The sequence below is a fragment of the Sphingobacterium deserti genome (assembly GCF_000757725.1).
GTDB lineage: Bacteria > Bacteroidota > Bacteroidia > Sphingobacteriales > Sphingobacteriaceae > Sphingobacterium > Sphingobacterium deserti.
This window is the reverse complement of the sequence record NZ_JJMU01000002.1, coordinates 173,015-259,811: the sequence shown is the minus strand read 5'-3', so window position 1 is coordinate 259,811 and position 86,797 is coordinate 173,015. Positions and strand designations below refer to the sequence as shown.

Genomic DNA, 86,797 nt, shown 5'->3' with positions numbered 1-86,797 from the left:
ATCGAAGCTAAAAAAACTGTAAAAACAGAAGAAGGTGCCTTTTTAGACACCTTCATTTTTATTTTGACCATTTTTGTATTTCCCATTTTCTATAGTGGGGATTGCATCTACAGATCCTCCGTCGGTTTCTATTTTGCAATTCTTCAAAAAATGATCGTACATTTTTCCTTTTAAAGGAAAAGTAGACGAGTCTAGGTTTACGTATACCTACTCGTCTACTTTTGAAAGCGATTAGAACGACTTGTCGACGACATCCCACCAAAGTCGCGTACCACCATTGTCTGGTCCGCCGAGTAATTGTATGGCTCTAGCAACGGCTGCGCGGTTACTGTTGTATTCCCTCTCCGGGTAGGGGAAGCGACGAACACCCGGGATCGTTTGGATAGTGCCGCCACTGTTGTTCACCACTACAGGAAACAAAATTGGATATCCAGTTCTCCGGTATTCAGCCCAGGCTTCATCACCATCCGGAAAAACAGCGATCCATTTTTGTGTAATGATGCGCTCAAGTTTCTTGTCATTTGTAGCGCCTTCATCCCAGGCAATGGTTACTGTACTCAAATAGGGTGATCCTACCGTAACGTCATTTTGTCCTGGGGTAACCGATTTTGGATCAATATACGGTCGAGGTGTAAGGGTTGTGTTTTGCAAATATGCGGCGGTCTCACCGCTTATGTTATACATCTCGAAAGATCTTCTTATTCCTGTCTCATAATTCGCCTGTGCACTACCTGCGTTAGACCAACCTCTAAGTGCTGCTTCTGCACGTAAAAACCAACTTTCCGGTGCGACCATCAGCTGCATTCGTTGTGGCTGGGCGATCAATCTGGAGTAGCCATCATAACGACTTTTCGCATCAATGTTGATACCTGTTCGTATACCTTTATATTGGCCAGCCACGGCAGGATCGGCAGCCTGGAGGAAGTTTTTGGGCAAGCGAGGGTCATTATAGCCGCCTAAAATGGATTCGATTGATGCACCCATACGAACATCGCTCCAAGAGCTGGTGATAATATTGAGAGGGTGCTCCAAACTGAGAGCAATCGAACAATTGTCCGCGTTGTCTTCCAGCAAACCGCCATTTTCTGGGTTTAGCGCTTTCTCGCCTTCAGCTTGTGCTAACTGCGGTGAAACGTAAACAACGCGTAACGCAAGACGCAAACGTAACGTATTGGCAAATTTTAACCAGCGTCGGTAATTGTTGTTGCTGTATGCTAAATCCGAACGACTCATGGCAGACGATGTGGCTTGCTCCTGTAATCCTTGCAAAATCGTGCTGGCTGTATCGAGGTCTAGAAAAAAACGGTTATAGGCCTCTTCCTGTGAGTCGTACGCTATTTGCCCTGTTTCATCAGGCATATTGTATTGACTGTAAATGATGGGTCCGACTTTTTCCGCGGTACGGTGCATAGCCGCCACCTTCAAGACGAGCGAGAAGGCAAATATATCTTGAAGTTGATCATTATTGCGTGTGATCTGCCCCACACGATAGAGGGGATTCATGGCTCTTATATATCGTTCTACCCAAATAGCGGAGTACCAGCCTGGAACCAAACTATATGTTAAATTGTTTGCATTGCCTACATAAGGTGTTTGTGAGGCGAAGTATCCACCATACGTGTCGCTAGATAAATTATTAGCAAGCTGATATTCACCTACGTCTTCTGGGATAATGTCTCGCTGTGCCTGAGCCAGGTAAGATGCAATGAGTGCGAAATCCGCGTTAGCCTGTTCGTCAGAAACCCCAGCAGGATTCGTATTTAGCTCTTCGAAATTCTTTGTGCAAGCAGCAGAGATCGTCAGGAGAACGATTGTTAGAAACTGCTGCACGTAGTTTATTTTATTCTTATTTTTCATTGTCTTGATAATTAAAATGTCACCTTTAGATTAGCGCCAATACTTCGGGTTGTTGGTAGGGCAAAGCTGTCGTAGCCCTGCGCACCGACCCCGGTCGTCGTGTTGAGTTCGGGGTCATAGGGTGCGTCGTTTTTAAAGAAAAATAAGTTTCTACCCGTCAGCGAAATGCTTGCCTGCTGTATTTTTTGCCACTTTATGGGCAGTTTATAGCTGACAGATATTTCGCGCATACGGATATTTGTTGCGCTGTATACCTGCCCTTCAATAATACCATCACGATTGCCTACTGCTGTGTAGTATGCTTGTGCTGGAAGAAGACCTTGCCAAGGTGTTCCGTCGGCAAGAACGGCTGGGATATCTACACCACCGGCGTCACGCGCAGCTGCACTTGCTTCACTTACACCAAAGGAATTCAAGTAGCCATCTGTAATACTGATAACTTCACCGCCAAAACGCCCATCTATTGTGAAGCTCACACCAAATTTTCCGATTGTGAAGCTGTTGTTCCAACCAATAATGGATTTAGGTATGTTATTTCCGATGTAGCCTTCAGGGCCGATCTGCGGACGGCCTGTTTCATCAACGATAATGGTGCCGTTCTCATCACGCAAAAAGGTTCGTGCCCAAAAATCGCCAAAGGATCCACCTAAACGTAATACATTGAAATTACCGCCGATGGCGTAAGTTTCGCCGAGGTTTGGCGCTAATTCAAGAATTTTGTTCCGGTTTGCCGTAAAGTTTAGGCCGGTGTTCCAAGTAAACTTGTCGCTTTTGATCGCGTCTACATTGATAGCTGCTTCTATGCCTTTATTTTCCACATTACCGGCATTTAGAAATACGGTAGTGTTTACAACACCTACAGGTCCTTGGTAAGAAAAATATTGGTCGGTTGTGTTAGTCTTATACAGGGCGAGATCCAGGTTTACACGATCGTTCCAAAACCGTCCTTCATATCCGAGTTCGTAACTCCGGCTGATTTCAGGTTTTAAGGGTTGATTGAGGTAAGCTCCCGATACATTTGGTGTTAAAATTCCGGTATTTAAAACATTTACGGGGTAAGTTGAATACATCTGGACATCATTGCCCACTTGCGCATATGATAAGCGTAGCTTACTATAACTTATAAAATCGGGCAGTTTGAGAAGGTCTGATAACACCGCAGATACACCTGTGGACCAATAGAAATATCCTTGTTTCATATTAGGTGTAAACGCTAGCGTGGATGCCCAATCGTTTCGTGCCGTAAAATCAATGTATATTTTTTCTTGAAAGCCTAAATTTGCTGATGCAAAAAGCGACTGAATTTGCCTGCGGGAATTGCGTTCCTCTAAGTTGGTAATCGGTGTTTCGCGGTAAATATTACTTAGCAGAAATACATTGGCTACCGCCAGTCGTTGCTGGTTCAAAATCCAATCATTGGATCGCACGTCATTGATGGAACTTCCTGCTGTAAAATTTAAATCCCATTCGCCGCCAAATTGTTTGTTACCGATCAACAAGATGTCGCCATAGATGGCAGTGCTCTCGCTAGCCTCACGCATATATCGACCATTGTCAGGAAGTACACCATCGATTACCTGCCCAGATAATACACCCTGCGTTCCGGCATAAACGCGACGCTCCCAATTATCCCAACGTCTATTTAACGTTCCACGGGTACTTAACGATAGCCAATCTGTAAGTTGAAAGCGTAGCTGAGCTTGCCCGATGATATTATCACGTGCTTGGTCAGTCTGGTTTCTGTTCAGTACCCAATACGGGTTTTGTTGGTGGTGAGTGCCCGATAGTCCGGCATCTGCATTGATGTTCCACCAATCCTGTAAATAAAGGTTTCTCGATTCTGAGAGGTATTCGTAATTACGGTAACGGTCAAAATCAAGACCACGCGGAAACAGGTAAAGTCCAGATATTGGACTAAAGTACAATCCGGAAGAGGGTCTGTTATGGATATTTTGTCTCGAATACATTAAGCTTCCATCAAAAGAGATTTTATTCTCGAAGAAGTTGGTTGAATTTCGAAAAGTAGCACTATGTTGGCCAAAGGTATTTGTCGGAAGGATTCCATTATTGGATGTGTTTGCGTAGGAAAAATAGTTTTGCATTTTGTTTGTTCCGCCGCTTAATGCTATGGTATTGATGAAGGTCGTTCCGGTGTTGTAAAAGTCTTTGACAGGATCACTGAAGCTGCCCGCAGCTCCCCAACTTTCTTCGCTTCCATCAGCGCTTTGTGCGTAGCGGTATTGGAGCTTAGGTAAATAAAATGCTTGATCTGCTGTAAACCCGGTCGATAGATCAATTTTTAGATTTCCTTCTGCTCCTTTTTTCGTGGTAATCATAATTGCACCATTTGCCCCCTGGCTACCATACAGCGCAGACGCAGAAGCGCCCTTTAGCACATTTATGCTCGCAATATCATCGGCATTTAAGGTGCTGAGGATATCCCCACGATCCGTACCTCCGCCAAATGCTCCTTCTGATCCGCTACCGTCCGTGTTAACGATAGGTAGACCGTCGATAACATAAAGGGGCTGGTTGCTACGGTTAGATTTAAAGCCGCGAAGCACGATATTTACTGAGCCACCAATACCTGATGAACTACGATTGATTTGCATCCCCGATACTTTGCCTGTTAAGTTGTTCATTGGGTTGGCATCTTTTACCTTAGTTAATTCCTCACCACGTACTGATTGCGTTGAATACGTTAGGCTTTTAGATTTCCGCTGTATTCCAAGTGCGGTTACGACAACATCATCTAGTGTGGACGATTCTGGCGTCAACTTGAGCGTGATATCCTTCTCCTGCGCGCCAAGCTGTTGTTGAAGTGTCTGGTAGCCAATTGCGTTGATAAGAATAAGTTCTGCTCCCGGAGAAATGTCGAGTGAGAAGTTTCCGTTGTCATCCGTCGATGTAGCCGCTGTTCCCGGTTGAACTTTAACCGTGGCTCCACTAATCGGCATGTTTGTCTGTAAATCGACGACTGTCCCCCGAAGAGAACGCTGTTGCCCAACGGCTACTGACACCGTCAGCAACCATAAAGCCAAGATGCTAAGCATTTTGCTCATAATGAAAGTTTAAATAAAAGTGTATACAGTTAAATCAAGTAAAAAAATGCGTTAATGATACGGTCATAATGCAATGTTTTAACCGAAGCTAAAATAAGACAAAATTGTTACAAACAAATAAGTTTTATATTATTTCATCAAAACATGTGTATCTCTTGTTAATCCTCTGTTAATCAGGTTGTCGTGTTTCTTCGTTGTTTTTGTAACCAAAATCAGTCAAGCCGATTGTTTAGCTATTTATTTAAATATATATGGATAAGGTATGTCAGGGGTTATATATTTTATCTACATATTTTAATAAAAAAATGCTTGTTGATCATCTATATTGCTAATATTTCCATTTTTATTTATCTATGATATCTTAAGGTTCGAATATTTTTTTCTACATATGTGGGTATATATATTATATTTTCTTTGAAATATTATTTAGATATTTAATTATGAAAAAATGATGATATTCACTCGATGAGGTATTTGACTCGATAATTTTAGTTTGCGCTAACCCTTTTTTATTGGGCTATAAGAAAATATGTGCCTTTTATCATCTTGTTATTTCGAAATGTAGTCCTACGAATTTCGCGGATAATCAAACTGCATTGGTCAGCGCATGTATCCGTCATTATTAGTCACGAAATCTTTATGGGCGGCTGTTTAATTTCTGAGGCCTTAATTCATCCTTAGCTTCCTACCTTATTTTTTTATTCATGATAAGAGCGTATAGTTGTAAGTCGGGCTCGATAGAGCAGGAGCAGCAGCAAGCTTCAGGAAGGTACTGGAATGTTAAAGACGAAATTTTAAAGGCGTTGCTCCATGTTATTTACCGGCGATGGATTTGCGGGAATCATTCGCTTGCCGTACTTGCAATTGCATGAATTGCGAAGTTAAGACTGCTGTATCATTATGGTTTACGATAGAAGCCGCTTCCCTTTGAAATAAAAATAAAGTCCCAAGGTAAATACTGGCACACTTACCAGTAAGTATAGGGCGGTAAGATCTTTTGCATTTCCGAAGATGATAGACTCGCCATTGATTTGCGACAGGTAGATAAATCCTATTACAATTCCCAGCATCATCAAAAGCTTACCAATATTGCTCATCTGTATATGTTTAGTTCTGTGAATGTAATAAATAATATGCAAATTAGCAGTTGAGCGGTTAGGAGTAAAATTGGGAGCGATGTTCCATTGACCGAGGAAGCTGGCGTAAAATCATAATGATTTGTAATTTAAGGGGGGTTCTTCGGAATAGCTACCCTTATGCTGAATTTTAAATGTAAACAGCACTTTAAAACGTATTATTACCTGTTTTCAAAATCTTTCAGGTTTTATAGCAAAAAAAAAGAGGTTCTGTAGCTCAGAACCTCCTTTATATACTGACATAGGTGCTTTGGCTTATACAATTAGCATCGCATCACCGTAAGAGTAGAATCTGTATTTTTCCTTCACAGCTACCTCGTAGGCATTCATTGTATTTTCATATCCTGCGAAAGCAGCAATCATCACTAATAATGTAGATTCCGGTGTGTGGAAGTTTGTGATCATGGAGTTTGCAATGCTGAAATCATAAGGAGGATAAATAAACTTGCTCGTCCAATCGTTAGCAGCCTTTAGGTGTTTATCCGCAGAAACCGATGATTCTATCGCACGCATAGACGTTGTTCCGACAGCACATACACGTCTCTTAGCATCTATCCCTTTGTTTACTACGCGAGCAGCCTCGTCGGAAATAATGAATTGCTCGGAATCCATCTTATGTTTGGTCAAATCCTCTACCTCCACGGTGCGGAATGTGCCCAAGCCAACGTGTAGCGTTACTTCAGCGAAGTCCACTCCTTTAAGTTCGAGCCTTTTCATCAATTCGCGAGAGAAATGTAGACCAGCTGTTGGAGCAGCTACAGCACCTTCATTCTTTGCATAAATCGTTTGGTAACGAAATTTATCTTCCGGTGTAGCTTTACGCTTGATGTATTTTGGCAATGGCGTTTCACCCAATATTTCGATATTACGGCGAAATTCTTCGTCTGTTCCTTCAAACAAAAAACGAATGGTTCTTCCACGCGAAGTGGTGTTATCTACAACCTCAGCAACTAATAAATCATCATCGCCGAAGTAAAGCTTGTTGCCTACGCGGATTTTACGAGCCGGATCTACCAAAACGTCCCAAAGGCGTAATTCCTTGTTTAATTCCCTTAACAAGAACACTTCAATCGTAGCACCTGTTTTCTCCTTATTGCCATACATGCGCGCAGGAAAGACTTTGGTGTTGTTCAAAATCATAACGTCTTTGTCATCGAAATAATCCAATACGTCTTTGAAAATTTTGTGTTCTATCTTTCCTGAATCACGGTGCAAAACCATCAAACGAGATTCATCCCGTTGTTCGGAAGGTTCTGAGGCCAATAAAGATTCTGGTAAATTGAATTTAAACTGTGATAATTTCATCTTTTGTATCTATGTTTTGTTGCGCTGAAACCGCTAATTGACTGTATGATTAACGGTTTCAAAAGCTTACAAAGCTACGTATTATAAATCTAAAATGTGCTATTTTTTCACTGTATATTCGTTGCAAATCATTAATTCTGCTATATTTATAGGCACATATGTTTTTAGTTTTCACCCTTATTAAAGAGAGCTTTTTGTTTGCGGTATCGGCATTAAAGGATAACCGTACTCGAACGCTATTGTCCCTTTTGGGTGTTACTATCGGTATTATGACTATCATCGGTGTGCTATCAGCCGTGGATACGCTCCGCGATAATCTGGAGGAGTCTGTGCGTAAAATAGGTAGCCGCGTTTTGTACATTGAAAAATGGCCTTGGGATGGCGGCCCGGACTTTCCCTGGTGGAAGTATGTGAATCGTCCGGAACCTAAATATGGCGATTTCGAGGCGATGAAAGCACGTATGACAACGGCTGAAGAGGTTGCTTATTCGATCAATATTGGTGACGTGACCGCGAAATACAAAAATAACTCGGCGTCAAACGTCAGCATCGTTGGTGCAACGCATGGCATTTTGACAATTGGAAATCTTGATATTGTTGATGGCCGATATTTTTCGGAACAAGAGTCGCGGGCGGGAACAAACAGTGTCATTTTAGGGGCAACCATTGCCGAAGGACTATTTCCGGTAGAAGAGCCTATTGGTAAATACGTAACGCTTATGGGACGGAAATTGCAGGTCATTGGTGTGTTGAAAAAAGAAGGCTCTGGTATTTTAATAGACGTCTCTAATGATGATGTGGCCTATATTCCTTTTAGCCTAGCTAGAAATATGGTGAACTTCGAAAATTACTCGCCAAGTATCTCCATTGAAGTGAAGCCGAATATAACGCTGGAAGAGGCAGAAAGTGAGTTGATCGGGATTATGCGGTCGATAAGACGTTTACCACCAACGCGTGAAGATGATTTTTCCGTAAATAAAACAACACTCATTACGGCGCAGCTCGATCAGATGTTTGCCGTAATTAACCTGGCCGGTTTTTCTATTGGTATCTTTTCTATTTTGGTAGGCGGTTTTGGTATAGCAAATATCATGTTTGTCAGTGTCCGCGAGCGAACAAACCTTATCGGTATACAAAAGGCGCTGGGTGCAAAACAATTTTTTATACTTTCCCAATTTCTGATAGAAAGCATCTTGCTCTGCCTGATTGGTGGCGCAATGGGCTTACTCTGTGTTTATGGTTTGGCTGCACTTGTTCAGGCGCTATTAGACTTCAAAGTCATTGTTAGTATGCAGATGGTGATTTTAACGACTACTCTATCAACTGTAATTGGTTTAGTCGCCGGAATAGTGCCCGCTATTAATGCGGCTTCAATGGATCCGGTAGAAGCCATACGGAGTAAATAAGTAGCGTTTCAATGACAGACTAGTTTTTTATTTCACTTTTGCGTTCGGCATTACTCGAAAATTATTGTATTTTAATTCCAGTAAAATTAAATGCAAACTATTAATAAAAGAGTAGATTATGGCTGAATTAGACAAAAAAGAAGAACTTGCTTCAGAAATCCTCACGGAGGAATCTTTGGATAATATACACCACGTTAATAACCCCGTCCTTGATGTACCTGCAATTGAGAAGAAATACTTGGGAACGCCGACATCCTATGTGAAAGATAGCAATAGATTTATTTTTACAGATGGAAAAGCAAGCGTTGAAATAAAGGTTTTTTCCGATGAGATTATCCGCGTCCGGTTAGCTCCACAAGGCTCCTTTCTTGACGATTTTTCCTATGCGATAAAGAAGGATCTTGATATTCACCCTACATCATTTTCATTGGAAGAGACAGCAGATGCCTATCTTTTGAAGACCAGCCTAGTTGTTTGTAGACTGCAGAAAGCAGATTTCCGTGTGGCATTTGAAGATGTGCAAGGTAAGGTTTTCAATGAGGATCACAAACCAATGCATTGGGAAGAAAACGTGGACTACGGCGGCTACTATGTGTATTGTACTAAGACGACGCCCGATGACGAAGTTTTTTTCGGTCTTGGAGATAAATCATCCAACTTAAATTTAAGGGGTCGTCGTTTCAGTAACTGGAACTCCGACACTTATGGATTTGCCTTTAACCAAGATCCGTTATATAAAACTATTCCGTTTTACATCGGCGTGACCGCTGGCGACGCTTATGGAATATTTTTCGATAATACATTTAAAACTTATTTCGATTTCGCTGCCGAAGAAAACGACAAGACGAGCTATTGGTCGGAGGGAGGAGAGATGCAGTATTATTATATACACGGGCCGCAGATGATGGACGTGGTAAAGCGTTACCACGAACTAACGGGCACTCACTTTATGCCGCCGCTCTGGGCCATTGGATACCATCAGTGCCGTTGGAGTTACTACCCGGAATCTAATGTTCGCGAAATAGCCAAACAATTTAGGAAAAGACAAATCCCTTGTGATGCCCTTTACCTTGATATTGACTACATGGACGGATACCGTTGCTTTACCTGGAATAAACGCTATTTTCCCGATCCCAAAAAGATGATCGCTGATTTAGCGGCCGATGGCTTTAAGACGGTCGTCATGATTGATCCCGGAATTAAGGTTGATGAGGACTATTGGGTATTTCAGGAGGGCAAAGAGAATAAGTATTTCTGCCGGCGGGGCGATGACTACTTTATGGAAGGCTATGTGTGGCCTGGGCGTTGCCAATTTCCGGATTATACGAACCCGAAGGTGCGCGAGTGGTGGGGTACCTTGTATCGTGGGCTCGTTGAAGATGGTGTTGCTGGTGTTTGGAATGATATGAATGAACCTGCCGTTTTCGGACGAGGTACGTTCCCGGGCGATGTTCGTCATCATTATGAAGGTTACCGCGGCTCCCATCGAAAAGCGCATAACATTTACGGTATGCAAATGGTGCGATCTACTTATGATGGTCTTAAAAAGCTGCAACGCAATAAGCGCCCTTTCACCATCACGCGGGCGGCCTACGCTGGTACGCAGCGCTACTCGTCTGTATGGACAGGCGATAATATTGCCACTTGGGAACACCTTCGCATCGGTATCTTGCAATTGCAGCGACTCTCCGTATCAGGCCTTTCGTTTTGTGGTACTGATATTGGCGGTTTCACGGGCGAGCCTGATGGAGAGCTGTACACCAGGTGGATGCAATTCGGCGTTTTTTCACCGTTCATGCGGGTGCATTCAGCTGGCGATACGCGCGACCGGGAACCTTGGAGCTTTGGCCCCGAATGGGAAGCGATCTGCAAAAGCTTTATAGAACTGCGTTACAAACTGCTGCCGTATATTTACAGTGCATTTTGGCGACAACATAAATACCGCGAACCAATATTAAGACCTATCGCTATGTTGGAACAAAAAAAGATGCAAAATCTGCAGCGAGAGGAGGAGTTCGCCTTTGGTCATCATATTTTGGTGTCGCCGGTCCTAAACCCTGGTCAACAATCCAAAATCGTTTATCTACCGGAAGGCGATTGGTATTACTATTTTGATAACACAATTTATGCGGGAGGTAAGGAGCATCAAATAGATACACCGCTGGAGAAAATGCCTATTTTCGTTCGCGCAGGAAGCGTTATTCCGGAGTATCCAGTGATGCAATATACAGGCGAAAAAAATATCGATTGCCTTCGTTTAAATGTGTATTACGGGGAAGGTCGTCAGGATTCTGATGTCTACATTGACCATGGAGAAACCTTTGCCTACGAGCAAAGTGTGTATAGCGAGAAACATTTCATTGTGGAAGGAGGCAAGCAAAGTTTAATCGTGACACAAAACCAGGAAGGACTGTACAACGAGCGGTTTGATACCTACAAAATTTATTTGATCGGCGTCCCGTTTGACGTGAACAAAATCGAGGTCGATGGTGTTATAGTACATATAACGATGGATGAAGATAACTCGCCTTATTTTTCCGTAGAAAAGGAATTTAGAAAATTAACGATTGGATAACAATAAAACATAATGAGCGAAACGGTAGGAGTTTATTCTTTATTTACGGAGTTCGATATTAGCCTGTTTCGGTCAGGAAAACATTTTAAACTTTATGAAAAGCTTGGCTCCCATTGCCTTACACATGAAGGGGAGCGGGGCGTGTATTTTGCCGTTTGGGCACCAAATGCACAAGCAGTTTCCGTTATAGGAAATTTTAATGGTTGGAACTCAACGAGTCATCACCTGCATGTGCGCTGGGATAGCAGTGGAATTTGGGAAGGTTTCATACCAGGTCTGGAATCGGGTGAAGTGTATAAATACCATATCCTATCAAACACAGGCGAAATTCTCCAAAAAGCAGATCCCTTTGCGCTATGCAATGAAACGCCTCCCCGAACTGCCTCCGTTGTAGCCAACACTTGGTACGAATGGGACGACACTTCATGGATGCAGAACCGTAAGGCAACGAACGCGCTAGATCGTCCCTTTTCAGTTTATGAGATGCACATAGGCTCTTGGGCAAGAGATGCCGAAGAACCTGATCGTTTTTTAAGCTATCGGGAAATAGCTGATCGATTAGTGCCCTATATCAAAGAAATGGGATTTACCCATGTGGAATTTATGCCTGTTATGGAGCATCCGTATTATCCTTCCTGGGGATACCAGATAACTGGATATTTCGCGGCCTCTTCACGTTATGGCAGTGCGCAAGATCTGATGTTCCTGATCGAACAACTTCACCAAAATGATATCGGCGTGATTCTTGACTGGGTGCCTTCACACTTTCCCGGCGATGCGCATGGACTATACCGTTTCGACGGATCCCATCTCTTTGAACATGAAGATCCGCGAAAAGGCTATCACCCAGATTGGAAGTCGTATATCTTTAACTATGGGCGAAACGAGGTGCGCTCTTTCTTGATATCTAATGCGTTCTTTTGGTTGGAAAGGTATCATATCGATGGTTTACGTGTCGATGCAGTAGCATCGATGCTTTATCTCGACTATTCACGCGAGGAGGGGCAGTGGGAACCAAATATCTACGGCGGACGTGAAAATTTGGAAGCCGTGCACTTTTTCCGAGAATTTAATGAGGCTGTGTATAGCCATTTTCCAGATGTGCAAACAATTGCGGAGGAGTCTACCTCTTGGCCTGGTGTGACTACACCTACTTTCTCCAATGGATTGGGATTTGGAATGAAATGGATGATGGGGTGGATGCATGACACACTGAATTATTTTAAGGAAGACCCCATCAATAGGAAATATCACCACCAGCATATGACCTTTGCAACGGTGTATGGTTTTCATGAGAACTTTATGCTTCCCCTATCCCATGATGAGGTGGTGTATGGCAAACAATCCATGATCTATAAAATGCCTGGCGACGAATGGCAAAAATTTGCAAATCTAAGGGCGCTTTATTTATACATGTACACGTTTATCGGTACGAAGTTACTTTTTATGGGCGGCGAGTTTGCACAAACTGCTGAGTGGAATGTTAATCAATCGCTAGACTGGCACTTGACGCAATATGCGCCCCATAGCGGAATGCAGAAATTCGTAAAAGCGCTGAATGCGCTTTACCGGTCTGAGCCTGCCCTATATGAAAAAGGGTTTAGTAATGAAGGCTTCCAGTGGATTGAACTAGGAGATCAGGAAAATAGCATATTTGTTTATTTACGTCGTGGGCATGACGAAGAAAACGACGTTTTGGTTGTGGTTAATCTGACGCCTGTGCTGCGTGAATACCGAATGGCTGTGCCATCTCCTGGAACTTGGCAAGTCATCCTTAACTCGGACGATCTCAAATTCTATGGAAGCGGATCGCAGCAAGGAAATGTTGAATCGGACGCTATTTCATGGATGAATTTTGATAATTCTATACAAGTAAATTTACCGCCTCTAGGAGGTTTAGTTTTAAAACGAGTTTAAGATGCATGTGATACATTTAAGTGTGGAGTGTTTTCCACTTGCTAAAGTTGGTGGCCTGGCGGATGTTGTTGGTGCTTTACCGCGTTACCAGCGGAAGTCTGGTGTAGATGCTTGGGTGGTAAGTCCATTTTACGACAAGCCATTTACCAAGGATCGAAAATTTCAACTTATCCATGCGGGAACGTTCGTCCAAGGTGGGGAAACGTTAGCATATGAAGTTTTGAAAGAAAAAAAAGATCCATTAGGTTTTCCTTTGTATTTGATTCGTATCCCAGGTAAATTAGATCGGGAGGAAGTGTATTGCTATCCCGACGAAGCGGAGCAATGGATTGCTTTTCAGCATGCATTTTTACGTTGGGTTACCGATGCTGGTATTATACCGGATGTCGTTAATTGTCATGACCATCATGTAGGGCTTATTCCATTTTTAATGAAACATGCGGTTGACTTTAATCAGCTTGCTGACGTGAAGACGTTATTTACGATTCATAATGGGCAGTATCAAGGTTGGATGACTTGGGATAAAGGGGCACTACTTCCCGCATTTGATACGTGGAAATGGGGTTTGTTGGATTGGGACGGCTTGATAAATCCCTTTGCTGCTGCCGTAAAATGTTGTGATGCCTTTTCCACGGTAAGCGAAGGATACCTGCAGGAGCTATTCGTGCAAGCAAACGGCTTAGAGGGGCTATTTCAAACGGAGGCGTACAAAGGCGTAGGTATTGTCAACGGTATTGATGACGAATACTGGAATCCAGAATTGGATAACCAAATCTCAAAAACGTATAAAAAATCGTCGGTGAAATCCGGCAAAAAATCGAACAAGAAAGCGTTTTGTGATGCAGTAGGCTTAAACAGCAATCTGCCATTATTAGCTTTTATAGGACGTTTTGCGCAGGAAAAGGGAGCCGATTTGTTGCCGGCTATAATCAGCAATATTTTTTCTAGGCTTGAAGATAAAATATGTATATTTATACTGGGATCTGGCGATGAGGCTGTCGAAACAACACTGAAGGAGCTGCAAGATCAATATCCTCGACGACTGGCAACGTTTATCGGGTATAATGAACAGCTGGCGCATCAAGTATATGCATCGGCAGATTTACTGCTTATGCCATCACGTGTTGAACCATGTGGATTAAACCAGCTTTATGCGCTGAAATACGGCACTATACCAATCGTACATGCCGTTGGTGGCCTGAAAGACACGGTAATTGATTTGGAAGAGCAGGGTGGTTATGGCTTTCTCTTCGCTGCAGCAGAACCAGAAGCGGCGGTCGAAAGCGTCGCTCGGGCTGTAAATACATTAACAGACGCCAGCATGCTGCAAAAAGTAAGGCAGAAGGCAATGTCACTCGATTTCTCTTGGGATAAATCAGCAAATAAATACATACAATTGTATGACCAATTATAAGTTTTAGCTATGGCACACAAAGTAGTATCCATCGTATTGGGTGGCGGACGTGGAACTCGTCTCTCCCCCCTGACAGAACAGCGCTCGAAGCCAGCTGTACCTATCGCCGGAAAATATCGTTTGGTCGATATTCCTATCTCGAACTGTCTCAATTCCGGGTATAATAAGATATTTGTACTTACGCAATTCAATTCTGCGTCCTTGAACAAGCATATCAAAAACTCGTACAACTTCAGCATCTTTAGCAAAGGCTTTGTCGATATCTTGGCGGCAGAACAGACCGTTGAAGGGGATCGTTGGTTTGAAGGAACTGCAGATGCGGTGCGGCGTACGCAGAAAAATCTCCTTAATGTGGATTATGATTACGTGCTTATTTTATCTGGAGACCAACTTTACCAGATGGATTATTCCCAACTCATCGATTTTCATGTCGATAACGGGAGTGATGTGACGATCGCTACTATACCTGTCAATGCAAAAGATGCTACCGCTTTTGGGATACTAAAAGCAAATGAAGAGAATGAGATTGTATCGTTTACGGAGAAACCGGATAGTCAGGAAGTGCTAAATTGGTCATCGGAAGTGTCTGACGACATGGAAAAACAAGGACGACGTTACTTAGCATCTATGGGAATTTACGTGTTCTCTAAAGGGATATTGAAAGACTTGCTGACAGACAATCCTGGGATGGATTTTGGTAAGGAAATTATTCCTGATGCCATTGAAACTAAAAAAGTGTTAAGCTATCAATTTGATGGATATTGGACAGATATTGGTACGATAAAGTCGTTCTTCGATGCAAATATTGGTTTGACCGATGATATTCCCGACTTTAACTTATTTAATGAAACTGTCTTTACCAGAGCGCGTATGCTCCCGCCATCAAAGATATCAGGTACGACGCTTAACAATACAATTGTTTCCGACGGCTGCATTCTAAATGGCGATAAGTTGGAACGTTCGGTCATAGGAATCCGCTCGCGTATCGGAAAAGGAACGGTCATAAAAGCGACTTATATGATGGGTATTGACTACTATGAGCCGTTAGAAGACGTGCTGACGCTCGGGACTACTCAACAACCGCCACCGGTAGGCGTGGGGGAGCGTTGCTATATCGAAAATGCCATTTTGGACAAAAATTGCCGAATAGGTAACGATGTGCGCATTAAGGGTGGTCTACACCTGGAAGATGGAGATTATGAAACGCATACTATTCAGGACGGCGTTGTCGTGGTTAAGAAAAATGCCATCATATCAAATGGAACACGGATTGGCTGTTAGCAGGCATGGAAGTGCAAACTTCATCGTATAAAAAATGGCTACTATGTTCAATCATAGTAGCCATTTTTTATTAATAGTCTAAAGTGCGTAGGCTGTTCCTAAACAAAATTACCTAAAGCTTCTTTCATTCTTCGCAAGGCTTCTTTTAAATTTTCATCTGACGCCGCATAGGATAAGCGGATATAGTTGTCATTCCCGAAAGAATCACCACCTACTGTGGCAATATGGCCTTCGTTGAGCAAATATAAGGCTAAATCTGCAGAGCCTTTAATAACATTACCCTGGCTGTCTTTTTTACCGAAAAATGAACTTACTTCAGGAAAAAAGTAGAAAGCGCCTTCCGGCAAATTCGTCTTTACACCCGGAATGTCATTTAAAAGATCGTAAACCAATTGACGACGACGTACAAACGCTTCTTTCATCGCTTGCACACTTTCCAACCCGTCGTTGTAGGCTACGATTCCCGCGCGTTGCGCTATCGAGCAGGTACCAGAAGTAGTTTGTCCCTGCAGCTTATCATTGGCGGCAGCGATTTCTTTATTTGCTGCGATATAACCCAAACGCCAGCCGGTCATTGCAAATGCTTTGGAAAAACCGTTGACGATAATAACACGGTCTTTAATGCTGTCAAACTGTGCAATGGACTCATGTTTATCCACAAAATTTATATGCTCATAAATTTCATCGGAAAGAATAAAGATATTAGGATGCTTCTCGAAAACCTTTGCTAAGCCCTCCAACTCCTCTTTGCTGTACACCGAACCTGTCGGGTTGCAAGGAGATGAAAACATAAACAATTTTGTCTTCGGCGTAATCGCTGCTTCAAGTTGTGCCGGTGTAATTTTAAAATCAGACTCGATATCCGTATTGATAAAAACAGATTTTCCTTCTGCTAAAACAACCATTTCCGAATAAGATACCCAATATGGGGTAGGGATAATAACCTCATCCCCCGGATTGATAAGCGTTAGAATAACATTCGATAAGGATTGTTTTGCACCTGTAGATACTACAATTTGCGAGGGCTCATAATCTAGTCCGTTTTCGTTTTTAAGTTTATCCACTATTGCTTGACGTAGCTCAGGATACCCCGGTACAGGAGAGTAGCGCGTGAAATTGTCATCCAACGCTTTTTTTGCCGCAGCTTTTACGTTGTCCGGGGTGTTGAAATCTGGCTCACCTACGCTCAAACTGATTACGTTAATGCCTTTTGAAGCTAACTCTCGGCCCAGCTTGGTCATCTTAAGCGTTGCCGATTCGGATAAATTATTGATCCTATCTGATAAATATGGTGTCGTACTCATGATAATACAAATATATTACATACTCTTCATTAATCACATCCAAATATTGATAAAAACGAAATCAGATGTCGAAAAATCAAAAAAATTATTAACATATTTAGGTGTGGTGGAGGTATAGCCTTTTTCAAGTAAATTTGCCAAATGAAATTAAAATTCGACGGCTTTATACTTGCTTTACTATTCTTTATTGTTCTTGCGTATTTCTTTCCACAGCTTCATCGCTGGGAAAACGGTGAGGTCCTGGCTTGGATTACATCAATTGGGGTATCACTTATTTTTTTCTTTTACGGTTTAAAGTTAAGTTTTAAGCAGATCAAGGAGGGGCTAAGCAATTGGAGGTTGCACGTTTTTGTGCAGCTAGCAACATTTCTTTTGTTTCCTTTACTCGTTTTGCCTTTCTACCCTTTGATATCGAGTGAGATCCAGCATGATTTTTGGTTATCTTTTTTCTTTCTTGCTGCGCTACCCTCGACGGTATCTTCTTCGGTTGTGATGGTATCCATTGCTCGTGGAAATGTACCCGCAGCCATATTTAACGCCAGTATTTCAGGCTTGATCGGCGTAGTGATTACGCCGCTTTGGATGCAACTGTTTGTAGATTTCGGTCAAATAGAAGTATTAGGCGATGTTTATTGGGGCTTAGTAAAAGAAATTTTGATTCCGGTAATTCTGGGGCTTCTTATTCAGCCTTTACTTGGAAAATGGGCAGCTAGGTATGGTAAGCCATTGAGTTTATTTGATCGGTCAATTATCTTGTTGATTGTTTACGGTAGCTTCGCTGAATCATTCGACAGTGGGGTGTTCGAAACAGTGGGCGTCAAATATATGGTTATGGTACTTGTGGTTGTTATCATACTATTCGTTGTTATTTATGCACTCATCTATTTGCTGTCGAAATCTGTGTTTAAGTTTAATAGGGCGGATACGATTACTGCGCTTTTTTGCGGTTCAAAAAAATCCTTAACACATGGCTCGGTCTTCGGCAAGTTTTTGTTTGTTAATTCGAGCAGTGCGGGGCTTTATTTTTTGCCTCTAATGTTGTTCCATGCCTTCCAGATATTAGTTGTCACGATTATCGCTCAACGCTATAATAAAAGTTTCGAAGAGGCAGAGAAGTGATATTCTTCTCTCTCTCTACTTATAGAGTATATGCAAAATCATAATCTCCTATTACGAGAGGCTTTGTTTATCTCGGAGTAATTTAAATGGTTCATCGCTTTAGGCGTGTTGCTGATTCGTCTGACAGCTTTGAAACAGTTACGATTTAAAAAAAACGCGCATAGATGATTATCCGTGCGCGCTTTTAAAAACGATGTATACGCTAGCTTCCATAAATTTCATTCAGCTCTTTTGCTAGGCGGATACCAGCTTTCAGCAAACATTCTTCCATACGATATTTGAACTTGTAGATGTATTCGTAACGCAAGTTTGCATTTTTCGCCACATCATCATAAATAACATTTGCTAGTTGATGGGATTCATATAGCCACTCTTCCAAGCTACTTTCCGTATACTTTCTATAGTGGGCGGCATTGTAAATATCTAGCACGCGAGCATACTCGGTGTAGCTGTACTTTTCATTATCCACCAAGTCCGAATCCCAAACGCGATGGATATTTGCTTTTCTCCCGAAAAATTCGACCTCAATCTTGTTCCCGCCTAAGTCTTCTGCACGGCTCACATGCATGGGTTGGTGTGCATCAGCCAACAAGTGAACAATAAAGTACAGATTTTGCTGCTGTGCCTTTAGGTCATTGTCCGTTTGTTTTGCTTCCTCCTTAATACGTAGGTAGGATTTGTACAGGTTCTCAGCGGGGGATGCAGCCAAAGCATCAGAAAAGGCTTCATAGCTCAGGTTACCGGCGGTGTTGAGGAAATGGGAATTTCCTGTTCTATTTAAAGCCGGATCCGGGTCTGACTTAATGAAATCTGCCCAATTTGACCAATAGGCCAATTTTTGGTTACCGATAAGCTTCTGTATATTTTTTTTTGCTTTTTTATTGAGGTGGTTCTCCGCAATTTCCGCGATCACGCGATGTCCTGTCATGCCCCATGCGGCCGCCCATTGATGTTGTAAAAATAGAATGCAAACGAAAGCAAGTCTTAAAAAATTCTTCATGCGAGTTGTTTTTAAACGTCCGCACAAAGGTAAGGAAAGCAAGTTGATCCTTTGAGCTATATCATTTAAAAATTTCAAATCCATATTTGGCCGTAGACCAGAAGCGATCCAATGCGATAATTCTCGGTTTAAAAAACGAAATTAGCGTTGGCCAATCCGATTGATTAAAGATGGACGCTTCCCCCCCCATAGATAGGCTAACGCGCGCTATTTCTTTCCCATACATATCCTGATGCACGTCTTCCCAGATCCATTCCTCGTCAAGCTCAGCGTGTAAAATGGCTTTGTAGGCTAACAGTTGCTCATACATCAGGGCTCGTATTCCCTCATCAGGGTGACTTACCTCTATACCAATGCGGGCAGACTTGCCCTCCGCCTCCATGCGGAAATACAAATGCTTAATCCCTGTTTTGTAGTTTATCCAATTTATCTTCGTGCCTTCTTCGCCGGGCACCAAACTCATAAACTGACCAAAGCTTGTCCAAAATTTTTCTTTTAATTTCTTTACTTCTTCTCGGCTGTACAAAGTCTTCTCTTTTACTTTTTTTTCAAAACTATCAAATTCAAACCAAACTTTTGCATGCGCTATACTGTTTACTGAGCATGATGGATCGTAAAAAATCATTGTTGCTTCTTACTGCTGTAGCGGCAGGGACAACACTCTACAATCTTTTGAAACCAGTGAAGTCAAACGTTCCTGTTGTACAAAGATTTGAGAAAGAAAAATATTTAGGGGACTGGTATGAAATCGCACGACTGGATTTTTTCTGGGAAAAGAACCTAAAGAATGTTATGGCTTCGTATGCACTTAACGATGATATGAGCATCCGCGTAATAAACCAAGGCTATGACGAAGTAAAAGAAAAATATAAACAGAGTAGGGGTAAAGCAGTATTTGTACGTAATGAAGATGAAGGGGCGCTCAAAGTATCATTTTTCGGACCATTTTATGCTGGTTACAACGTTGTCATGATTGACGAAGATTATCAACATGCATTGATTTTTGGTCAGAATTTAGACTACATGTGGTTGCTATCTCGCGAGAAGAATATGCCTGAAGAGATTAAAGATAAATATTTAGCATATGCCCAAAGGTGCGGCTACGCAATTGAAAAACTGGTTTGGACGAAGCAGGATTAAAAAGTTCGATGGTAAAATATCATAACTCGGAAGTACACAAAAAAAGCCTGGCGCATACCAGGCTTTTGTGGAGAATATCGGAGTCGAACCGATGACCTTTTGGCTGCCAGCCAAACGCTCTAGCCAGCTGAGCTAATCCCCCTTTTTTTTTAAAATCAAGCAAATATAGGATTTAAAACGGAATAATCAATTGTACGATCTGAAATAATTAGTGTCGCGATTTCTTCCAAATCCTCAGCAGAAATGCGGTTTCCCATACCGGCATTAAATGCCTTACTAAGTATCAACGCTGTATCCATTCGTTCTGATTCTTTGATCAGGTCTGAACCTTGATAAAAGTTAATCAAGGACGTGGAAAAGGAAACAAAGATATCAAATGAAAATCCTTGTTCATGCTGTATAGCATAACGCATAAACTTTTCGAAGTCTTGGATGGCCAATTCTGTTCTTTGTACAGTCATACAGCAAAAATAGTTTTTCAGCACATAAAAACAGCAACGAATATGTTCAAAAGAACATATTTATCGTACACTCAACGTATCCGTTCGTGCATCCGTTGTTGAGTTTCCATTACAGCCTTTACCAAACACTACCCATAGCGCGACGATAAAAACAAGTATTAACAGCCACCAAATCCCTTTGTTCTTCGTGGTCTTTTTTACGGACTCCGACGTATGCAGGGGTGCTTGTTCTGTAATGCTGTGTTGCGGCGGCGAGGTATGCGTTGGATCAACAATGGCATCGGCAGGTGTTGCAGGTGGCATGCTGTTGTGAAAGCCTGCGTCGCCATGTGTATCTATTAATACTGGCGTCAGGTCTGCCGGGACTTGTGCCACGAAATCATCCTGATTACTGTCCAATAAACCCTTGACATAGTCTACATCCCAATGCTGTCCCCCCTTCGTGAGTGCAGAAAATATAGCCGGAAGTGCGGCAGCGAATAACGTTTGCACATTTTCGCCGTCGATACCTAAGTAATTATGTAAGCTATCACTTATGTATGCGGAATTATTCGCGGTAATATCGTCCAGCAACTCATGCGGAGCGGCAGTGGAGTGCGCAAAATCGGTAGAAGGAACCTGCGAATCTTGGATTGCGAAGGTAGTTTCTGCTTTGGTAAGAATATTTTGCAACTGCGATTTATCTTTACGCTGAAGTGCAACAAGCACGATAGGTATGATGGCATCCAAACTTTGATCGACCCGCAGCGGGGTTTCTCCCATATTGTTTGCAAGGGCGTGTCTTTTGTCATCCTGAAAAATGCTTTTTACAGCAGTGATTAACGAATTATTCATAGTCGTCTTTTTATCTTTTCAGAGAAGGAACAATTCGCTCTACCTTTTGTTTTCGCATTTGCGATCCGTACTTAACACTGAGTTTATATAAAGACTTTATCTTTGCAGACACAAATTAGATAAAATGAAGAAGAGCGTATTTTTATTATTCCTGTTATTTGCGACATCGAGTGCCTTGTTTTCCCAACAAAAACCCAAGTATATTTTCTTTATGATTGGCGACGGAATGGGGCTGAACCAAATAAATTTGACAGAGGTATTTCTAGCTGCGGAAGCTGATCGAAATACCGTGTTTCCCTTGGTGTTCTCTACGTTTCCGCATGCTACTTTTGCTACTTCATACTCCCTTTCCCATGGCGTTACAGATTCTGCAGCTGGCGGAACGGCACTTGCTGTGGGGAAAAAAACAAAAAATGGAGTTGTTGCCATGGATAGCAGCGGTACAATAGCTTACAAGAGTATTGCGTATGCAGCTAAAGAAGCTGGTATGAAAGTCGGCATAACAACCTCCGTTAGTATAGATCATGCAACACCAGCATCATTCTACGCAAAGCAACCTAACCGCGGTCGTTATTACGAGATAGGGCTTGATCTTATTGCTTCCAATTTCGATTTCTTCGGAGGCTCAGGATTTTTGAGTCCAGATAAAAATTCCGAGAAGAAGTCTGCTCCTTCGCTGTTTCCTAAGTTCAAGGAGGCCGGTTACAAGTTAGCGTATGGCCTTGATGACTTCAATACCCTAAAGGGTAAAGCAGATAAGATCATTTTGATGGGTGCTAAAGGCTCTGACAGTGAGTCGTTGAAATATGCTATTGATCAGCAGCCATCAGATCTGACTTTGGAACAGATCACACAGTCCGCTATAGCGTCCCTCGAAGGCAATGAAAAAGGATTTTTCCTAATGGTTGAAGGTGGAAAAATTGATTGGGCATCGCACGCTAACGACGCGACAACAACGATCCGTGAAATGCTTGACTTTAATAAGGCGGTAAAGCGTGTTTATGAATTCTACAAACAGCATCCTGAGGAAACACTTATTATCGTTACCGCTGACCATGAGACAGGCGGCGTAGCTATTGGAAATGGTGGCAGCAGACTCCATACGAAATTATTGGCCAACCAGCGCATTTCACAAGGTGAACTTTCTAAACGTATTGCAGTATTGAGAAACGCAAAACAACGTGCGAGTTGGGACGATGTGAAAACTCTTTTAGGCGAAAACGTAGGTCTTTTTAGCAAAGTCAAGGTAAGTCAAGAGGAAGAGGCTTTGCTCGTGGATATATACGAGAAGAGCTTTGTAAAGCACGAAGAGGAGACTACGAAAAGTCTTTATGCTACGGATGATCGATTGGCAAGCGAGGCGATCAAAATTTTAAACAAAGCTGGGTCTATCAGTTGGGCATCCGGCAATCATTCGGCAGCCTATATTCCTGTATTTGCCGTTGGGGTTGGGTCAGAACGTTTTTCCCATAAGATGGAAAATACCGATATCCCTAAAAAGTTAGCTGAAATCACAGGTTTTGTTATTGAATAAGCTTCTTTAAAAACAATGGACGCCACCTGTGAAATTTTACAGGTGGCGTTTGATGTTAAAATGGAAGATCTTCATCTTGGTCTTCGCGATCTTCCACGCTTACTTTTTGACCGTTGTTGCTGCTGTTTAGCGCCATAAACTGGCTCACTCGAATTTCACAGGACTCCCGCTTGATGCCATTTACATCGACGTATTCCTGGTACGTTAGCGACCCTTGCACGAGTAGGCGCGTGCCCTTTTTAGCGTGCTTTTCCAGTTTTTCAGTGAGTTTTCCCCAAAATACCAGATTATGCCAATAGGTGATCTCAAGCCATTCGCCCTGCGCATTCTTTGTGTACTCATTTGTGGCAAACCGGACATTTGAAACCTTTGTCCCATTATTGGTAGATTTTACCTCCGCATTGGCACCTAAGCGCCCGATAAGTTGTACAGAATTAATTAGCATGTTCATAATTGTAAATTTTAATTGTAAATATGTATTTCTTATGTTAAATTTATATCGCATCATTCTTTAGCTCACGATGTAAAATTGCATCGGTTGGCGAAAGCGAATCGGTAGTTAATCAATTATAGACGTTTATAAGCGATTGTAAACGATTAAAACGGGTAATGAATTATGGAAAAGAAATTTTGCTTAGCGTGTAGTGCGCTTATCCGCGGAAGGTCAGACAAAAGGTTTTGTGACGATGGCTGTAGAAATGCACATAATAACAAGATAAATAGCGCACCTAACAATTTTGTTCGACATATTAATACAACTCTTAGAAGAAATAGACGGATACTGGAGGGTCTTCTAGGGAATGAAAAAATTCTTAAAATTTCACGTGAAAATTTATTGAAGACCGGCTTAGATATGGATTACTTTACCAACCAGCTTTGCAATGCAAAAGGTCAGGTGTATTTCTTTGTCTATGAATTTGGCTATTTATCTATCGAGCGAGACCACTTTTTACTCGTCAGACAGCAACTGCCGCTTTCCGTCTCCTAGACGCATCACAGCCCTGAATTTCTTCGATGGATTTGACATGTACTCCGTCCGGCAAATTATCTGGCAACGGGAAGGTGAAAAATTGTGCCATGGCGTTCGCGATGTTAGAAAAGATCAGCTTTTCCAGCTTACACGATTAAAACAATAAAGCAATATGATGCTGGGGAAAAATTACTTTGGCAATATGGGTTTAGCTATTTATTTTCGATAGCTGACTGGTTTATTTTTTATTGCGTGCTGAAACACGGATAGCTTATATGAGTCATGTGGATGTCGTTTTTAACAGAACTGCATTATTTTAATTGACCTAATTATATTTTCTCGTGATCTTTGCGCGCGACACGGTTTGTAGGATCTTTACAGAGCAGACACGTATCGCACTATTGGAAAATTAAAATTAATAGAAATGACATTGATAGATGGTTTAAATTGGAGACATGCAACCAAGGCTTACGATACGACAAAAAAAGTAAGTCAGGAAGATTTAAATAAGATAGTCGAGGCTGCAAGGCTTGCTCCAAGCTCTTCAGGGTTACAACCTTTTCGTTTGGCAGTGATAGCAGATCAGGGAATAAAAAATCAGTTGGCAGAAGGAGCTTTTAATCCGGAGTGTATGCGGGAGTGTTCGCATGTGTTGGTATTTGCCGCCTGGGATGAATATACGGAAGAGCGTATTGATACAATATATAATAAAACGACGGACGAGCGGGATATGCCCCGTGGTAGGTTTGATCGTTACACAGACATGATCAAGAATATGTACGCGCAGCAAACTAGCGAAGAGCATTTTACGCATGCGGCTAAGCAGGCGTATATTGCTTTCGGTCTTGCGCTCGCGCAAGCCGCCGAATTGCGTATAGACTCTACGCCAGCTGAAGGATTTGACAACGAAGTCGTAGACAACGTACTGCAACTAAAAGAAAAAGGATTGCGTAGTGTGCTGGTTCTGTATCTGGGCTATCGGGATGAAGAGCGAGATTGGCTGGCGCCGATGAAGAAGGTGCGTAACGACATAGCAGATTTTGTATTAACCTATTAAACTAAGAGGGAGCAATTGCTCCCCCTTGTTTTTTAAAGCTCTAAATGATTATTCTTAGCGAGTTAGACAGCAATTATCAACAACAATGTATTTCCCGCGGAATTGCTAGCCTTCGAGCTCCATTATCTCTTCTGCTAATGTTTCCCATTGCTGCTGGAATTTTTCCAATGTAGCTTTATCAGAGTTATACGCCCTTGTTACCTCTTGAAGTTTGTTTGCATCGGAGTACACTTCCTCTTTGGCGAGTTGAGATTCCAAATCCTTTACGCGTAAGGTGCTGTCACCGATCTTTTGCTCTAAACCCGACAATTCTTTATGCTTACGCTGAAGTACACGATTTTTGTCGTCTTCCAGTGGCGCTTTCTCTTTTTTAGGTTCTTCCTTTACCGTTTTTTTCTCCGGTTTAGCATCGGGTTTTACTACCCGTTTGGCATTCCATAGTTCGTATTCTTCGTAAGTGCCTGGATACTCTTTTATCTCTTTATCTTCAATAAACCAAATTTTGTTCGCCACGTGGTCCAGGAAATATCGATCATGGGACACGACGATCAAGGTACCTTCATATTGTTGAAGCGCTTGGATAAGAATATTTACGGATGCCATATCCAAGTGATTGGTAGGCTCATCCAGCACCAAGAAGTTCGCATCAGCGGTCAACGCTTTCGCAAGTGCTACCCGAGATTTCTCACCACCAGAAAGCACTTTGATTTTTTTAAACACATCATCGCCCGTAAATAAGAAACAGCCTAAGATAGAACGAAGTTCCGTTTCCGTATGCTTTGGCGCAAACGCAACTAATTCCTGTAACAGATTGTTTTCCAGGTGCAGCGCTTCGAGCTGATGCTGAGCAAAAAATGTTTGCGATACGTTGTGGCCTTTCGTGCTGCTACCTTTGTAGTCGTGGTCGGCATCTGCCACAATGCGTAACAAGGTAGACTTTCCCTTTCCGTTAGCTCCGATGAGAGCGATCTTATCGCCTTTTTCAATGATAGCACCCGTATCTTCCAAGATGTCAAGGTTGGGATACGATTTGGAGAGGTGTTCCAACGTAACTACATGCCTGCCGGATGGCTTAGAGAACTTGAAGCTGAAATTTACCGATGGGTTATCGTCATCTACATCATCTATCTTTTCCATACGGTCTAACGCTTTGATACGTGACTGTACCATTTTTGCTTTGCTGGCTTTCGCGCGGAAACGCTCAATTAGCTTTTCTTCTTGCTTTATTTTTGCTTGCTGATTCTTAAACTGGTTGCCCTGAATCTCTTCCCGCAGTGATTTCTCTTCAAGATAAAAAGAATAGTTTCCTGCGTAAACAGTCAATTTTCCCTTACGCGATTCCACTGTTTTATTGATGATACGATCAAGAAAATAGCGGTCATGCGATACGATGACAATTGCGCCTTCAAACGCCTGTAGGTAATTTTCAAGCCATTTGATGGAAGGAAGATCCAAGTGATTCGTAGGCTCATCCAAAAGTAAGATATCAGGCGTTTGCAAGAGGATGCGTGCCAGCATAACGCGCATACGCCAACCTCCCGAAAAGGTGGCGAGAGGCCGTTGCTGCTCTTCTTCCGAGAAGCCAAGGCCTGCTAAAATTTCATGCGCACGAAATTCGATACTATAGCCATCTAGCGCTTCAAACTCCATCTGTTTGTCGCTTAATTTGTTGAGAATGTCGTCTGAATAATCGGTTTCTAATTTTTGTAGAAGTACTTCAATCTCTCCATGCAGCTGGTTTTGACGTTCAAATGCTTCCATGGCTACATGGACAATACTTTTATCGGAATGGTAGGATAGCAGATCTTGGTTAAGGTAGCCGATCTTCAGATCTTTTGCCATGGAAATGCTTCCCGAAGTAGGAGAATAGTCACCTACGATTAATTTGAGCAATGTGGATTTTCCGGCGCCATTTGCCCCGATCAAGCCCGCTTTGTCTCCTGGTTTTATATGCCAATTAGCGTCGTCGTACAATGCACGTGACCCAATCTCGAATGTTAAATTGTTAATTGATATCATTTGCTACAAAAGTAATGAATATTTCTGCTTCTTTGGCTACCTTTGCAGATATGTACAAACTAGTCAAACCTTTGTTCTTTTCCATGAATCCGGAGATGGCTCACCATCAAGTAACCGGCGGCTTGCGTAAATTCAATAAAATTTGGGGCTCAAAACAAGTACTGAAAGCGCTCTACAGTGTTGAGGACAAGCGGCTGGAACGTGAAGTGTTTGGTTTGACATTTAAAAATCCTGTAGGCCTCGCCGCTGGCTTTGACAAAAATGCAGAATACATCGAGGAGATGGCGTCTTTGGGCTTCGGGTTTATAGAAATTGGTACCGTTACGCCACGTCCACAGCCTGGTAATGATAAGCCTCGGATGTTTAGGCTGGTTTCCGATGAAGCGCTCATCAACCGTATGGGATTTAACAACCAAGGTGCTGATGTGGCGGCTGGTCGTTTAAAGAAGCTGGCTAACCGGAAGGATTTAATTATTGGTGGAAATATTGGCAAAAACAAGATGACACCCAATGAAGATGCGGTTCAGGACTACATCTATTGCTTTCGCGCACTTTTTGACTATGTAGATTATTTCGTTGTAAATGTAAGTTCTCCAAACACGCCGGGACTTCGTGATTTGCAAGAAAAAGAGCCCTTGAAAAACATACTCAACACACTTCAGCAACTGAATAGGGAGAGGGAGCATCCGAAGCCCATTTTGCTGAAGATAGCGCCAGACCTTAGCAACTCGCAACTAGACGATATCGTTGAAATTGTAGCAGAAACGCAAATAGCAGGCGTCATCGCAACCAATACAACAATTTCTCGCGACGGCTTACAAAGTGAAGCAACGCTTGTTAACGAGATGGGGGGGGTGAGTGGTAAGCCATTAACAAAACGCTCGACGGAAGTTATCAAATATTTGGCAGATCGTTCCAATCGCTCATTTCCAATTATTGGCGTAGGTGGCATACATTCCGCCGAAGATGCAATTGAAAAGTTAAACGCAGGCGCTAGTCTTATTCAGCTATACACGGGCTTTATTTACGAAGGCCCAGCTTTGGTCAGCAAAATATGTAAGGGGTTGCTGCGATAACTTTTTCATCCCTTGATAACTGTTTAGCGAGCGCTTGGCGAAATTAGGCCATTTAATGGTATGTGCTCTAGGCCTTTGATTCTTGCCCTGCCTAACGATTGTAAATGAAAGGCTTCAACTAACCGTGTCCTTACGGTCCGTTTCTTTATACGCGAAGTAGTAGTATACTGTTTTCTATCCCGTAGGATGAGACAAATCCTTAATGCTGTGGAAATTGTACTGCCTTATTGTGAAAAAAACCGATATTTTTTTGTTTAAATGCTTAGTTTAGTTGTAAACTAATTCATGTACCGATGATTGCTTAGCATGCAAATCGCAGATCACATAGCAGAGACTTATCTATGAGAATGATGTTTTTTTCTACGATTATCTACTTCATGGTTGCTTCATATCCGATCGCGAACGTATCAACAGTGAACATCAGCTTGGACACAACGGCTATTGATACGCTACGTATCGAGCCGGTAGAGGTACACGGCTCTGCTGCAAAATTTGCAGATTTAGCATTGTTGGAAGCTGATTACCGTAAATTGTTAGCGAAGAATATGAATACAAATTTTTTATCTGGCGTCGTAATAACGCCAGTTTCTATCGGTCTATCGTTTGACATTTCCTCCCTCTACAGTAAGCTCTCCAAATCGGGGAAGAGCGAGTCTAGACGATTTAATTGGTTAAAGGTGGAAATTTTGGAACGAAAGCTTGATGACTTGTGGTTTTCAATGACCAACAGGTATAGTAGCCTAGATAGCATAAATATAAAGTACTATCAGATTTATTATAGACCTGGAGCAAGTGAATTTCTAACATTATCAGAGGCTGAACAACTTAATTATTTAATCTTCACTTTGAAAAATTACAAAGATTCCGTCAATATAATCAAAGAAATCGTATCATTACCCCAATAAGATTACTCGCTCAGTGCTATGTAAAAATTGTCGATGTTTATAAGATTCACGGCCACTGGGTCTGCGGTATCTATACTTTCGGTAAGCTGCTTGTAGGCTTCAAAGCTTTGACGTTTAAGCATGCTTGACCAAAAAAAGACGATAGTGTATCCGTCCACAGCAGTTTTAATATCATAAATGTTGCTTAAAGCTTGTAAGTGGGGGCTATTTTTATGAAATGTGAACGCTGGTACGGGTGGAAATACATCAAACTCGCCGTTATAATTCCAGTTTAAATTACCCATAAAAAAGCGACCAAACTTACGTTTGATCGCCACTGTTATGGTTTGTTTTAGATAGGTGATTAATCAAACCAAGTTAAGACGTCATCTTTGCTAGGCATAGCGACGTCAAGTTTCATCTTTTTGCGTAATCCGCCCAGATCATTAAATACTTTATTTGGATTGGCTTCTTTTAGCAACTCAATGGTTGTCAAGCCCATTTTCTGCAATACAGGAACCCATTCGGCAGGTACTCCTTCGGCTACGAAATCCTCAACAGATGCTACTTTCGCCAGCTTCTCCGGACGCATTTGCGGGAAGAACAGCACTTCCTGTATCGAAGCGTTGTTCGTTAAGAACATAATCAATCGATCCATGCCTATACCCAAGCCGGAAGTAGGAGGCATCCCATACTCCAGCGCGCGTAGGAAATCCTGATCAATAAACATCGCTTCGTCATCACCTTTTTCGGACAAACGCAACTGGTCTTCAAAACGTTCGCGTTGATCAATTGGGTCATTCAGCTCCGAGTACGCATTAGCAATCTCCTTACCGCATACCATGAGCTCGAAACGCTCCGTAAGTTCTGGATTGTCTCTGTGCTTTTTGGTCAATGGAGACATTTCGATAGGATAGTCTGTAATAAACGTGGGCTGTATATAGTTTCCCTCGCATTTCTCGCCAAAGATCTCATCTATTAACTTGCCTTTTCCCATAGTCTCGTTCACGTCGATGCCCATGCCTTTTGCAGCGGTGCGAATTTCATCTTCTGTTTTCCCTATGATATCAAAACCGGTGAAATCCAAAATGGATTGTGCCATGGTTACACGTTTGTAAGGCGCCTTGAAATCTATAGCATGTTCGCCAAAGGTAGCTTGGGTGGTGCCGTTCACGGATAGCGCACAGTGCTCTAGCAAGCGTTCCGTGAAATTCATCATCCAGTTGTAGTCTTTATAGGCTACGTAAATTTCCATGGCCGTAAACTCCGGGTTGTGGGTTCTGTCCATACCCTCATTACGGAAGTTTTTAGAGAATTCATATACGCCATCAAATCCGCCAACGATGAGTCTTTTTAAATACAGTTCATTAGCGATACGAAGGTAGAGCGGGATATCGAGCGCGTTATGATGCGTAGTGAAAGGCCGTGCTGTTGCACCTCCAGGAATAGATTGCAGGATCGGTGTTTCTACCTCCATGTACCCAGCATCATTGAAAAAATCGCGCATTGCAGTGAACAACTTCGTGCGCTTAATAAAAATATCGCGGTTTTGCGGATTGACGATAAGATCGACGTAGCGCATGCGGTAGCGCTGCTCCGGATCTGTAAATGCGTCATAGGTTTTACCTTCAGCTTCTTTCACGATAGGAAGTGGGCGCAGGGATTTCGTTAAAATAGTTAGTTTTTCAACATGAATCGATATCTCGCCCGTTTGCGTTGTAAAAACATAGCCATCAACACCAACTATATCTCCGATGTCTAAAAGCTTTTTAAATACCGTATTATAAAGTGTTTTATCTTCGCCGGGGCAAAGATCATCACGTTTAACATAGGCTTGCACGCGACCGGTGGAATCTTGAAGTTCCATAAAAGAGGCGCTACCCATTACGCGGCGGCTCATGATGCGGCCGGCTAAGCGAATGCTCTTATAATTTAATTTATCTCTGTCGTAATTTTCTAAGATGTCGGCTGCAGACGCATTGACTTCAAATTCTTCCGCTGGATAAGGATTAATTCCTAGATCGAGTATGGCTTGAAGATTCAGTCGACGCTGTTGTTCCTGTTCGGATAATACAGTACTCATGTATTAATATTTAAAGTGCTAGATAAGAACGCAAAAATAATAAAAAAAGCCAATTTTGCACGCGGGCGTCCAAAAAAAGCCATACGGCCGGCAGTTTCCGAAAGGGCGCTCTATACGTTTTGAAAAGGCTTTTCTCCAGTTTTATCGCATTTTTTTAAAATCACCCTGGTACCTGCTATTACAAACTGTATAATAAAAATGCTAACTTTGTATCGTTTCGAACATCGTGCTGTGCAACTAAAAAATATCACAATTGAGGTGATTATTATTTTGGTTTTTCTGAAAATATAAATTATCTTTGCACCTCGATTGTTGAATATACGTAATCATAAGATAAAATGAAAAAAGATTTGCATCCATCAAACTACAGATTCGTAGTTTTTAAAGATATGTCTAATGACTATGCTTTCTTGACAAAATCATGTGTCGACACTAAAGAGTCAATTACTTGGGAAGATGGTAATGAGTATCCATTAGTAAAATTAGAGATCTCTCATACATCACACCCGTTCTACACAGGTAAAATGAAATTGGTTGATACAGCAGGTCGTATTGACAAATTCCGTAGCCGTTACAACAAGAAGTAATTCGCTTCACAGGCAAAACAACTTTGTCCCGATAAGTTCGCTTATCGGGATTTTTTTATGTAATTTTATCGTCAACTATGTTGGAAGTTGTATTACATGATCGCGCTGCATGGCGGGAACATTTGCTGCCTTTGGTTTACACGCGCCCGGTGAGTGATCTTCGTGTTGGTATTCTTACACTGTGCGAGAAATGGAAACTTAGGCTTTCAAAATCCATCTCTTTTTATACATCTCCCTACCTTCAAAAAAAATTTCCAGCAGCGCCTTTTGCGCATCTTTACCTCGTGATTCGTGGTAATGTACTTCCATCGGAATCCTTGGTCCGCGTAATGGAAGAAATGCCTTCGCAGAGTGTTCTTCTAAATAATGGGCAATGGATTGCTTACAAAGTTGATCATTGGACGGATGAGCCTGACCTTTCCACGTTAAGCCCTATAATTTTCACCGGTGAAATTGCTCGCGTTTGTTTTTTGGAAGATATTTATAAGCTAAATGCTGCCGAGTTGGAAGCAGACTATTCCTTACTTAGTAAAGGCAGAAATTCTGCTGTTTTAGATGATTCAAATCGGGTACTTGGTGATCAAATTTTTGTAGGAACGGATGTGCAGTCGCTTTGTAGCACCTTTAATGCTCAAAGTGGACCAATTTATATCGGTGATGGAGCAATTATCGAAGAGGGGTGCTTTTTGCGAGGGCCTATAGCGATTTGCGCCGGTGCTCGCGTCAAGATGGGTAGCCGTTTATATCCGAATGTGACGATAGGTCCCCACGCTACGATCGCTGGCGAAGTAAATAATAGCGTGCTTTGGGGAAATTGCGCAAAAGGTCACGATGGTTATCTCGGTTGTTCGGTTATTGGTGAAGGCTGTAACATAGGTGCGGGCAGCAGTAACTCCAACCTGCAAAATAATTGGGGGAATGTCTCGGTTTACGATTATCGTAATGCCAGCTATCGCGATACGCAGGCGGCTAAAGTAGGTACCTTCATCGGGGATTATGCCAGCTGTGGTATCAATTCCTCAATCACCACAGGCAATATTATAGGCGTAGGAGCACAGGTTGCAATGTCAAATATTATTCCCAAATTTGTGGCTGACTTTTGCTGGATGACTGATAGAAAAAAGGAAGTCTATCGTTGGCATAAATTTGAACGTATGTTGCGCGATAGATCCGTGATAAAAAAAGAACATCTGGCGGATCTGGACGTTCAGATATTGGGCGAGGTATATCGCCAGAGCGAGTTACACAGACAGAAATATTTAGAAACAGAATAAAATAGATAGTATTATGCGTAAAAACATTGTAGCAGGAAACTGGAAAATGAATCTTGACTATGAGAAAGGCTTAAGTCTTTTTTCAGAAATTGTTAACATGGTGAAAGATGAAGTTGTGGGCAACCAAGAGGTTGTCGTTTGCAGCCCCGCCATTCATTTATACAGTATCGGTAAACTGGCTTCGCCGGTAAGCAATGTCGCCATTGGCGCACAAAATATTCACCAAGCTGAGTCCGGTGCATATACGGGCGAAATATCAGCAAATCAGGTTAAATCGGTCGGTGCTAGCTACGTAATTCTTGGCCACTCCGAGCGCAGGGCTTACTTTGGTGAAACAGAAGCATTGTTGGCAGAGAAAGTAAATGCGGCACTTCAACATGGTTTAGCACCTATTTTCTGTATAGGTGAAACCAAAGACGAACGCGAAAGCGGTAAGTTTTTCGATGTTATCAAAGCGCAATTAGAAGGAGGGGTTTTCCATCTATCGGCAGAGGAATTCGCGAAAGTGGTGCTTGCCTATGAGCCTGTTTGGGCTATCGGAACAGGTTTGACAGCTTCACCTGAACAAGCGCAGGAGGTGCATGCCTTCATTCGCGAGCGTGTATCTGCTCAATATGGCAAAGAGATTGCAGACAATACCACGATTCTATATGGTGGTAGTTGTAACCCCGGCAATGCTAAAGATCTTTTCTCACAAAACGACATCGATGGCGGTTTGATTGGCGGTGCTTCATTGAAGTCTCGTGATTTTCTGGATATCGTGAAGGTGTTTAACGACTAACAATGAGATACTCATCCGTCATTTTTACCTCGTCCAATATGGAAGATTGGCAGAAGGATTTGTTAATTTCCTCCCTGGCCGAGATTGGCTATGACACTTTTGAAGATATTGATCAAGGTTTTGCGGCCTATATTCCTGCCGCAAATCTTGATATTCAGGCATTGGAAACGTTGCTATTAGCCGAGACTGAAGGTTTCGAGGTCGCGTATACGGTGGAGGACGTGGAAGACAAAAACTGGAATACGCTTTGGGAAAGCAATTTCAACGCCATCGTTGTAGATGATTCTTGCTATGTTCGAGCTACATTCCACGAACCGCGACCTGACATGCCCTACGAAATTGTTATTGATCCAAAGATGTCATTCGGCACAGGACATCATCAGACGACGTCTATGATGTTATCTTACATCTTGGAGAACGAGTTTGCACATAAAGACGTGTTGGATATGGGTTGTGGAACAGGCATTTTAGCAATTTTGGCCGTTAAACGCGGTGCTAAAAGCGTATTGGCCGTGGATTATGACGATGTATGTGTAGCTAGTGTTGAGGAGAACAAACTGCTAAATGATACGCCGATAATTACGTCGGAACTAGGGTCTAAAGAAGTGCTAGAAGGCCGGCTATTTGACGTTGTCTTAGCAAATATCAACCGTAATATATTGTTAGATCAGTTAGATCAATACAGTAAAAGTACACGCGTTGGGGGCGTGCTTTACATGAGTGGTTTCTATGCGGTGGATGATTTAGTGATCCTCCGTGAAAAAGCCGAATCCGTTGGATTTACCTATGAAAGTATGAAGGTGCTTGATACATGGTGTTCGGCGAAGTTTAATAAAATTAAATAATGCGCATTCATTTTATTGCCATCGGTGGTGCTGTGATGCATAATTTAGCTATGTCCTTAGCTGAACAGGGTCATCAAGTTACTGGGTCTGACGATCAAATTGTTGAGCCATCGCGATCGAGGCTGAAAAGGGCAGGGCTATTGCCCGCAAAAGTGGGCTGGTTTCCGGAAACTATTACAGAAGATATTGACGCTGTTATCTTGGGTATGCATGCCGAAGTCAATAATCCAGAGCTTTTACGCGCACAAGAGCTGAATATCAAAATTTATTCTTTTCCGGAATTTATCTATGAACAGAGCGTCAACAAAACGCGCGTAGTAATTGCAGGCACCTATGGCAAGACCACCATCATGAGTATGGTGATGCATGTTCTGAAAAAGTTGGGTAAAGATTTTGATTATTTGGTAGGAGCGCAATTGGAAGGTTTCGATTCATTGGTGAAACTCACAGCGCATAATAAGATTATCTTATTAGAAGGTGATGAATATTATGCATCGCCAATTGATCATCAATCAAAGTTTCATCTTTTCCACCCGAATATTGCTTTGATAAGTGGAGTTGATTGGAATGCTAGCCGTACAAATATTAGCCGTGACGATTATTTCCAGCAATTTGAGACATTTATCGACACGATTGTAAAGAAAGGTACATTGATTTATAATAAGGATAATGAGCATCTTCGAGAAATCGTAGAAGAAACGTCAGACTGCAAAATTAACCGACATGGCTACCGGATGCCGGACTATTCCATCAATAAGGGAATTACTTATTTGCATTTGGGGGAGGAGCGTATACCGTTACAAGTTTTTGGTAAATTAAATCTATCTAACATTGCTGGCGCCTATACTGTGTGTGAATGGCTGGGCGTGAAGCGACTTGAATTTTACGATGCAATTCGTGACTTTAAAAGTTCTATACGCTATCTTGAGTTTGTTGCGAGCGACAATGAGCGCGTGGTTTATCAGGACTTTAATTATTCTTCGTATAAGCTGCAAACGAGTATCCATGCCGTAAAAGAGCAATTTCCGGATCAAGGATTGGTGACGATCATTGAAATGAATCCTTACGATATCTCTAATGCCGGTTTTCTGGATCAGTACCGCTCCTCGATGGATGAGTCTGACTATGCTGTTGTTCTTGTCAACAAGGACGCGATTAAGGATAAAAATATATTAATAAGTAATTTGGAAGCCGAGATTAAGCAAGTTTTTAATCATAAAAACTTCACCTTTTTGAAAGACGTTTCTTCCTTGGAAAAATACCTAGAGGGCTTCAAATCCTTAGGTTTTAATCTATTATTTATGATATCTCCTAATCATAATTCAATCAATGTTGTAGGATTTGCGGACAAATTTTTTAAAAATTATTAATTATTTTTTTTCTTAGTTTTTCTTTAATATTTTTTTTATTACTTTTGGAATAAGAAAAACAATTTACCCATGAATGCATTAGGAAAAAAAATTCGTCTACTGAGACATCAAAAAGGTTGGAGCCAAGAGGACGTGGCAAAACGTTTGGACATTTCGATCCCAGCTTTTTCGAAAATTGAAACAGGGATCACTGATGTGAATCTTTCTAGATTAAATCAGATCTCGAAACTTTTCGGCCTTTCTCTTGTCCAGTTGCTATCCACTACTGATTCTGAAGAGGAAAAACAAATCCAAGATGAAATCAACGTATTGAGCAAGAAACTTCAGTCAAGGGATAGCGAAGTTATTGATTTGCAGAAAAAGGTGATTGATTTGTACGAACAATTACACAAAAAATAGTCTGCATCAAACGAATTCATGCAAAAGGCAGCGTAAAATTATTGACGCTGCCTTTTTTGTTTTTCTAATTTTGTCCGGTTGATTCTAATAGCTTACTTCGGTTAAAAATCGTCATCATCAAAATCATCAAGATCTCCGATAGAATCGATCTCATTTAGTTCGAAATCGTCATCATCATAGACATCATCTGCATCATCCTCTGGACCGTTAAAGTTGATGATCTCATCAACCAAAACTTCTTGTTCTGCCACTTGCATCATAGTCTTTGTGTGTTAAAAATGATAAATCTTCTGTTTGTTACCAAGCGTAAAAATAGGTAAGAAAAGTCGTACTTAAAATTTTTTTTAATTTTTTAGACCTTGTCAGTCAGGTGTTTAAGTTTTTGAGTAGCTAGTCTATCGCCTCACCAATGCTATTTGCTTCGGCTACGATATCTTTTAGTTGTGGAAGATCTTTTGCCGAATTAATTCCGAAATGCTGCATAAACTGATCACTGGTGGCGTACAGCAGCGGTTTCCCAATAGTAGTTGCCTTGCCGGCTATCTGAATTAACTTTTTCTCTAAAAGCCGTTGTATAGAGTAATCGCAATTAACACCCCGAATCTGCTCTACTTCTAATTTCGTTATTGGCTGTTGATAAGCAATAATAGCGAGGGTTTCCAAAGCCGATTGACTTAATTTTTTTCTGTCTTTATGGGCTTGCAGCTGATTGATCGCTTCATGGTATCTTTCTTTGGTGAGAAACTGGTATTGGCCACTAATTTCCCTCAAGTCAAAAATCTGATCTTCTCGGGCATATTTCTCCTGTACTTTTTTTACAAGCTCAACCACTTCTTGCTTGTTAATCTCTATCACCAGGGCATCTTGCAAGATTTGTTTGATCTCATTCGCACCAATACCTTCTTCCGCGGCGAAAATAACGGCTTCTATATTTAATAGGATATCTTCCAAGGTGAAGTTCTTTAATAGTTAATGATCTGTTCCTCCATGCTAGGGAGCTCCCTAAACTCATATTTTTGTGTGCGAAGCTGCGGCTCGAAGCCGGCTTCCAAAATAGCATCCTGAATAGATTTAGACGTAAAACGATGGGGGGCACCTGCTGCGGAAACAACATTTTCCTCAATCATGATCGATCCGAAGTCGTTTGCGCCCGCATGTAAACACAATTGTGCCGTACGTTTTCCTACTGTAAGCCAAGATGCCTGAATATTTTTAACGTTGGGCAACATGATGCGGCTAAGCGCGATCATCCGAATATATTCTTCACCGGTAACATCGTTCGTAATGCCCCGTAAACGTTTCAATAGCGTGCCATCATCTTGAAATGGCCAAGGAATGAAGGCGATGAAACCGTGAGCTTCAGCGGGCTTTTCCTGTTGAACCTCACGTATCCAGACTAAGTGCTCAAAGCGCTCTTCAATCGTCTCGATATGGCCAAACATCATAGTTGCAGAGGTAGGGAGATTTATTTTATGTGCAGCACGCATGACATCCAACCATTCCTGCCCGCCACACTTGCCCTTCGAAATGAGACGGCGTACACGGTCATTGAGGATTTCTGCACCAGCGCCGGGAAGTGAATCTAGACCAGCTTCTTTCATAGCACTTAGTACTTCGATATGGCTCATGCCTTCCAGCTTGGCTACGTGAGCAATTTCGGGCGGCCCTAGTGAATGTAATTTTAAAGCCGGGTAAAGGTCTTTAAGCTGTTTAAATAATGTCGTGTAGAAAGATAATCCAAGATCTGGATGGTGGCCACCTTGTAATAGGAGCTGATCGCCGCCGTAGCGAAAAGTTTCTTCGATTTTTTGTTTGTATGTTTCAATATCCGTAATGTAGCTCTCATCATGCCCCGGTCGACGGAAAAAATTACAAAATTTGCAGTTGGCAATACATACGTTCGTGGTATTCACATTACGGTCAATTTGCCAAGTCACCTTACCATGCGGCACCTGCTTCTTACGGAGTTCGTTGGCAACATAGCTTAGATCCGATGTAGCCGCGTGGTAATAAAGATGCATTCCTTCCTCTTTGGTTAAGAACTCAAAGTTCAATGCACGGCTCAATAGTTTATCTACATTCATTGCTAACAAAGATACATAGGATTTTCTGTAGTGTGAAATGTTTCCCGGCAAGCTGATTTTCGATTGCTGTAAAACATCATCGATGTATGCAATCAGTCAGTCACTAGAGCTAGTGAAAACCCTTTGGAAAAGGCATGGAAAGTTCTTAAAGTTAAATAGACCGCCCGATTAATGGCTTAACAATAACAGTAACTTTTTGTTAGATCATGATAGTGGTAAAGTGAAAATTTACGCGATCTTTTTTCTCGAACATGTGAAACTATTTGTTCGCAATTTTTGTTATATTTATTGAAAAACAATGGAGGTTATGAAAGAACTTGCCCCAATCTTAGTTGAACGTACTTATGCTGCTAGTCCAAGTCAGGTATGGGAAGCCCTTACCGATAAAAACAAGCTTGCGTTGTGGTATTTTGAGATACCTGATTTTGAACTAAAAAAGGGTGCTCAGTTTGATTTCTACGAATCAAAAGGCGTCAACCGGTATCATTACCGAATCAACGTCTTAGATTTCAGACCGAATGAATTATTGCAGTATGCTTGGCGCCATCCTGACGAAAGCGAGGGAACTTCTATCGTAACATGGTATTTGACACCCCGCGGCAATGCTACCGCTGTTCGTGTTATTCATGAAGGCACCGAAAACTTTGGTGATGCTGGTGCATTATTAGAGCGCGTCAAGTATGAGAGAGGCTGGAATAACATCTTAGGTACCTCTTTGGCAAATTTTTTAGAAGACAACAACTGATTGAAATGGAATTAATACATATGGAAGATCAGAGCAAATGGTTAGCTCTGAATGATGAAGTACAAATTGGGGAACTGGTTTATGAACGTGATGACAAAACGTTGACTATCACGCATACACAAGTTGAAGCGTTTTATCGAGGGAACAAAGTTGCTGAAGACTTGGTATTAGCTGCGGTGAAAATGGCACGAGAAAATCAACTCAAAGTCGTTCCTGCTTGCTCGTTTGCTGCGACAGTATTTGAACGCTATCCCGATGAAAAGGATATACTCGCGTAGAGCCAAGAAGCAATCTCGCTATCACTCCATATAACGAGGTTGCTTTTTCAAGTTCGGCACGGCCATCCACTAAAGTATGATGAGCAGCGTCGCTGAGATTACAACCAAGCCAAGAATTAAGAATCGAAATTGTTTTTCCGGGAGTATTTTGACGAGCTTTATTCCAATAAGCCCACCAATGAATATAAATGGGAGTGCGAGCATATTTAGAAAACCATTCCAGCTTAAGTTCTGCCAAACAAAGGCCTGTAGTGGGATCTTTGTGAAATTAAGGATCATGATGAACCAGGCAGATGTCGCCGCAAATGTTATCTTATCCAATCGCTTCGAAAGCATGTAGACCGATAGCGCTGGTCCAGCGGCGTTTCCGATCATTGTGGAAAAGCCCAGGATAAAGCCAAAAACAGGTGAATACCATCTGTTTTTAATTAACTCGTCTTGCTTTTTTTGTGATGTGCGGTCAAGCCAGATCATGATAAGTGTTCCTATTAGGACGCAAATACCGATCAGAATTTTAAACGTCTTGTCGGGTATGTTGTCGCCGAGAAGTAGCCCTATAGAAAGTCCTATTAAAGATGCAGGAAGTAGCTTTTTCACTTCTTGCCAAAGAAATGCCTTTCGGTAATAAATAACTGCAATTATATCTGCGAAGCATAACAAGATTAGCACAATGCCGGTAGAATATTTTGCGCCAAAAAGAAACGCAAACAATGGCACTGCTAAGGTGCCGATATTTTGTATGCCTGTTTTGGACATGCCGATAAGGATGGCGCACAGAAAATAAAGCGCCCAACCTTCCGGTGTAGGAATTAATTGCAACGCATCATGCATCTATTAAATACGCATCAAGATATCTTTAACAGTAGCTGCGTCTATTTCCCGATAATCGCTGATATAGGCGACGCAAGGTGGCAAATCTTCTTTCGGATGAGAGCTTAGAACACCCACCACTTGCATTCCCGCATTCAAACCGGCTGTAACTCCCGAAAATGAATCTTCAAAAACAACGCATTGCCTTGGATCCACTCCTAAATTTTGCGCTGACTTCAGATAAACTTCTGGATGGGGTTTATGTAAGGACACGTTTTCACTGGCCAAAAGGGAATCCATCTTGTCTTCGATCTGAAGCACATCCAGGATTAATTCTAGATTTGCTCGCGGAGCCGAAGTTGCCACTGCAGTTTTAAAGCCGTTGTCTTTCAAATCTTCCAGAAATTCGATGTAATGCGGGATTGTCTTTACCTCGGATTTATAAATTTCTCGGAAAAGAGCTTCTTTCTCAAACTCCAACGCTGTAAGCTCTTCGCCTAAGATATCTCTTTTAAAGAAGTGAGTCATGATATAGCTATTGTGCTTGCCAAACATGTGGTCTTCAAATTCTTTATCGGTATAGGCAATCTTGTATTTGTCAAAGAAAACCGCAAAAGCTTGAGCATGGTAGGGGTTCGTATGACAGATTACTCCGTCCATGTCGAAAATGACAGCTTTATTGCTAAAATCGTTAGTTATATGGTCTGAGGTCATTTAAAGCGTGTTTTAAAATTTAATTACTAAATATATTAGCTAGAATATTTAACTTTGTTCGTAAAATGTTTTATAATGTTTTATGAATGTTTTATAAAACCATATGGCAACTATAACCCCGACAATTCTACAAAACAATGAGCTCAAAAACGGCACATGGAAAGTAGTATACAGACTTACGCATCGCAGGCAGTCGGTATACATCAAAACATCCCATGTAGTGGGGCCTAAGAACCTGGACAAAGATAGGTCTATAAAGCCCAATTTCATAATTAACTACTTAGCAGCGGACGGCAAGGTATGTCGGAATCACATCTGTTTTATTCGGCTGACGACTTATGATCCCTCTGTTACGCCGATTGAAGATATTATCTGATAAGGTATTATAGTGGCTGAACGATCGGTATCTTGAAAGGATAGATTGTATTGAGATAGTGTATTGTAAGGGGCCGTATTTGCTTAGTTAATGCTAAGGCAAACTTGAACAGTGCTATAATGTTACTTTATCAATAAACTCGAAATCCTCGATGCGATAATTTCTTGGAAGCATGTAGCCATTTATCAAGATGGTTGGAGTAGAATCTAAATTAGTAGATTTCTTCCAGTCAAGATGCCGAGAAAACTCTCTCTGTATAGATTCGTTATCTAGATCAAAATCGTACAATTTGAAAAAATTTTCTTTATCATTCTTCCCGTGTTTGAACCACTCGTTAAAAATTCTTTTCCTTTCATTTTCGGTACAATTTAGATACGTAGCGATTAGGAACTTACTTGAAATTTCCAGCTCTTTTTCAAAGGATGTAAATATGTATTGTATACATAGATTTTTTGAGCCTTTTTTTATTAGCTCTTCAATTCGATAATGGAGGTCTCCGCAAGGATTGCAATGGGGGTTAGAAAGAATCGTTACTAAAAGATTGCCGTCTGGATTGCCAAAAATTATGTTTGAAAAAGACTTTTCACAGTGGTAATATGATTGTTGTTTTAAAAATATTTCCAGAACACTTTCATGAACTTTTAGGCTATTGATCTCTTGTGATATCTTTTCAATTTTCCCCTTCTCCGAAAACAAAGGTATTAGGTTTGCACAAATACAAAACGGGAGTAAATAAATCAAGGATACTAGTAACAATTCTTTACTGATTATAGTTGGGAGCGCGATATACCCATAAACTAAATTTACAGACACCAATAATGCCAAAAGAAATTGAACGGCTAAACATAGAACGCACCATTGTTTAACTCTAAATTTTTGATACCAGATACTCCAAATAATGTAAAACGAAGATAGCGAACTTAGAATAGCAGAATAGTTTATTAAATATGGAAAGAAGCAGAGAACAATTAAGTTTGAAAAAAAATAGGCAAGTCCAATTTCGCTCCACCCGAATATCCCCCATAATTTAGATGCCTTAGATTCCAAGACGTTGTTACAGTCGGACTCTTTCAGGATTGAACAAATCTTGTCTGAGTAGCTTCCCTCGATTTTTATCTGCTTCTCAACCAACAAATAACCAATAATGACCCCTACTCCATTAAATGTTAAAGAAAGTAGAGTTTGAGGCTGTACTATATTATTTTGGTAAAAACCAATTATAAATGCCGTAATAACGAGACATAAAAGCGCAAATTTTAAAGAAGCTTTACTGAGTTCTAACCTTCTGTGCAGTAAGTAATCTTGCTCAGTAGAATTTGGTTCGATTTCTACTAACAGCGCTATGCCGGTCCATTTTTCGCAGAACTCATTAAGTTTCAGATTGAAATTATGTCGTCCCAGCCTATAAGATATATGTGTTTTGGAGATTTTATAGATTACTGCGAATTCACCCTCGATATGAGCAACGAAAGGAGCTTGAATCTCCTGAATGTCCTGGCATTTATTATCAAATCGAAATCCACCATTATTCACGCCATAAAAGTCAAGCATTTTGGAGAGGCCTAGCAAATTGTATTTAAAGGGATGTTCGTTATAAAATTTATTCGAAAAGGATTCGGTATGCTTTATTTTTAAAGCTTTCAGTAGCGCGGTGAGTACGTTGTTTCCTCTTTTCATAACAAAAAAGTTTAAAATTATAAATATTTACACAATTATAATAAATAAGGAGTTAATTTCATGGCTTTTTCGACGTAATATTGATGATTAATCCAATTCGGTTTAATATTTTTTTTAAACTATTTTTGATATGAGGATAACACTAGTATGTGCTAAAAAACTATTTTTGAGTGTAAACTTATGTAGAATAAAAAAATAAATTCAATAAAAAATGGCAGAGAATGTATTATTTATTTCCGCTCAACCTGATACCCCATATTTCGTTTGGCAAATAGAATTGCAGCTATTTAATTTTCGATCATTTGGAATAATAAGAAATAATATACATGTGCTATTTGCCTTCGACGCAGTCGCAGGTCCAAGTCGAGATGTATTAAAGCTATCAGAATTATATGCAGGCTGGGCCAGATTCTACTTTTATGAGGATTCAAGAAGTACCCCGAAGTATATTTCTTCAATTAGACCTCATATTATTGCTAAGCATTTTTATCACAATCCTGACCTATCTAAACGAATTTTATTTTATCACGATTCTGATGTGCTATTTTCCCGTTTACCGACTTTCAAACCTGAAGAAATCAACAGTCCGGTCTGTTATGTTTCTGATACGAGCTCCTATTTTGGTACATCGCATATAAAAAAAGCTGGAGGCGACGTTCTATTGGGTAAAATGTGCGAGATTGTAGGCTTAGACAAGCAGATGTTAGAGCAAGAAGACGAAAATACGGGTGGAGCGCAGTATATAATAAAAGCTGTGGATGTTAATTTTTGGCGAAAAGTAGAAGCTGATTCAGAAGCGCTATATTGTTTATTAAGAGATGCCAATTTGGATTTATGGAAAGGAAGATACCCTAGTAAAAGAGAAAGAAAAGGTGAAGTTAACGATATACAGCCTTGGTGCGCTGACATGTGGGCAATACTTTGGAATTTATGGATAATCGGCAAAAAGGTAGAAATTCATCAAGAACTTAAGTTTACTTGGCCTTATTCTCCCATTGAAGATTGGTACAAATCACCCATCCAGCCCTATGCAGGTGTAACATCCGAGGAGCAATTGTCCTTCAAAAAAAATAATTATTTACACTTTCCTCCTTGGTATGACGGGATGCTGAAGCAAATCCCTTCCACTAATTGTAGTTATGAGATTGTAAAACAAATAGAAAAGGTAAGGTTAGCGTTAGACAAAAGACGCACTTATCTTTCGACCGTTCATATAATTATACTATTTGACCCTGCTCTTGGAAACATCGGCGCTCATGATATAGAGATTCAAATATCTTATATACAAAGATATTTAGATGTGCGAATATCTAAATATCCGCAACGTGAAGGCGATAAAATTGACGATTTTCTTGAGCGGTTTTGTCTCGATGTGTCATTAAATAAAGACGGGACATTTATTCTTATACCTGAAAGTGTAGTATTTGATCATAATATTTTTATTGATTTATGTAAGAAAGCTGCTGCTTTAAAACAATCTTTCGTATTTGAAATTGAGGAGACCCACGTTGCAGATATGCTATTTAAAGTAGCTTTTGAGAAAACGTTAGATTTTCAATTTCTTCAACAAAATGTAAATAAGTTTACCGTCGTCCCAAAGAAAATTCAAATTTTTACATTGTTAGGGTCTGAAATTAGACGTAAACGAAGTGAGGACTTAGTTCATTTAATGAATAGAGTTTTTACATATTCAAAAATAAATGGTTTCAGTATTGGTCAATCTCAGAATATATGAGCGTAGGTGAGTTTCTAATCGATAATATTTTTAGTAGTGATCACGATGAATCTGTGCTTAAAACTAATTTAGACGTGTTAATTAAAGACGTAGTCGAAAGGGAGGATTATTCTTTTCATAACGGAATTTTAGGTGTTGGATGGCTGTTGGAGTATTTGGAACAAAACGATTACTTATACTTCGGAGATCTTGATGAATTACTCATAGATATTGACGATAATATCTACAAATTATCTAGTGTGGCTCTTTCTGACCAAAATGAATCAGTAATTCGATACCTTGAATATCTATCCTATTTCCAACTTAGGAGAACAAACAAAAGAAAAACAAATAATTTTTACCGAAACTTTGTTCACAAAGAGTGTTTGGCTTTAATAATCAATCGTCTAATTTATCTTTATGATGCCTGTAAAAAAATAAATTCAATAGAGGGGAATGACTTGCCATTGACCTTATTAAAAATTAGCTCTCTTACGAACACTGGATTAGAGGAGTATCGGATGGAGGAGTTCTTTTTTTATTGGATGGAGTATTTCTGCGAATACTATAGCAATAAACAAAAAGATCTTGATGCCCGCCATTCGGAAAATGTTTTGTTTTTATTAATAACCGCAATTCAATATGACAATCCATATTGGGTGGGTTTATTTTCACAAATCTTATATGATAATCTTGAATTGCTCGATATGAATAGATGTGGTTTTGTCATTCCAAGCTTAATAAATTCTGATCCGTCTATAAAGATGGACGTCGGAAGTGTAAATCCACTTTGTATGGAGATTTTAATGATCTTCGTTGTAAACATCAAAAACCTGAAAATTAAATAGTGGTAGTGTTCCGGATATTATTTTCTTTAAAAGACTAAAATATTTTAAAAATAATGATAAAACTCATTTTTTTACTATATTTGATTTATGTTCATTATAATTGCTATGATTGAATGTACAATTGTTCACACATTAAAATTATATGCTATGAAAAAGATTTCATTAAAAAGTTTAAAAGGCAACCACACGCATCAACTATCCGCTGAGGAAATGAAAGGAGTTCTTGGTGGAGCTGCGCCGACAACACCTGATTGCCGTTACGCCCCGTCTTGCACAAGTCGTTGCGCTCGAGGTAACTATTGTAGTACCTGCTGTAATGCATGATAATGAAAAGCTTATTGCTTTTTATGACTATGCATATTTCCCTCTATTGTCTATCGCAGGAGAAAACGACAATAGAGGGAAGTTTTGTAGATTATAAGAAGAATGATACTTTATTGTTTTTTTCAGAAGGTATCCCAGAATCGTATTATGAGCGAAATAATTTTAAGACCAATATCAATGATGGTCTTTTTACTCTGGATAATAATTTTAAGTATCCTCAACTCTACTTTAGTCTATTAGCTTCAGATAGGGGAAAGATGTTTATTCGTCCCAAACTGTTTTTTTTCGATAATAACACGAAAAACATAAAAATAAATTATAATGTTTGGCAGGCGAGTACTGTTGATGGGCATACAGCATCTGAGTATGAAAAATCTTTTAAGCTACAGGCTGCGAAAAGATTAGGTGTTTTTGATGAGGACTATCTCACAAATTTGCTATATCAAGATTTTAATAAATTAGATACATTTCTTTACGGGTATACGAAAGAAAATAATAAGTCATTTGTTTCATTGTGGATTTTGGCTCAACGCTTCCATTTTCTTGGTTACAGTAATTTAGGACAAAGTACGCTATCCTTATTTGATCAATCAGTAAAGAAAAGCCCCATTTGGTCAAAGTTAAACTATGATTTTGAAAATGCTCCCATTAAAGAAGGAAATGATTTTCCCAAAATATCAGTAGAAACCTTAGACGGAAACAATGTCTCTTTTGTACTGCCGAAAGGAAAATTGATACTTATTGATTTCTGGTTTAGTTTCTGTAAGCCTTGTATTGAATCTATTCCGAAACTAAAAAGTCTTTATGATACATATGCGCCACATGGTTTTGAGATTGTCGGGATTTCCATAGATCCGGAGACTACCAAAAACAAATGGAAAGCTGTTATTGAAGAAATGAATATTTCTTGGCAGCATTTCCTAGATGTGGAAGGGGTGGAGACTAAGAAACTAAAGGTAAACCAATTCCCTAGATATCTACTTCTTGATGAGAACGGGAAGATCCTGCAAACGGATGTTAATTTGTCAAAGCTAGAATATTTTTTGAAGAAAGATTTATCTGGTCGTTGACGAATATTATGGTAAAATAAAGCTTTATTCTTTTTGCGAATTTTGCTGAAACCTACTATTTTTCATTTCTTTAACCTTAACTTTCAAATGTACACATAGGTATAAGGTACTTCCATGAAAAACTTTTGGCCGATACATGCATTTTCGGATTCAAGTATTACCGCATTTGAGTGAAGCGTTTATTGAAAGCAAATTGGACTAATATAAGATGTCGAAAAAACATCGATACGCTGAACAAAGATAATCAAAACTATTTTACGGCCGGAGCTGTTCGCTGTAAAAGCGAGTGTACATAAAGAAAATTACCGGTTGATGAATTTATTGTCAGTAAATGAGTATGGCCTCTACTGCAAGCAGGGCGATTTTTACATCGATCCTTGGAAGCCTGTGCGTACGGCCTTGATAACGCATGGACATAGCGACCACATGCGTTGGGGCATGTCTCATTACATCTGCCACCACCATACGGTGCCAATCCTTCGCTTACGATTGGGGGTGGAGAATTCTGTGCAGGGGGTTGCATACGAGGAAGTGATGGAAATAAATGGTGTGAAAATATCTTTTCACCCGGCCGGGCATATTATTGGCTCGGCCCAGATACGAATGGAATACCAAGGAGAGGTATGGTTGTTTACGGGCGATTACAAGCTTGAGCCGGATGGCGTGAGCCAGACTTATACCTTAGTAAAATGCGATCACCTCATTACCGAAAGCACCTTTGGTCTGCCCGTTTATCATTTCCCTTCCAATGCCTCTATTTACGCCGATATGAACGACTGGTGGCGATCAAATGCCGCAGAAGGCATAAATACAGTTTTGTTGGGCTACGCTTTGGGAAAGGCTCAAAACATTATAGCACATGCTGATGAAAGCATTGGTCCGATATTCCTGCATGGAGCGGTCGACAATGTCAATAATGCGCTAAGCGAAGTAGGTTATACTTTTGCGGGTACCCGCATTACCGCAGACGTCAAACGTGACCAAATTCGAGGGGCGCTCATTGTGGCTCCACCTTCGGCTATGGATACCCCATGGCTGCGCAGCCTAAAGCCTTACCGCATTGCTATGTGTAGCGGCTGGATGCAGCTGCGCGGCGCGCGAAGGCGAAAAGGTGTTGATCGAGGTTTTCCGCTGTCCGATCATTGCGACTGGAGACAACTCAATCAGGCTGTCGTCCAAACCCAGGCTAAGCATGTTTATGTTACCCACGGCTATGAGCACAACTTTAGCAAATGGGTGCGTGAGGAATATGGCATTGGTGGATCCATCTTTAAAACATTGTACAATGATGCGGAGGAGGAAAATGTATGAGAGATTTTGAGCATTTGTTTGAAGCTATTGATAGCACCACGAAGACATCGGCAAAAGTCAGTGCAATCGCCCAATTTCTGCAGGAATCCCGCGAGGAAGATAAGCTATTTGCCATAGCGGTATTGATCGGAAATAAGCCTAAACGACCGGTCAAAACAACAGATCTTCGGTTGTGGGCGTCCGAACAGTCGCAAATACCCTTATGGCTGATCGAAGAAAGCTATTACATCGTAGGAGATTTGGCGGAAACTATATCCCTCATTCTGCCCGTGGTAGCTGCTAAGTCTACATATGTCGACACCTCACTGCGTAAAATATTTGAAGATATTATCCTGATGCGAAATCTTTCATCGCCCGAACAACGCGACATCGTTATCGGTTATTGGGCGCAACTTCAGGGAACGGCACTCTTCCTGTTCAATAAATTGTTGACCGGAAATCTGCGGGTAGGTGTTTCAAGAAAACTTGTTGTAAAGGCCGTTGCCAGCTATTTGGATATGGAAGAAACAGAAATCGAGCATCGCTTGATGGGAAAGTGGACGCCATTTGAAGAAACAATGGAATCTCTTTTCCAAGAGAATGTGCAAGAAACGAAGCATTTCCTACCTTACCCTTTTTATCTGGCATATGCTTTAGACAAAGATCCGGATGACCTTGGAGCCATTAACGATTGGGTGATAGAGGCCAAGTTGGACGGCATTCGCGGACAGCTTATTGTACGGAAAGGGGAATTGTTTGTTTGGAGTCGAGGAGAGGATTTGATGACAGAGAAATTTGTTGAGTTTGAACCTTTGAGGGATATTTTGCCGGATGGCACCGTGATCGATGGTGAAGTGATTCCTTGGAAGGATGACAAGCCGATGGATTTTGCTGTTATGCAAACCCGAATTGGGCGTAAAAATATATCCAAAAATAGCTTGTTAGCCGCGCCTTTAGTAATGGTATGCTATGATTTGCTAGAGTGGGAGGGGAATGATATCCGAAACTGGCCGTTGAGCGAAAGGAGAAAGCAATTGGAGTTGCTGTTGAGTAATTACCCGGTGAGCCATGTGTTAAAACTATCGCAGAGGCTGGATTTCGACGATTGGACCGCCGCAGAAAGCTACCGAAAAGAAGCCCGGACCTACCAGTCTGAAGGCTTAATGCTAAAGCATCAGGATAGTTTGTACGAAGTAGGCCGTAAGCGGGGCAACTGGTGGAAATGGAAGACAGATCCGATGACTATCGATGGTGTACTCATCTACGCGCAATCCGGCCACGGACGGAGAGCCAATTTATTTACGGACTATACATTCGCCGTTTGGGATGGCGGCGAGCTTGTGCCCTTTGCAAAGGCTTATTCCGGGCTCACCGACAAAGAGCTTCATGTAATTGATAACTGGATAAAGCGCAATACAATTGAAAAATTCGGACCCGTACGTAGCGTCACACCCACGTTGGTGTTTGAGCTGGCATTCGAAGGCATTAACCTGAGCACGCGACATAAGTCTGGTGTGGCGCTTCGGTTCCCGCGCATCTTGCGCTGGAGGCAGGATAAGCCGGCCAGTGAAGCAAATAGCAAGGACGATTTGTTAAATTTGATTGCTGAGAGAGATGAATCAATTCGCTGACGTATGGTTCCACAACCAGGGGTGGGAGCCTCATAAATTTCAACGTGACGCATGGAAATCCATTGCCAAAGGAAAGTCAGGCTTACTGAATGCGCCAACTGGCTTTGGGAAGACTTTTGCAATCTGGTTTGGCGTGCTTGCGCACTACTACGAAGATAGCGCCTACCAGAAACGCAAGGCAAAGGCCCGACAAACGAAGCTGCATGCGCTTTGGATTACTCCATTGCGTGCATTGTCTAAAGAAATATACAAAGCAACGAACCAGGTAAGTGCAGATTTGGAGTTGGATTATAAGATCGAGCTTCGTACTGGTGATACCAGCCTCAGCCAGCGCCAAAAACAACGTAAGTCGCCACCGCAGGCCTTGATTACCACGCCGGAAAGTGTGCATCTGTTGCTGGCTTCCAAAGGTGCCACCGATTATTTTAGCCAATTGGAATTTATCGTCATTGATGAATGGCACGAACTGCTGGGTAGTAAGCGAGGTGTATTGGTAGAGCTGGCCCTCAGCAGAATAAAAGCGATCAACCCGCGCTTGAAAATATGGGGAATATCCGCTACCATCGGCAACCTCGAGCAGGCGCAGGAGATTCTGCTGGGTGTAAACCATAGCGGCGTAATGGTACGCGCAGATCTTAAGAAGCAAATTAAGATAGAAACCGTTTTGCCCGATAGCCTAGAGAAGTTTCCGTGGGCGGGGCATCTCGGTATACGGTTGCTGGATAAGGTTATCGACATTGTGAACAGCCATAAATCTACCTTAATATTTACAAATACACGTTCTCAGTCGGAGATTTGGTATCAGCAGATTATCATGCACTATCCGGAGTTTGCTGGTATCTTGGCCATCCACCATGGCTCGCTGAGCGACGAAGTAAGGCTGTGGGTGGAAGATGCGCTCCACGAGGGGCGGCTGAAAGCAGTGGTATGTACGAGCAGTTTAGATCTCGGGGTAGATTTTCGGCCCGTAGATTGTGTCATACAGGTAGGTTCGCCAAAAGGTGTAGCTCGATTTTTACAACGTGCAGGGCGCTCCGGGCACCGTCCACATGAAACGTCGTATATTTATTATGTCCCTACAAACTCGCTAGAAATCATTGAAGGCGACTCCCTAAAGTATGCCGTAAAAGAACAAATTATCGAACAGCGTATTCCCTATATTCGGAGTTTCGATGTCTTGATTCAATACTTGATGACCCTCGCGGTGGGCGATGGCTTTATGGCTGACGAGATTTTTACGGAAGTGAGTACCACGCATTGCTTTGCATCCCTCAGCAGAAAAGAATTCGACGAATGCCTATCCATGCTTATACATGGTGGAAAAAGCTTAAGCGCATACGATGATTTTCATCGATTAGTTTTAGACGATGGCCGCTACAAGGTAGAGTCACGCAAACTTGCTATGCGGCACCGTTTGAGTATTGGCGCTATCGTGTCAGATGCTATGATGAAAGTGAAGTTTATGTCCGGTAAATACCTAGGTTCCATTGAAGAATCTTTTATATCTAAACTCAATACCGGAGACGTGTTTTGGTTTTCGGGAAGACAGTTGGAACTGCTTCACGTTCGCAATATGGAGGTTGTCGTTCGGCCGACGACAAAGTCTAAGGGGGTTGTTCCGTCTTGGATGGGCGGTCGCTTTTCGATATCGCCCGATCTGGGCGTCGCCATTCGGCACAGCTTTAAAAGCATACACCAATCGCGTCAAGTCAGTAAGGAGGTCAGTTTCCTGCGGCCACTGTTTAAAGAGCAAGAAAAAAGGTCGGGCTTACCGCGGGAAGATGAACTGCTGGTTGAATATGTATCCACTAAATATGGTTACCACCTTTTTGTTTATCCTTTCGATGGTAAATTGGTTCATGAGGGAATGGCGCAGGTATTAGCTTATCGCTTGGGTAAGATTAAGCCAGCCACATTCAGCATAGCGAGTAATGAATATGGTTTTGAATTGCTGTCGGCAACGAAGTATGAGATGGACGATGTGCAAATAAAGAACTTGCTGTCACCGCAGGGACTGCACCAAGATATCACCGCCGGTATCAATGTACAGGAAATGGCGCGGCGACGGTTTCGCGACATCGCTGGGATTGCCGGCCTTATCTTTCAAGGTTACCCCGGCAAAGCGATGAAGGCAAAACACCTGCAGGCCAATGCAGGACTGTTTTTTTCTGTGTTTGAAGATTATGATCCGGATAATCTGCTCCTGCGCGAAGCCTACGATGAGGTGTTTGATTTCCAACTTGAAGAAGGTAGGATGCAGCTTGCGTTTGAGCGTATTGCCAACCACGCGATCATTTTGGCGTTCCCAAAACAGCTAACGCCGTTTTCTTTTCCAATCTTTTCCGAGTCCTTCCGTGAAAAATATAGCAATGAAGATTGGCAAAGCCGATTGGAACTGTTAAAATTGCAATTGGAAGGAAAAATTGAGTAATGGCGAAAAAATTGGTGTTGAATGGTTTGGAAATTTTCCTGTTGCCGCAAAAGGTTGCCTATATTCCAGAACATGAAATGGTTGTGGTATCTGACTGGCATATCGGTAAGTTGGGACACTTCAGAAAAGAAGGTCTTTTTGTGCCACCTATGCAGCTAGAAGAGGAGTTTGGGCGTTTAGCGATGCTTATTCGTGATTTGCAGGTTAGCCATGTTGTTTTTTTAGGGGATTTGTTTCATTCCGTCTGGAACTATGAATGGGATCAGTTTCAAGTTTTCTTGCTTCGATTTCCCAACATTAAATTTACATTGACCCTAGGCAACCACGACATCTTACCTGAAGCGATTTTGCAAAAATCGATTATTCAGGTTAAAGACTATATACTTCTTTCGGAAGGTGTTGTCTTGTCGCATGAACCTATCAAACATCTGGATGCAGGCCTTTACAATATGGTAGGCCATATCCACCCCGGCTGTGAAGTTGCGCTGCGTGGTCGACAATACTACAAACTACCTTGCTTTTATTTGGATGGGAGAGTGCTTACACTTCCCGCATTTGGTCGCTGGACAGGCCTCTACATAATCCAAAAGCAGCAGGAAAATCGAATCTTCGCTGTAGTGGGGGATGCCGTCGTTGAAATGAAAAGCTAATTGTATTCCATTTCAGCAACGGCGGGAGCTCCGCTGCGTTCATGCAAATGCTGGTAACTAAAAATAAGTTTTACGAATAGTTTCCAGATCCTCTGGACGGTCTACTGCTATTGTGTCAAATTCTGTTTGGGCAACCTTGACATGGTAACCATTTTCTATCCAACGAAGCTGTTCTAATGCTTCCGCCTTTTCTAATGAGGAAAGCGGTAGTTTGGTTATCTCTTTCAGCACCTCCACGCGGTACCCATATATACCAATATGTTTATAAAAAATGTGTTTACCTAGCCATTCGGAATGATCTACCCCGCGCAAAAAAGGAATGGTCTGCCGAGAAAAGTAAAGCGCTTGCTGTTCACTGTTTACAATTACTTTAGGGGTGTTTTCACTAAAGAGATCATCTTGGTTTTCTATCTTTTTTACTAGCGTCCCTATTTCCGTTTTAGGGTCTGTAAACAATGAACAAAGCAAATCGATTTGCAATGGATTGATAAAAGGCTCATCGCCTTGCACATTAATGGCTACATCAAACCCATTGATTTTGGCAATGACTTCTGCACATCTATCGGTGCCCGACTCATGCGTTGTAGCCGTCAAGATCACATTGCCAGCGAAAGAACGTACATGTTGTTCAATACGCTCGTCATCTGTCGCCACGACTACTTCAGCTAAACTTGAACAACTCTTCACTTGTTCGTATACCCTTTGTATCATAGATTTGCCAGCGATATCAACCAACGGCTTGCCCGGGAAACGCGACGAGGCATATCTTGCCGGAATTATTCCTATAATCTTCATATCCCAAATTAACAAGTAAATATTAATACAGAAAAATGTAAGCCATGATTTTTGAAGGAAAATCGTAGTGCTGTTTTATTTTAAACGTGCAAGGATACCTTTTCGCTTGACAATGTTTTTGTAGTCCCACTGTATATCCCGAGCTTTATCCAACCATCGATCCAGATCCTGTTCGCAGATCTGTCCAAGTTCTTTATACCGAATTTCTGCTGCTTTAAACTTGCCTTCTGTGTAGAGTCCGGGTTCATCGAACGACTGTCCGCTCCAAAAGAGTAGTCGTACAGAATCTTTCAACTTGCTGTAACCAACAATAGGGTTATGATCTATAAACCAAACAGGATGCGCATGCCAAAGTTTGTTTTCTGCTTCGGGTAAGCTCTCGCTGATATGTTGCGCCAGCCGGATACAGATTGTTTGATCAGCTTCAGCTTGTTCTGCATTGTATTTTAGTATATCGGGATGTATCATAGATATTTATTTGGTCATCTGTAAAAATTACAGGTAAAGCTCGAAAATGTTTCGAAAAAAAAGATCTATTTTTTGCTATCTTGTCCCTATCGATTGTAACATTATAGTCTGTTTGGTTTATGTTTTATACGGCATTAAAATATTTTGTTCGAATAGGCCTTTACTGGTATGCGCCCGATATACGGCAGCAACATTTACCTTTGGCAACTTATGCCGGGCCAACCGTGGTTGTTTCGAATCACCCAAATTCCCTATTTGATGCGTTAGTTATTGCTGCTTATTGCCCAGCTGAAATATGGTTTCTTACACGTGGCGATATTTTTCGGCACCCTGTAGCGAACTTGCTTCTGCGAAACCTGTTTCAATTGCCGATCTTCAAGAAAAGCGACGACGAAGAGTTTGCGGTCAAAAATGATTTTACATTTGATGAATGTATTCGCTTATTGTCACGCGGCAAGCACGTATTGATATTTCCTGAAGGGCGATCTTTAAATATTTGGGCGCTGCAACCCTTTATGAATGGCGGCCTTACTTCACTACTTGAACGTGCTTATCGCGCAGAGGTGCCGTTGCAGTTGCAACCCTACGTGCTGAATTACAATTCCTTTCGGCACGTGCCGAAATCAGTAGCAATAACCGCCTTGCCGCCGGTAGATAGTACAGATTATATAGAAAACCATCGTATACAAGCAGCTACGTTGATCGCCGAACTTCGCGCGCGCCTGCGTGCTGCGATGACAGAAAAGCCCTTAGCTGCGATTCCGTTATCGGATAGTGAGCAACGCTTGTTGAGGATTCCTGCCAAGATAGGTTACTATACGCAGTTCTGGTTTTATCGTCTTTGGCGAGATTACATTCGAAAGAAAACTGCCGACACGATTTTTTATGATTCACTATTGTTTACTGCCTTGTTGTTTTCGTACCCCATATTGGTCTTTATCATCAGTTTTATTATCGGGAAATTGGCCGGCTTCTGGATAGGTTTGTTATGCTTTCTGTTGCTTCCCGCCAGCGCTTACTGCATGTCACGCTATGAACATGTAAAGACAGAAACAGATTTAGATTCGAGGAAGGGAAATACTTTCGGCAAAGCAAATAGCGCCGATGGTAAAGGTGATACATAAGGGGCGGCCTCATCCTTTATCACGAAGAACTTCAAAACGGACATCTCATAAAAAATCCCTCTTCGCGTTTTGAGAAGAGGGATTTTATAGTGCTTAAGCATTTTAATTAGCATGTTTTTCGATCCATTCGCGCGCGTTCACGAAGGCTTCAATCCAAGGCGAGACTTCATCTTGTCGACCTGCTGGATAGTTTGCCCAGTTCCACTGGAAAATCGAACGTTCGATATGTGGCATCGTCACGAGATGTCGTCCGGTTTTATCGCAAAGCATAGCCGTGTTGAAATCTGATCCATTTGGATTATGCGGATATTCCGCATAGCCATATTTTGCGACGATATTGTACTGGTTTTCTTCATGTGGGAGATTAAATTTCCCTTCGCCATGTGAAATCCATACACCAAGTGTTGTGCCCGCTAAGGTTGAAAGCATCACGGAATTATTATCCTGCACCTGCACAGAAACGAAATTAGATTCGTGTTTTTGAGAGCTGTTGTGGTGCATTTTTCCGTGTGTTTCATGGTCGGGATTGATCAGTTCCAACTCCATGAAGAGCTGGCAGCCGTTACAGATTCCCACCGATAGTGTGTTTGGCCGAGCGAAGAAGTTTTCCAATGCCTTTTTAGCCTTTTCATTATACAAGAACGCGCCAGCCCAGCCCTTCGCGGATCCTAAAACATCAGAGTTGGAAAAACCGCCTACAGCGCCAATAAACTGAATATCTTCTAATGTCTCTCTACCAGCGATAAGATCTGTCATGTGCACATCCTTTACATCAAAACCCGCCAAATACATAGCATTGGCCATTTCTCGCTCAGAGTTTGAGCCTTTTTCTCGAATAATTGCAGCTTTAGGGCGTGTAGACAAACCAGTGGTATTCGGTTTTTTACCCGTGAACTGTGCTGGAAAATGGTACTGCAATGGTTGTTTCTTGTAATTAGCAAACCGTGCATCAGCCATGCCGTTCTTGGTTTGTTTCTGATCCAACAGGTAGGATGTTTTAAACCAAGTATCACGCATCTCTTCTACATCGAATTGATACAGATCATCGTTGTTTCTTACGGTCACAGTCGTTCCGTCCACTACCGTTCCAATTTTTAATGCTTTTATGCCAGCTGCATTTAACGCCTCTTCAAGAGGTGCATCATGCTTAGCTTGCAGGACAAGTGCAATATTTTCGTTGAACAGTGCCTTTACCGAATCCGCTTCTTGAAGCGCGGTAAGATCATAATGTGCAGCAAGGTTGATATCAGCAAATGTCAATTCCAATAACGTAGTGATTAAGCCGCCAGATCCAATATCGTGGCCAGCTGCAATTTGGTTGTTTTGTATAAGTTGTTGAACGGCATTGAATGCCTTTTTGAAATAGCTGGCATCTTGTATGCTTGGAACTTCTGTTCCGATTTTGTTGTTGATTTGGGCAAAAGATGAACCGCCCAATTTGAAACTATCTTGTGAAAGATTAATGTAATAGATTGATCCGGCATCTTTTTGTAGAACCGGTTCGACCACCTTATTAATATGCGTACAATTTCCCGCTGCCGAGATAATTAACGTGCCCGGCGCAATAACATGTTCACCGTTGGGGTACTTTTGCTTCATCGAAAGCGAATCTTTCCCTGTCGGAATATTTATGCCCAGTTCGATGGCGAAGTCAGAACAACCTTTTACAGCTTGATACAAACGCGCATCTTCGCCTTCGTTGTTACAAGGCCACATCCAGTTTGCTGAGAGCGAGACACCGGCTAAGCCATCTTTTATTGGCGCAAACACTAAATTGGAGAGCGATTCCCCAATGGCATTGCGTGATCCGGCTACAGGATCTACCAAAGCCGTCAAAGGCGAATGCCCAACCGTTGTTGCGATACCTTCTGTCGATTTGTAGTCGAGCGCCATTACACCGACATTATTCAAAGGAAGCTGTAGGGGGCCAGCGCACTGCTGTTTGGCAACGCGTCCACCTACACAGCGATCCACTTTATTGGTCAACCAATCTTTTGATGCTACAGCCTCCAATTGTAGTACTTGCTTTAAATAAGTTGGCACCTCTTTCACGTCGTAGCTAAGCTCTGCATAGTTGCGATCGACTTGCTTATCATTCATGATGGTTTTCGGCGATGAGCCAAAAAAGTCCGCCAAATCGTAATCCATTGGCTTTTCTCCCGTCGTTGATGAAGCGAATGTAAAACGATGATCGCCGGTAACGTCACCTACGGCATACATTGGTGCGCGTTCCCGATCAGCTACTTTTTTCAGCTGTTCGATATCGCTCTCTGCAATGACAAGTCCCATTCTTTCCTGGGATTCGTTACCGATGATTTCTTTTGCAGAAAGGGTAGGATCTCCGACAGGTAATTTGTCTAGATCGATTAAACCGCCGGTAGCTTCTACTAATTCAGAAAGACAATTTAAGTGTCCGCCAGCACCGTGGTCATGTATAGAGACGATGGGGTTATGATCGGATTCGACAAACGAGCGGATAGCGTTAGCCGCACGTTTCTGCATTTCTGGATTAGAGCGCTGAATGGCATTCAATTCAATTCCCGATCCGAACGCTCCGGTATCAGCAGACGAAACTGCTGCGCCGCCCATGCCGATGCGGTAATTTTCACCACCAAGAACGACAATTTTGTCGCCTACTTTCGGCTCGTGTTTTTTTGCCTGATCCAGTTTTCCATAACCGATACCGCCAGCTTGCATAATCACTTTGTCGTATCCCAACTTACGTCCTGCTTCTTCATGTTCGAACGTCAAGACAGAGCCAGTGATAAGCGGCTGTCCGAATTTATTGCCGAAATCGGACGCACCGTTTGATGCTTTTATCAAAATATCTACGGGAGTTTGGTAAAGCCATTGACGCTCTTGCACCGCATGTTCCCACGGGCGCTCTTCGGCGAGGCGCGAATACGATGTCATGTATATGGCTGTTCCTGCAAGAGGCAAGGATCCTTGTCCGCCAGCCAAACGATCGCGGATTTCCCCGCCCGATCCTGTAGCTGCACCAGCGAATGGTTCTACGGTTGTTGGAAAGTTATGCGTTTCTGCCTTCAGTGAAATAACCGAGTCGAAAACTTTCTCGCTATAAAAATCCGGTTTGTCACCGGACAATGGAGCAAACTGGGTTACCTGCGGGCCTTTAATAAAAGCCACGTTATCTTTATATGCAGAGACGATCTCATTCGGGTTTGTCTCTGATGTTTTCTTGATCAGCTTGAACAAAGATGTAGGTTGTTCTTCTCCGTCGATGACGAAGGTGCCATTGAAAATTTTGTGACGACAATGTTCCGAATTGGCTTGCGAAAAAGCGAATATCTCCGAATCTGTAAGCTTCCGGCCTAATTTCTCTGCAAGTTTGTCTAGATATTCTACCTCTTCCTGACTTAACGCCAAACCCTCTTGCTGATTATATGCTGCTATATCAGAGATTTCTAATATAGGCTCTGGCTGGATAGCAATGGTATAAATTTCTTGTGTAAGGCTGGTATATTTTTGAGCAATCATGGGATCGAAATCTCCGAAGTCCTCGCTCACTTTGTGAAATTCCTCGATGCGAATAATGCCTAGTATGCCCATGTTTTGAGTGATCTCTACGGCATTGGTGCTCCAAGGAGTAATCATCGCTGCGCGAGGGCCTACGTAATAATCGCTCAGAGTGTGTTCTGTAAGTTTATTAGCGTTTCCAAAGAGCCAGTTTAGTTTAGAAATATCATCTGGGGATAGATCTTGTTGCGTTTGCACACCGTAAACAGTGTTGCGGGGGTTCACGAAGAAATGAATCATTATAACTGTGTATTTTGAACGTTATTCAAATCAAAGCACAAAGTTACGGAATATTTTAATGGGAAGCATCGAAATTCTAAATTCTCGCGGGGTGAGTAGAGGGGAAATTATATTACAAAATCCATTGGGGATCCAATAGCCTAAACGGGCTTTATTTCATCGAAAGTGATGTGACAACTTGTTAACGGATGGGCACTAGTAACTTCGTTGTAAATGTTTGAAAGCCTTATGGAATGTTAATGTCGTTTTATTAAGGTTTGATGCAAACAATCTTCTTATTTCGTATAACAATCAACTCACTATTTTTTTGCTTTTTAAATTCAATTAACTTTTCATAGGCCTTTGAAAGTCCTTGGAGTATTTTTTGCTCATCTTCTATTTGCCGTTCAATTGTTGTCATAGTAACTTTTTAAGAGCTTAAATTTTTCCTCACTAATGATATTTAGTTTGCCATCAATTTGTTTATCAGCTAAAAGTAGATGTTGACCTTCAGAGCTGTCGAGGATTAAAGCGCCATCAACTATTGGTAGATAAATGTCAAAGAGATTTTTAATGCCCCTAATATCTCGTCCGCATTTACAAATTCATTGCAGTTCAATATATCAGGCAAAATGGTGAAAGAAGCAGTAGTTTTCCCAGCTCCGTTACATCCTTCGATTATGTACAGCTTTTTTTTCGCCATCTCTACGAAACTAAGGAATAATCTTTAGGTTTTAAAAGACTTGTGCATCCTGCCTTTATAATGTTTTAGCCCAGTTTCTCAGGTAGCCGTGGTCATGAAATAGTTTAAGCGCGTAGCGCAATATCCTTAAACTTACATTGAGTATTTGGCTCTGCTTTAACACTTGACACTGGGGGTACTAAACCCTCACTAGCTGATGCGTACTAAAAAATCTCGCTGCTAAATGGGAGGCAACGCTCTAAAATTCTATCTTTGTGCTTTAAACAGAATTTCGAGATGAATATTTCCTACAATTGGCTTAAGAATTATATCAATACAGATAAAAGTCCAGAAGAACTTTCGCTTATCCTTACCGACATCGGTTTAGAGGTGGAACTGCTGGAAACCGTTCAGCAAATTCCGGGAGGTCTTGATGGTCTGGTTGTTGGTGAGGTAAAGACTTGCGAACAGCACCCCAATGCAGATAAATTGAAAATTACGACGGTAGATGTAGGACAGCCTGAGCTACTGCACATTGTTTGTGGTGCGCCAAATGTGCGTGCTGGTCTTAAAGTTATTGTGGCCACCGTTGGTACAACTTGTCATCCTACGGTGGGGGAACCGTTTAAAATTACCAAATCCAAGATAAGAGGCGAAGTTTCAGAAGGCATGCTTTGCGGGGAAGATGAAATTGGTTTAGGAAGTTCACATGCCGGCATTGTCGAGCTAGCGGAGAGCGCGACAATAGGATCTCTAGTGAAAGATTATTTTGATATCCAGGATGATTATAAATTTGAAATAGGTCTTACGCCAAACCGCGCTGACGCGGCGTCGCACCTTGGTGTCGCAAGAGATCTTGCTGCCTACTTTCGCACGACATATACGAGCAGTGATGTTTCAGCCTTCAAAGAAGGTAGCGCTGATGGTATTATAGTCGAGGTCGCAGATAGCGAATCGGCTCCGCGGTATAGTGGAGTTACTATTTCCGGGCTTACGGTAAAGGAGTCGCCAGACTGGTTAAAAGAACGATTAAACACTATTGGTGTGCGGCCTATAAATAATATTGTAGACGTTACCAACTATATTTTGCATGACCTGGGGCAACCGCTACATGCCTTTGATGCTGATAAGATAAGCGGCCACAAGATCATTGTGCGGAAGGCGACTGAAGGGGAGCTGTTCACCACATTAGATGCTGTTGAACGTAAACTCTCTGCAGAAGATTTGGTCATTGCAGATGCGGAAAAACCGATGTGTATAGCCGGTGTATTCGGTGGCGAGCATTCTGGTGTTTCGGAAACGACAACGCAGATTTTCCTAGAATCAGCTTACTTCAATGCCGTTTCCGTTCGTAAAACTTCGAAGAGACACGGCTTAAAAACAGACTCTTCTTTCCGTTTCGAACGCGGTACAGATCCAAATATGCCATTGTATGCCTTACAAAAGGCTGCTTTACTTATCCAAGAAGTTGCTGGTGGCGAGGTGTATTCTACCGTGACAGACCATTATCCTACTCCTGTGTCTCCATTTATTTTTGAAGTAAGTTACACACGAGTACAAAAGCTAATTGGTCAGGCTATTCCGGCCGAAGAGATAAGAGCGATAATTACCGCTTTGGGCATTGGTGTGACCGATGTAAGTGAAGATCTCATTACGGTTAGCGTTCCTGCTTATAAAGTAGATGTAACGCGTGAGGTGGATGTCATTGAAGAGGTTTTGCGTATTTACGGCTACAACAATATCACGCTTAAGTCGCAGATCAAGTCGTCGCTTAATACTACGGAAAAGCCGGATAAAGAAGTATTGCTGAATCAAATTGCTGATATGCTTATCGGCAATGGATACCGGGAAATCTTAAATAACTCTTTGACTAAGCTCGCTTTTGTAGAAGATGAGCAGACTGCTGTTCGTATCGTGAACCCGCTTAGTTCCGATTTAGACACGATGCGTCAAAATTTGCTTTTCTCTTCGTTGACAAGTGTTTCCTACAACCAGAAACGAAAAAGTCCGCATGCTAAATATTTCGAATACGGCAAGTCGTATTTCAAGAGTGAAAATGGGTACACTGAAAAACAAAATTTGGCGCTCACACTTGCAGGGAATCAGGTCGATGAACATTGGATTGCTGGCGATAAAAAAAGTAATTTTTACCATATCAAAGGTGCTGTAGATCAGATTGTTCGTCGGCTTAATATATCAGGGTTGCAGCTTGTCGATGCGGAAGGTCCGTATTTTGATTACGGCTTGACCTACATGAAGGGGCAGAAGGAATTAGTGACTGTGGGTGCGGTATCATCAGAAAATCTACGAAAGGCTGATGTGGATGGTCCGGTTTATTTCGCTACGTTTGATTGGGATTTAGTGATCAAAGTGATTCGAAAGAACAGCATTAAATACCAAGAGATTTCTAAGTTTCCTGCTGTGAGACGTGATTTGGCTTTGTTGGTAGATGAAGCTGTTAGTTTTGAACAACTTCAAACCGTGGCTAACAAAACGGAACGCAAACTGCTGAAAGAAGTCAATATTTTTGATGTGTACAAAGGCGATAAACTGCCGGAGGGTAAGAAATCATATGCATTGAGTTTTGTACTTCAGGATGAAGAGAAAACGCTAAACGATAAGCAGATTGACAGCATTATTAAAAAATTAATGCTTAACTTTGAGAAAGAGACCGGCGCTACAATACGCTAGTTTTTGATTCATATAATTGCGAAGTAATAATTTATGGCTACACTATCAACACAAATGAATATAATCGTCGAGAAGACGAAGAATCTTATTCAATTGTGCGATGCGCTAAATGAGGAGAATGACTTGCTAAAATTAGAGGTGCAATCGCTTCAGGTGGCTTTTCAGACAAGTACAGATAAAGTACAGCAGCTGGAGGAAAAGCTTAAGGCTATGGCAGTTGCGAAAACTTTTGAAGAATCCAGTGTAGATAGCGAAGCAATAAATGAAAAAATACTTGACACAAAGCAAAAAATTAACGATTTTGTGCGAGAAATAGACAGATGTATAGGGTTATTAAAGTAATTTATATTTGTTAAAACCCTTTACGTTATTTAAGCTCAACAGAGATGGGAGAAATTTCCATAAAAATAAATATTGCTGATCGTGTTTATCCACTACGGGTAGATATCGAAGAGGAGGAAGTGATAAGACACGCAGCAAAGCTGATAAATGAAAAAATAAAAGAACTGCAGGATAATTATGCGGTTCGTGATAAACAGGATCTACTATCCATGTGTGTCTTGCAATATGCAACCGGCATGATCAAAGCGGAGCGTAATGCACAACAGCATGAAGAGGGGTTAGAAGAAAGGATACACGAATTGGATAATGTTTTGACAGAATTCTTTAAGAAATAAGCATATCGTTCTTTATTTAGAGCTTTATAACGACGAATTTGCCGCAGTTAAATTCGGGTTGTCACTATTTTAAACTTAACGCTTCAATATCACGAGCGAAAACAAGATGTAGGCCATTTTGCGTAAGCCATCTAGGTCATGATCAATTGCTCAAATCATGTGTAATCGAAGTTTAATAATACATGGGACCTGTACATTTAATTGCGGTTTTTTTATGACCAAAAAATAAATAAATATAATAATATATACATATACACAAATGGAGTTATCTACAACAATTTCGATTATAATTTCGCTTATCATAGGTGTTTTTATCGGTCGTTTTTTGTTACAATTAGTATTCAAAAAGCAGGAGCAATCAGCGCAGGAGAAGGCAGATCGGATTATCAAGGAGGCTGAGCAACAAGCCGAACATCATAAAAAGCAGCGGGGGCTAGAAGCAAAAGAGAAGTTTCTACAATTGAAAGCCGAGCATGAGAAAGAGGTCAATCAACGTAATAACACGATGGCGCAGAAGGAAAACACGTTACGCCAGAAGGAGACCTCGTTAAACCAAAAGCTCGAAAGTATCAATCGTGAAAAACAAGAGTTAGACAACAAAAACAAAAAGTTGGATCAGCTTGTCGAGCTTAATGAGAAGAAAAAAGAGGAGGTAGATCAGCTAAAAAGCCAACACATCAAGCAATTAGAGACGATAGCCGGTTTATCTGCGGATGAAGCTAAGGAGCAACTTGTTAGTTCACTGCGTGAGGAAGCCCGTTCGCAGGCGATGATTCAAATAAAAGATATTGTAGATGAAGCTAAACTGACGGCATCTAAAGAAGCCAAGAAAGTAGTTATTCAAACGATACAACGTACAGCAACCGAATCGGCAATTGAAAATACAGTTTCGATATTCAATATCGAAAACGATGAGATTAAAGGCCGTATTATCGGTCGTGAAGGCCGTAATATTCGTGCGTTAGAAGCGGCTACCGGTGTAGAGATTATTGTGGATGACACGCCTGAAGCAATCATTCTTTCCGGTTTTGATCCTGTTAGGCGAGAGATCGCTCGTCTTTCCCTTCACCGTTTGGTGACTGATGGACGTATACATCCTGCTCGTATTGAAGAGGTGGTAGCTAAAACACGAAACCAGATCGAAGATGAAATCGTAGAAATTGGCGAGCGTACGGCAATAGATCTAGGGATACATGGTCTGCATCCGGAATTAATCCGTATGGTTGGACGTATGCGCTACCGCTCATCATACGGACAGAACTTGCTGCAGCACTCGCGCGAAGTGGCAAATTTCGCGGCTACCATGGCCTCAGAACTTGGTCTTAATGTAAAGCACGCAAAACGCGCCGGACTTTTACACGATATCGGCAAGGTGCCTGATGATAATCCAGAGCTACCACACGCTATCCTAGGTATGCAGCTGGCTGAGAAATACAAGGAACATCCAGATGTGTGTAATGCTATTGGCGCCCACCACGATGAAATCGAAATGACATCGCTTATCTCTCCGATTGTTCAGGCCTGTGATGCCATCTCTGGCGCTCGTCCAGGCGCCCGTAGGGAAGTTGTAGAGAGCTATATTAAACGCTTGAAAGAGCTGGAAGAACTAGCGTTATCGTATCAAGGCGTAGAGAAAACCTTCGCTATTCAAGCGGGACGTGAGCTTCGTGTGATTGTCGAGTCAGAAAAGATATCTGATGCGCAAGCTGAAATATTGGCTGCTGACATTTCTAACCGTATTCAGACAGAAATGACCTATCCGGGTCAAATTAAAGTAACGGTGATTCGTGAAACTAGATCGGTTTCCTACGCGAAATAAGATCGTGTTAGATGATTTTCAAGGTGCTCTATGTGGGCACCTTTTTTTGTCCTTCTACTTTTTGATTTCTCTCTTTCGATTTCTAACTTTTGACCTTTAAATTTTAACTTCTCGCTTCTAACTTTTCAATTTTGACTTTTAACTTTTGAATTTTTACTTTTAACTTTTTAGTTTTGACTTCCCCATTTTGACTTTTCACTTTTCCAAAATTAAAGCTAGATTAGAAAGCGAGTTCAGCTACACGTCAATAGCGAGAAATCGCTATTTTTGTCTAAATTAAAAATCTATGCAAATTCTTGTAGTTGAAGACGATAACCGTATAAGCAATTTTCTCATTAAAGGATTAGAGGAATTTGGCTATTTGGTCACGTTGTGTAAAAATGCAGAGGATGTATTGGCGCATTACATGCATGTAGAGTGGGATCTGATTATTTTGGATATTATGTTGGAGGGGATGGATGGAGTGCAGCTGCTCCAAACACTCCGTTATAAAAAAGTATATACGCCCATCCTAATGCTCAGCGCGCTGAATAGTGTGCAGGATAAAGTATCTGCTTTAGATTATGGTGCTGATGACTATTTAACAAAGCCCTTTCATTTTGATGAGCTATTATCACGAATAAAAGCCTTGACACGCCGGCAGCAATACCAGCAGCAGGAGACTCCAAAGGCTGAGTTAACTTTCGGCGATCTGCATATTAACCTTGAACAATACAAAGTGACATTGGGTACGGAACCCGTTGAACTCTCGCCGCGAGAATACAAACTCTTAATTTATTTAGTTGAAAATATAGATAAAACAGTAGGGCGTATACAAATACTTAATGCCGTTTGGGGCATAACGTTTGATAACCATACAAACGTTGTGGATGTATATATTTCTTATTTAAGGAATAAAATTGAGAAGGGCGATCGCAAATATATTTACACGGTGAAAGGTGTGGGGTATATGTTTAAGATATAATACATGAAATTAAAACACAGGCTGTCCCTTTATTCGGTTACCAGTTTTAGCATCGCAATGCTGATTTTCTCGGGGCTGATCTATTTTTCTTACTACGCCCAGATGAAAGAAAAAGAATATCAATCGTTGGAAAGTAAATCGTTGCTTGCCGCTATCTTCTATCTCGAGCAAGACGAGCTGTCGTTGAAAGAGCATGCTAATGTAAAAACGCAATTGCAGAAAACAATATCGCGCGCAAACATTGTCGTTTTTGATAGCCTAAACCAAAGACAGAATGGTGATATGAAATCCTTGGATGACATTTCCGAAGAATTTCTGCTTAAGGTGCGGGCCGCACAAGTCGCATCATTCGATAGTGACGATTATTTTTACAACGGCATTTTTTATCATGATAATGAGGGTGACTTTGTTGTTGTCACACGGGAGTCTAAAGAAGACTTTAACGGACAGATGCGGTCGTTATCACATATTCTGTTACTTGTGTTTCTACTTGGGGTTGTATTTATATTTTTATTTTCGCAATACCTCAGCTATATCGCCTACCAACCCATCGTCCGTATTATCAATCAAATTAAAAAAAAGGATACACAAAATTTTAATGAACCGCTAACCTTAACAGAAACCTACTCTGAGGTGGAAGATTTGGTGAAAACATATAACCATTTCATTTCTCGTATTGCGGAAACGTTTAATGTACAGAAAAACTTCATTGATTACGTTTCTCACGAACTCCGTACCCCAATAACGGCTTTGCTGGGAACCTTGGAAGTCACGAATACGAAGCGAAGAACAGTCCAGGAGTATGAAGCGGTTATGATGGAGTTGAAGCAATATACCTCGGATCTTCAGGAAACACTAGATCAAATGATGTTATTGTCGGGGGCAAAGACGAACTTCGAGTTTCAACACATCCGCGTGGATGAGGTCATATGGCAATTGGTAGAAAATATGGTTCTCTACCATCAAGCGAAAGTAGAAGTTGATATTCAGGTCAATGACCAGGCTGTTCTCACACTGGAAGGTAATGACAAACTCCTTGAATTAGCCATCGGAAACTTACTAGAAAACGCGATCAAATATTCCGATAATCAACCCGTAAAAATTTTATTCACAGAAGTGAAAGGACAATTGCAGCTTTCGATCGTGGATCAAGGGATCGGGATCTCGCAGCACGACCTTCGCTATATCCGGCAAAATTTCTATCGTGGTAACAACACGCAGAATTATCAGGGCAAGGGCATAGGCTTATCTATCGCTAACATTATATTCACCTTGCACAAAATTGATATGCAGATCCTTTCCCGCCAGAATGGGACCACCGTAGTCTTACTTTTCTAATTCAATTCTAATCTACCTTAAAATTCTCCTTAATGCGTGTCCATTAGCTTTGCAGGAAACGTTGTAACAGGTGAAGTATATATTTTTAAGCATTCTATCAATTTTCGTATCGGTCATTTGCCATGGGCAGTCTTACACGCTACAACAGCTGGAAGCGAGCTTCCTGGAGAACAATTATGCGCTGCTGGCTAGCAAGTATGCGATTAGTCGTGCCGAAGCGGAGGTCATACAAGAGCGTTTATGGCCTAATCCCACATTCTCTGTAGACCAAGTGAATCTTTGGTCTAACTCCACAGTGGAGCTGCTGCCGCGATTGATTGGCGAGTATGGGCGGAAACAGCAGGTGGTCATGGGGCTAGAGCAACTTATCGAAACGGCAGGTAAGCGTAAGAAGCGTGTAGTTATCAAGCAGCTTGAGCAAAAAACTGCTGTATACGAGTTTGAAGAATTAATGCGCGAGCTCAAGAAGGAATTGCGTCAGGCCTATTACCGATTGGCTAGTTTATCTCAGGAACACCAGCAGCTATCCGCAATTGTCACATCGTTTAATCAATTAAATGGGCAATATAGTCGTCAGGTCACGCTGGAAAATGTCTCGCTTGCGGATTACTATAGAGTACAGTCGGAGTTAGTTTCCCTACGTAAGGAACAGATTGATCTGGAAGATGATATTGCTGAAGATCTTGAGAAGCTTCGCATACTGACGCAGATTGGGAAGCTTGATTTGTCGCAATTGGCTTTTGATGCACAGGAGCAACAGCGTATCAAGGTATTGCCTGTTGATCTTTTGAGTCTAGCGATGGATCAAAACATTGGTTTGAAACGCCAAACAACCGAACTCGAGATGTCTGGCAAAAAGTTGTTGCTCGAGCAGGCACAACGGAAGCCTGATCTTACGCTATTGTTAGGATACGACAGGGGAGGAAACACGATGCAAGATTTTGTTGGCGTGGGCGTGAGTGTAGATTTACCCGTTTTTAATAGAAATAAAGGAAACATCAAAGCAGCCCAGTATCAAGTCAAAAAAGATGAAGCATTACAGCATTCGCTGAAGTGGGAGCTAGAAAATACGGTGGTTCGCTTAAATGGCCAGCTCCAAAAATATCAGCAGTCGTTGGCTGATTGGCCAGACGATGCCTCTAAAGGTCGACAAGATATGGTAGATCGGTATAAAAAACATCTCCAATCTGGACAAATAACTCTTATTGAATTTATAGACTTTACGCAAGCGTCTCGTAGCGCGCAGAAAGCATATTTAGATACCTGGGAAAATTATAACAAGACATATGAAGAATTGCAATACTTGGTGGGAAAAGATTTTTAATAGCAATATGATTAAAACGTTTTATTTACTGACCGCAGTGTGGATTTTGATTCTGCCTATTGGCTGCGTAAGCCAAAGTGATGATCAGGACAATGTGCAGCAAGATACGATTGCCCCAACATCATTTTGTTTAAATGAGCAGCTGAAGAAATCAACGGAGATCTTAGCGGTGAACAAACAGCCTATCAATGAGCAGCTCAGTCTATCGGGCAAGATCGAATACAATGAAAATGATATGGTTGCGTTTCGCAGCCTGCTAGATGGTGTCGTTGAAAGCGTGCGCTTTGAGTTGGGTGACTACGTTCAAAAAGGGCAAGTGTTGGCCGTTATCCGATCATCGCAGATTCAAGATTTATACCAGCAACGCCGATCGCAACAAAGTCAGATCGCACTTCTGGAAAAACAGTTTCGATCAAAAGAAGCGTTAGCAGAAGATGGGCTTCTTAGCCGGCCAGAAGTTTTAAGTGCTGAGCAGGAGCTGGAGAGTGCACGTATAGAGCTAGACCGCATTCAGCAAACACTTCAGCTATATCGCGCGGCGGGTGAGGGTAGCTTTCAGATTCTAGCTCCTAAAAATGGGTATATCATTCAAAAATCTGTCAGTCCCGGACAAAGCATCACGGCGGACAGCAACCCGATTTTCTCCATCTCTAACCTAAAGGAAGTGTGGGTCATGGTTAATATCTATGCAAGTAATTTGCGCTACATTAATGAAGGTGATGAGGTTAAAGTCAGGACTATTGCCTACCCAGACAAGTTTTATACAGGGAAAATCGACAAAATTTATAATGTTTTTGATGACAATGAGCATGTACTAAAGGCGCGGGTTGTGTTAGCCAATCAAAATCTTAACCTCATGCCCGGACTTAGTGCTGATATCATTATCAACACAAAAAATAGTGCCGGAGAAGCTTTCGCAATTCCGAATAGTGCAAAGGTATTTAACAACAATAAGGAGTATGTATTGGTGTACAAAGACGACTGTCATATCGAACCTCGAAGGATACACGCCGTGGGGGAGAATGAAGAGTATACATTTATCAAAGAAGAACTGCAAGAGGGGGATAAGATTTTGGGCAGTAATGCCTTATTGATATTTGAAGAGTTGAAGCAGAATTAACCAGGGACGAGGAATGAAGAAATTTGTACAGAATATAGTTACCTTTTCATTACGCAACACGACGTTTATACTGTTTGCGGTCATCGCATTATTTTTTGCTGGGATTTATGCCTTACGGCACACGGCGATTGAAGCATTTCCTGATGTAACAAATACGAGAGCGCGTATTATTACGCAGTGGCCGGGACGAAGTGCGGAGGAGATGGAAAAGTTAGTTACATTACCGATCTCCAAAGAGGTGAATAGTATCCCGCGAAAGTCCAACGTGCGTTCTATATCATTGTTTGGCCTCTCTGTAGTAACCGTGCAATTTGAGGATGGTGTGGACGATTTTTATGCGCAACAGTATGTATCTAACAAACTGGGCGGTGTTGATTTGCCTGATGGTGCGGAAGCATCAATCGAACCACCATCCGGCGCGACAGGCGAAATTTTTCGGTATGTGCTAAAGGGTGATATGCCTATCAAAGAAATTACCGCGGTGCAGGATTGGGTGGTTGAAAGGGAGCTGCTGGGCGTACCTGGTGTGGCAGATGTTGTCAGTTTCGGGGGAGAGGAAAAGATTTATGAAATCAAAATTCACCCAACGGAGCTTAAAAATTACGATCTATCACCTTTAGATATCTACGAGGCAGTTTCAAAATCGAATATAAATGTTGGCGGCGATGTTATCCAACAGGGCGATCAGGCCTACGTGGTACGTGGAGTTGGTTTATTAGATAAACTGGATGATATTGGAAATATCACTGTGAAGCTAAACGGCTCGACGCCGATATTAATTAAGAATGTTGCTGATGTGGTGGTTTCAAATAAGCCGCGCCTGGGACAAGTTGGTTTTGATGGCGATGACGATCTTGTCGAAGGCATCGTCATTATGCTGCGCGGTGAGAACCCGTCTGAAGTTATCGAAAACTTACAGCTGAAAATTGCCGAACTGAATAACAGGATCCTCCCGAAAGGATTAAAGATCGAGACCGTAATCGATCGTACAAAATTAGTTGATAATACGGTTTACACAGTCTCTAAGAACCTGATTGAAGGCATCTTGTTAGTATCACTAATCGTCTTCGTTTTTCTTTACAATTGGAAGTCTACATTGATTGTAGCATCTGTCATCCCGCTATCCTTCCTTTTTGCCATTGTTTTGCTTCGAATACAGGGTTTGCCGGCTAACCTTATTTCGATGGGGTCGTTGGATTTCGGTTTACTTTTAGAAGGAACGCTCGTTATTGTGGAGACCGTATTTGTAGCGCTTGCCACATTATCTCATCGGGTAGGGCCAGAAAGGTTTGCCAAGATGAGTAAGCTTGGCGTTATCAAGAAAAGTGCAGGGAGTGTTGCATCTTACATATTCTTTGCCCTTTTAATCCTTATTGTGGCCTTGCTTCCTATATTTTCTTTTCAGAAGGTGGAAGGTAAGATGTTTACACCATTAGCGTTTACGCTTGGCTATGCCCTTTTAGGTTCCTTAATCTTGAGTTTAACCTATGTGCCGGCCATGTGTAAACTCCTTTTTACCAAAAATATCGAAGAAAAGGAAAACTGGGTCACGCGGTTTTTCCAACGGACGATCTACGGCATGTTTAGCAAAGCTTTCCAATACAAGAAAACAGCTGTGGGAATTTTCGTGGCAATCCTCGCCATCTGCATATTTAAGTTTTTACATTACGGATCTGAATTTTTACCGAAATTGAATGAAGGTGCTATTTACATACGTGCTACGCTTCCCAACAGCGTGAATCTGACAGAGTCTACGCGGCTGACGAAGGAAATGAAAAAAATAATGGTCGATAGCTGTGACGAGATCGAATTTATTTTAACACAAACGGGGCGGCCAAATGACGGTACTGATCCGACAGGCTTTTTCAATATCGAATTTAACGTGCAGCTGAAAGATGAAAAAGAATGGTCGGGCAAAACAACGAAGGAGGATATCATCCAACGCTTGCGTGATCAACTTAATCACTATCCGGGAATAAACTTTGGCTTTAGTCAGCCTATTCAGGATAACGTAGAAGAATATGTTGCTGGGGTGAAAAGCGCTTTGGTAATTAAGATCTTTGGTGACGATCTCTATGATTTGGAGACATATGCAAACCAAGTAGCCGGTGCTATTGGCAAGGTAAACGGTATTACAGATATTAACGTATACAAGAACATTGGCCTTCCAGAGCTACGCATTCAATTGCACGATGCAAAAATGGCGAAATACGGTGTGTTCACAGCAGACGTTCAGGCGGTAATCGCTATGACGATAGGAGGGCAGGCAGCCACTAAATTTTATGAAGGAGATAGGCAATTTGATGTGGTGCTACGTTTCAACGAGGCATACCGAGATACGCCCGAGAAAATAAAGAATATTCTTATTCCAACCAGTAGCGGTCAGAACATTCCTTTACAGGAGTTAGCGACTATTGGATATCAAACTGGGCCTGCATTTATATACAGGGAAGGCAACAGCCGTTATATAGGCGTAGGATTTAGTATAGAAGGGCGTGACCTAGGAAGTACTATTGAAGAAGCTAAACGCGTTGTAGCAAAAGAAGTTTCGTTACCATCAGAAAATCTGATGCTTTGGGCTGGTGAATTTGAAAGTAAGGAAAGGGCTGCCAAGCAATTAGCGCTGGTCGTGCCTATCTCCCTTGTGTTGATCTTACTGCTTCTTTATGTAAACTTTGGGAATGTAAAGGACACATTAATCTCCTCCCTAACGCTGGCATTTGCGTTTATCGGCGGATTTATCTCCCTATGGGTTACCGGAACCATATTCGGAATTTCGGCAGGTATTGGGTTTATCATCCTTTTTGGTGTTGCCACAATTGATGGTATTGTTCTTATTGGCGTTATTCGTGATAATATCAAGCATAAGATGCCTCTTCTAGATGCTATTAAACTAGGTGTTCGGAGTCGTATACGTCCAGTCGTGATGATTGCGCTAATGGGGTCTATGGGGTTACTGCCTGCCGCGATGTCAACAGGGATGGGCTCAGAAATACAGAAACCTTTGGCCATTATGATAGTGGGCGGTTTACTGATTTGTTTGATACTTAGCTTTACGATTATCCCGGTCGTATTTTACTGGATGAATAGAAAAGAAGCACATACAGGTAAATAAACTGAATATTATTTACCTTTGTGCCATGAAAAAAAGAGACAAAGCAAAGAGCCAGACTCCGACTTTTGAAAGACCCGTAGATCGCCATTTTTTTGAAATGGATCGGCAATTTGCTCTGGTCAATAAGGGCGCTTATGCATTCGCCCTGGGGTTGGCTTTTTTCGGCGCAATGGCCTTGGTTTGGATGATTCCATTTCCGAAACTGGCTTTCTTGCAAAACTTAAATATGCAAACGTTCCTCAACTGGGGATCTTTTTATATTGCTGTTCTCATTTACTTTTATTTGCGATTGGCACCAACACTTTCATACGCAATGCTTTTTAGTATTGGTATAATGAGCTTTTTTATCGTGCAGTTGGAGTATATAGAGCGTGATGGGGGACCGGCCGTGTGGTTCATTTCTTTGCTGTTGCTCCTTATCGGCGTAACAAGTTGTTTCTTACTCGCTCGCAAAGAAAACGAAACATTGACACCGCAATCCTTTTGGCGCTTGTTGACTTTAGGACCAATATGGCTTTGGTCAAAAGTCTTTAAAGCGCGTTCTATCAAGTATTAAATTTCCTACTGGGATCGCCTAAGTTTTCCTTTTATCAATTGCGGTCTAGTTTTGAAAAGGTAAACTTCATGGTGTTTTGAACATGGCAAGCTATAAATCTCAGACGATTAGCGCTGCTCAACAAACATATATTGGTCGTTAATTTTATATAATTTGGTAAATTAACGCATAATATGTTTATGTATTACTAGAATCCGTTTAGGCTATCTTGCACAGATTGGCTAACTTTATACCGTATATTAAAATAAGGATGCTATGTTAAAAGGATTTTTTAATGTTCCGACTCCGATCAATGAGCCAGTAAACTCATATGCGCCAGGAACAAAAGAAAGAGAATTATTGGAAGCTGCTATTCAACGTGCACGCGCTGAAGAGGCTGATATTCCGATGTATATAGGCGGTAAAGAGATTCGTACAGATAAAAAAGGAAAGCTAACGCCTCCACACGATCATCAACATACTTTAGGTTATTACCACGAAGGTGGCAAGGAACACGTTTCGCAAGCTATTGATGCAGCTTTAGCGGCGAAGGCTAATTGGGAAAGCTTGCAGTGGGAGCAACGTGCGGCTGTTTTCCTGAAAGCGGCGGAACTTGCGTCGACGAAATACCGCTATAAAATAAATGCGGCAACTATGCTTGGCCAATCGAAAAATGCTTATCAAGCAGAAATTGACGCGGCATGTGAATTTACCGATTTCCTTCGCTTTAATGTGGCTTACATGAGTGAAATTTATGGGCAGCAGCCACCAGCGAACAGCAAAGGCGTTTGGAATAGAGTAGAGCAGCGTCCTTTAGAAGGTTTCGTTTTTGCATTAACCCCATTTAATTTCACAGCGATTGCAGGGAATCTTCCGGCATGTGTCGCTATGATGGGTAATGTTGTGGTTTGGAAGCCCTCAAACACGCAGATTTATTCGGCTAATGTATTGATGGAAATCTTTAAGGAAGCCGGTTTGCCGGATGGCGTAATAAATCTAATTTATGTATCTGGACCAGATGCGGGTGACGTTATATTTAAACACCCGGATTTCGCGGGTATACATTTCACAGGCTCTACCGGCGTCTTCCAAAACATCTGGAAAACGATAGGTGAAAATATCCATCAGTATAAAACGTATCCACGTATTGTGGGGGAAACTGGCGGGAAAGATTTTATCCTAGCCCATCCATCGGCAGATTTAGCTGTTTTAAATACGGCATTGGTACGTGGTGCGTTCGAATATCAAGGCCAGAAATGTTCAGCGGCATCTCGGGCGTACATCCCATCATCACTTTGGGACGAGCTTAAGTCACGCATGGAAAAAGATATCAGATCTTTTAAAATTGGCGGTACGGAACATTTCGGTAATTTTATCAATGCTGTGATTGATGAGAAAGCCTTCGATAAAATCACGTCGTATATCGATCGTGCGAAAGATAGTAATGATGCCGAGGTAGTCATTGGTGGAGAGTATGATAAGTCTAAGGGATACTTTATCCATCCGACAGTTATATTAGCAAAAACCCCAGACTACGAGACGCTATCGGAAGAGCTTTTTGGGCCAGTTTTAACAATTTATGTGTACGAGGATTCAGAATGGGCAGAGACATTGAAGCTGGTGGATAGCACATCGATTTACGCATTAACTGGCGCTATAATTTCTCAAGATCGCTACGCTATCGAAGAAGCGACACATGCGCTACGCAATGCAGCAGGTAATTTCTACATAAACGATAAATGTACAGGTGCAGTGGTGGGTCAGCAGCCGTTTGGCGGTGCACGCGGATCTGGTACGAATGATAAAGCAGGTTCCATGATCAACTTGCTTCGTTGGGTATCACCACGTACAATCAAAGAGACATTCCATCCTGATACGGATTATAGGTATCCGTTTTTAGGGTAAGCGCTATATAGTTTTGTTTTGTAATTGGGCATCCTTGTTTGGGTGCCCATCTTTTTCTTAACCATGTTTCTATGATCAAACCGCTCGATTACAGAAAACCCATAGAATTTACAGTGCCCGCTCATGGAGACGGTGCTTTCTATGTTATGGAAGATGTCGGTCATGATTTCTATGGCTATTATCATCGTCATCGCGAGTTTCAGATTACCTATATCGTAGAGGGGGATGGTTCTTTTATGCTGGGCAACCTTTTACGCCCATGTAGCGCTAATCAAATTTTCCTTATAAAGCCTAACGATCCGCATTTGTTTTACAAAGATGAAAACAAGGATGAAAATGCGAAGATCCACGTGGTACATTTGTTTTTCTCCCTGGAGAAATTATCACCTTTTTTTGATATGGCCGAGTTACAAAATATTCGTAGCCTGTTTTATAATATCCCGTCTAGTAAGCTACTTTTAGCAGAATACGCAGTTGCCATGAAAGACCTTTTCTTAACCTTGGATAGGGAAGATGGGGTACATAAGTTGGCTTGCATCCTAGAAATCTTTAATTACCTGCAGCAACAGGAAAGTGAGCTTATTTCTTTGTATTCCGGCCTCCACAACGTTGATTTTCATGACGCTGACGGTTTGCGTATTAATACCGTCGTGAAGTACGCTATAGAGAATTACAAAAAGAATATAAGTATTGAAGAGGTGTCATCATTAGTACATATGACGCCTACAGCATTTTGTAAGTTTTTTAAAAAACGAACGAAAAAAACATTCGTATCATTTCTGAATGAAATCAGGATTGAGAAGGCCTGCCAGTTGCTGGTAAATAAGCGGGTAGAAAGCATCGCTGAGGCAGCTTACCAATGTGGTTTCAACACGGCAGTTCATTTCAATAGGGTCTTCAGAATGATCATGCATGTGTCGCCGACTACGTTTATAAGCCAGCGAGCCGTGGATAGATAAGAACAGCAAGCATCTTTCTGCTCGCCGGTCTTATAAAATAAAATTATTATCCTTACTCCGTCGTTCCGCTCCGCTTTAGAATCATCAGTGCTTCATACTTGCTTCCATCATAGTGGGGTGGTTCAATGCTAAGTTTGGTAGGATAGGGCTTGTCTTTGTCAAAGAAATAGATCTTTGTGAGGCTACCAAAATCGTTAGTAGGAAATAAATCTGCACAGGCATCATATTTAGCATTTGACATATCCCCAACGGTAACAGCATAGACACGTATAATGCTGCCCTTATTCTGTTCGTTTCGTACAAATGCCACCTCCTCGAATTCTCCCGGAAGGTCTTTTATCGAAGGCTGATTAAATGCTTCCCAAATGCCATAACCTAGGATGATCATCAATCCCAGCGCAATCCACCATATTTTCTTGTTTTTTCGCATTAACTAGTTATTGTAATTCCCAAAAGGATGTAAAATTCTTTTAAAATTGCCTGATGGCCTGGCCAAGCGGGAGATGTTACCAAATTACCGTCTACAATGGCCTGATCTGCCGGGATATTTTTCCACGTTCCGCCCGCTAGCTCAATATCTGGGCCAACGGCGACATAAGCAGTTAGGGTACGTCCTTTTAAGACGCGGGCGGTCGTGAGCACTTGAATACCATGGCATATAGCCGCCACAGGCTTATTGTGCTCAAAAAAATGCTTCGTAATGTCGAGCACCTTCTTGTTGAGACGAATATACTCCGCGGAGCGACCCCCAGCAATATACAAACCATCGTAGTCTTCAGGATTTACTTCCGCAAAAGATTTATTGATGTTAAAATTGTGGCCGCGTAGCTCTTTATAGGTTTGGTCGCCTGTAAAATCGTGAATCGCGGTAGGTACCAAATCTCCCTCCACCCGATCTGGAGCGATGGCATGAACTTCTATTCCTATAGCGCCCATAGCTTGAAATGGAACCATAGCTTCATAGTCTTCAACATAATCGCCTACTAGTAATAAAACTTTTTTTGCCATAACGTATTTGTTTAATGAACTATTGATTTTGTTCGTTTCGTTGTTTTAACGATCGCTTTGTTTTGCGAACCTTGGCCTCCAACTGGCTGCGAAGAAGTATATTAGTCAGGCCCTTACCTTCTTCAAAATTCTGATTGAATTCTGGTAAGCTGAATGTTTCCAGTATGTCGGCGCCGTCATAAGGTAGCCGGGCAGTGGCTATTTCTAAAACGCTCATACCGCCGCGCCTACCGGGGCTAGTAGCCATTAGGAACAGCGGTTTACCATTGAAAATTTTTCGACCTGGAATGCGTGAGATCCAATCGGTAAGGCTTTTATAAGCAGCGCTGTAATTTCCGTTGTTCTCCGCCAATGATAGTAGAATGAAGTCGGCCTCGTCGATCTTTTTAGCAAATGCCAATGCTTGTGGAGGGATACCCTGCTCACGCTCGTAATCTACGGAGAACAATGGCATATTGAAATCGTTAAGATCAAGTATTTCAATAACATCATCAGGCTCTTTGTAGTATTTGCTTACACTGCTTACAAATTTTTTGTTGATTGAGCGGCTGCTGTTACTTCCCGCGAATGCTATTATTTTCATCTCAGATACTTATTTCATGAGCTTGTTGCGCTCTTTTTTTTTAAACAATTGTCACCTACCGGTCGAACTTACTATAACCTATCTAAATTGTGTTTCGTAGTGTCCAGGGTACATTCAAGTCTTATTGCTACAATAAAATATCGTACGCTCGTATTTGGTAAGCGTGCGCATTTCCCACGTTAAATTTAGCATAAAAATGTGACCTCGTAAAGCGATTGGATCGATTAGTGGACGAAAAAAGGCATCCAACGTATCGTTGGATGCCTGATGTATTAATAGGTAGTTAGTAGTCGTTTATTTTTAACGTAAGAACAACAGTTCACGTAATTTTGGAAGTGGCCATTTGTTGTCGTCCACAATTTTCTCCAATTTGTTTACGTGATAGCGAATTTCGTCAAAATATGGTTTTACCACTTCGTCGTACGCGATTGATTTCTCACGAACATCCTCTACATTATTTGCTGTTTTCCGAGATTGACGCATTTCTTCTGCCTTTTCCAGAATCAAATTCGTATGCTTGGAGATACGTTCAACCAAATTCAATTGGGAGCTAAATGCTTCCTTAGCGAGTCCAAGATCTTTTAAACCTTTAACATTCTCAATTAATTCATTTTGGTAAACGAAACATGCAGGAGCAATTTGGCTTGTTACCACTTCTTCGATAACACGTGCTTCGATTTGTAATTTCTTATAGAAATTTTCCAATAAGATCTCATGTCTAGCCTCTGACTCGCGTCTTGAATAGATGCCTAATTTCTCGAAAAGTTCTAGCGTTTCCTCTTTTACGTAAATATCAAGTGCTTTAGGTGTAGATTTGATGTTGGATAGCCCACGTGCTTCAGCCTCTTGCGCCCACTCATCGCTATAGCCGTTACCTTCGAAACGAATCGCTTTGGAATCTTTGATATACTTACGAACAACGTTTAATATAGCAAGATCTTTCTTGGTTCCCTTTTTAATTTGTTTATCTACCTCTGCTTTGAATTCGATCAACTGTTGTGCAACAATAGCATTCAAGATAGTCATTGGGAGAGCGGAGTTTGCAGATGAACCTACAGCACGGAACTCAAATTTGTTACCTGTGAATGCAAAAGGCGAGGTACGGTTACGGTCCGTATTATCCAGCTTCAATTCTGGAATTTTAGGAATACCGTGCCATAAATTAGTCTCGTTTCTTACTTTTTTCGCTACGCGAGCAGATTCTACTTCTTCCAAGATTTCATCCAGCTGTGACCCGAGGAATATAGAAATGATTGCCGGAGGAGCTTCGTTGGCACCCAGTCTGTGGTCATTACTATGGCTCGCAATCGATGCACGCATAAGATCCGCATATTCAAAAACAGCTTTAATAGTGTTCACAAAGAATGTTAAGAACATCAAGTTGTTTTTAGGCGTTTTACCAGGTGATAATAAGTTTACGCCTGTGTTCGTGATTAGGGACCAGTTGTTGTGTTTTCCAGATCCATTCACACCGCTATATGGTTTCTCGTGCAATAACACTTTGAAATTATGGCGGACAGCAACTTGCTCCATCAAATTCATCAACAATTGGTTATGATCAATAGCCAAGTTGATTTCTTCGTACATTGGCGCACACTCGAACTGTGAAGGTGCAACCTCATTATGGCGTGTTTTTAAAGGGATACCCAGTTTCAACGCTTCGTTTTCCAAATCTACCATATAGGCAAGGACACGCTCAGGAATAGCACCAAAATAATGATCTTCCAATTGTTGTCCTTTTGCTGACATATGGCCAAAAAGTGTACGGCCTGTTAATTGTAAATCTGGGCGGCCGTGAAACAAAGATAGATCTACCAAGAAATATTCCTGTTCGATACCTAAAGACGCATTTACTTTAGAAACAGATTTATCAAAGAAATGTACCACGTCTGTCGCGGCCTTATCAATAGCGGCAACGGCTTTTAACAATGGCGCTTTATAATCTAAAGACTCACCTGTGTAAGAAACAAATACTGTAGGGATACACAATGTTTTTCCTGCTACTGTTTCGAAGATAAACGCAGGCGACGACGGATCCCAAGCTGTGTAGCCACGCGCTTCAAAAGTGTTGCGGATACCACCATTCGGGAAAGACGAAGCATCTGGCTCTTGCTGAACCAAAGCATCACCTGTAAACTTCTCTATCGCTTCGCCGTTATCATCAGGTTCAAAAAAGGCATCATGTTTTTCTGCAGTGGAGCCTGTAAGGGGCTGAAACCAGTGCGTATAGTGCGTAGCACCGTTTTCAAGAGCCCAGGTTTTTACTGCTTGTGCGATATGATCTGCGATATCTCTGGAGATTTGCGACCCATCTTCTACAAGTTGTACTAACTCCTTATATGTGCTTTTAGAAAGGTAATCTTTCATTTTAGCAATCGTAAATACGTTTTTACCGTAAATAGAAGTTGCTTTTAAAGATTCTACTGCTGTACCATGAACCAGAGGGCGTGATACCGCTAACTCTGCTGCTTTAAATCGAAGGCTTGACATTTTCCGTTTTATAGTTTTATTGTTTTATACAGTTATTGGTTGTATTGAGTTGTAAATGTACGCTTATTTTTAAAAAACAAACAAGAAATATGGAAAAATTATAAAATTTAAGTGTTTTTAATATGATAAAAATGAAAATGCGGTACTATTTTTTAACAGCACCGCATTTTCCAGTAACATTTATTATCTATTTTATTCAAGTCCCCAATCGATACCTTTTTCGATCGCCGGAACACCCGTACTTATCCATTTGGTGGCTGGTTTTCCTTTTAAAAAATGATCGAAAAACTGCGCTTGACGAATTTGGATATCTTTCCGATTTTGCCTTTTAATAAGATTATGCTCGTCACCGTTATAGTTAAGCATCCATACCGGCTTTTGAAGTCTACGTAGCGCGGTAAACATCTCTATTCCCTGATACCAAGGCACCGCACCATCGTTATCATTGTGCATAATGACGACCGGTGTAGTTACTTTATCCAAGTAGAAAAGCGGCGAATTTTCGAGATAAAGTTCTTTATCTTCCCATAGTGTCTTGCCTATTCTAGACTGTGTGTGTTCATATTGGAACTGTCTTGACATACCCGATTGCCACCGAATTCCACCATAAGCGGATGTCATATTAACCACTGGCGCGCCGGTCCAGGCTGCCGCGTACATCGGGGTGCGAGTGATCAGGTGTGCAACTTGATAACCGCCCCAGCTTTGCCCTTGTATAGCCATTTTAGTAGAGTCGACCCATGCATTTCTTGCCAGATAGCGCATACCTGAGTTCACGTATTCCTCAGCTGATTTTCCGGGATATCCTATTTCATAACAGATATCAGGTGCGAATACAAGGTATTCATTACTTACATAATACGGAATGTTCAGCCGAGAGGGGGTCGGGGCAGGCGCCTGATAGCTGTACAGGCCGTCTGTCAACGTCTCATAGAAATACGCTATTATCGGATATTTTTTATTCGGATCGAAGTTTTCCGGTTTGTATAAAATACCTTCCGCTTCCTTTCCACTTGGAGTTGTCCATTTTACCAACTCTGCAGTTCCCCAGTTATACGTTTCCTGTTGTGGATTTACGTCAGTAAGTCTCTCCTCGTTTTTAAAGTCCTTACTAAGGTAGAGATTTGGGGACTGTGCGTAATTTTCCTTTGTATAGATAAACATATCTCCACTTTCCGAAGCTTTAAAGCCCCGGTAGACAAAGCCTGAAAGTACAATTTCGCTTGGGCGGCGGCTCTTCGAGCTATTTGCTTCAAACACACCATTTTGTTTTGTCACTTCATCGAGTGCGCTTAAATAAATACGCTTATTGTCGGGGATGCGAGTGGTGCGATAGCGAGGATTATCCTGACGGTCTAGATCGATGTAGCGGAAAGATTTTTTAGTCGCACGACCTTCGCCATTAGTAATAAGTTGCTTTGATTTTCCTGTGAGATCAAACCGCCATATATCGTAGCGGTCATAGATATAAACATTTCGATTATCTGTTGACCAGCATGCAATTCCATACGCGCCAGGCAGTGTGGGCGAATCGTTTTCTTCATCAACAAAGCTAACAGGCATTCCATCGTTAAGCAAAATTTCGCTACCACTTTTGATATTGTAGCTCAACCAATTTCCTTTTTCCCGATCGAAATACAACACATACTCGCCATTCGGGGACAGGTATGGATAACCATTCAAATCCTTTTTAACCAATTTCTTTTGACCAGATTGTGTAGATACTATATAGATATCAGACTTTGTAGATCCTTCCCATTGTCCTTCCACTCTTTTTCCAAAATCGCTACTGGTTAGGATCCACTCGTTATTAGCTTCGTCTGTTGTTATGGTTCTGGAAAAGGTATCATCAACTAAAGCTACTATGCGGTTGCCTTTACTGGGGTAGATCACGGCAGCAAATGATTTGCTTAGATCTCTTTTAAGGTTTACAAGTTGTTGAGGCTGTAAATAATCATCTTTCCAATGCCAAATGTCCACCTGGGCATGTTCGAAATCGACCAGTGTGGTGTCTTTTATCCGCGGGATAGGGGCTAAGCCAAAATATAACTTTTCTCCATCAGCACTAAAGTTTAGTGGCGCATCTCCGCTTACATACCATTGTCGCGGAACGCCAGCACTTTGCTGGTTGGCAATAATATGTGCAGTATCCAGCTTTGTCGTGTAGTAATATAATTTGTAATCTTTTACCAGCGATTTTTCCGGCGATTTATCAGCAAGAAATGCTACCTGCATCCCTTTATCGTCGAAACTCAATTCTTTATAAGTTCCTTGGCCATTGCTTATTTTTTTCAGATTTTTGTTTGCGATGTCGTATAGGTAGAGTCCTGCATCCGTTGATGTCGAGTCTTTAGCTTCGTTCTTTTTGGAGAAAAGAAGGAAATCTTCATTTGGACTAAATGCATACTGATCAGCCTTCCAAAATTTGAGGGTGTCTCCTGTGCTAAGCTTTTGGAGGTATAAAACAGCCCCGTTTTTTGTTGTTTTTTTTGATGTGGTTGCGGTATCTGTAGGTGTTTTTGTTTGTTTCTTTTCGTCAGCGAGGAAAGCGACATACTCATTTTTGTTTTGCGCAAGCTTGAATGATTTTACCTGTCCGAATTTCCACTCTTGTTTATTCTGTAGATTGACAATCACCAGTGAATCTTTAGGCATGTCGTCGGCCTTTTTCTTCTTGATTTTTGCTTGCCGTGTTTCCTGAAAAGTAGGTTTAATAGCGGCTATCAAAAAGGTTTCGTCCTTACTGAGCTGGGCTGAAGCTCCCCGCGGTATAGAAAGCAGCAAAGCGTTGTCAGCCTTTTTCAGCTGAAATACCCCATCACCTTCCTGCGGCATAATTTGATAGGAGATAAACTGTCCGCTTTTGCTTATAGCGGTGTTGCTGATGCTTTTCCAATTGTCGTAGACGCTGTGATCCAGTGGTCGCTTCTGTGCAGACAAGGCGCCGGTTAATAGAAGGGACGCGCCAAGACAGGCTATTTTAATACGCATAAGATGAATTAAATTTTGATTTTTGTCGTAAAGTAGCGAAAAATGCGTAATTTGAACACGATGTTATAATAATTTTACAAGATCTAGAGCCATGAAATCAGCTAATATCATCATTTCCGCAATTTGCGGGTTAGCAATAATAATTTTTGCGGTTATTATCGGCAACGCTTATACCTTTAAGTTCAAAAGTGGCAATACCATAAACGTTACCGGCAATGCTAAGAAAGATTTTGAGTCTGATTTGGTCAAATGGTCTGCTTCATATAGCAGAAAATCTATGGATTTAAGCGCTGCTTCTGAGCAGTTGAAGCAAGACCGTGAATTGGTGCATAAATTTCTTGTCGGGAAGGGGATAGCCGCGAAGGAAATCTTATTTAACGCTGTAAATATAAATCGTGAATTTTCGTATCACTCGGATGGTAATGGTAACAGCTATAACACCTTCACCGGGTATAGCTTATCGCAGAGTGTAAGTGTGGAATCAAAAGATTTGGACAAAGTAGATAATGCCTCTCGCGAGATTTCTGCACTTATATCGCAAGGTATAGAATTGAGTTCAAATTCGCCCAACTACTATTATTCCAAATTAGAGGATTTAAAGCTTGAGCTTATTTCCCAAGCGTCAAGCAATGCAAAACAACGTGCATCTAATATTGCTGTAGAGGCCGGTTCATCCCTTGGCGATCTGATTAAAGCAGATCTTGGCATTTTCCAAATCACGGGACAAAATGACAACGAAGAGTACAGCTATGGAGGCGCATTTAATACCGCTTCCCGGAGTAAAACGGCTAATATAACCGTAAAGACAAGCTATCTGGCGCGATAGGGTCGCGCCGAGGTATGAAAGTAGCCGCAAACCTAATCACACAGGCTATGACTGCGCTTGCGAACTATTTCTCAATTAAAGTTCTATACGGCCTTTTTGCTCTTCCACTTCGAACACGGAATCGATCTGCCAATTTGCTTTGTCTTTAGAGGCTTTAACAGCAAGCTGATCACATCGCTCATTTAATGGATGACCCGCGTGCCCCTTCACCCACACCAGTTTCACCTGATGATGTTTGTAGAGACTCATAAGTCTAAGCCAAAGATCCTTGTTCTTTTTTCCTTGGAATCCTTTTTGCATCCAGCCGTATACCCAGCGCTTGTCAATGGCGTCGATGACATATTTTGAATCGGAAAAAATAGTGACTTTTTGATTGATACTTTTTAAGGCTTCCAATCCAATAATGACGGCTAACAACTCCATTCGATTATTTGTGGTTTTTCTGAAGCCGCCAGCGAACTCTTTTTCAATAAGTTTTCCTTGGAAGGATTCATTTGTGCCTTGATATACTGTTCTTAATATCGTGCCATAACCTCCCGGCCCCGGGTTGCCGCTGGAGGCGCCGTCTGTATAAAGTTCTATCATCAAGACAAAAATACATAATATGTTTTTATGCTTTTGCAATATATTTATATCTTCGACGACAGTTATAATGCCTTATAGACCATGAAGATCAAAAGTTTTGCATTTCTTATGCCCTTATTTTGTGTAAGTTTTTTTGCGGCGTCTGCCCAGCAGCATTCAAATCCTTCGAAAATGACTTGGTTTGAAGACGCTAAATTAGGCATCTTCATCCATTGGGGAATTTATGCTGTAGATGGTGTTTCAGAATCGTGGGCATTCTTTAATAACTACATGAGCCATGGTCGGTATTTAAAACAGCTTGACGGGTTTACGGCAAAAAATTACCGACCTGAGGAATGGGTTGACCTTATAAAAACATCGGGTGCCAAGTATGCCGTTATAACGGCAAAACATCATGACGGTATTGCCCTTTGGGATTCGCAAGCTCCAGAGGCCTTAACCACAAAAAGGCATGCTGCAGCAAAGAGAGATGTACTCCGTCCTTTTATTGAAAAACTGAAAGAGACTGATTTAAAAACGGGCATTTATTTTTCATTGCCCGATTGGAGTCATCCTTACTACGATGTGAATACACGTATCAAAAAGCGCTTCGATGTGGCTGCTGACCCAAAACGCTGGAGCCGTTACGTCCATTATTATCAGCAGCAATTAGATGAGCTATCGAAAGCATATCGCCCGGATTTATTGTGGTTTGATGGTGATTGGGAGCATAGCTCGGAAGAATGGGATGCACCCGGCACCTTAAGTCTGCTACGCAAGCATAATCCGGATATCATTATCAATTCTCGTTTGAACAATCATGGCGATTATGAAACGCCTGAGCAGGGTGTTCCGGTAGTTAAACCTGCAAGCACCCATTGGGAATTATGTTATACGATGAACGATTCTTGGGGCTATCAACCCTTTGATCATCATTACAAAACACCGAATATGATTGTTCGAACTTTAATCGACTGTATCGCTATGGGCGGCAACCTGCTGTTGGATATTGGTCCAAAAGCGGATGGTAGCTTGCCGGAACAGCAAGTTGCTATTCTTAGGGAGCTGGGGCGTTGGACAAAGAAACATGCTGAAGCGGTTTATGGAACTCGCGCGGGCCTGTATAATAGCCACCTACGGGAAAAAAATTCTTTTTCCCATGATGGTAAAACACTTTACATCTATTTGGATAGCGAGCGGGCAAGATACCGATTAGGCCGCCTTCTTACACCAGTAAAAAATGTGCGGTTGATCGGTCATGAAGCGAAACTTAAGTACAGTTATAACGGAGGGCTATTGGATATTACCTTGCCTCCAGCTGCTTTTGATAATGTAGCCTCGGTGCTGGCTATTGAGTTTGACGGCTCGCCGCAATTTGCTTCGGCAGATAGCGTAGCTCCATACAGTATACAGGCGTTGCTGAAGGAGCCTGCCGTTCAAGATGCTGTGGAAAAAATTGCTGCAAGCAGTGATGCGGGCGATAATATTTTTGCAGATAAGTTGACCGAAGATGGTATTTTTCTGTCTCCGGAACTAAATCCAGCGCAAGCCGAATTGAAACAGTGGATTGAAAAACATGCGGAAGTACTTGCCTTCGCGAACGCCGGGATGCCAAAAGGACATTATGCGGGATACTCTGCGCTATCGAAAGACCGTAAAACACTTTATCTTTTTGTCGAGGGACAGCCCTCTGGACCGATCGCTTTAAAAGGGTTGAATAATGATATTGCC

General features: G+C 41.6%; 72 protein-coding genes and 1 tRNA gene (1 of these 73 only partly in view). 43 read left to right on the top strand and 30 right to left on the bottom strand.

What is annotated here, in order from left to right:
• Window positions 1-231: 231 nt before the first annotated feature.
• The 4 genes from DI53_RS01390 to queA form a co-directional block, all read right to left on the bottom strand.
• Window positions 232-1,857: a SusD/RagB family nutrient-binding outer membrane lipoprotein gene (locus DI53_RS01390; RefSeq protein WP_037494488.1), complete on the bottom strand. Its 1,626-nt coding sequence runs from the start codon at window positions 1,855-1,857 to the stop codon at window positions 232-234.
• A gap of 11 nt (window positions 1,858-1,868) precedes the next feature.
• Window positions 1,869-4,919 (bottom strand): SusC/RagA family TonB-linked outer membrane protein, encoded by a 3,051-nt coding sequence (locus DI53_RS01385; RefSeq protein WP_052071935.1) that lies wholly within the window; start codon window positions 4,917-4,919, stop codon window positions 1,869-1,871.
• Window positions 4,920-5,824: 905 nt separating this feature from the next.
• Window positions 5,825-6,016: a hypothetical protein gene (locus tag DI53_RS01380; RefSeq protein ID WP_037494486.1), complete on the bottom strand. Its 192-nt coding sequence runs from the start codon at window positions 6,014-6,016 to the stop codon at window positions 5,825-5,827.
• Window positions 6,017-6,310: 294 nt separating this feature from the next.
• Entirely contained in the window at window positions 6,311-7,360 is a 1,050-nt protein-coding gene (gene queA / locus DI53_RS01375; protein ID WP_037494483.1) for a tRNA preQ1(34) S-adenosylmethionine ribosyltransferase-isomerase QueA, read from the bottom strand.
• 158 nt (window positions 7,361-7,518) lie between these two features.
• On the opposite strand from queA, the gene DI53_RS01370 reads away from it, so the two are divergent.
• The 5 genes from DI53_RS01370 (at window position 7,519) to DI53_RS01350 (ending at window position 15,953) form a co-directional block, all read left to right on the top strand.
• Window positions 7,519-8,766 carry an ABC transporter permease gene (locus DI53_RS01370; RefSeq protein WP_037494481.1) on the top strand — a complete coding sequence of 416 codons (1,248 nt, stop codon included), beginning with the start codon at window positions 7,519-7,521 and terminating at the stop codon, window positions 8,764-8,766.
• 118 nt (window positions 8,767-8,884) lie between these two features.
• Window positions 8,885-11,341 carry a glycoside hydrolase family 31 protein gene (locus tag DI53_RS01365; RefSeq protein ID WP_037494477.1) on the top strand — a complete coding sequence of 819 codons (2,457 nt, stop codon included), beginning with the start codon at window positions 8,885-8,887 and terminating at the stop codon, window positions 11,339-11,341.
• Window positions 11,342-11,353: 12 nt separating this feature from the next.
• A complete protein-coding gene (gene glgB, locus DI53_RS01360) occupies window positions 11,354-13,258 on the top strand; it encodes a 1,4-alpha-glucan branching protein GlgB (protein WP_037494474.1) in 1,905 nt (634 codons plus the stop codon).
• Window position 13,259: 1 nt separating this feature from the next.
• Complete coding sequence (locus DI53_RS01355) at window positions 13,260-14,672, top strand: glycogen synthase (protein WP_037494471.1); 1,413 nt, start codon at window positions 13,260-13,262, stop codon at window positions 14,670-14,672.
• Window positions 14,673-14,681: 9 nt separating this feature from the next.
• The gene (locus tag DI53_RS01350; RefSeq protein ID WP_037494467.1) at window positions 14,682-15,953 is read left to right on the top strand and encodes a glucose-1-phosphate adenylyltransferase; all 1,272 of its coding nucleotides are present in this window, start codon (window positions 14,682-14,684) and stop codon (window positions 15,951-15,953) included.
• A gap of 98 nt (window positions 15,954-16,051) precedes the next feature.
• Here DI53_RS01350 and DI53_RS01345 read toward each other — a convergent pair whose 3' ends face one another.
• A complete protein-coding gene (locus tag DI53_RS01345) occupies window positions 16,052-17,257 on the bottom strand; it encodes a pyridoxal phosphate-dependent aminotransferase (RefSeq protein ID WP_193790624.1) in 1,206 nt (401 codons plus the stop codon).
• 141 nt (window positions 17,258-17,398) lie between these two features.
• Here DI53_RS01345 and DI53_RS01340 point away from each other — a divergent pair, with 141 nt between their 5' ends.
• Window positions 17,399-18,376, top strand: a complete 978-nt coding sequence (locus tag DI53_RS01340; RefSeq protein WP_037494464.1) for a bile acid:sodium symporter family protein — start codon at window positions 17,399-17,401, stop codon at window positions 18,374-18,376.
• Between the two features lie 202 nt (window positions 18,377-18,578).
• Here the strand turns inward: DI53_RS01340 and DI53_RS01335 are convergent, their stop codons facing one another.
• Together DI53_RS01335 and DI53_RS01330 are read right to left on the bottom strand one after the other, a co-directional pair.
• A complete protein-coding gene (locus DI53_RS01335; RefSeq protein ID WP_052071942.1) occupies window positions 18,579-19,376 on the bottom strand; it encodes a S1/P1 nuclease in 798 nt (265 codons plus the stop codon).
• 61 nt (window positions 19,377-19,437) lie between these two features.
• Window positions 19,438-20,001, bottom strand: a complete 564-nt coding sequence (locus tag DI53_RS01330; RefSeq protein WP_052071934.1) for a DUF4268 domain-containing protein — start codon at window positions 19,999-20,001, stop codon at window positions 19,438-19,440.
• On the opposite strand from DI53_RS01330, the gene DI53_RS01325 reads away from it, so the two are divergent.
• The gene (locus DI53_RS01325; RefSeq protein ID WP_241462342.1) at window positions 19,980-20,516 is read left to right on the top strand and encodes a lipocalin family protein; all 537 of its coding nucleotides are present in this window, start codon (window positions 19,980-19,982) and stop codon (window positions 20,514-20,516) included. The two genes, DI53_RS01330 and DI53_RS01325, sit on opposite strands and share 22 nt — an antisense overlap.
• A 68-nt stretch (window positions 20,517-20,584) precedes the next feature.
• Here the strand turns inward: DI53_RS01325 and DI53_RS01320 are convergent.
• The 3 genes from DI53_RS01320 to DI53_RS01310 all read right to left on the bottom strand — a co-directional run bounded on the left by DI53_RS01320 (window position 20,585) and on the right by DI53_RS01310 (window position 21,811).
• A tRNA-Ala gene (locus DI53_RS01320) sits at window positions 20,585-20,658 on the bottom strand.
• Window positions 20,659-20,671: 13 nt separating this feature from the next.
• Window positions 20,672-20,977: a hypothetical protein gene (locus tag DI53_RS01315; RefSeq protein WP_037494457.1), complete on the bottom strand. Its 306-nt coding sequence runs from the start codon at window positions 20,975-20,977 to the stop codon at window positions 20,672-20,674.
• A gap of 60 nt (window positions 20,978-21,037) precedes the next feature.
• Window positions 21,038-21,811 carry a DUF937 domain-containing protein gene (locus DI53_RS01310; RefSeq protein WP_037494455.1) on the bottom strand — a complete coding sequence of 258 codons (774 nt, stop codon included), beginning with the start codon at window positions 21,809-21,811 and terminating at the stop codon, window positions 21,038-21,040.
• Between the two features lie 124 nt (window positions 21,812-21,935).
• Here DI53_RS01310 and DI53_RS01305 point away from each other — a divergent pair, with 124 nt between their 5' ends.
• Window positions 21,936-23,345, top strand: coding sequence for an alkaline phosphatase (locus DI53_RS01305; RefSeq protein ID WP_037494452.1), 1,410 nt, complete (start codon window positions 21,936-21,938; stop codon window positions 23,343-23,345).
• A gap of 55 nt (window positions 23,346-23,400) precedes the next feature.
• Here the strand turns inward: DI53_RS01305 and DI53_RS01300 are convergent, their stop codons facing one another.
• Window positions 23,401-23,796, bottom strand: a complete 396-nt coding sequence (locus tag DI53_RS01300) for a single-stranded DNA-binding protein (protein ID WP_037494558.1) — start codon at window positions 23,794-23,796, stop codon at window positions 23,401-23,403.
• 165 nt (window positions 23,797-23,961) lie between these two features.
• Here DI53_RS01300 and DI53_RS01295 point away from each other — a divergent pair, with 165 nt between their 5' ends.
• On the top strand, window positions 23,962-24,333 hold the full coding sequence (locus DI53_RS01295) for a hypothetical protein (protein WP_037494450.1): 372 nt from the start codon (window positions 23,962-23,964) through the stop codon (window positions 24,331-24,333).
• A gap of 406 nt (window positions 24,334-24,739) precedes the next feature.
• Window positions 24,740-25,372 carry an NAD(P)H-dependent oxidoreductase gene (locus DI53_RS01290; RefSeq protein WP_037494448.1) on the top strand — a complete coding sequence of 211 codons (633 nt, stop codon included), beginning with the start codon at window positions 24,740-24,742 and terminating at the stop codon, window positions 25,370-25,372.
• A gap of 105 nt (window positions 25,373-25,477) precedes the next feature.
• On the opposite strand, the gene DI53_RS01285 is transcribed toward DI53_RS01290, so the two are convergent.
• Window positions 25,478-27,391: an ABC-F family ATP-binding cassette domain-containing protein gene (locus DI53_RS01285; protein WP_037494446.1), complete on the bottom strand. Its 1,914-nt coding sequence runs from the start codon at window positions 27,389-27,391 to the stop codon at window positions 25,478-25,480.
• Window positions 27,392-27,441: 50 nt separating this feature from the next.
• Between DI53_RS01285 and DI53_RS01280 the strand changes: the two genes are divergently transcribed.
• Both DI53_RS01280 and DI53_RS01275 read left to right on the top strand, forming a co-directional pair.
• Window positions 27,442-28,467: a quinone-dependent dihydroorotate dehydrogenase gene (locus tag DI53_RS01280; protein WP_037494556.1), complete on the top strand. Its 1,026-nt coding sequence runs from the start codon at window positions 27,442-27,444 to the stop codon at window positions 28,465-28,467.
• A 347-nt stretch (window positions 28,468-28,814) separates the two neighbouring features.
• A complete protein-coding gene (locus tag DI53_RS01275) occupies window positions 28,815-29,372 on the top strand; it encodes a hypothetical protein (protein WP_157836743.1) in 558 nt (185 codons plus the stop codon).
• A gap of 2 nt (window positions 29,373-29,374) precedes the next feature.
• Here DI53_RS01275 and DI53_RS01270 read toward each other — a convergent pair whose 3' ends face one another.
• Together DI53_RS01270 and lysS are read right to left on the bottom strand one after the other, a co-directional pair.
• Complete coding sequence (locus tag DI53_RS01270; RefSeq protein WP_037494441.1) at window positions 29,375-29,689, bottom strand: hypothetical protein; 315 nt, start codon at window positions 29,687-29,689, stop codon at window positions 29,375-29,377.
• 26 nt (window positions 29,690-29,715) lie between these two features.
• The gene (gene lysS / locus DI53_RS01265; RefSeq protein ID WP_037494439.1) at window positions 29,716-31,434 is read right to left on the bottom strand and encodes a lysine--tRNA ligase; all 1,719 of its coding nucleotides are present in this window, start codon (window positions 31,432-31,434) and stop codon (window positions 29,716-29,718) included.
• A gap of 338 nt (window positions 31,435-31,772) precedes the next feature.
• Here lysS and DI53_RS01260 point away from each other — a divergent pair, with 338 nt between their 5' ends.
• The 6 genes from DI53_RS01260 to DI53_RS01235 all read left to right on the top strand — a co-directional run bounded on the left by DI53_RS01260 (window position 31,773) and on the right by DI53_RS01235 (window position 36,690).
• Window positions 31,773-32,021, top strand: a complete 249-nt coding sequence (locus DI53_RS01260) for a type B 50S ribosomal protein L31 (protein WP_037494436.1) — start codon at window positions 31,773-31,775, stop codon at window positions 32,019-32,021.
• Window positions 32,022-32,098: 77 nt separating this feature from the next.
• The gene (locus DI53_RS01255; protein ID WP_037494434.1) at window positions 32,099-33,295 is read left to right on the top strand and encodes a putative sugar nucleotidyl transferase; all 1,197 of its coding nucleotides are present in this window, start codon (window positions 32,099-32,101) and stop codon (window positions 33,293-33,295) included.
• Between the two features lie 13 nt (window positions 33,296-33,308).
• Window positions 33,309-34,076, top strand: a complete 768-nt coding sequence (gene tpiA / locus DI53_RS01250) for a triose-phosphate isomerase (RefSeq protein WP_037494431.1) — start codon at window positions 33,309-33,311, stop codon at window positions 34,074-34,076.
• Window positions 34,077-34,078: 2 nt separating this feature from the next.
• Window positions 34,079-34,921, top strand: coding sequence for a 50S ribosomal protein L11 methyltransferase (gene prmA / locus DI53_RS01245; protein ID WP_037494429.1), 843 nt, complete (start codon window positions 34,079-34,081; stop codon window positions 34,919-34,921).
• Window positions 34,921-36,291, top strand: coding sequence for a Mur ligase domain-containing protein (locus DI53_RS01240; protein ID WP_037494427.1), 1,371 nt, complete (start codon window positions 34,921-34,923; stop codon window positions 36,289-36,291). Before prmA ends, DI53_RS01240 begins: the two co-directional genes overlap by 1 nt.
• A gap of 69 nt (window positions 36,292-36,360) precedes the next feature.
• A complete protein-coding gene (locus DI53_RS01235; protein WP_037494425.1) occupies window positions 36,361-36,690 on the top strand; it encodes a helix-turn-helix domain-containing protein in 330 nt (109 codons plus the stop codon).
• A 101-nt stretch (window positions 36,691-36,791) separates the two neighbouring features.
• On the opposite strand, the gene DI53_RS20440 is transcribed toward DI53_RS01235, so the two are convergent.
• The 3 genes from DI53_RS20440 to DI53_RS01225 all read right to left on the bottom strand — a co-directional run bounded on the left by DI53_RS20440 (window position 36,792) and on the right by DI53_RS01225 (window position 38,774).
• Window positions 36,792-36,950: a hypothetical protein gene (locus DI53_RS20440; protein ID WP_166637745.1), complete on the bottom strand. Its 159-nt coding sequence runs from the start codon at window positions 36,948-36,950 to the stop codon at window positions 36,792-36,794.
• A gap of 130 nt (window positions 36,951-37,080) precedes the next feature.
• Window positions 37,081-37,641 carry an SMC-Scp complex subunit ScpB gene (gene scpB / locus DI53_RS01230; RefSeq protein ID WP_037494423.1) on the bottom strand — a complete coding sequence of 187 codons (561 nt, stop codon included), beginning with the start codon at window positions 37,639-37,641 and terminating at the stop codon, window positions 37,081-37,083.
• Window positions 37,642-37,652: 11 nt separating this feature from the next.
• Window positions 37,653-38,774 (bottom strand): CofH family radical SAM protein, encoded by a 1,122-nt coding sequence (locus tag DI53_RS01225; protein WP_037494420.1) that lies wholly within the window; start codon window positions 38,772-38,774, stop codon window positions 37,653-37,655.
• Window positions 38,775-39,081: 307 nt separating this feature from the next.
• Between DI53_RS01225 and DI53_RS01220 the strand changes: the two genes are divergently transcribed.
• Both DI53_RS01220 and DI53_RS01215 read left to right on the top strand, forming a co-directional pair.
• Complete coding sequence (locus DI53_RS01220) at window positions 39,082-39,519, top strand: SRPBCC family protein (protein ID WP_037494554.1); 438 nt, start codon at window positions 39,082-39,084, stop codon at window positions 39,517-39,519.
• Between the two features lie 20 nt (window positions 39,520-39,539).
• Window positions 39,540-39,797, top strand: coding sequence for a GNAT family N-acetyltransferase (locus DI53_RS01215; protein WP_157836742.1), 258 nt, complete (start codon window positions 39,540-39,542; stop codon window positions 39,795-39,797).
• 69 nt (window positions 39,798-39,866) lie between these two features.
• Here the strand turns inward: DI53_RS01215 and DI53_RS01210 are convergent, their stop codons facing one another.
• Window positions 39,867-40,628: a sulfite exporter TauE/SafE family protein gene (locus DI53_RS01210; protein WP_037494417.1), complete on the bottom strand. Its 762-nt coding sequence runs from the start codon at window positions 40,626-40,628 to the stop codon at window positions 39,867-39,869.
• 3 nt (window positions 40,629-40,631) lie between these two features.
• The gene (locus DI53_RS01205) at window positions 40,632-41,321 is read right to left on the bottom strand and encodes an HAD family hydrolase (protein WP_052071927.1); all 690 of its coding nucleotides are present in this window, start codon (window positions 41,319-41,321) and stop codon (window positions 40,632-40,634) included.
• Between the two features lie 103 nt (window positions 41,322-41,424).
• Here DI53_RS01205 and DI53_RS01200 point away from each other — a divergent pair, with 103 nt between their 5' ends.
• Window positions 41,425-41,697: a hypothetical protein gene (locus tag DI53_RS01200; RefSeq protein ID WP_037494415.1), complete on the top strand. Its 273-nt coding sequence runs from the start codon at window positions 41,425-41,427 to the stop codon at window positions 41,695-41,697.
• Between the two features lie 114 nt (window positions 41,698-41,811).
• Here DI53_RS01200 and DI53_RS01195 read toward each other — a convergent pair whose 3' ends face one another.
• The gene (locus tag DI53_RS01195; RefSeq protein ID WP_037494413.1) at window positions 41,812-43,374 is read right to left on the bottom strand and encodes a vitamin K epoxide reductase family protein; all 1,563 of its coding nucleotides are present in this window, start codon (window positions 43,372-43,374) and stop codon (window positions 41,812-41,814) included.
• 211 nt (window positions 43,375-43,585) lie between these two features.
• Between DI53_RS01195 and DI53_RS01190 the strand changes: the two genes are divergently transcribed.
• From DI53_RS01190 to pdeM, 7 genes are all read left to right on the top strand, one after another.
• The gene (locus tag DI53_RS01190; RefSeq protein WP_037494411.1) at window positions 43,586-45,109 is read left to right on the top strand and encodes a hypothetical protein; all 1,524 of its coding nucleotides are present in this window, start codon (window positions 43,586-43,588) and stop codon (window positions 45,107-45,109) included.
• Window positions 45,106-45,936: a hypothetical protein gene (locus DI53_RS01185; protein ID WP_037494409.1), complete on the top strand. Its 831-nt coding sequence runs from the start codon at window positions 45,106-45,108 to the stop codon at window positions 45,934-45,936. The genes DI53_RS01190 and DI53_RS01185 overlap by 4 nt, the downstream gene beginning before the upstream one ends.
• 326 nt (window positions 45,937-46,262) lie before the next feature.
• Complete coding sequence (locus tag DI53_RS01180; RefSeq protein WP_037494407.1) at window positions 46,263-47,330, top strand: TlpA family protein disulfide reductase; 1,068 nt, start codon at window positions 46,263-46,265, stop codon at window positions 47,328-47,330.
• Window positions 47,331-47,642: 312 nt separating this feature from the next.
• The gene (locus DI53_RS01175; protein WP_037494405.1) at window positions 47,643-48,641 is read left to right on the top strand and encodes a ligase-associated DNA damage response exonuclease; all 999 of its coding nucleotides are present in this window, start codon (window positions 47,643-47,645) and stop codon (window positions 48,639-48,641) included.
• Window positions 48,638-50,251, top strand: coding sequence for an ATP-dependent DNA ligase (locus DI53_RS01170; RefSeq protein WP_037494403.1), 1,614 nt, complete (start codon window positions 48,638-48,640; stop codon window positions 50,249-50,251). Before DI53_RS01175 ends, DI53_RS01170 begins: the two co-directional genes overlap by 4 nt.
• Complete coding sequence (locus DI53_RS01165) at window positions 50,235-52,682, top strand: ligase-associated DNA damage response DEXH box helicase (protein WP_037494402.1); 2,448 nt, start codon at window positions 50,235-50,237, stop codon at window positions 52,680-52,682. Before DI53_RS01170 ends, DI53_RS01165 begins: the two co-directional genes overlap by 17 nt.
• Window positions 52,682-53,332: a ligase-associated DNA damage response endonuclease PdeM gene (pdeM, locus tag DI53_RS01160; RefSeq protein ID WP_037494400.1), complete on the top strand. Its 651-nt coding sequence runs from the start codon at window positions 52,682-52,684 to the stop codon at window positions 53,330-53,332. Before DI53_RS01165 ends, pdeM begins: the two co-directional genes overlap by 1 nt.
• Before the next feature lie 57 nt (window positions 53,333-53,389).
• Here the strand turns inward: pdeM and kdsB are convergent, their stop codons facing one another.
• Both kdsB and DI53_RS01150 read right to left on the bottom strand, forming a co-directional pair.
• A complete protein-coding gene (gene kdsB / locus DI53_RS01155) occupies window positions 53,390-54,127 on the bottom strand; it encodes a 3-deoxy-manno-octulosonate cytidylyltransferase (protein WP_037494398.1) in 738 nt (245 codons plus the stop codon).
• Window positions 54,128-54,202: 75 nt separating this feature from the next.
• A complete protein-coding gene (locus DI53_RS01150; RefSeq protein ID WP_037494396.1) occupies window positions 54,203-54,595 on the bottom strand; it encodes a DUF1801 domain-containing protein in 393 nt (130 codons plus the stop codon).
• A 119-nt stretch (window positions 54,596-54,714) separates the two neighbouring features.
• Here DI53_RS01150 and DI53_RS01145 point away from each other — a divergent pair, with 119 nt between their 5' ends.
• On the top strand, window positions 54,715-55,719 hold the full coding sequence (locus DI53_RS01145; protein ID WP_037494394.1) for a 1-acyl-sn-glycerol-3-phosphate acyltransferase: 1,005 nt from the start codon (window positions 54,715-54,717) through the stop codon (window positions 55,717-55,719).
• Between the two features lie 102 nt (window positions 55,720-55,821).
• Here the strand turns inward: DI53_RS01145 and purL are convergent, their stop codons facing one another.
• A complete protein-coding gene (gene purL, locus DI53_RS01140; protein ID WP_037494392.1) occupies window positions 55,822-59,496 on the bottom strand; it encodes a phosphoribosylformylglycinamidine synthase in 3,675 nt (1,224 codons plus the stop codon).
• Window positions 59,497-59,746: 250 nt separating this feature from the next.
• Window positions 59,747-59,896 carry a hypothetical protein gene (locus DI53_RS20435; RefSeq protein WP_169741985.1) on the bottom strand — a complete coding sequence of 50 codons (150 nt, stop codon included), beginning with the start codon at window positions 59,894-59,896 and terminating at the stop codon, window positions 59,747-59,749.
• Window positions 59,897-60,454: 558 nt separating this feature from the next.
• Here DI53_RS20435 and pheT point away from each other — a divergent pair.
• The 12 genes from pheT (at window position 60,455) to DI53_RS01075 (ending at window position 76,604) form a co-directional block, all read left to right on the top strand.
• Window positions 60,455-62,848 carry a phenylalanine--tRNA ligase subunit beta gene (gene pheT / locus DI53_RS01130; protein WP_037494390.1) on the top strand — a complete coding sequence of 798 codons (2,394 nt, stop codon included), beginning with the start codon at window positions 60,455-60,457 and terminating at the stop codon, window positions 62,846-62,848.
• A 33-nt stretch (window positions 62,849-62,881) separates the two neighbouring features.
• Window positions 62,882-63,190 (top strand): hypothetical protein, encoded by a 309-nt coding sequence (locus DI53_RS01125; protein ID WP_037494388.1) that lies wholly within the window; start codon window positions 62,882-62,884, stop codon window positions 63,188-63,190.
• Window positions 63,191-63,234: 44 nt separating this feature from the next.
• On the top strand, window positions 63,235-63,525 hold the full coding sequence (locus DI53_RS01120) for a cell division protein ZapA (protein WP_037494386.1): 291 nt from the start codon (window positions 63,235-63,237) through the stop codon (window positions 63,523-63,525).
• A gap of 259 nt (window positions 63,526-63,784) precedes the next feature.
• Entirely contained in the window at window positions 63,785-65,344 is a 1,560-nt protein-coding gene (gene rny, locus DI53_RS01115; RefSeq protein ID WP_037494385.1) for a ribonuclease Y, read from the top strand.
• Window positions 65,345-65,630: 286 nt separating this feature from the next.
• Window positions 65,631-66,308: a response regulator transcription factor gene (locus DI53_RS01110; protein WP_037494383.1), complete on the top strand. Its 678-nt coding sequence runs from the start codon at window positions 65,631-65,633 to the stop codon at window positions 66,306-66,308.
• Window positions 66,309-66,311: 3 nt separating this feature from the next.
• A complete protein-coding gene (locus tag DI53_RS01105; RefSeq protein ID WP_037494381.1) occupies window positions 66,312-67,646 on the top strand; it encodes a sensor histidine kinase in 1,335 nt (444 codons plus the stop codon).
• Between the two features lie 70 nt (window positions 67,647-67,716).
• Window positions 67,717-68,970 carry a TolC family protein gene (locus DI53_RS01100; RefSeq protein WP_037494379.1) on the top strand — a complete coding sequence of 418 codons (1,254 nt, stop codon included), beginning with the start codon at window positions 67,717-67,719 and terminating at the stop codon, window positions 68,968-68,970.
• The gene (locus DI53_RS01095) at window positions 68,933-70,090 is read left to right on the top strand and encodes an efflux RND transporter periplasmic adaptor subunit (RefSeq protein ID WP_037494376.1); all 1,158 of its coding nucleotides are present in this window, start codon (window positions 68,933-68,935) and stop codon (window positions 70,088-70,090) included. Before DI53_RS01100 ends, DI53_RS01095 begins: the two co-directional genes overlap by 38 nt.
• A gap of 13 nt (window positions 70,091-70,103) precedes the next feature.
• On the top strand, window positions 70,104-73,205 hold the full coding sequence (locus tag DI53_RS01090; protein ID WP_037494374.1) for an efflux RND transporter permease subunit: 3,102 nt from the start codon (window positions 70,104-70,106) through the stop codon (window positions 73,203-73,205).
• Window positions 73,206-73,230: 25 nt separating this feature from the next.
• Window positions 73,231-73,761, top strand: a complete 531-nt coding sequence (locus tag DI53_RS01085) for a DUF962 domain-containing protein (RefSeq protein WP_037494372.1) — start codon at window positions 73,231-73,233, stop codon at window positions 73,759-73,761.
• 255 nt (window positions 73,762-74,016) lie between these two features.
• Window positions 74,017-75,645 (top strand): L-glutamate gamma-semialdehyde dehydrogenase, encoded by a 1,629-nt coding sequence (gene pruA / locus DI53_RS01080; RefSeq protein ID WP_037494370.1) that lies wholly within the window; start codon window positions 74,017-74,019, stop codon window positions 75,643-75,645.
• Window positions 75,646-75,716: 71 nt separating this feature from the next.
• Window positions 75,717-76,604, top strand: coding sequence for an AraC family transcriptional regulator (locus DI53_RS01075; protein WP_037494368.1), 888 nt, complete (start codon window positions 75,717-75,719; stop codon window positions 76,602-76,604).
• Between the two features lie 52 nt (window positions 76,605-76,656).
• Here DI53_RS01075 and DI53_RS01070 read toward each other — a convergent pair whose 3' ends face one another.
• From DI53_RS01070 to DI53_RS01050, 5 genes are all read right to left on the bottom strand, one after another.
• Window positions 76,657-77,034 (bottom strand): hypothetical protein, encoded by a 378-nt coding sequence (locus tag DI53_RS01070; protein ID WP_037494366.1) that lies wholly within the window; start codon window positions 77,032-77,034, stop codon window positions 76,657-76,659.
• Entirely contained in the window at window positions 77,034-77,612 is a 579-nt protein-coding gene (locus DI53_RS01065) for a DJ-1/PfpI family protein (RefSeq protein ID WP_037494364.1), read from the bottom strand. The genes DI53_RS01070 and DI53_RS01065 overlap by 1 nt, the downstream gene beginning before the upstream one ends.
• 19 nt (window positions 77,613-77,631) lie before the next feature.
• The gene (locus DI53_RS01060; protein ID WP_037494363.1) at window positions 77,632-78,195 is read right to left on the bottom strand and encodes an NADPH-dependent FMN reductase; all 564 of its coding nucleotides are present in this window, start codon (window positions 78,193-78,195) and stop codon (window positions 77,632-77,634) included.
• A gap of 300 nt (window positions 78,196-78,495) precedes the next feature.
• Window positions 78,496-80,685 (bottom strand): glutamine synthetase III family protein, encoded by a 2,190-nt coding sequence (locus DI53_RS01055; RefSeq protein WP_037494361.1) that lies wholly within the window; start codon window positions 80,683-80,685, stop codon window positions 78,496-78,498.
• Between the two features lie 192 nt (window positions 80,686-80,877).
• Window positions 80,878-83,676 carry a S9 family peptidase gene (locus tag DI53_RS01050; RefSeq protein WP_037494359.1) on the bottom strand — a complete coding sequence of 933 codons (2,799 nt, stop codon included), beginning with the start codon at window positions 83,674-83,676 and terminating at the stop codon, window positions 80,878-80,880.
• 91 nt (window positions 83,677-83,767) lie between these two features.
• Between DI53_RS01050 and DI53_RS01045 the strand changes: the two genes are divergently transcribed.
• Complete coding sequence (locus DI53_RS01045; protein ID WP_037494357.1) at window positions 83,768-84,502, top strand: SIMPL domain-containing protein; 735 nt, start codon at window positions 83,768-83,770, stop codon at window positions 84,500-84,502.
• A gap of 75 nt (window positions 84,503-84,577) precedes the next feature.
• On the opposite strand, the gene DI53_RS01040 is transcribed toward DI53_RS01045, so the two are convergent.
• Window positions 84,578-85,087, bottom strand: coding sequence for a ribonuclease H family protein (locus DI53_RS01040; RefSeq protein ID WP_037494354.1), 510 nt, complete (start codon window positions 85,085-85,087; stop codon window positions 84,578-84,580).
• An 81-nt stretch (window positions 85,088-85,168) separates the two neighbouring features.
• Here DI53_RS01040 and DI53_RS01035 point away from each other — a divergent pair, with 81 nt between their 5' ends.
• Window positions 85,169-86,797, top strand: partial view of an alpha-L-fucosidase gene (locus tag DI53_RS01035; RefSeq protein WP_037494352.1) — the 5' portion only. 201 nt of this gene lie beyond the right edge of the window; 1,629 of the gene's 1,830 nt are visible here — the first part of the coding sequence; it begins with the start codon at window positions 85,169-85,171; its stop codon lies off the right edge, out of view.

Bases quoted from the DNA above. Each gene is read 5' to 3' on its own strand.
- pheT (WP_037494390.1), top strand. From the start codon at position 60,455: ATGAATATTTCCTACAATTGGCTTAAGAATTATATCAATACAGATAAA.
- DI53_RS01390 (WP_037494488.1), bottom strand. From the start codon at position 1,857: ATGAAAAATAAGAATAAAATAAACTACGTGCAGCAGTTTCTAACAATC.
- DI53_RS01325 (WP_241462342.1), top strand. From the start codon at position 19,980: ATGATGGATCGTAAAAAATCATTGTTGCTTCTTACTGCTGTAGCGGCA.
- DI53_RS01145 (WP_037494394.1), top strand. From the start codon at position 54,715: ATGTTTTATACGGCATTAAAATATTTTGTTCGAATAGGCCTTTACTGG.
- DI53_RS01330 (WP_052071934.1), bottom strand. From the start codon at position 20,001: ATGATTTTTTACGATCCATCATGCTCAGTAAACAGTATAGCGCATGCA.
- pdeM (WP_037494400.1), top strand. From the start codon at position 52,682: ATGGCGAAAAAATTGGTGTTGAATGGTTTGGAAATTTTCCTGTTGCCG.
- DI53_RS01285 (WP_037494446.1), bottom strand. From the start codon at position 27,391: ATGATATCAATTAACAATTTAACATTCGAGATTGGGTCACGTGCATTG.
- DI53_RS01240 (WP_037494427.1), top strand. From the start codon at position 34,921: ATGCGCATTCATTTTATTGCCATCGGTGGTGCTGTGATGCATAATTTA.
- DI53_RS01125 (WP_037494388.1), top strand. From the start codon at position 62,882: ATGGCTACACTATCAACACAAATGAATATAATCGTCGAGAAGACGAAG.
- DI53_RS01205 (WP_052071927.1), bottom strand. From the start codon at position 41,321: ATGACCTCAGACCATATAACTAACGATTTTAGCAATAAAGCTGTCATT.
- DI53_RS01190 (WP_037494411.1), top strand. From the start codon at position 43,586: ATGGCAGAGAATGTATTATTTATTTCCGCTCAACCTGATACCCCATAT.
- rny (WP_037494385.1), top strand. From the start codon at position 63,785: ATGGAGTTATCTACAACAATTTCGATTATAATTTCGCTTATCATAGGT.
- queA (WP_037494483.1), bottom strand. From the start codon at position 7,360: ATGAAATTATCACAGTTTAAATTCAATTTACCAGAATCTTTATTGGCC.
- kdsB (WP_037494398.1), bottom strand. From the start codon at position 54,127: ATGAAGATTATAGGAATAATTCCGGCAAGATATGCCTCGTCGCGTTTC.
- DI53_RS01335 (WP_052071942.1), bottom strand. From the start codon at position 19,376: ATGAAGAATTTTTTAAGACTTGCTTTCGTTTGCATTCTATTTTTACAA.
- DI53_RS01150 (WP_037494396.1), bottom strand. From the start codon at position 54,595: ATGATACATCCCGATATACTAAAATACAATGCAGAACAAGCTGAAGCT.
- DI53_RS01260 (WP_037494436.1), top strand. From the start codon at position 31,773: ATGAAAAAAGATTTGCATCCATCAAACTACAGATTCGTAGTTTTTAAA.
- DI53_RS01110 (WP_037494383.1), top strand. From the start codon at position 65,631: ATGCAAATTCTTGTAGTTGAAGACGATAACCGTATAAGCAATTTTCTC.
- DI53_RS01050 (WP_037494359.1), bottom strand. From the start codon at position 83,676: ATGCGTATTAAAATAGCCTGTCTTGGCGCGTCCCTTCTATTAACCGGC.
- DI53_RS01045 (WP_037494357.1), top strand. From the start codon at position 83,768: ATGAAATCAGCTAATATCATCATTTCCGCAATTTGCGGGTTAGCAATA.
- DI53_RS01345 (WP_193790624.1), bottom strand. From the start codon at position 17,257: ATGAGTACGACACCATATTTATCAGATAGGATCAATAATTTATCCGAA.
- DI53_RS01090 (WP_037494374.1), top strand. From the start codon at position 70,104: ATGAAGAAATTTGTACAGAATATAGTTACCTTTTCATTACGCAACACG.
- DI53_RS01350 (WP_037494467.1), top strand. From the start codon at position 14,682: ATGGCACACAAAGTAGTATCCATCGTATTGGGTGGCGGACGTGGAACT.
- DI53_RS01040 (WP_037494354.1), bottom strand. From the start codon at position 85,087: ATGATAGAACTTTATACAGACGGCGCCTCCAGCGGCAACCCGGGGCCG.
- DI53_RS01055 (WP_037494361.1), bottom strand. From the start codon at position 80,685: ATGTCAAGCCTTCGATTTAAAGCAGCAGAGTTAGCGGTATCACGCCCT.
- DI53_RS01085 (WP_037494372.1), top strand. From the start codon at position 73,231: ATGAAAAAAAGAGACAAAGCAAAGAGCCAGACTCCGACTTTTGAAAGA.
- tpiA (WP_037494431.1), top strand. From the start codon at position 33,309: ATGCGTAAAAACATTGTAGCAGGAAACTGGAAAATGAATCTTGACTAT.
- DI53_RS01290 (WP_037494448.1), top strand. From the start codon at position 24,740: ATGACATTGATAGATGGTTTAAATTGGAGACATGCAACCAAGGCTTAC.
- DI53_RS01065 (WP_037494364.1), bottom strand. From the start codon at position 77,612: ATGGCAAAAAAAGTTTTATTACTAGTAGGCGATTATGTTGAAGACTAT.
- glgB (WP_037494474.1), top strand. From the start codon at position 11,354: ATGAGCGAAACGGTAGGAGTTTATTCTTTATTTACGGAGTTCGATATT.
- DI53_RS01175 (WP_037494405.1), top strand. From the start codon at position 47,643: ATGAATTTATTGTCAGTAAATGAGTATGGCCTCTACTGCAAGCAGGGC.
- DI53_RS01060 (WP_037494363.1), bottom strand. From the start codon at position 78,195: ATGAAAATAATAGCATTCGCGGGAAGTAACAGCAGCCGCTCAATCAAC.
- DI53_RS20440 (WP_166637745.1), bottom strand. From the start codon at position 36,950: ATGATGCAAGTGGCAGAACAAGAAGTTTTGGTTGATGAGATCATCAAC.
- DI53_RS01195 (WP_037494413.1), bottom strand. From the start codon at position 43,374: ATGAAAAGAGGAAACAACGTACTCACCGCGCTACTGAAAGCTTTAAAA.
- DI53_RS01300 (WP_037494558.1), bottom strand. From the start codon at position 23,796: ATGAACATGCTAATTAATTCTGTACAACTTATCGGGCGCTTAGGTGCC.
- DI53_RS01165 (WP_037494402.1), top strand. From the start codon at position 50,235: ATGAATCAATTCGCTGACGTATGGTTCCACAACCAGGGGTGGGAGCCT.
- DI53_RS01385 (WP_052071935.1), bottom strand. From the start codon at position 4,919: ATGAGCAAAATGCTTAGCATCTTGGCTTTATGGTTGCTGACGGTGTCA.
- DI53_RS01185 (WP_037494409.1), top strand. From the start codon at position 45,106: ATGAGCGTAGGTGAGTTTCTAATCGATAATATTTTTAGTAGTGATCAC.
- DI53_RS01255 (WP_037494434.1), top strand. From the start codon at position 32,099: ATGTTGGAAGTTGTATTACATGATCGCGCTGCATGGCGGGAACATTTG.
- DI53_RS01070 (WP_037494366.1), bottom strand. From the start codon at position 77,034: ATGCGAAAAAACAAGAAAATATGGTGGATTGCGCTGGGATTGATGATC.
- DI53_RS01180 (WP_037494407.1), top strand. From the start codon at position 46,263: ATGAAAAGCTTATTGCTTTTTATGACTATGCATATTTCCCTCTATTGT.
- prmA (WP_037494429.1), top strand. From the start codon at position 34,079: ATGAGATACTCATCCGTCATTTTTACCTCGTCCAATATGGAAGATTGG.
- DI53_RS01220 (WP_037494554.1), top strand. From the start codon at position 39,082: ATGAAAGAACTTGCCCCAATCTTAGTTGAACGTACTTATGCTGCTAGT.
- DI53_RS01370 (WP_037494481.1), top strand. From the start codon at position 7,519: ATGTTTTTAGTTTTCACCCTTATTAAAGAGAGCTTTTTGTTTGCGGTA.
- DI53_RS01275 (WP_157836743.1), top strand. From the start codon at position 28,815: ATGATGTTTTTTTCTACGATTATCTACTTCATGGTTGCTTCATATCCG.
- DI53_RS01235 (WP_037494425.1), top strand. From the start codon at position 36,361: ATGAATGCATTAGGAAAAAAAATTCGTCTACTGAGACATCAAAAAGGT.
- DI53_RS01315 (WP_037494457.1), bottom strand. From the start codon at position 20,977: ATGACTGTACAAAGAACAGAATTGGCCATCCAAGACTTCGAAAAGTTT.
- DI53_RS01105 (WP_037494381.1), top strand. From the start codon at position 66,312: ATGAAATTAAAACACAGGCTGTCCCTTTATTCGGTTACCAGTTTTAGC.
- DI53_RS20435 (WP_169741985.1), bottom strand. From the start codon at position 59,896: ATGACAACAATTGAACGGCAAATAGAAGATGAGCAAAAAATACTCCAA.
- DI53_RS01095 (WP_037494376.1), top strand. From the start codon at position 68,933: ATGAAGAATTGCAATACTTGGTGGGAAAAGATTTTTAATAGCAATATG.
- DI53_RS01215 (WP_157836742.1), top strand. From the start codon at position 39,540: ATGGAAGATCAGAGCAAATGGTTAGCTCTGAATGATGAAGTACAAATT.
- DI53_RS01280 (WP_037494556.1), top strand. From the start codon at position 27,442: ATGTACAAACTAGTCAAACCTTTGTTCTTTTCCATGAATCCGGAGATG.
- DI53_RS01355 (WP_037494471.1), top strand. From the start codon at position 13,260: ATGCATGTGATACATTTAAGTGTGGAGTGTTTTCCACTTGCTAAAGTT.
- DI53_RS01365 (WP_037494477.1), top strand. From the start codon at position 8,885: ATGGCTGAATTAGACAAAAAAGAAGAACTTGCTTCAGAAATCCTCACG.
- DI53_RS01305 (WP_037494452.1), top strand. From the start codon at position 21,936: ATGAAGAAGAGCGTATTTTTATTATTCCTGTTATTTGCGACATCGAGT.
- DI53_RS01200 (WP_037494415.1), top strand. From the start codon at position 41,425: ATGGCAACTATAACCCCGACAATTCTACAAAACAATGAGCTCAAAAAC.
- DI53_RS01120 (WP_037494386.1), top strand. From the start codon at position 63,235: ATGGGAGAAATTTCCATAAAAATAAATATTGCTGATCGTGTTTATCCA.
- purL (WP_037494392.1), bottom strand. From the start codon at position 59,496: ATGATTCATTTCTTCGTGAACCCCCGCAACACTGTTTACGGTGTGCAA.
- DI53_RS01075 (WP_037494368.1), top strand. From the start codon at position 75,717: ATGATCAAACCGCTCGATTACAGAAAACCCATAGAATTTACAGTGCCC.
- DI53_RS01295 (WP_037494450.1), top strand. From the start codon at position 23,962: ATGGAAAAGAAATTTTGCTTAGCGTGTAGTGCGCTTATCCGCGGAAGG.
- DI53_RS01225 (WP_037494420.1), bottom strand. From the start codon at position 38,774: ATGAATGTAGATAAACTATTGAGCCGTGCATTGAACTTTGAGTTCTTA.
- DI53_RS01210 (WP_037494417.1), bottom strand. From the start codon at position 40,628: ATGCATGATGCGTTGCAATTAATTCCTACACCGGAAGGTTGGGCGCTT.
- DI53_RS01170 (WP_037494403.1), top strand. From the start codon at position 48,638: ATGAGAGATTTTGAGCATTTGTTTGAAGCTATTGATAGCACCACGAAG.
- pruA (WP_037494370.1), top strand. From the start codon at position 74,017: ATGTTAAAAGGATTTTTTAATGTTCCGACTCCGATCAATGAGCCAGTA.
- DI53_RS01310 (WP_037494455.1), bottom strand. From the start codon at position 21,811: ATGAATAATTCGTTAATCACTGCTGTAAAAAGCATTTTTCAGGATGAC.
- lysS (WP_037494439.1), bottom strand. From the start codon at position 31,434: ATGAGTACTGTATTATCCGAACAGGAACAACAGCGTCGACTGAATCTT.
- DI53_RS01340 (WP_037494464.1), top strand. From the start codon at position 17,399: ATGAAATTAAAATTCGACGGCTTTATACTTGCTTTACTATTCTTTATT.
- DI53_RS01380 (WP_037494486.1), bottom strand. From the start codon at position 6,016: ATGAGCAATATTGGTAAGCTTTTGATGATGCTGGGAATTGTAATAGGA.